The sequence below is a fragment of the Tersicoccus solisilvae genome, assembly GCF_014643255.1.
Classification (GTDB): domain Bacteria; phylum Actinomycetota; class Actinomycetes; order Actinomycetales; family Micrococcaceae; genus Tersicoccus; species Tersicoccus solisilvae.
The window spans coordinates 336,943-449,714 of sequence record NZ_BMJI01000001.1 but is presented as its reverse complement, the minus strand read 5'-3'; the positions used below and the strand labels follow the sequence as shown (position 1 = coordinate 449,714).

Annotated in this window: 105 protein-coding genes, 1 tRNA gene and 1 riboswitch (2 of these 107 only partly in view); of the genes, 38 read left to right on the top strand and 68 right to left on the bottom strand. The window is 73.2% G+C overall.

From position 1 onward, the window contains the following. The 4 genes from ligM to IEX22_RS02165 all read left to right on the top strand — a co-directional run. On the top strand, positions 1-678 hold the final stretch of the coding sequence (gene ligM, locus IEX22_RS02180; protein WP_188665674.1) for a vanillate/3-O-methylgallate O-demethylase. Its footprint begins 735 nt before the window's first position; only the last 678 of its 1,413 coding nucleotides appear in the window; the start codon falls outside the window, past its left edge; its stop codon occupies positions 676-678. 67 nt (positions 679-745) lie between these two features. Further along, the gene (locus IEX22_RS02175) at positions 746-1,348 is read left to right on the top strand and encodes a PadR family transcriptional regulator (protein WP_188665671.1); all 603 of its coding nucleotides are present in this window, start codon (positions 746-748) and stop codon (positions 1,346-1,348) included. An 88-nt stretch (positions 1,349-1,436) separates the two neighbouring features. Beyond that, positions 1,437-4,097: a hypothetical protein gene (locus IEX22_RS02170; protein WP_188665668.1), complete on the top strand. Its 2,661-nt coding sequence runs from the start codon at positions 1,437-1,439 to the stop codon at positions 4,095-4,097. 211 nt (positions 4,098-4,308) lie between these two features. After that, complete coding sequence (locus tag IEX22_RS02165) at positions 4,309-5,718, top strand: APC family permease (protein ID WP_229659696.1); 1,410 nt, start codon at positions 4,309-4,311, stop codon at positions 5,716-5,718. A 3-nt stretch (positions 5,719-5,721) separates the two neighbouring features. Here the strand turns inward: IEX22_RS02165 and IEX22_RS02160 are convergent, their stop codons facing one another. Together IEX22_RS02160 and purD are read right to left on the bottom strand one after the other, a co-directional pair. Beyond that, positions 5,722-6,648, bottom strand: coding sequence for a phosphoribosylaminoimidazolesuccinocarboxamide synthase (locus tag IEX22_RS02160; protein ID WP_188665665.1), 927 nt, complete (start codon positions 6,646-6,648; stop codon positions 5,722-5,724). Then, positions 6,645-8,003 carry a phosphoribosylamine--glycine ligase gene (gene purD / locus IEX22_RS02155; protein WP_188665662.1) on the bottom strand — a complete coding sequence of 453 codons (1,359 nt, stop codon included), beginning with the start codon at positions 8,001-8,003 and terminating at the stop codon, positions 6,645-6,647. The genes IEX22_RS02160 and purD overlap by 4 nt, the downstream gene beginning before the upstream one ends. Positions 8,004-8,096: 93 nt before the next feature. Here purD and IEX22_RS02150 point away from each other — a divergent pair, with 93 nt between their 5' ends. From IEX22_RS02150 to purM, 5 genes are read left to right on the top strand one after another with little or no spacing between them, the layout of a single operon-like run. Next, positions 8,097-9,113, top strand: a complete 1,017-nt coding sequence (locus IEX22_RS02150; RefSeq protein ID WP_188665659.1) for an asparaginase — start codon at positions 8,097-8,099, stop codon at positions 9,111-9,113. Between the two features lie 29 nt (positions 9,114-9,142). Continuing rightward, entirely contained in the window at positions 9,143-9,526 is a 384-nt protein-coding gene (locus IEX22_RS02145; RefSeq protein ID WP_188665656.1) for a sterol carrier family protein, read from the top strand. A 27-nt stretch (positions 9,527-9,553) separates the two neighbouring features. Beyond that, the gene (locus IEX22_RS02140) at positions 9,554-9,931 is read left to right on the top strand and encodes a hypothetical protein (RefSeq protein ID WP_229659695.1); all 378 of its coding nucleotides are present in this window, start codon (positions 9,554-9,556) and stop codon (positions 9,929-9,931) included. Between the two features lie 7 nt (positions 9,932-9,938). Further along, positions 9,939-11,510, top strand: coding sequence for an amidophosphoribosyltransferase (purF, locus tag IEX22_RS02135; RefSeq protein ID WP_188665653.1), 1,572 nt, complete (start codon positions 9,939-9,941; stop codon positions 11,508-11,510). Beyond that, complete coding sequence (gene purM / locus IEX22_RS02130) at positions 11,507-12,655, top strand: phosphoribosylformylglycinamidine cyclo-ligase (protein WP_188665650.1); 1,149 nt, start codon at positions 11,507-11,509, stop codon at positions 12,653-12,655. The genes purF and purM overlap by 4 nt, the downstream gene beginning before the upstream one ends. An 82-nt stretch (positions 12,656-12,737) precedes the next feature. On the opposite strand, the gene IEX22_RS02125 is transcribed toward purM, so the two are convergent. After that, on the bottom strand, positions 12,738-12,959 hold the full coding sequence (locus IEX22_RS02125; protein WP_188665647.1) for a DUF3073 domain-containing protein: 222 nt from the start codon (positions 12,957-12,959) through the stop codon (positions 12,738-12,740). Positions 12,960-13,317: 358 nt separating this feature from the next. Between IEX22_RS02125 and IEX22_RS02120 the strand changes: the two genes are divergently transcribed. After that, positions 13,318-13,611 carry a hypothetical protein gene (locus IEX22_RS02120; protein ID WP_188665644.1) on the top strand — a complete coding sequence of 98 codons (294 nt, stop codon included), beginning with the start codon at positions 13,318-13,320 and terminating at the stop codon, positions 13,609-13,611. A 74-nt stretch (positions 13,612-13,685) separates the two neighbouring features. Here IEX22_RS02120 and IEX22_RS02115 read toward each other — a convergent pair whose 3' ends face one another. The 8 genes from IEX22_RS02115 to IEX22_RS02080 form a co-directional block, all read right to left on the bottom strand. Then, positions 13,686-14,408, bottom strand: coding sequence for a DsbA family oxidoreductase (locus tag IEX22_RS02115; protein ID WP_188665641.1), 723 nt, complete (start codon positions 14,406-14,408; stop codon positions 13,686-13,688). Positions 14,409-14,451: 43 nt separating this feature from the next. Beyond that, a complete protein-coding gene (locus IEX22_RS02110; protein ID WP_188665638.1) occupies positions 14,452-14,838 on the bottom strand; it encodes a DnaJ family domain-containing protein in 387 nt (128 codons plus the stop codon). A 51-nt stretch (positions 14,839-14,889) separates the two neighbouring features. Continuing rightward, positions 14,890-15,909: a hypothetical protein gene (locus IEX22_RS02105; protein ID WP_188665634.1), complete on the bottom strand. Its 1,020-nt coding sequence runs from the start codon at positions 15,907-15,909 to the stop codon at positions 14,890-14,892. Between the two features lie 162 nt (positions 15,910-16,071). Then, positions 16,072-18,690, bottom strand: a complete 2,619-nt coding sequence (clpB, locus tag IEX22_RS02100; RefSeq protein ID WP_188665631.1) for an ATP-dependent chaperone ClpB — start codon at positions 18,688-18,690, stop codon at positions 16,072-16,074. Positions 18,691-18,783: 93 nt separating this feature from the next. Next, positions 18,784-20,358, bottom strand: a complete 1,575-nt coding sequence (hutH, locus tag IEX22_RS02095; protein WP_188665628.1) for a histidine ammonia-lyase — start codon at positions 20,356-20,358, stop codon at positions 18,784-18,786. 41 nt (positions 20,359-20,399) lie between these two features. Next, positions 20,400-21,599: an imidazolonepropionase gene (gene hutI / locus IEX22_RS02090; protein WP_188666095.1), complete on the bottom strand. Its 1,200-nt coding sequence runs from the start codon at positions 21,597-21,599 to the stop codon at positions 20,400-20,402. Beyond that, on the bottom strand, positions 21,599-23,299 hold the full coding sequence (hutU, locus tag IEX22_RS02085) for a urocanate hydratase (protein WP_188665625.1): 1,701 nt from the start codon (positions 23,297-23,299) through the stop codon (positions 21,599-21,601). Before hutU ends, hutI begins: the two co-directional genes overlap by 1 nt. A 133-nt stretch (positions 23,300-23,432) precedes the next feature. Continuing rightward, positions 23,433-24,209 (bottom strand): IclR family transcriptional regulator, encoded by a 777-nt coding sequence (locus IEX22_RS02080; protein WP_188665622.1) that lies wholly within the window; start codon positions 24,207-24,209, stop codon positions 23,433-23,435. 97 nt (positions 24,210-24,306) lie between these two features. On the opposite strand from IEX22_RS02080, the gene hutG reads away from it, so the two are divergent. Both hutG and IEX22_RS02070 read left to right on the top strand, forming a co-directional pair. After that, complete coding sequence (hutG, locus tag IEX22_RS02075; protein ID WP_188665619.1) at positions 24,307-25,335, top strand: formimidoylglutamase; 1,029 nt, start codon at positions 24,307-24,309, stop codon at positions 25,333-25,335. 75 nt (positions 25,336-25,410) lie between these two features. After that, a complete protein-coding gene (locus IEX22_RS02070; protein ID WP_188665615.1) occupies positions 25,411-25,959 on the top strand; it encodes a Dps family protein in 549 nt (182 codons plus the stop codon). A gap of 128 nt (positions 25,960-26,087) precedes the next feature. On the opposite strand, the gene IEX22_RS02065 is transcribed toward IEX22_RS02070, so the two are convergent. Then, positions 26,088-26,528 (bottom strand): VOC family protein, encoded by a 441-nt coding sequence (locus IEX22_RS02065; protein ID WP_188665612.1) that lies wholly within the window; start codon positions 26,526-26,528, stop codon positions 26,088-26,090. Between the two features lie 9 nt (positions 26,529-26,537). After that, a complete protein-coding gene (locus tag IEX22_RS02060) occupies positions 26,538-28,271 on the bottom strand; it encodes a glycoside hydrolase family 3 N-terminal domain-containing protein (protein WP_229659694.1) in 1,734 nt (577 codons plus the stop codon). 19 nt (positions 28,272-28,290) lie between these two features. On the opposite strand from IEX22_RS02060, the gene IEX22_RS15720 reads away from it, so the two are divergent. Continuing rightward, a complete protein-coding gene (locus IEX22_RS15720) occupies positions 28,291-28,572 on the top strand; it encodes a hypothetical protein (RefSeq protein ID WP_229659693.1) in 282 nt (93 codons plus the stop codon). A gap of 11 nt (positions 28,573-28,583) precedes the next feature. Further along, on the top strand, positions 28,584-29,456 hold the full coding sequence (locus tag IEX22_RS02055) for a PhzF family phenazine biosynthesis protein (protein ID WP_188665605.1): 873 nt from the start codon (positions 28,584-28,586) through the stop codon (positions 29,454-29,456). 18 nt (positions 29,457-29,474) lie between these two features. On the opposite strand, the gene IEX22_RS02050 is transcribed toward IEX22_RS02055, so the two are convergent. The 3 genes from IEX22_RS02050 to IEX22_RS02040 form a co-directional block, all read right to left on the bottom strand. Next, complete coding sequence (locus tag IEX22_RS02050; RefSeq protein ID WP_188665602.1) at positions 29,475-29,975, bottom strand: pyridoxamine 5'-phosphate oxidase family protein; 501 nt, start codon at positions 29,973-29,975, stop codon at positions 29,475-29,477. A gap of 71 nt (positions 29,976-30,046) precedes the next feature. Continuing rightward, positions 30,047-31,054 (bottom strand): aldo/keto reductase, encoded by a 1,008-nt coding sequence (locus IEX22_RS02045; RefSeq protein ID WP_188665599.1) that lies wholly within the window; start codon positions 31,052-31,054, stop codon positions 30,047-30,049. 3 nt (positions 31,055-31,057) lie between these two features. Further along, a complete protein-coding gene (locus tag IEX22_RS02040) occupies positions 31,058-31,495 on the bottom strand; it encodes a YccF domain-containing protein (RefSeq protein WP_188665597.1) in 438 nt (145 codons plus the stop codon). Between the two features lie 289 nt (positions 31,496-31,784). On the opposite strand from IEX22_RS02040, the gene IEX22_RS02035 reads away from it, so the two are divergent. After that, positions 31,785-33,197 (top strand): amino acid permease, encoded by a 1,413-nt coding sequence (locus tag IEX22_RS02035; protein ID WP_188665594.1) that lies wholly within the window; start codon positions 31,785-31,787, stop codon positions 33,195-33,197. A gap of 162 nt (positions 33,198-33,359) precedes the next feature. Here the strand turns inward: IEX22_RS02035 and IEX22_RS02030 are convergent, their stop codons facing one another. After that, on the bottom strand, positions 33,360-34,859 hold the full coding sequence (locus IEX22_RS02030; protein WP_188665592.1) for a DEAD/DEAH box helicase: 1,500 nt from the start codon (positions 34,857-34,859) through the stop codon (positions 33,360-33,362). Between the two features lie 353 nt (positions 34,860-35,212). On the opposite strand from IEX22_RS02030, the gene trmB reads away from it, so the two are divergent. Next, the gene (gene trmB, locus IEX22_RS02025) at positions 35,213-35,980 is read left to right on the top strand and encodes a tRNA (guanosine(46)-N7)-methyltransferase TrmB (RefSeq protein ID WP_229659692.1); all 768 of its coding nucleotides are present in this window, start codon (positions 35,213-35,215) and stop codon (positions 35,978-35,980) included. Between the two features lie 24 nt (positions 35,981-36,004). Here the strand turns inward: trmB and IEX22_RS02020 are convergent, their stop codons facing one another. The 4 genes from IEX22_RS02020 to dnaK all read right to left on the bottom strand — a co-directional run bounded on the left by IEX22_RS02020 (position 36,005) and on the right by dnaK (position 40,224). Next, positions 36,005-36,436, bottom strand: coding sequence for a heat shock protein transcriptional repressor HspR (locus tag IEX22_RS02020; RefSeq protein ID WP_188665585.1), 432 nt, complete (start codon positions 36,434-36,436; stop codon positions 36,005-36,007). A gap of 56 nt (positions 36,437-36,492) precedes the next feature. Further along, positions 36,493-37,494 (bottom strand): DnaJ C-terminal domain-containing protein, encoded by a 1,002-nt coding sequence (locus tag IEX22_RS02015; protein WP_188665582.1) that lies wholly within the window; start codon positions 37,492-37,494, stop codon positions 36,493-36,495. A gap of 127 nt (positions 37,495-37,621) precedes the next feature. Next, the gene (locus IEX22_RS02010; protein ID WP_188665579.1) at positions 37,622-38,344 is read right to left on the bottom strand and encodes a nucleotide exchange factor GrpE; all 723 of its coding nucleotides are present in this window, start codon (positions 38,342-38,344) and stop codon (positions 37,622-37,624) included. A gap of 2 nt (positions 38,345-38,346) precedes the next feature. Next, positions 38,347-40,224, bottom strand: a complete 1,878-nt coding sequence (dnaK, locus tag IEX22_RS02005; protein ID WP_188665576.1) for a molecular chaperone DnaK — start codon at positions 40,222-40,224, stop codon at positions 38,347-38,349. 184 nt (positions 40,225-40,408) lie between these two features. Here dnaK and IEX22_RS02000 point away from each other — a divergent pair, with 184 nt between their 5' ends. Continuing rightward, positions 40,409-40,855: a DUF1810 domain-containing protein gene (locus IEX22_RS02000; RefSeq protein WP_229659691.1), complete on the top strand. Its 447-nt coding sequence runs from the start codon at positions 40,409-40,411 to the stop codon at positions 40,853-40,855. A gap of 317 nt (positions 40,856-41,172) precedes the next feature. Here IEX22_RS02000 and IEX22_RS01995 read toward each other — a convergent pair whose 3' ends face one another. After that, positions 41,173-41,595: a hypothetical protein gene (locus IEX22_RS01995; protein ID WP_188665562.1), complete on the bottom strand. Its 423-nt coding sequence runs from the start codon at positions 41,593-41,595 to the stop codon at positions 41,173-41,175. A 181-nt stretch (positions 41,596-41,776) separates the two neighbouring features. On the opposite strand from IEX22_RS01995, the gene IEX22_RS01990 reads away from it, so the two are divergent. From IEX22_RS01990 to IEX22_RS01970, 5 genes are all read left to right on the top strand, one after another. Further along, positions 41,777-43,027: a helix-turn-helix domain-containing protein gene (locus tag IEX22_RS01990; protein WP_188665560.1), complete on the top strand. Its 1,251-nt coding sequence runs from the start codon at positions 41,777-41,779 to the stop codon at positions 43,025-43,027. A gap of 81 nt (positions 43,028-43,108) precedes the next feature. Continuing rightward, positions 43,109-43,936: a methyltransferase domain-containing protein gene (locus IEX22_RS01985; protein ID WP_188665556.1), complete on the top strand. Its 828-nt coding sequence runs from the start codon at positions 43,109-43,111 to the stop codon at positions 43,934-43,936. A 58-nt stretch (positions 43,937-43,994) separates the two neighbouring features. Beyond that, positions 43,995-44,504 carry a low molecular weight protein-tyrosine-phosphatase gene (locus IEX22_RS01980; RefSeq protein WP_188665553.1) on the top strand — a complete coding sequence of 170 codons (510 nt, stop codon included), beginning with the start codon at positions 43,995-43,997 and terminating at the stop codon, positions 44,502-44,504. Continuing rightward, positions 44,501-45,094: a nucleoside/nucleotide kinase family protein gene (locus tag IEX22_RS01975; RefSeq protein WP_188665549.1), complete on the top strand. Its 594-nt coding sequence runs from the start codon at positions 44,501-44,503 to the stop codon at positions 45,092-45,094. The genes IEX22_RS01980 and IEX22_RS01975 overlap by 4 nt, the downstream gene beginning before the upstream one ends. Before the next feature lie 48 nt (positions 45,095-45,142). Further along, a complete protein-coding gene (locus IEX22_RS01970; protein ID WP_188665546.1) occupies positions 45,143-46,024 on the top strand; it encodes an aminodeoxychorismate lyase in 882 nt (293 codons plus the stop codon). A gap of 93 nt (positions 46,025-46,117) precedes the next feature. On the opposite strand, the gene IEX22_RS01965 is transcribed toward IEX22_RS01970, so the two are convergent. From IEX22_RS01965 to IEX22_RS01955, 3 genes are read right to left on the bottom strand one after another with little or no spacing between them, the layout of a single operon-like run. Next, positions 46,118-46,942 carry an energy-coupling factor transporter transmembrane component T family protein gene (locus IEX22_RS01965; RefSeq protein WP_188665542.1) on the bottom strand — a complete coding sequence of 275 codons (825 nt, stop codon included), beginning with the start codon at positions 46,940-46,942 and terminating at the stop codon, positions 46,118-46,120. Continuing rightward, positions 46,939-48,537 (bottom strand): ABC transporter ATP-binding protein, encoded by a 1,599-nt coding sequence (locus IEX22_RS01960; RefSeq protein ID WP_188665539.1) that lies wholly within the window; start codon positions 48,535-48,537, stop codon positions 46,939-46,941. Before IEX22_RS01960 ends, IEX22_RS01965 begins: the two co-directional genes overlap by 4 nt. 5 nt (positions 48,538-48,542) lie before the next feature. Next, complete coding sequence (locus IEX22_RS01955; RefSeq protein ID WP_188665527.1) at positions 48,543-49,163, bottom strand: ECF transporter S component; 621 nt, start codon at positions 49,161-49,163, stop codon at positions 48,543-48,545. 37 nt (positions 49,164-49,200) lie between these two features. Further along, positions 49,201-49,343, bottom strand: a riboswitch (TPP riboswitch). Positions 49,344-49,459: 116 nt separating this feature from the next. Between IEX22_RS01955 and IEX22_RS01950 the strand changes: the two genes are divergently transcribed. Beyond that, on the top strand, positions 49,460-49,720 hold the full coding sequence (locus IEX22_RS01950) for a DUF4235 domain-containing protein (RefSeq protein WP_188665524.1): 261 nt from the start codon (positions 49,460-49,462) through the stop codon (positions 49,718-49,720). A gap of 28 nt (positions 49,721-49,748) precedes the next feature. Here IEX22_RS01950 and mnhG read toward each other — a convergent pair whose 3' ends face one another. Genes mnhG through IEX22_RS01920 form a run of 6 tightly spaced genes read right to left on the bottom strand, consistent with a single transcriptional unit; the run spans position 49,749 to position 56,114 of the window. After that, the gene (mnhG, locus tag IEX22_RS01945; RefSeq protein WP_188665521.1) at positions 49,749-50,156 is read right to left on the bottom strand and encodes a monovalent cation/H(+) antiporter subunit G; all 408 of its coding nucleotides are present in this window, start codon (positions 50,154-50,156) and stop codon (positions 49,749-49,751) included. A gap of 52 nt (positions 50,157-50,208) precedes the next feature. Then, positions 50,209-50,469 (bottom strand): MrpF/PhaF family protein, encoded by a 261-nt coding sequence (locus IEX22_RS01940; protein ID WP_188665507.1) that lies wholly within the window; start codon positions 50,467-50,469, stop codon positions 50,209-50,211. Beyond that, positions 50,466-51,029 (bottom strand): Na+/H+ antiporter subunit E, encoded by a 564-nt coding sequence (locus IEX22_RS01935; protein ID WP_188665504.1) that lies wholly within the window; start codon positions 51,027-51,029, stop codon positions 50,466-50,468. Before IEX22_RS01935 ends, IEX22_RS01940 begins: the two co-directional genes overlap by 4 nt. After that, positions 51,026-52,648: a Na+/H+ antiporter subunit D gene (locus IEX22_RS01930; protein ID WP_188665500.1), complete on the bottom strand. Its 1,623-nt coding sequence runs from the start codon at positions 52,646-52,648 to the stop codon at positions 51,026-51,028. The genes IEX22_RS01935 and IEX22_RS01930 overlap by 4 nt, the downstream gene beginning before the upstream one ends. Then, positions 52,645-53,172, bottom strand: a complete 528-nt coding sequence (locus tag IEX22_RS01925) for a Na(+)/H(+) antiporter subunit C (RefSeq protein WP_188665497.1) — start codon at positions 53,170-53,172, stop codon at positions 52,645-52,647. The genes IEX22_RS01930 and IEX22_RS01925 overlap by 4 nt, the downstream gene beginning before the upstream one ends. Further along, positions 53,169-56,114: a Na+/H+ antiporter subunit A gene (locus IEX22_RS01920; RefSeq protein ID WP_188665494.1), complete on the bottom strand. Its 2,946-nt coding sequence runs from the start codon at positions 56,112-56,114 to the stop codon at positions 53,169-53,171. Before IEX22_RS01920 ends, IEX22_RS01925 begins: the two co-directional genes overlap by 4 nt. Positions 56,115-56,323: 209 nt before the next feature. Between IEX22_RS01920 and IEX22_RS01915 the strand changes: the two genes are divergently transcribed. Beyond that, complete coding sequence (locus IEX22_RS01915) at positions 56,324-57,634, top strand: MFS transporter (protein WP_188665491.1); 1,311 nt, start codon at positions 56,324-56,326, stop codon at positions 57,632-57,634. Between the two features lie 44 nt (positions 57,635-57,678). On the opposite strand, the gene dcd is transcribed toward IEX22_RS01915, so the two are convergent. Next, a complete protein-coding gene (gene dcd, locus IEX22_RS01910; protein ID WP_188665488.1) occupies positions 57,679-58,260 on the bottom strand; it encodes a dCTP deaminase in 582 nt (193 codons plus the stop codon). Positions 58,261-58,451: 191 nt separating this feature from the next. On the opposite strand from dcd, the gene IEX22_RS01905 reads away from it, so the two are divergent. The 7 genes from IEX22_RS01905 to IEX22_RS01875 all read left to right on the top strand — a co-directional run bounded on the left by IEX22_RS01905 (position 58,452) and on the right by IEX22_RS01875 (position 65,213). Then, on the top strand, positions 58,452-59,876 hold the full coding sequence (locus IEX22_RS01905) for a CAP domain-containing protein (protein ID WP_188665485.1): 1,425 nt from the start codon (positions 58,452-58,454) through the stop codon (positions 59,874-59,876). A gap of 124 nt (positions 59,877-60,000) precedes the next feature. Next, positions 60,001-60,071 (top strand) — tRNA-Gly (locus IEX22_RS01900). Positions 60,072-60,198: 127 nt separating this feature from the next. Continuing rightward, a complete protein-coding gene (locus IEX22_RS01895) occupies positions 60,199-61,323 on the top strand; it encodes a M4 family metallopeptidase (protein WP_188665482.1) in 1,125 nt (374 codons plus the stop codon). 59 nt (positions 61,324-61,382) lie between these two features. Further along, positions 61,383-61,655, top strand: coding sequence for a protealysin inhibitor emfourin (locus IEX22_RS01890; RefSeq protein WP_188665479.1), 273 nt, complete (start codon positions 61,383-61,385; stop codon positions 61,653-61,655). Next, positions 61,652-62,575 (top strand): AEC family transporter, encoded by a 924-nt coding sequence (locus IEX22_RS01885; protein ID WP_188665476.1) that lies wholly within the window; start codon positions 61,652-61,654, stop codon positions 62,573-62,575. The genes IEX22_RS01890 and IEX22_RS01885 overlap by 4 nt, the downstream gene beginning before the upstream one ends. A gap of 42 nt (positions 62,576-62,617) precedes the next feature. After that, on the top strand, positions 62,618-64,213 hold the full coding sequence (locus tag IEX22_RS01880; protein WP_188665473.1) for a helicase HerA-like domain-containing protein: 1,596 nt from the start codon (positions 62,618-62,620) through the stop codon (positions 64,211-64,213). A gap of 10 nt (positions 64,214-64,223) precedes the next feature. Continuing rightward, positions 64,224-65,213, top strand: a complete 990-nt coding sequence (locus IEX22_RS01875) for a hypothetical protein (RefSeq protein ID WP_188665469.1) — start codon at positions 64,224-64,226, stop codon at positions 65,211-65,213. Between the two features lie 88 nt (positions 65,214-65,301). On the opposite strand, the gene IEX22_RS01870 is transcribed toward IEX22_RS01875, so the two are convergent. The 16 genes from IEX22_RS01870 to IEX22_RS01795 all read right to left on the bottom strand — a co-directional run bounded on the left by IEX22_RS01870 (position 65,302) and on the right by IEX22_RS01795 (position 82,185). Continuing rightward, a complete protein-coding gene (locus IEX22_RS01870) occupies positions 65,302-67,248 on the bottom strand; it encodes an NHL domain-containing thioredoxin family protein (protein ID WP_229659690.1) in 1,947 nt (648 codons plus the stop codon). Continuing rightward, positions 67,245-69,374, bottom strand: coding sequence for a bifunctional copper resistance protein CopD/cytochrome c oxidase assembly protein (locus IEX22_RS01865; protein ID WP_438816573.1), 2,130 nt, complete (start codon positions 69,372-69,374; stop codon positions 67,245-67,247). The genes IEX22_RS01870 and IEX22_RS01865 overlap by 4 nt, the downstream gene beginning before the upstream one ends. Positions 69,375-69,552: 178 nt before the next feature. Next, complete coding sequence (locus tag IEX22_RS01860) at positions 69,553-69,834, bottom strand: HU family DNA-binding protein (RefSeq protein ID WP_076694459.1); 282 nt, start codon at positions 69,832-69,834, stop codon at positions 69,553-69,555. 273 nt (positions 69,835-70,107) lie between these two features. Further along, a complete protein-coding gene (gene rpsN, locus IEX22_RS01855; protein ID WP_188665462.1) occupies positions 70,108-70,413 on the bottom strand; it encodes a 30S ribosomal protein S14 in 306 nt (101 codons plus the stop codon). Between the two features lie 3 nt (positions 70,414-70,416). Next, on the bottom strand, positions 70,417-70,584 hold the full coding sequence (rpmG, locus tag IEX22_RS01850; protein ID WP_076694457.1) for a 50S ribosomal protein L33: 168 nt from the start codon (positions 70,582-70,584) through the stop codon (positions 70,417-70,419). Position 70,585: 1 nt separating this feature from the next. Continuing rightward, a complete protein-coding gene (rpmB, locus tag IEX22_RS01845; protein WP_188665449.1) occupies positions 70,586-70,822 on the bottom strand; it encodes a 50S ribosomal protein L28 in 237 nt (78 codons plus the stop codon). Positions 70,823-71,340: 518 nt separating this feature from the next. Next, the gene (locus IEX22_RS01840) at positions 71,341-72,141 is read right to left on the bottom strand and encodes an SGNH/GDSL hydrolase family protein (protein ID WP_188665446.1); all 801 of its coding nucleotides are present in this window, start codon (positions 72,139-72,141) and stop codon (positions 71,341-71,343) included. A 68-nt stretch (positions 72,142-72,209) separates the two neighbouring features. Beyond that, positions 72,210-72,866 (bottom strand): nucleoside/nucleotide kinase family protein, encoded by a 657-nt coding sequence (locus IEX22_RS01835; RefSeq protein ID WP_229659688.1) that lies wholly within the window; start codon positions 72,864-72,866, stop codon positions 72,210-72,212. An 86-nt stretch (positions 72,867-72,952) separates the two neighbouring features. After that, positions 72,953-75,025 (bottom strand): SIP domain-containing protein, encoded by a 2,073-nt coding sequence (locus IEX22_RS16060; protein WP_188665443.1) that lies wholly within the window; start codon positions 75,023-75,025, stop codon positions 72,953-72,955. 62 nt (positions 75,026-75,087) lie between these two features. Then, complete coding sequence (locus IEX22_RS01825; protein ID WP_306464416.1) at positions 75,088-76,167, bottom strand: FecCD family ABC transporter permease; 1,080 nt, start codon at positions 76,165-76,167, stop codon at positions 75,088-75,090. Then, entirely contained in the window at positions 76,164-77,225 is a 1,062-nt protein-coding gene (locus tag IEX22_RS01820; RefSeq protein ID WP_188665440.1) for a FecCD family ABC transporter permease, read from the bottom strand. The genes IEX22_RS01825 and IEX22_RS01820 overlap by 4 nt, the downstream gene beginning before the upstream one ends. Positions 77,226-77,269: 44 nt before the next feature. After that, the gene (locus tag IEX22_RS01815) at positions 77,270-78,304 is read right to left on the bottom strand and encodes an ABC transporter substrate-binding protein (protein ID WP_188665437.1); all 1,035 of its coding nucleotides are present in this window, start codon (positions 78,302-78,304) and stop codon (positions 77,270-77,272) included. A gap of 119 nt (positions 78,305-78,423) precedes the next feature. Then, on the bottom strand, positions 78,424-79,269 hold the full coding sequence (locus tag IEX22_RS01810; RefSeq protein ID WP_188665434.1) for an HpcH/HpaI aldolase/citrate lyase family protein: 846 nt from the start codon (positions 79,267-79,269) through the stop codon (positions 78,424-78,426). 14 nt (positions 79,270-79,283) lie between these two features. Next, complete coding sequence (locus tag IEX22_RS01805; protein WP_188665431.1) at positions 79,284-80,576, bottom strand: MFS transporter; 1,293 nt, start codon at positions 80,574-80,576, stop codon at positions 79,284-79,286. A gap of 92 nt (positions 80,577-80,668) precedes the next feature. Next, positions 80,669-81,682 (bottom strand): LLM class flavin-dependent oxidoreductase, encoded by a 1,014-nt coding sequence (locus tag IEX22_RS01800; protein ID WP_188665428.1) that lies wholly within the window; start codon positions 81,680-81,682, stop codon positions 80,669-80,671. Between the two features lie 143 nt (positions 81,683-81,825). Beyond that, positions 81,826-82,185: a hypothetical protein gene (locus IEX22_RS01795; protein ID WP_188665425.1), complete on the bottom strand. Its 360-nt coding sequence runs from the start codon at positions 82,183-82,185 to the stop codon at positions 81,826-81,828. A 199-nt stretch (positions 82,186-82,384) separates the two neighbouring features. Between IEX22_RS01795 and IEX22_RS01790 the strand changes: the two genes are divergently transcribed. From IEX22_RS01790 to IEX22_RS01775, 4 genes are all read left to right on the top strand, one after another. Next, positions 82,385-83,149 carry an IclR family transcriptional regulator gene (locus IEX22_RS01790; RefSeq protein ID WP_188665422.1) on the top strand — a complete coding sequence of 255 codons (765 nt, stop codon included), beginning with the start codon at positions 82,385-82,387 and terminating at the stop codon, positions 83,147-83,149. An 83-nt stretch (positions 83,150-83,232) separates the two neighbouring features. Then, positions 83,233-84,318: a DUF2332 domain-containing protein gene (locus IEX22_RS01785; protein ID WP_188665419.1), complete on the top strand. Its 1,086-nt coding sequence runs from the start codon at positions 83,233-83,235 to the stop codon at positions 84,316-84,318. A 112-nt stretch (positions 84,319-84,430) separates the two neighbouring features. Then, positions 84,431-86,041 (top strand): malate synthase A, encoded by a 1,611-nt coding sequence (gene aceB, locus IEX22_RS01780; protein WP_188666086.1) that lies wholly within the window; start codon positions 84,431-84,433, stop codon positions 86,039-86,041. A 64-nt stretch (positions 86,042-86,105) separates the two neighbouring features. After that, positions 86,106-86,516: an MmcQ/YjbR family DNA-binding protein gene (locus tag IEX22_RS01775; RefSeq protein ID WP_188665416.1), complete on the top strand. Its 411-nt coding sequence runs from the start codon at positions 86,106-86,108 to the stop codon at positions 86,514-86,516. A 10-nt stretch (positions 86,517-86,526) separates the two neighbouring features. On the opposite strand, the gene IEX22_RS15705 is transcribed toward IEX22_RS01775, so the two are convergent. Next, on the bottom strand, positions 86,527-87,003 hold the full coding sequence (locus IEX22_RS15705) for a peroxiredoxin (protein WP_229659687.1): 477 nt from the start codon (positions 87,001-87,003) through the stop codon (positions 86,527-86,529). A 1,039-nt stretch (positions 87,004-88,042) separates the two neighbouring features. Between IEX22_RS15705 and IEX22_RS01765 the strand changes: the two genes are divergently transcribed. Then, complete coding sequence (locus tag IEX22_RS01765) at positions 88,043-88,693, top strand: hypothetical protein (RefSeq protein WP_188665410.1); 651 nt, start codon at positions 88,043-88,045, stop codon at positions 88,691-88,693. 21 nt (positions 88,694-88,714) lie between these two features. Here the strand turns inward: IEX22_RS01765 and IEX22_RS01760 are convergent, their stop codons facing one another. The 8 genes from IEX22_RS01760 to IEX22_RS01725 all read right to left on the bottom strand — a co-directional run bounded on the left by IEX22_RS01760 (position 88,715) and on the right by IEX22_RS01725 (position 97,229). Then, complete coding sequence (locus IEX22_RS01760) at positions 88,715-90,154, bottom strand: APC family permease (RefSeq protein ID WP_188665407.1); 1,440 nt, start codon at positions 90,152-90,154, stop codon at positions 88,715-88,717. Then, complete coding sequence (locus tag IEX22_RS01755; RefSeq protein ID WP_188665404.1) at positions 90,151-91,350, bottom strand: glutathionylspermidine synthase family protein; 1,200 nt, start codon at positions 91,348-91,350, stop codon at positions 90,151-90,153. Before IEX22_RS01755 ends, IEX22_RS01760 begins: the two co-directional genes overlap by 4 nt. 52 nt (positions 91,351-91,402) lie before the next feature. After that, positions 91,403-91,885, bottom strand: coding sequence for a tRNA-dihydrouridine synthase (locus IEX22_RS01750; protein ID WP_188665401.1), 483 nt, complete (start codon positions 91,883-91,885; stop codon positions 91,403-91,405). Positions 91,886-91,964: 79 nt separating this feature from the next. Then, positions 91,965-93,665 carry an AMP-binding protein gene (locus IEX22_RS01745; RefSeq protein WP_188665398.1) on the bottom strand — a complete coding sequence of 567 codons (1,701 nt, stop codon included), beginning with the start codon at positions 93,663-93,665 and terminating at the stop codon, positions 91,965-91,967. A 37-nt stretch (positions 93,666-93,702) separates the two neighbouring features. Then, the gene (locus IEX22_RS01740; RefSeq protein WP_188665394.1) at positions 93,703-94,506 is read right to left on the bottom strand and encodes an SGNH/GDSL hydrolase family protein; all 804 of its coding nucleotides are present in this window, start codon (positions 94,504-94,506) and stop codon (positions 93,703-93,705) included. An 83-nt stretch (positions 94,507-94,589) separates the two neighbouring features. Further along, complete coding sequence (locus IEX22_RS01735; RefSeq protein WP_188665391.1) at positions 94,590-95,498, bottom strand: SDR family oxidoreductase; 909 nt, start codon at positions 95,496-95,498, stop codon at positions 94,590-94,592. 121 nt (positions 95,499-95,619) lie between these two features. Next, positions 95,620-96,102 (bottom strand): MarR family winged helix-turn-helix transcriptional regulator, encoded by a 483-nt coding sequence (locus IEX22_RS01730; RefSeq protein WP_188665389.1) that lies wholly within the window; start codon positions 96,100-96,102, stop codon positions 95,620-95,622. Positions 96,103-96,176: 74 nt separating this feature from the next. After that, on the bottom strand, positions 96,177-97,229 hold the full coding sequence (locus tag IEX22_RS01725) for a glutathione S-transferase family protein (protein ID WP_188665386.1): 1,053 nt from the start codon (positions 97,227-97,229) through the stop codon (positions 96,177-96,179). A 90-nt stretch (positions 97,230-97,319) separates the two neighbouring features. Here IEX22_RS01725 and IEX22_RS01720 point away from each other — a divergent pair, with 90 nt between their 5' ends. Beyond that, on the top strand, positions 97,320-98,564 hold the full coding sequence (locus IEX22_RS01720) for an aminotransferase-like domain-containing protein (RefSeq protein ID WP_188665384.1): 1,245 nt from the start codon (positions 97,320-97,322) through the stop codon (positions 98,562-98,564). Positions 98,565-98,595: 31 nt separating this feature from the next. On the opposite strand, the gene IEX22_RS01715 is transcribed toward IEX22_RS01720, so the two are convergent. The 8 genes from IEX22_RS01715 to IEX22_RS01680 form a co-directional block, all read right to left on the bottom strand. Beyond that, positions 98,596-99,405, bottom strand: a complete 810-nt coding sequence (locus tag IEX22_RS01715) for an anti-sigma factor (RefSeq protein ID WP_188665381.1) — start codon at positions 99,403-99,405, stop codon at positions 98,596-98,598. After that, complete coding sequence (locus IEX22_RS01710; RefSeq protein WP_188665378.1) at positions 99,402-99,980, bottom strand: sigma-70 family RNA polymerase sigma factor; 579 nt, start codon at positions 99,978-99,980, stop codon at positions 99,402-99,404. The genes IEX22_RS01715 and IEX22_RS01710 overlap by 4 nt, the downstream gene beginning before the upstream one ends. A 268-nt stretch (positions 99,981-100,248) precedes the next feature. Continuing rightward, positions 100,249-102,393 (bottom strand): 4-alpha-glucanotransferase, encoded by a 2,145-nt coding sequence (gene malQ, locus IEX22_RS01705; RefSeq protein WP_188665377.1) that lies wholly within the window; start codon positions 102,391-102,393, stop codon positions 100,249-100,251. Between the two features lie 64 nt (positions 102,394-102,457). After that, entirely contained in the window at positions 102,458-103,417 is a 960-nt protein-coding gene (locus IEX22_RS01700; RefSeq protein ID WP_188665375.1) for an oxygenase MpaB family protein, read from the bottom strand. Between the two features lie 4 nt (positions 103,418-103,421). After that, complete coding sequence (locus IEX22_RS01695) at positions 103,422-104,909, bottom strand: dihydrolipoamide acetyltransferase family protein (RefSeq protein WP_188665373.1); 1,488 nt, start codon at positions 104,907-104,909, stop codon at positions 103,422-103,424. Between the two features lie 11 nt (positions 104,910-104,920). After that, on the bottom strand, positions 104,921-105,880 hold the full coding sequence (locus IEX22_RS01690; protein WP_188666084.1) for an alpha-ketoacid dehydrogenase subunit beta: 960 nt from the start codon (positions 105,878-105,880) through the stop codon (positions 104,921-104,923). An 88-nt stretch (positions 105,881-105,968) separates the two neighbouring features. After that, entirely contained in the window at positions 105,969-107,246 is a 1,278-nt protein-coding gene (gene pdhA, locus IEX22_RS01685) for a pyruvate dehydrogenase (acetyl-transferring) E1 component subunit alpha (protein ID WP_188665371.1), read from the bottom strand. A gap of 205 nt (positions 107,247-107,451) precedes the next feature. Continuing rightward, the gene (locus tag IEX22_RS01680) at positions 107,452-108,606 is read right to left on the bottom strand and encodes a histidinol-phosphate transaminase (protein ID WP_188665368.1); all 1,155 of its coding nucleotides are present in this window, start codon (positions 108,604-108,606) and stop codon (positions 107,452-107,454) included. Positions 108,607-108,690: 84 nt separating this feature from the next. Here IEX22_RS01680 and IEX22_RS01675 point away from each other — a divergent pair, with 84 nt between their 5' ends. Next, positions 108,691-109,128, top strand: a complete 438-nt coding sequence (locus IEX22_RS01675) for a phage holin family protein (RefSeq protein ID WP_188665365.1) — start codon at positions 108,691-108,693, stop codon at positions 109,126-109,128. A 20-nt stretch (positions 109,129-109,148) separates the two neighbouring features. On the opposite strand, the gene IEX22_RS01670 is transcribed toward IEX22_RS01675, so the two are convergent. The 3 genes from IEX22_RS01670 to IEX22_RS01660 form a co-directional block, all read right to left on the bottom strand. Beyond that, positions 109,149-110,828, bottom strand: coding sequence for a formate--tetrahydrofolate ligase (locus IEX22_RS01670; protein ID WP_229659686.1), 1,680 nt, complete (start codon positions 110,826-110,828; stop codon positions 109,149-109,151). Positions 110,829-110,932: 104 nt separating this feature from the next. Next, positions 110,933-112,531 carry a hypothetical protein gene (locus IEX22_RS01665; RefSeq protein WP_188665360.1) on the bottom strand — a complete coding sequence of 533 codons (1,599 nt, stop codon included), beginning with the start codon at positions 112,529-112,531 and terminating at the stop codon, positions 110,933-110,935. Between the two features lie 22 nt (positions 112,532-112,553). Further along, positions 112,554-112,772, bottom strand: the 3' portion of a protein-coding gene (locus IEX22_RS01660; protein ID WP_188665357.1) for a hypothetical protein. It continues 138 nt past the right edge of the window; 219 of the gene's 357 nt are visible here — the last part of the coding sequence; its start codon lies beyond the right edge, outside the window — the gene reads right to left on this strand; it ends in the stop codon at positions 112,554-112,556.

Here is a 112,772-nt window from a genome sequence, read left to right as displayed (position 1 = left end):
GCGTACCCGTCGAACACGTTGGAGTCGGGCTGGATCCCGTCGCCGCTGCCGGCCATCTACACCGGGGAGGCCGAGCGCGGCTACCGCGAGTGGTTGCCCGCGGACGGCTACGAGGCCACCGGCACGCTCGCCGGGTCCTTCGTCTCCGAGAACATCGAGGACTACTACCTGACCCCGTGGGAGCTCGGGTACGGCTCGTTCGTCAAGTTCGACCACGACTTCATCGGCCGGGACGCCCTCGAGAAGATCGACAAGGAGACCCAGCGCAAGAAGGTGACGCTGGCCTGGAACGCCGAGGACATGACGAAGCTCTTCGGCTCCCTGTTCGACGTCGACGGCCCGCACTACAAGTTCTTCGACCTGCCGCTGGCCAACTACGGGTCGGCGAACTACGACGCGGTGGTGGACGCCGACGGCACGACCGTCGGGCTGTCCATGTTCACCGGGTACAGCGCGAACGAGCGGCGGGCGCTCTCGCTCGCGACGGTCGACGCGAACGTGCCCGAGGGCACCGAGCTGTCCGTCGTGTGGGGCGAGCCGAACGGCGGCACCTCCAAGGCCGCCGTCGAGCCCCACGAGCAGCTGCCGATCCGCGCCGTCGTCAGCCCGGTGCCGTACTCGACGGTCGCCCGCTCCACGTACCAGGGCGGCTGGCGGACCAAGTACCAGTCCGCCTAGTGGCGATCACCGTGTGCGGGGGCCGTCCGGCCCCCGCACGCCGGTGCCGCCGCGGGGGCCCGGCCCGATGAGCCTGCGGTTCGCGCTGCTCGCGCTGCTGCGCGTCGGCCCCCTCTCGGGGTACGACCTGCAGAAGCAGTTCGCCGAGTCGGTGGGCCACGTGTGGCACGCGCCCGACTCCCAGATCTACCCGGAGCTGCGCAAGATGGAGGCCGAGGGGCTGATCGCCGCCGAGGAGCAGCCGCGGGGCGAGCGGGCGACGCGGCGGGTCTACCACGTGACCGACGCCGGCGACGACGCCTTCACCGCCTGGATGCGCACGCCCCTCGCCTACGCCCGGGTCCGGGACCCCGCGCACCTGCGCGCGGCCTACCTGGAGACCACCACCCCCGCGGCCGCGCGGGACTTCCTGCACGCTCACGTCGCCCAGTGGGAGAGCGAGATCGCCCGCTGGGAGGACGAGTTGACCCGGATCGACGCCGTGGAGAACCCGATGCTGGCCCGCCGGCTGGCGGTCACCGCACGCGGGGACCGCGACCGGACCATCGCCTTCAAACGCTTCACCTACGAGGGCCTGGTCGAGCGGGCCCGCGGCGAGGTCGCGTGGGCGCGCCGCGGTCTGGCCCTCGTGGACGCGCTCACCGGCCCGGACGGGGCCTGGGCGCGCTGATCGCCGGGCGTGGCGGGTCGGTGGCCGATGGCGGGGGCGCCCCGTAGGTTGGTGCTGTCACATCGCATCGCACCATCGGGGGAACACCATGACCGAGTCCGACCTGCCTCCGGGCGCCCCGCGCCCCCTGCGCCCGAGCCTGCCGGAGCGGCCGCCGACCATCGACGGCCGCTCCGGATCCGCCGGCGGCGCGAGCCCGGCCCGCCCCGCTGCCGGTGACGGCACCGGGGCATCCGCCGGCGGAGAGACCGCTCCCCCGGCACCGATCCCGGCGCCGCCGGGGCGTCCGGCCGCCGGCATCGATCTGGTCCGGCTCTGGACCGGCGCGGTCGCGGCCGTCGCCGCCTATGCCCTGACCCTGCTGCTGACGCTGATCGCGGTCGTCCTCGCCCTGGTCAGCACCGCGGGCGCCGCCCGCACCAGCATCACCGCGTCGTCCGCCGTGTCCGCGGTGGACCCCTGGTCCCTGCTGCTGCCCCTGGGCGCCCAGCTGGTCGCGATGGCGCACCTGGGCTCGTTGACCGCCACGGTGGCGGGAGCGTTCCCCTTCCTGGGCACGATCGACGGGTCCGCGTCCCTGTTCGCGGTGCCGCTGGGCATCACGCTGGTGACCGCGCTGCTCGTGCTCGCCGCCAGCGCCCTGGCCGAGCGACGCCGGCCCTCCGGCACGCGCCTGCAGGCCGCGGCCCAGGCGGCGGTCACGGGCCTCGTCCTGACGCTGCTGGTCAACGTCGTGGCCCTGGTCGCCTCGCTCGGTTTCCCGGCGGTCAGCGGGTTCCGGATCGGTGGCGTGCACGCGGCCGGCGTGTGGCCGGTGCTCGTCGCCGCGCTGCTCGGCACCGCGGCCGCCTGGGTCGGGCGCCGCCTGGGGGCGCGCCGGACGTGGGCCGCCCGGACGCCAGCGCCGGCGTCCGTACCGGACGCCGCCGCGCCGGCCGACGGCGGGACCTCGCCGGTCCGGGCCCGCGGGGTCATCACCGTGGCGGACGCCGCCCGGTCGGCCCGGGCGCTGCCCGCGGTGCTGCTCACCCACGTCGGGGTGATCGCGGCCGTGACCCTGCCGGCGTTGATCGTGCTGTACGTGGTGGCCGGTGAACCGCTGGCCATCCTCACCCTCCCCCTCACCCTGGCGAACCTCGCCGGGTACGTGCTGGTCGCCGGGCATCTGGGACCGCTGCACCAGACGGCGCACTCCTCGCAGACCATCTCGCGGTCCCGGTCGGGGACGAACACGGACGAGTTGATCCAGGTCATCGCGGGCGTCGACGCCCTGGACATCCCCGCCTGGGTGGGCTGGTGCGCCCTGCTGCTCGCCGTCGTCGCCGTCGTGCTGGCGGGGCTCGTGCTGGCGGCCCGCCGCCCGGCGCGGGACACGGCGGGCTGGATCGTGACCCCGCTGGCGTACGCGGCCGCCGGGGTCGCGCTGACGGTGCTGCTGGCCGTGACCGCCCGCGCCGACGTGCGGGGCCTGCTCACGGCCGACGCCGGCCTCGGACCGTCCTGGTGGTTCGTGCCGATCTTCGCCGCCTGGGGGCTGGCCGTGGAGGTGGTCGCCCGCGTCCTCGCACCGGTGCTGCTGCCCTTGGTGCCCGCGGGCCTGCGCGCCCGCCTCGCTCCGCCGCCCGTGCCCGCCACCGCCGGCGGCGTCGCCGGGAGCGGGATCCCTGCCGCGGACCACGATCCGGCCACCGGCGGCGCCGTCCCGGCCGGGGTGGCGTCGCGCGCGCCGCTGAGCCCCCGCGCGAAGCGGCGGGCCATCCTGATCGGCTCGATCGCCGGCGCCCTGATCCTCGTGGTGATCGCGGGCGCCATCACGGCGGGGGTGATCCGGGGCGGCAACGGCCCGGACAAACGAGTCGGCGCCTACCTGCAGGCCCTCGTCGACGGGGACGCCGAGAAGGCGCTCACCCTCGCCGGATCGGACATCGCCTCGGACCAGCGCGCGCTGCTCACCAACGACGTGTACCGGGCGGCGACCGACCGGATCGACGGGTACACGATCATCGGCACCGACGTCGCCGGCGACTCCGCGACCGTCCGGGCCGAGCTGAGGCAGGGCGGCCGCACCGACACCAGGTCCTACACGCTGACCAAGCAGGGCGCCGATCTGCTCGACGACCACTGGACCCTCGCCGCCGACGACACGGAACGCGCCCTCATCAGCGTCTCGGGCGTGCAGAAGCCGAAGCCGAAGGTCAACGGCGCCGAAGTCGCGGTCACCGAATCGGCCTTCGGGGACACCGCCCGGGCGGAACTGCGGGTGCTCCCCGGCAGGTACACGGTCTCCCTGCCCGGCGGGTCGACCTACCTGGCCGCGGAGGACGCGACCATCGAGTCGACGATCGACCACGAGGGACTCGCCTCCGCCCGGCTGGAGATGACCACCACGCCCGCGTTCACCACCGAGGTGGAGCGGCAGGTCAAGCAAAAGCTGGAGGCCTGCGCGAAGTCGACGGACGTCGAGCCGGCCGGGTGTCCGTTCCGCGCCTACGCCTACGGGGACACCCGGAACGTGAAGTGGACGGTGACGGACTCCCCCTCCGTGCGGATCAGTTCCGCCGGCAGCGGCAGCGGGTGGCGCTTCTATGCCGAGGACTCCGGGGAGGCCACGGTGACCTTCGAGGAGGACCAGTCCTACGGTGACCAGAAGCCGCGGTGGGAGAAGCAGTCGGACACCGACTCCTTCTATCTCTCCGGCAAGGCCACCGTGGACGGCAATACCGTGACGGTCGAGCTGAACGACTACTGAGCGGGCTGGCCCGACCGGTCGAGCACCGGGCCGAAGGCGAACCCGAGGTCCAGCAGCAGGCGACGGGTCATCGCCTTCTGCGCTTGTCGGAGGCCGGCCATCCTCGCATGGTAGTTCAGGGGCGTGCCACCGACGGTGCCGGCGAGTGGTGCCCGGGGCGCCCGCGCCGTAGGGTCGGGGCCAGCAGATCCCGACCGCGAGGAGAGCGACCATGAGCCAGACCGGCACGTCGGCCGATCACCATCCCGGACTGACGCGGGTGATGGGCCGCAAGCTGCTGCTCCTGTTCATCGTCGGCGACATCCTCGGTACGGGCGTCTACGCCCTCACCGGGCAGATCGCCGGCGAGGTGGGCGGCGCCGCGTGGGCCCCGGTGCTGCTGGCATTCGCGGTCGCCACCGTCACCGCGTTCTCCTACCTGGAGCTGGTGACGAAGTATCCGCAGGCGGCGGGGGCGGCGCTGTACACGCACAAGGCGTTCGGCATCCACTTCCTCACCTTCCTCGTCACCTTCGCCGTGCTCTCGTCCGGCATCACGAGCGCCTCGACGGCGTCGAAGTTCCTGGCCGAGAACGTGCTCAAGGGCTTCCACCTGGGCTGGGGGCAGGCCGGCGTCACCGCGATCGCGGTCGGCTTCGTCCTCCTGCTCGGGGTGGTCAACCTGCGCGGCGTCGGCGAGAGCGTCAAACTCAACGTCGTCCTCACCGTGATCGAGCTGACCGGCCTGCTCATCGTCATCCTGATCGGCTTCTGGGCGATGAGCCAGGGCAACGCCGACATCAGCCGCGTCACCGTGTTCGAGACCGAGGGGGACAAGAGCGTCTTCCTCGCCCTGACGGGGGCCACCGCCCTGGCGTTCTTCTCCATGGTCGGCTTCGAGGACTCGGTGAACATGGCCGAGGAGACCCACGACCCGGTCCGCACCTTCCCGAAGGTGATGCTGACCGGGCTGACCCTCACCGCCGCGGTGTACGTGCTGGTCTCGATCACGGCCGTCGCCATCGTGCCGATCGGCCAGTTGAAGGAGAGCACGACGCCGCTGCTGGACGTGGTGCGGATCGGCGCCCCCGACGTGCCGATCGACGCGATCTACCCGTTCCTGTCGATCTTCGCGGTCGCCAACACCGCCCTGATCAACCTGCTGATGGCGAGCCGGCTGATCTACGGGATGGCCCGGCAGCACGTCCTGCCCGCGCAGCTCGGCCGGGTGATCCCCGGCCGGCACTCCCCGTGGGCGGCCATCGTCTTCACCACCCTCCTGGCCGCGGCCCTGATCATCGTCGTCACCAACCTGCTGGGCTCGGACACGGTCGCCGCGCTCGGGGGGACGACGGCGCTCCTGCTGCTGGGCGTGTTCACCGTGGTCAACATCGCCACCATCGTGCTGCGTCGCTCCCCCGTCGAGCACGAGCACTTCCACGCCCCTCGCGTCCTCCCCTGGATCGGCGCCGTGACCTGCGCGTTCCTGGTCGGACCGTGGGCGCAGGACGCCGTCGAGTACCAGATCGCGGGCACCATGATCGGCATCGGGGTGGTGCTGTGGGCGATCACCTGGTGGTGGAACCGGCGGCACGGCGTCGAGGCGGGCCACCTGGACCCCGCCCACCTGGAGGACGACTGAGGGCTAGAAGGAGCGGCCGGTGAGCCGTTCGTAGGCCTCGACGTAGCGGTCGCGGGTGGCGGCGACGACGTCGTCCGGCAGGGGCGGCGGTGGGGCGTCGGACGCGCGATCCCAGCCCGAGGCCGGCGACGTCAGCCAGTCGCGGACGAACTGCTTGTCGAAGCTCGGCTGCGCGAGGCCCGGCTCCCAGCCCGAGGCGTCCCAGAACCGGGACGAATCCGGGGTGAGCACCTCGTCGGCCAGGGTGATGGTGCCGTCGTGCACGTCGAGGCCGAACTCCACCTTGGTGTCCGCGAGGATGATGCCCCGCTCGCGGGCGATCCGCTCGGCCCGGCCGTACACCCGCAGGGTCAGCTCCCGCAGCCGGTCCGCGACGTCGGGGCCGACCAGGTCCACGGTCTGCTCGAACGTGATGTTCTCGTCGTGCTCGCCGACCTCGGCCTTCGCGGACGGCGTGTACAGGGGCGTCTCGAGGCGGGAGCCGTCGGTCAGACCGGCCGGCAGGGGCAGTCCGCACACCGTGCCGGACCGCCGGTACTCCGCCAGGCCCGTGCCGGTGAGGTAGCCGCGGGCGATGCACTCGATCGGGAACATGGTCAGGTTCCGGCAGATCATCGCCCGGCCGGCCACCTCGTCGGGCACCTCGGTGGAGACGACGTGGTTCTCGACGTCGTCGAGCTGCTCGAACCACCACAGCGACAGCTGGGTCAGCACCCGGCCCTTGTCCGGGATCGGGGTGGCGAGCACGTGGTCGTAGGCGCTGATCCGGTCGGTGGCCACGACGAGGACGTGCCGCTCGGGGGTCAGCTGGGGGTCGCCGTCACCGTCGCCGTCCTCCGGCACCGTCGGCACGTAGAGCTCGCGCACCTTGCCGGAGTAGACGCGGGTCCAGCCCGGGACCTCGGGCGCCTCCGCCAGACCGGTGCTCATACCGTCGTGCCCATGGTGGAGGTCACCGGGTCCGCGCCGGCATTCGACGCGGGGGCGGTGCGGGGCGGCCGCGCGGCCGCGGCCGGCACCTCGATCCGGCCGGCGGCGGCCGCGGCGGCGATGTCGTGCCGGTACTGGCCGCCGTCGAGGCGGATCCGCTCGATGCCGGCGTAGGCGCGCTCCCGGGCCGCGTCGAGCCCGTCCCCGCGGCCGACGACGGCGAGCACCCGGCCACCGGTGGCGATCACCCTGCCGTTCTCGTCCGTACCGGTGCCGGCGTGCAGCACGGTGACGTCCGGCTCGGCGGCGGCCTTCCTGACCCCGCGCACCCGGCCCCCGGTGCGCGGCGAGGCGGGGTAGCCGGGGGCGGCGAGGACGACGGCGACGGCGCTCTCGTGCCGCCAGTGCAGCTGCTCGTCCTCGTCGAGCCGCCCCTTGGCCGCGTCGAGCAGCAGCGAGCCGAGCGGCGTCTTCAGCCGAGCCAGCACGGCCTGGGTCTCGGGGTCCCCGAACCTGACGTTGAACTCGACCACGCGGATGCCCCGCGGGGTGAGGGCGAGGCCGCAGTAGAGCACGCCCGTGAACGGGGTGCCGCGGGAGGCCATCTCGGCGAGCACGGGGGTCGCGACGCGGTCCATCACCTCGTCCACCAGCCCGGCGGGCGCCCAGTCCAGCGGCGTGTAGGCGCCCATGCCGCCGGTGTTGGGGCCCTCGTCACCGTCGTGGATGCGCTTGAAGTCCTGGGCCGGGCTCAGGGGGATGCCGGTGCGGCCGTCGCAGAGCACGAACAGGGAGACCTCGGGTCCGCGCAGATACTCCTCGATCAGCACGGTGCCGCCGGCGCGGAAGCAGTCCTCGGCGTGGGCGAGCGCGGCGTCCCGGTCCTCGGTGACGACGACGCCCTTGCCGGCGGCCAGCCCGTCGTCCTTGACGACGTAAGGGGAGCCGAAGGCGTCGAGGGCCTCGGCGGCCTCCTCGCGAGTCGCGGCGACACGGGCCATGGCGGTGGGCACGTTGGCGGCCGCCATCACCTCCTTGGCGAACGCCTTGCTGCCCTCGAGCCGGGCGGCGGCGGCGGACGGGCCGAACACCGCGATGCCGGCCTCGCGCAGGGCGTCGCCGACGCCCGCGACCAGCGGCGCCTCGGGCCCGATCACGACGAGTTCACTGCCGAGCTCGGCAGCGAGGGCGACCACCGCGTCGCCGTCCACGGCGTCGACCGGGTGGCAGGGCACCTCCTGCGCGATGCCGGCGTTGCCGGGCGCGGCGTGCAGCGCGGTGACGAACGGGTCTTCGGCGAGGGAACGGACCAGGGCGTGTTCGCGGCCACCGGAGCCGAGCACGAGTACCTTCACAGTGCCCAAGGGTACGGGGGCGGCCGCGCCCACCGCGATCCGGTGACGTGCCGTCCGGCGAACCGGTGACGCGCGATCCGGAATACTGGGGGCATGCCACAGACCTTCGCCGCGGGCACCGCCGTGGAACTGGCCGTCGTCGAGCGCAGCGGCTTCATCGAGTCCCGGCACATCGGTGCCGCCGTCGTCGTCGACGCGGAGGGGGCGGTGGTCCTCGAGCTCGGCGACGTGCAGGCCCCGGTCTTCCCCCGTTCCACGCTCAAGCCGTTCCAGGCGATCGCCTCGATGCAGGCCGGCGTCCCGCTGCGGGGACCGCAGGTCGCCATCGCCGCGGGCAGCCACCACGGCTCGTTCGAGCACCTCGACGTCGTCGAAGGCATGCTGGCCGCGGCGGGCCTGGGCGAGGCGGACCTGCAGTGCCCCCCCGCCTGGCCGTACGACGAGGACGCGCGCGCGTGGCTCGTGCGCACCGAGCGGGGGAAGTCCCGGCTGGCGATGGAGTGCTCGGGCAAGCACGCCGCGTTCCTGTGGGCCTGTACCGAGGCCGGCTGGGACACCGGGACGTACCTCGCCCCGGAGCACCCGCTGCAGCAGCGCGTCGTCAAGGTGATCGAGGAGTACGCGCGGGAGACCGTCGCCCACGTGGGTGTCGACGGGTGCGGCGCGCCGGTCTCCGCGGTGTCCCTGACGGGGCTCGCCCGCGCCTACTCCGCGCTGGCGCAGGCGCCGCGGGAGATCATGGCGGACGCGCGGGCGGCCACCGTGGCCACCGCGATGCTGGACTACCCGTGGGCGGTCGCCGGCGTGGGAGCCCCGGACACGGTGATCATGGACGAGCTCGGGGTGCTGACGAAGAGCGGCGCCGAGGGCGTTCTCGCCCTGGCCACGCCGTCCGGGGTCACGGTGGCGCTGAAGCTGCTCGACGGCGTGGGCCGGGCCGCGCCACTGGTCGGGCTGAGCCTGCTCCAGGCCGCCGGCGCCCTGGACGCCGACCGCGTGGCCGCGGTGCTGCCGGCGGTGTCCCGCCCGGTGCTCGGCGGCGGCGAGCCGGTGGGCCGGCTCGGCCTCGCGCAGCCGGTGGCCGCCCTGCTCGAGCGCGACCGGGGCTGAACGGCTCTCGACGACGACGGGGACCGACCATGGCACGACGACGGATCGAGTGGGCCGACGGGGACGCGGCCCTGAGCCGCTGGGCCGACGGCGCGACGGACCGGGCCACGGTGGCGACCGCGGTCCGGTACGCCCTGGAGGAGTTGACCGCCCGGGCTCCGGGCAACAGCGTCGAGGTGCGGGTGCCGCCCTTCGGCGTCGCCCAGTGCGTCGCCGGGCCCCGGCACACCCGCGGCACCCCGCCGAACGTGATCGAGACGGACGCAGCGACCTTCCTCGCCCTCGTCACCGGCCGCACCGGTTGGGTGCAGGCACGGGAGTCCGGCGCCGTCGCGGCCTCGGGCACGCGGGCCGACCTGGCGGACCTGCTGCCGCTGTGGTCCCGGTTCGCGGCCGGCGGCGCGGCGGGCTGAGGACTGCCCCGCGCTACGCTGGACGGCATGAGTTCCGCCGTGCCCTCCCCCGACGCCGACCCCGCACCGGAGGCCGCCGGACCCGCCGGCGGGCCCGGCCGGCCCGGCGACCTGCCCGTCGTGGAGACCGTCGAGCGGCGCGAGGTGCTGGTCCGTCGGGCCCCGCGGTTCGCCCCGTTCCTCGTGGGCGGCGCGGTGCTCGGCTTCGTCGTCGCCGGCCTCTTCACCCTCGGCCGCCCGGAGGACCCGCAGTACACCCCGGCCGCCGCCTTCGGGTTCTTCGCCATGCTCTTCGGCATCGCCGGGGTCGGGCTCGGTGCGCTGCTGGCGCTGCTCCTGGACCGGCGCAGCCACCGGCGGGCGCGGCGGGCGTCGGCCGATGAGGTCACCGGGACCGTGCGATAATCGTCCCGTGGCTCGTCCTGACGGAAGACTCTCGCACGATCTGCTGCCCGGGGAGAAAGGACCGCAGGACGCCTGCGGCGTCTTCGGCGTCTGGGCACCCGGCGAGGAGGTCGCCAAGCTCTCCTACTTCGGCCTCTACGCCCTGCAGCACCGGGGGCAGGAGTCGGCCGGCATCGCGACCAGCGACGGCAGCCGGATCAACGTCTACAAGGACATGGGCCTCGTGTCCCAGGTCTTCGACGAGGCCACCCTCAACACCCTGACCGGGCACATCGCCGTCGGGCACTGCCGCTACTCGACCACCGGCGCGTCCGTGTGGGCGAACGCCCAGCCGACGCTCGGCGCCACCTCGGCCGGCACCGTCGCCCTCGCGCACAACGGCAACCTGACCAACTCGGCGGCCCTGAACGACCTCGTGCACGAGCGCTACGGCACCCCGCGGACCGGGGAACTGGCTCAGGGCAACACCACCGACACCGCGCTCGTCACCGCCCTGTTCCAGGGCCGCGACGGCGAGGACCTCGAGTCGACGGCGATGGAGGTCCTGCCGCAGCTCGAGGGCGCGTTCTGCTTCGTGTTCATGGACGAGGGGACCCTGTACGCGGCGCGCGACCGGTACGGGGTGCGCCCGCTCGTGCTGGGCCGGCTGCAGCGCGGCTGGGTCGTCGCCTCGGAGACGTCCGCGCTCGACATCATCGGAGCCTCCCTGGTCCGCGAGATCGAGCCCGGCGAGTTCATCGCCGTCGACGAGAACGGCCTGCGCTCCCAACGGTTCGCGGACCGGGGCGCGGCCGGCTGCGTGTTCGAGTACGTCTACCTCGCCCGGCCGGACACCACCATCGCGGGCCGGAACGTGTACGCCGCGCGCGTCGAGATGGGCCGCCGGCTCGCCGCCGAGCACCCGGTCGAGGCGGACCTCGTCATCCCCACGCCGGAGTCCGGAACGCCCGCGGCCATCGGCTACGCCGAGGAGTCCGGCATCCCCTTCGGCAACGGCCTGGTCAAGAACGCCTACGTCGGCCGCACCTTCATCCAGCCCAGCCAGACCATCCGGCAGCTCGGCATCCGGCTCAAGCTCAACCCCCTCAGGGACGTGGTGCGGGGCAAGCGGATCATCGTCGTCGACGACTCGATCGTGCGCGGCAACACCCAGCGCGCGCTGGTCAGCATGCTCCGGGAGGCCGGGGCCGCGCAGGTGCACGTGCGGATCTCCTCCCCGCCCATCACGTGGCCCTGCTTCTACGGCATCGACTTCGCGTCCCGCGCCGAGCTGATCGCCACGGGCCTCGGCGTGGACGACATCCGCACGTCGATCGGCGCGGACTCGCTCGGTTACATCTCGCAGGAGGGCATGATCGCCGCCACCGAGCAGCCGCGGGAGCGGCTCTGCACCGCGTGCTTCACCGGCCAGTACCCGATCCCGCTGCCCGCGCGGGACCGGCTGGGCAAGAACCTCCTCGAGCGGGAGGACCCCGGCGGCTGCGAGCCCGGGCCCGACGTCGACCTGGAGCGGGTGCTGAACCCGGCCGAGCAGCACGCCGCCGAGGACGCCGCGGCGAGTCTGCGGGCGCGCGCATGAGCGCGTCGCAGCAGCGCACCGACGCGAGCGCCGCCCAGGGCATCACCTACGCCAGCGCCGGGGTGGACGTCGAGGCCGGGGACCGCGCCGTCGAACTGATGAAGGACGCGGTCCGGGCCACCCAGGGGCCGCAGGTGCTCGGCGGGGTCGGCGGGTTCGCGGGCCTCTTCGACGCGAGCGCGCTGATCGGGTACCGGAAGCCGCTGCTGGCCACGTCCACGGACGGGGTCGGCACGAAGGTCGCCATCGCGCAGGCCCTCGACATCCACCACACCATCGGGTTCGACCTGGTCGGCATGGTGGTGGACGACATCGTCGTCGTCGGCGCGAAGCCGCTGTTCATGACCGACTACATCGCGTGCGGCCGGGTCGTGCCGGAGCGGATCGCGGACATCGTGCGCGGCATCGCCGCGGCCTGCGAGCAGACCGGCACCGCCCTGGTGGGCGGGGAGACCGCGGAGCACCCGGGCCTGCTGGCGGCGAACGAGTACGACGTCGCGGGCGCGGCCACCGGGGTGGTCGAGGCGGACCGCGTGCTGGGGCCCGAGCGGGTGCGGGCCGGCGACGTCGTCATCGGCATGGAGTCCTCCGGGCTGCACTCGAACGGCTACTCCCTGGTCCGCCGCGTCATCAACCACGCCGGCTGGGCGCTGGAACGGCAGGTCTCGGAGCTGGGACGCACGCTGGGCGAGGAACTGCTCGAGCCGACCCGGCTGTACACCGCCGACATCCTCGACCTGGCCGAGGCGCTGGACGCGGATCTGCACGCGGTCAGCCACGTGACGGGCGGCGGTCTCGCCGCGAACCTGGCGCGTGTGCTGCCGCAGGGGTTGACGGCGACGGTGGACCGGGCCACGTGGCAGCTGCCGCCGGTGTTCGCCCTGGTCGCCCAGTTGGGCAACGTGCCGCGGCCGGACCTGGAGCGCACCCTCAACCAGGGGGTCGGGATGGTCGCGGTCGTGGCCGACGAGGTCGCGGACGCCGCGGTCGCGCGGTTGCGGGCACGCGGCACCGCGGCCTGGGTGATGGGTCAGGTCGACGCGAGCGGGCCCCTGACGGCCGTGGACACCGGCGACCCGGACGTGGTCCAGGGCGCCAAGGGCGTCGACGGTGGCACGGTGCGGCTGGTCAACGAGAACGCGTGAGCGCCGTGCGCCGGCCCGGAGGCGTCAGCAGTGGCGCGACGGGCCGCCGACGGCGGCGCGAGGCGAGCGGCCGCGCGTCGGCTCAGCCGAGGCGACGGCTCCCGCGGTCGTCGTCATCATCATCCGCATACCGATCGACGTAGGAGTCGTCGTCCTCGGGCGGTTCCGGATATCGGCTGGCAGGGGCATGACCGGTCGAACCGGCCAGTTCGCGCTGCAGCGCCGAGTAGTCGGTCGTGGGACTGTAGTACTTGATGTCCCGCGCCTGCTTGGTGGCTTTCGCCTTCTGACGGCCGCGCCCCATGGCGTGACCCCCTCTGCTCTGTCCGGACTCCCGTGGGCAGGGCACACACGTGCGGGCCCAGGGATGATGTGGTCAATATTTCGTAGCACTAGGGTACATGCTCGCCCGCCGCGGCCGGGACGTCCACACGCCTGCTGAGCCCGACGTCACCCCCCACGCCTGCGGCGTGGTGGCGGGGGTCACGACGCCGCACGGCGCGGACGACGCCCGTGACGACGGCGGGTCGATCGATTAGGGTGCCAGCACGGGCGGGAACAGGCGGGATCCCGCGGAATCAGCGGAACCTCGCCGGCCCGGACGAGCCGCTCACGCGGCCCGTGGATCCGCCCGATGTCCGCCGGAGGAAGGCCGATCAGCCGTGAGCGAACCCAGCGATCAGAACCGCCGCGACGACGCCGACGACGGCCTCTCCGAGCCGTCCGGTGCGGCCGGTTCGGTCCCGGAGATCACCGACCCTGACGCCGTCGCCCTGCCCGAACCGCAACTCGGCGACCCCGTCCTCTCCGCCGAGGTGGAGGACGACGACGTGCGTTCCGCGCGGGCCGAGGCGAGCGCGGTCGAGGGGGAGGCGCAGCGGGCCAGCGACGAGGTCGGGGGTGCGCCGGGCGCCGGCCGGGATCTCGACGTCGACCCGACGGCAGGCCCGCACTGACCCCTTCCCGACATCACCGGCTTCGGCCACCGCTTCCGTCTCCTCCGCGGGCGTCGAACGACGGCACGCGGCGGTCAGCAGCCGTCCGGCCCGCAGGCCTGGCCGTTCAGACCGGCGTCGGAGGGCGCGGCGGCGCCCTCCGGTGCCACCATGACCAGCGGATGTGACTCGGCCCAGGCCGTGCGCAGCGCCTGCTCGAACAGCTCGACCGGCTGGGCACCGGACACCCCGTACTTGTCGTCGAGCACGAAGAACGGCACCCCAGTGATGCCCAGGCTCTGGGCGCGCCGGATGTCGGAGCCGACGGCGTCGGCGTAGCGGCCGGAATCGAGCGCGGCCGTGATCTCTCCGGCGTCCAGCCCGGCCTCGGTGCCGATTCGCACCAGCACCTCGCGGGACCCGATGTCCTCGCCGTGCTCGAAGTGCGCGGAGAGCAGCGCCTCCTTCACCTCGCCGGCCACCCCGTGCTCGGCGGCCAGGTGCATCAGCTCGTGCCCCGGCAGACTGTTCGCGACGACCACGGAATCGAAGTCGTACGCCAGCCCCTCCCCTGCAGCCACCTCGGTGACCTGCGCGAACATCTGCGCGACGCGGTCGGCGGGCATGCCCTTCCGCTCGCTGAGGTACTCGAGCTCGGTGCCGTCGTAGTGCGCCGGCAGGGTGGGGTCCAGCTGGAAGCTGTGCCAGGTGACGGTCACGTCGTCGCGGTGCTCGAAGCGGGCCAGCGCGGACTCGAAGCGGCGCTTGCCGATGTAGCACCACGGGCAGGCGATGTCGGACCAGATGTCGATGTTCACGATGGCAGCAACGCCGTCGACATTGCCGGAATTCCGCCCACCGTCAACCGAGTTCGCGCCAGCGGACCACCGTCACCTCGACGTCGACGACCGGCGCGATGATCCGCGACTCGCGGCTGAACCGCGACTCGACCCGGTCCTGCTTGACCCGGTGGTTGTAGTCCTCCAGGTACGCGCGCACGTCGTCCTCCCGGTCGAACCGGCGTAGCGCGTCCGGGAACCCGTCCGCCTCCCGGCGCAGCTGGATGACCATCGGCGCGAGCGCGGCGGTGTCGATCTGCTCGCGCTCCATCCACCGCTTGATCCACCACTGCGGATCGTCGACGTCGGAGAAGTCGAGTGGCTGGCCGGCCAGGGGCAGGTCGTCGAAGTCCCCGCGCTCCATCGCCTCCCGGATACGGCGCTCGGCCAGGCTCTCGAAGCGGTCCATCGGTCCAGTCTGCCCCGTCCGGTTGACGACGTCAGCCGGACGGGGCAGACCTCAGGCGATGCCGGAGGACAGGGCGTGCGGCACGGCGGGCTGCGCCGCGGCGGAGACCCGCCGGCTGCCGAGCGCGGCGAGGCCGAGCCCCAGCCCGTCCTCAAGGAGCGCGGCCTGCCACGTCCAGCCCAGTTCGCGCTGTGCCCAGCCGCGCCAGGCCGCCCCGCCCCAGGACCCGGCGAGCGCCCCGGCGATGCCGGCGACGACGGGCAGGTCCAGGGTCGCCCGCTCGCGCCGGGCCAGTGTCACCGCACCGGTGGCACCCGAGATCAGCCGGCCGGCCAGTGCCCCGGGCTGCAACCGGCTCGGCGTCCCCGGCAGCTTGTCGGCGACCATCTCGCCGGCGACCGCGAGCGCCGCGGCGACCTGGCCCGCTCGACGGCCGGCCGAGACCCGGCCGGGTCCGGAGGCGAACGTCGGGCCGGCGACGCCGAGCGAACTGCGGATGCCCGCGGCGACCCCCAGCACGGCCGAGCGGGTGGTCAGGGAGAACGACGGACGCGCCGCCCGCCGTCGGGCCCGTCGCTCCACCCGGCGCAGCGTGGCGTCCGTCGCCAGCCCCGGCTCCGTCGCCGTCAGGGTCGCCCGGGTCGCGATCCCGTAGGCCAGGTGGCCCGCCGCGTCCGTCGCCCAGTCGGCCGGGGACCAGGTGCGCGGATCGCTGACCTTCAACGCCGCCATCGGCACGTCGCTCGCGGCCATGGCGGCGGCTCCGGTGAGTGCCGCGCCCGTGGGGCCCGAGAAGCGCAGACCGGCCGACCGGGCGGCACCGGCGAGGACACCGATCCCGACGCCCACGGCGATCCCGCCGACGGCGCCGAGGGCGCTGCGGCGGTTGTCCCGCTCCGGGCCCCGGCCGGGGATCTGCACGTCGAACCGGCTCAGCGCCGCCTCGACCGTCCGGCCCGGGGCGTCGCTGGCGGGCCGGCCACGCAGCACCATGTCGGCGTAGGTGACGGCGTTCAGGGCAGCGGTGCCGGCGGCGCCGGCGATGATCCCGCGGATCAGGGTGTTCGTCATGACGGTCCTTCCGTTCGCGTACGAAGCATGCTGACCATCCTTGCACCCGATGCCGCCGGGAGAACAGGTCCGCCAGCTCGTCAATAGATGCTCCATCCGGGGCCCGGGAGGGCCCTCGGGGAGCATCTATTGACGAGCTGGCGGAGGGGGGAGGGGCGGGGGTCAGACGGAGGGCACGACGGTGCGCACGGTCAGCCCGTCCAGCTCGGTGCCGTCGTCGCCGGTCTGACGGTCCACCCGCACCGTGTCGCCGTCGGCGATCTCCCCGGCCAGGATTCCCCGCGCCAGCCGGTCGCCGATCTCCCGCTGCACCAGCCGGCGCAGCGGCCGCGCCCCGAACGCCGGGTCGAACCCGGTCAGGGCCAGCCACTCCCGCGCGGCGTCGGTGACGTCGAGGGTCAGCCGCCGCTCGGTCAGCCGGGACGCCAGATCCCGCACCTGCAGGTCCACGATCCGGGACAGCTCCTCGAGGGTGAGCGCGTCGAACATGACGATCTCGTCCAGCCGGTTGAGGAACTCGGGCTTGAAGGAGGCGTTCACCACCCCCATCACCAGGTCCCGCTTCCGGGCGTCGTCGATCGACGGGTCCACGAGGAACTGCGAGCCCAGGTTCGAGGTCAGCACGAGGATGACGTTGCGGAAGTCGACCGTGCGCCCCTGACCGTCGGTCAGCCGGCCGTCGTCGAGCACCTGCAGCAGGATGTCGAAGACCTCGGGGTGTGCCTTCTCCACCTCGTCGAGCAGCACGACGGAATACGGCCGACGGCGGACCGCCTCGGTGAGCTGACCGCCCTCGTCGTAGCCGACGTAGCCCGGAGGGGCGCCGACCAGGCGGCTGACGGTGTGCTTCTCCGAGTACTCGCTCATGTCGATGCGCACCATCGCGTGCTCGTCGTCGAACAGGAAGTCCGCCAGGGACTTCGCGAGCTCGGTCTTGCCGACGCCGGTCGGACCGAGGAACAGGAACGAGCCGGTGGGCCGGTTCGGGTCGCTGATCCCCGCGCGGGCCCGCCGCACGGCGTCGGACACCGCGGCCACGGCCTGCCGCTGTCCGATCAGCCGCTCGCCGAGGAACTCCTCCATGTGCAGCAGCTTCTGCGACTCGCCCTGCAGCATCCGGCCCGCCGGGATTCCGGTCCAGGCCGAGACCACCTCGGCGATGTCGTCCGCGGTGACCTCCTCGTTGACCAGCAGGGAGCCGGCGCCGACGTCGACGCGTTCCGCCGCGGCGTCGGCCGCCTGCATCTCCCGTTCGAGGGTGGGGATCTCGCCGTAGAGGATGCGGGACGCCTCGGCGAGGTCGCCCTCACGCTGCGCCTTCTCGGCGGTCGAACGCAGTTCGTCGATTTTCGCACGCAGGTCGCCGGACCGGTTCAGGGAGGCCTTCTCGGCCTCCCACCGGGCGTTCAGCCCGTCGAGCTGCTCCTGCTTGTCCGCCTTCTCCTCGCGCAGGGCGGCCAGCCGCTCCACGGACGACGCGTCCGTCTCGTTCTGCAGGGCCAGCTCTTCCATGGTCAACCGGTCCACGGCACGACGCAGGGTGTCGATCTCCTCGGGGGCCGAGTCGATCTCCATCCGCAGCCGCGACGCGGCCTCGTCGACCAGGTCGATCGCCTTGTCCGGCAGCTGCCGGCCGGAGATGTACCGGTGCGAGAGCGAGGCCGCGGCCACGAGGGCGGCGTCGGCGATGGCCACCTTGTGGTGCGCCTCGTAGCGCTCCTTCAGGCCGCGCAGGATGGCGATCGTGTCATCGACACTCGGCTCGCCCACGTACACCTGCTGGAAGCGGCGCTCCAGCGCCGGGTCCTTCTCGATGTTCTCGCGGTACTCGTCGAGCGTGGTGGCGCCGATCAGCCGCAGCTCGCCGCGGGCGAGCATGGGCTTGAGCATGTTGCCGGCGTCCATCGCGCCCTCGGACGCGCCGGCGCCGACCACGGTGTGCAACTCGTCGATGAAGGTGACGACCTGGCCCTCGGCGTTCTTGATCTCCTCGAGCACGGCCTTGAGCCGCTCCTCGAACTCGCCGCGGTACTTGGCCCCGGCGATCATGGCGCCCAGATCGAGGCTGATCAGGGTCTTGCCCCGCAGGGACTCGGGGACGTCCCCGGCGACCATGCGCTGGGCGAGGCCCTCGACGACGGCGGTCTTGCCGACGCCGGGCTCCCCGATCAGCACCGGGTTGTTCTTGGTGCGGCGGGAGAGGACCTGGACCACGCGGCGGATCTCGGCGTCCCGGCCAATCACCGGGTCGAGACGGCCCGCGCGGGCCACGGCGGTCAGGTCCGTCCCGTACTTCTCCAGCGACTGGAAGGTGGACTCGGGGTCCGCGCTGTCGACCTTCCGGCCGCCACGGACGGAGGGGATGGCCGCGCGCAGGGCGTCCGGCGTCGCCCCCGCCTCGCGCAGCAGCGTGCCGGCGCCCCCGGCATCGGCGGCGACACCGAGCAGCAGGTGCTCGGTGGAGACGAACGTGTCCCCGAGTCGTTCGGCCTCCTCCTGGGCCGCCTGCACGACGGCGAGTCCGGCCCGGGAGAGCTGGGCCTGTTGCACGGAAGAACCCGACGAGGCAGGAAGGGCGCGCAGGGCGGCGGCGACCTTCGGTGTCAGCGTGGCGGGGTCGACGTCGGCCCCGCGCAGGACGGCGACGGCGACGCCGTCGGTCTGCTCGAGCAGGGCGGAGAGCAGGTGCAGCGGCTCGACCTGCGGGTTGCCGGCCGTGGTGGCGGCGGTGACGGCGGCCGAGAGCGCCTCCTGGCTGCGGGTGGTGAAACGGGGGCTCACCGGGGGTCCTTTCGACGATGGTCGGCGGATTTCAGACTTGAGTCTAATCCACTCAACCTCGGTGCGGAAGAGTTCATTCCCGGTCGGTGTCCCTCAGCGGAGCGGACCGACCACGGCCTCCACGGTGCGCAGGAGCGCGCCCGAGGCCACGTACTCCTCCAGGTCGGCGATGTCCGGGGCGAGGAAGCGGTCCGGACCCGGGCCGCCGATGCGGGCCGTGACGTCCGCCAGCACGGCCGCTCCCGCCGGGCCGGGCTGCAGCGGTGCGCGCAGGGCGATCGCCCGGGTCGCGGCGAGCAGCTCGATCGCCAGCACCCGCCGCAGGTTGACCACGCCCTGCCGCAGCTTGCGGGCGGCGTGCCAGCCCATCGACACGTGATCCTCCTGCATCGCGGAGCTCGGGATGGAGTCGACCGACGCCGGCACCGCGAGGCGCTTCAGGTCCGAGACCAGGCCGGCCTGCGTGTACTGGGCGATCATCAGGCCGGAGTCCGTGCCGGGATCCTCGGCCAGGAACGGCGGCAGCCCGTGGGACCGCGCGGGGTCGAGCATCCGGTCGGTGCGGCGCTCGGCCATCGAGGCGACGTCGGCGACGGGGATGGCCAGGAAGTCCAGCACGTAGGCCACGGGGGCGCCGTGGAAGTTGCCGTTGGACGAGATGGTGCCGTCGTCGAGCACCACGGGGTTGTCGATCGCGGCCGCGAGCTCGCGCTCGGCGACCTGGGCGGCGTGGGTGGCGGTGTCCCGCGCGGCGCCGGCCACCTGCGGGGCGCAGCGCAGCGAGTAGGCGTCCTGCACGCGGTCGTCCCCGTACCGGTGGGAGGCGACGATCGCGGAGTCGGCGAGCACGGCGAGCATCGTGGCCGCCGACCGGACCTGGCCCGGGTGCGGGCGCAGCGGCTCGTGCAGTTCCGGGACGAACACCCGGTCGGTGCCGAGCAGCCCTTCGACCGAGAGGGCGGCGGTGATGTCCGCGACGGTGAACAGGTCCGTCAGGTCCGCGAGCGCGAGGACGAGCTGGCCGAGCATGCCGTCCGTGCCGTTGATCAGCGCCAGGCCCTCCTTCTCCTCGAGGGTGACGGGCGCGATGCCCGCCTCGGCGAGCAGCTCGGCGACGGGGCGCTCGACGCCGTCGGGCCCGGTGGCCCGACCTTCCCCCATCAGCACGAGGGCGCAGTGCGCGAGCGGCGCCAGGTCGCCCGAGCACCCCAGCGATCCGAACTCGTGCACCACCGGCGTGATGCCCGCGTTGAGCACGTCGATCAGGGTCTGCAGGGTCTCGAGCCGGATGCCGGTGCGCCCGGACGCCAGGGTCTTGGCGCGCAGGAACATCAGGGCACGGACCACCTCGCGCTCCACGGCGGGGCCCGTCCCCGCGGCGTGCGAGCGCACGAGCGACTTCTGCAGCCGGGTGCGCTTGTGCGGCGGAATCGGGGTGTTGGCCAGGGCGCCGAACCCGGTGGAGATGCCGTAGACCGGGGTGGTCGATGCGGCGAGGGCGTCGATGTGGGCACGGACCGTGCGCACCCGCGCGCGGGCCTCGGGCGACAGCTTTACGTGGGCGTCGAACCGGGCGACGGCGACGACGTCGGCGGCGGTGGTGCCCGCGGTCGAGAGGGTGACGGGAGCCGCCTGGTCGGCGGGTCGAGCGGTGGTGGTGGCGGTCATGGTGATTCTCCTGCGGAACGGGTGAGGGAAGGAGTCGACGGTCAGGGACGCCCGGCGGGGGCGACGACCCGGCGGCCGCGCTGCCAGACGGCCCACGTCAGGGGCATGCCGGGCCGGTAGGCCAGGTGCACGGCGGACGGCGCGTCCAGGACGTGCAGGTCGGCGCGCGCGCCCACGGCCAGGCGCCCGACGGCGGGCCGGTCGGGGGTGCCGACGTCCCGCCGCAGGGCCTTCGCGCCCCCGAGGGTGGCGGCCTCGACGGCCTCGGGGACCGTCAGTCCCATCTGCAGCACGGCGGTCGCGACGCAGAAGGCCATCGAGGTGGTCCAGCTGGTGCCGGGATTGGCGTTGGACGCGATCGCGACGGTGGCGCCGGCGTCGAGCAGCCGGCGGGCCGGGGCGAGCGGGGCCCGCGTCGAGAGGTCGCACGCGGGCAGGACGGTGGCCACGGTGTCCGAGGCCGCGAGCGCGTCGACGTCGTCGTCGGTGACGTGGTTGACGTGGTCCACGGACGCGGCGCCGACCTCAACGGCCAGCGCGACGCCGCCGCCGGGGCCCAGCTGGTTGCCGTGCACGCGCAGCCCGAGGCCGGCGTCCCGGCACGCGGTGAGGACCCGGCGGGACTGCTCGACGGTGAAGGCCCCGCGTTCGCAGAACACGTCCGCCCAGCGCACGTGCGGGGCGACGGCGTCGAGCATGGGCCCGCACACGGTGTCGACGTAGGTGTCCGGGTCCAGGCCGTCGGGCACGAGGTGAGCCCCGAGGAAGGTGACGTCCTCGACGTGGGCGGCGGCGATCCGGGCGCTGCGGGCCTCGTCCTCGACGGTGAGCCCGTAGCCGGTCTTGGTCTCCAGGCTGGTGGTCCCCCCGGCCAGCGCCTCGCGCACCCGGCCGGCCACGAGACCGTCGAGCCGGGCGTCGTCGGCGGCCCGGGTGGCGCCCGTGGTCACGGCGATACCCCCGGCCTCGTACGCCTGCCCGGCCATGCGCGCGGCGAACTCGGCGGCCCGGTCCCCGTCGAAGACGAGGTGGGTGTGCGAGTCGACCCAGCCCGGGAGCACGGCCCGGCCGCCGACGTCGACGGCCGTGTCGGCCGCGGGCGCGCGGGACGCGGGCCCGACCCAGGCGATCCGCTCGCCCTCGATCACCACCGCGGCGTCGCGGAGAGTGCCGAGCGCCGGGTCGACCGTGCTCAGCTCCGCGATCCCGGTGATCAGGGTCGAGCCGGGACCGGACAGGATCACCGCTGGTCCTGTTCACGCATCGGGATGCGGACGCCGCGCTCGTCGGCGACCTCGAGCGCGCGCTCGTACCCGGCGTCGGCGTGCCGGATGACGCCCATGCCGGGGTCGTTGGTCAGCAGCCGTTCCAGCTTCTGAGCGGCCAGCTCGGTGCCGTCGGCGACGCCCACCTGCCCGGCGTGCTGGGAGCGGCCGATGCCGACGCCGCCGCCGTGATGGATCGAGACCCAGGTCGCCCCGGAGGAGGCGGCGGTCAGGGCGTTGAGCAGCGGCCAGTCGGCGATCGCGTCGGACCCGTCGGCCATCGCCTCCGTCTCGCGGTACGGGGACGCGACGGAGCCGGAGTCCAGGTGGTCCCGGCCGATCACGATGGGCGCCGAGAGCGTGCCGTCGGCCACGAGCTCGTTGAAGCGCAGCGCGGCGCGGTGCCGTTCCCCGTAGCCGAGCCAGCAGATCCGGGCCGGCAGGCCCTCGAACTCGACCCGCTCCGCGGCGGCGTCGAGCCACCGGTGCAGGTGCTCGTTCTCCGGGAACAGCTCCTTGATCGCGGCGTCGGTGATCTCGATGTCCTTCGGGTCGCCTGAGAGCGCCACCCAGCGGAACGGGCCGAGGCCCTCGCAGAACAGGGGCCGGATGTAGGCGGGGACGAAGCCGGGGAAGTCGAACGCGCGGGCGTAGCCGGCCTGCCGGGCCTCGTCGCGGATCGAGTTGCCGTAGTCGAACACCTCGGCGCCCGCGTCGCGGAACTCGACCATGGCCCGCACCTGGGTCGCCATCGACTCCCGGGCCTTCGTGGTGAACCCGTCGGGGTCCGCGGCGGCCTCGGCCTCCCACTGCTCGACCGTGTACTCGGTGGGCAGGTAGGACAGCGGGTCGTGCGCGGAGGTCTGGTCGGTGACGACGTCGACGGTCAGCTCGCCGGCCCGGTGCCGGCGCAGCAGCTCGGGGAAGACGGTGGCGGCGTTGCCGACGTACCCGACGGACAGGGCGCGCCGCTCCGCCTTCGCCGCGGTCACCTTCGCGAGCGCGGTCTCCAGGTCCGTCTCCACCTCGTCGAGGTACCGCTTCGCCTGCCGGCGGCGCAGCCGGGTCTCGTCGACGTCGACGACGAGGCAGGCGCCCCCGTTCAAGGTCACGGCCAGCGGCTGGGCGCCGCCCATGCCGCCGCAGCCACCGGTGAGGGTGAGGGTGCCGGCCAGCGTCGGCTCGGACAGTCGGCCGTCCTCGTGCATGACCTTCGCGACGGCGTGGAACGTCTCGAACGTGCCCTGCAGGATGCCCTGGGTGGCGATGTAGATCCAGGAGCCGGCGGTCATCTGCCCGTACATGGTCAGGCCTTCGGCCTCCAGACGACGGAACTCGGGCCAGGTCGCCCAGTCCCCGACGAGGTTCGAGTTGGCGATCAGCACCCGCGGCGCCCACACGTGGGTGCGGAACACGCCGACCGGCTTGCCGGACTGCACGAGCAGCGTCTCGTCGTCGGCGAGGTCCGTCAGGGTGGCGACGATGGCGTCGAACGCCGCCCAGCTGCGCGCGGCCCGGCCGGTGCCGCCGTAGACCACCAGGTCGTCCGGGCGCTCGGCGACCTCGGTGTCGAGGTTGTTCATCAGCATCCGCAGCGGCGCCTCGGTCTGCCAGCTCCGGGCGGTGAGGTCGGTGCCGCGCGGGGCGCGGACGGGACGGGCTCCGGGCAGGGCCATGGTCGTTCTCCTGGTGACTCGAGCGGGTGCACGGACCCGCGGCTCGGCCTCCATGGCACCACGGCCCGGCGTCGGTGGTGAGGCCCGCGACCCGCCAACCGTCCGGGATCCCAGACGCCCCGACGGATGCGTGTCAGTCCTTCCGGGGCAGCCCGAACAGGCGGGCCGAGAGCGCGTCGGCGGTGCGGCGCAGATGGGAGACGAGCTCCCGACGACGCTCCTGGTCGACGCGGTGGGAGAGGAAGGTGACGGCGAGCCCGGCGACGGGCAGGCCGCGGTGGTCGTGGGCGGCGACGGCCACCGACGCGAAGTCGGGGGTGACGTCTCCCTCCTCGATCGCGTAGCCGCGGGCGCGGGTGCGATCCAGCTCGGCGCGGAGCCGGGCCGGACCCATGATCGCGGTGCGCTCTGCCCGGGAGCTGAACGCCTCGCGATGGGGGTACAGGGCGCGCACCTGGGCGCGGGGCAGCTCCGCCAGCATCGAGCGGCCACTGGCGGTCAGGTGCGCGGGGATCCGGACGCCCACCTCGGTGACCAGCGAGGGCCGACCCGGCGCGCGTTCCTCGACGACGTAGACGACGTCGCGACCGTGCAGCAGCGCCAGGTGCGCGCTCTCCCCGACCGTGTCCACGAGGGCGTGCAGCAGCGGCGCCCCGAGCCGTGCCATCGGGTCCTGGCGGACCCAGGCCGAGGACAGCTCGAATGCCGCGATGCCCAGCCCGTAGAGCCGCTCCTCGGGCAGGTGCGTGACGAATCCTTCGTCGGCCATCACCTGGAGCAGGTGGTAGACGGTGGAGCGGGGCAGGTCCAGCGCCGCCGCGATCGAGGCCGCGCTCACCGGCCCTCGCCGGGAGGCGAGGAAGCGGAGCACCCGCAGCGTGTTCGTCGCCGCCGGCACCTTCGACGCCATCGCCCCTCCTCCGTGCCCGGGTTCCTCGTCCGGGATCCCAGACGATACCGCTCGTCCGACGGTCGTGCAGCGCGCCGTGGGACCGGAGAATCGCTGCATGGACTCGGACGCGACCCACGACGCCATCGCGGCCCCCTTCGCGTGGAGCGGGCGGACCGACGGCACCGGACCCGAGCACCGCCGGTGGCACCAGGCGGTGACGACGGGTTCGGACACGGCCGACGCCGGCGTGGCCCTCGTCGGGTTCGCCAGCGACGAGGGGGTCCGGCGCAATCAGGGCCGTCCGGGCGCCGCCGCGGGCCCGGACGCGCTGCGCCGGGCTCTCGCCCCGCTCGCCCTGCACACGGACGTCCCGATCGTCGACACGGGCACCGTGACCGTCGAGGGTCAGGACCTGGAGACCGCCCAGCACCGCCTCGGCGACCACGTCGCACGGGCCCTGGACGCCCACGAACTCGTGATCGTGCTCGGCGGCGGGCACGAGACCGCGTGGGGCAGCTACCAGGGCCGGGTGCGCAGCGCGCGGCTGGGCGGGACGGAACGGGCGGATCGACGCACCGGTGTGCTCAACCTCGATGCCCACTTCGATCTCCGCGCGGCGCCCGCGCCGTCCTCGGGCACGCCGTTCCGGCAGATGGCCGACGCCGACCGCGCCGCCGGCCGCGGCTTCCGCTACACCGTCCTCGGCATCAGCGAAGCGTCCAACACCGCCGCGCTGTTCGCCACGGCCGACGAGCTCGGCGTCCGGTACCTGACCGACGAGCAGTGCACCCCGTCGACCCTGCCCGACGTGCTCGCCGTCGTCGACGAGGTGCTCGCCGACGTCGACGACCTGCACCTGAGCATCGACCTCGACGTGCTGCCGGCCGCCGTCGCGCCCGGGGTCAGCGCCCCGGCCGGGTACGGGGTGCCGCTGGAGGTCGTCCATGCCGTCTGCCGGCGCGTGGCCGCCAGCGGGAAGCTCGCGCTCGTCGACGTCGTCGAACTGCTTCCCGCACTGGACGTGGACCAGCGCACCGCCCGCACCGCCGCCCGGCTGATCACGACCCTCGTGCACGAGGCGGCCGGCGCCCGGCACGGCCGTCCCGGTGACGCGGCACGACGCCGGGTGGAGGCGCCGAAATGATCAGCACTATGATGGTCGGGCAGAACGGCACGACGGTGCCGATCGTGAGTCGATGGTGAGGAGAACGGTCCGAACATGGCAACGAACGATGCAACATTCACGGTTCCCGGCCTGAGCGTGGAGGACGGGCACAAGGTCGGCGAGCTGCTGCAGATCCGCCTGCACGCCCTCAACGACCTGCAGCTGACCCTCAAGCACGCCCACTGGAACGTCGTCGGGCGGGACTTCATCGGGGTGCACGAGATGCTCGACCCGCAGATCGAGCTGGTCCGCGGCTTCGTCGACGACCTGGCGGAGCGGATGGCCGCCCTCGGCGTGCCGCCGAACGGCCTGCCGGGCGACCTGGTGGAGCGCAGGACCTGGGACGACTACTCGATCGGCCGCGCGAACACCACGGAGCACCTGGCGGCGCTCGACCTCGTCTACACCGGTGTGATCGAGGACCACCGCGCCGACATCGCGGTCCTCGACGACCTCGACCTGGTCACCCAGGACCTGCTGATCGGTCAGGTGCAGGAACTGGAGAAGTTCCAGTGGTTCATCCGGGCACACCTGGAGAACAGCGGCGGCGAGCTGCGACACGAGGGCGCGACCACCGAGAAGGACGCGGCCGCCAAGGCCTGATCGTCCCGCCCGGATGGGTCACCCCCGTTCGGAGAGCACAGCACGACCGCGCAGGGCGGCGGCACCCGAACCGGATGCCGCCGCCCTGCGTCGCGTCGCTCGGCGTCCTTTCACCTCCGCCGGTCCGGTCAGGCGCCGGCGCCCTCGATCCCGATCAGCCAGCGCAGGCCGTGCCGATCGAGCAGCTGGCCGTCGATGCCGCCCCACGGCCGCAGGGTCAGGGCGTCGAGGACCTGACCGTCGTCGGCGAGCGCGTCGAACCAGCCGCGCAGGCGTGCCTCGTCCGTGCCGAGGATCGAGAGCATCATGCCCGTCATCCGCGCGCTGTCCTCGCCCGGACCGGTGTCGGCGCCGAACAGGGTGACCGGTCCGCGCAGTTCCCCGTGCGCGACAGCGTCGGCGGGCCCGTCGTCGCGCCCGAACTCCTCGAACGTGTGCACCACGAGCTCGCCGCCGAACACCCGGTGGTAGAAGGCGAGCGCCGCGCGGGCCGTGCCGGGGAACAGGACATAGACCCGGGGCCAGCCCCCGGCCACGTCGACGGTCGTCGGGGTCGGGTCTGCGGTCATGGGTGCTCCTCAGTGCAGCGTCGTCATCGGCGCCCAGCCGCGGCCGACGGTGGCAGCGAACGTCACCCGGCCGGCCGAGACGGCGTAGGAGCGCAGCGACCCGTCGTCCATGCGCACCAGCAGGCCGGTGCCGAGCGGCGACGTGAAGCCGTGGACCACCGTCATCCCACGGGTGCGGTCCCAGCCGCCACCGATGCGGGTCGGGGCGGTCAGATGGCCGGCGCCGTCGCCCCGGTAGAGCCGCAGCACGCCGTCGCTCGTGCGGGCGAGCAGGTCCGTGTGTCCGTCGCCGTCGGCGTCGGCCAGGACGGTCTCCACCGCGGGCCAGGACGACGCGAGCAGGGTGCGCGCTCCCGTCGTCGTGCCGGTCGGATTGGGATAGAGGAAGAGCTGGCCCTGCGGGCTGCGGGCCACCACCCCGGGGTAGCGGTCCCCGTCCCGCCAGGTACCGGGAACCATCCGGTAGCCGTCCCAGCCGCGGCCGATCACGACGGGCGGGGCGAACCCGCCGCCGTTGTAGCCCGGATACAGCCGCAGCTGGCCGCCGGTGAAGGCGGCGACGACGTCGAAGGTGCCGTCGCCGTTGTAGTCCACGGTGGCGCCCGAGGTCATGGCACCCCAGCCGTAGCCGATGCGCCGGCCGGTCAGCAGCGCGCCGTGGCCGGACGCCGGGTAGTCGTAGAGGTCGCCGTTCGACGCCCGGGCCACCAGGTCCGCCGCGCCGCGCACCGTCGGACTGCCGCTCGTGGCCTTGACCCGGGTGACGGTGAGGGCCGCCTTGTTCACCTTCGCCGCGAAGGCGGCATCCGTCCTCGCCCGCTGCAGGACGGCGTCGTACATCTGCGCGGTCATGGCGGGGCTCGCGCACAGCACCATGGTCCCGCCCGCGTCGAGGAACGCCAGCGCGCGCTGGGCGGGCGTCCACGCGGCCACCTGGCGCGCGTTGCAGAGGTCGTCGGAGATGGTCACCCCGGTGAACCCGAGGTCGGAGCGCAGCATGGACGAGAGCACCGTGGGCGAGAAGGCCGCGGGGTGGGCGGGGTCGATCCTGCTGTAGTAGGCGGTGGAGACCATCATCCAGCGCGCCCCGGCCGCGATCTGATCGCGGAACGGTTGCAGGGAGGGGTCCGTGCGGGTGGTCACCCCGTCCGTCACCCCGGCCGTGGTGTCGGTGTTGCCGGTGACGCGGCCCAGGCCCGGGAAGTGCTTGGGCACGGCCGCGACGCCGGCATCGACGAGCCCCCCCGAGAACGCGCGGGTCTTCGCGGAGACCACCGCGGGGCTGTACCCGTACTGACGGCTGAACGCGCCGATCGGGGCGTTCTGCGGGGCGAACTGGGGGCTGGGCACGGTGTCGGCGACGGGCGCCAGGTCCACCGTCACGCCGGCGAGCAACAGCTGATGGCCCCAGTCGCGGGCGGAGGCGCGCAGGGTGGCGTCGGACCACGTGCCCTGGGTCAGCCCGGTGGGGATGGGTGAGAAGCCCGGGCCGTTGAGCACCTGGACGGCGCCGCCCTCCTGATCGGTGCCCACCGCGAGTCGGTAGCCGCCCGTCGGGGCGCCGGCCGCGGCCTGCAGGGCCCGGCTGACGGCGGAGGTGGGGCCGACGCCGAGGCTGCTGCGCCCGCTCAGCATGACGTTGCCGATGTGCCGCCCGCGGATCAGCGCCGTGACCGCCGGGTCCACGGCGGTGGCGCCGTTCGCGACCATGAACAGCTGACCCACCCGCTGCTCGAGGCTCAACCGGCCGACCAGGCTGCCCGTGCTCGGGATCTCGCTGGCCGCCGCCGGCGGGGTGAACCCGAGCAGGACGATCGCGCTCGCCGTGATCGCGCTGACGCCGCCGCGGATCCATCGCCGCGCGCTGCTCGATCCGGCACTGTTCGATCCCGCTCTGTTCGATCCCGCACTGTTCGATCGCGTCATCGCGATCCACCCCCTTCGACGGCCGGCTGTGCCGCCAGCCACAGGGTACGCGCTCGCGGCGGTCCCGGCGCCGCGACGGTGGCGGCGATTCGATCACGGCACTGCGCCGGTGACCTAGAGTCGGGTGCCATGAGCGACTCCTCCCCCACCCGGCCCGCTCCGCGAGAACGCGCGTTCGCCCAGGTGGACGTGTTCACCGCGGAACCCTACCGCGGCAACCCGGTGGCCGTCGTGCTCGACGGGGACGGGCTGGACGAGGCGGCGATGCGCCGCTTCGCCGCGTGGACGAACCTGTCGGAGACGACGTTCGTGCTCCCACCCACCGAACCGGGCGCCGACTACCGGCTCCGGATCTTCACCCCGGGCGAGGAACTGCCCTTCGCCGGCCACCCGACCCTGGGCAGCGCGCACGCGTGGCTCGCCTCGGGGGCAGGCCCGTCCGCGGCCGCCGGCGGGGACGTCGTGCAGGAGTGCGCGGCGGGCCTGATCCGCGTCCGGCGCGACGCCGGCCGGCTCGCGTTCGCGGCCCCGCCCACTCTGCGCTCGGGACCGGTGGACCCGTCGACGCTGGAACGGGTGATCGCCGGCCTGCGGATCGACGCCGGCGAGGTGGTCGCGGCCCGGTGGGTCGACAACGGGCCGGGGTGGCTCGGCGTCCTGCTCCGCGACGCCGCGACCGTGCGGGGGCTCCGGCCGGACGGAGCGGCACTGGCGGATCTGAAGATCGGCGTCGCCGGTCTCGAGCCCGAGGGCACGCCGACCCGGGTCGAGGTGCGGGCGTTCGCGTTGGGCGCGGGCATCGCCGAGGATCCGGTCACGGGCAGCCTGAACGCCTCGCTCGCCCAGTGGCTGATCGCCGACGGCGTCCTGCCGCGCTCCTACGTCGCCGCTCAGGGCACGGTGCTCGGCCGCGCCGGCCGGGTGCACGTGACCGCCGACGGCGACGACGTCTGGGTCGGCGGCGATGCGGTCACGTGCATCCGCGGCACGGTGATCCTGTAGGGCTGGGGTCCTGGAGGGTTAGAGGTCGACGCTGCCGGTCTCCCCGCCGTCGTAGGTGCCGCCCGTGACCTTCGCCTTGACGAAGGTGAACAGGGCGCCGACGCCGCCGCCGGGCTGGTCCCAGTACTCGGCCGAGTCGGGTGACACCTCGATCAGGGTCAGCCCCGGTGTCTCCTTCCCGTCAGGGAAGAACGCGTCGGTGGTCGAGTCCCACAGCTCGTCGATCCTGGCGCGGTCGTGCTCGAGCCGGGCGGTCCCGGAGAGCGACACCCAGTGGTCCGACCCGGCGAAGGCGACGTTCACCTGGGGGTGGGACGTCAGCTGGGCGGCGAGCGGGCCGTCGTCGTGGGCGAAGAACCACAGGGTGCCGTCGTCCTCGACCGTCTGCACGGACATCGGCCGGCTCTGGATCGAGCCGTCGGTGAGCACGGTGCCGACCATGACGGTGCGGTCCTTGCGCATCAGGTCGACGATCTTGACGGTGTCCTCGGACGGGCTGGTGCTGCTGGGCTGGCTCATGTCACGCTCCTGACGATCGTGGTCGGGTCCGACGTTCTCCAGCCTAGATACCTCGGTTCTCGAAGCAAGGGTCAGCCGTCCTCCCGGCCCTCCGAGACCCAGGTCCGGTCGCGGGAGCGGCCACCGGCCACCCGGTCCGCGGCGCTGTCCAGCTCGGCGACCTGCTCGGCCGACAGGCTGATCTCGACGGCGGCGGCGTTCTGCCGGTTGCGCTCGGGGTGCCGGGAGCCGGGGATGGGCACCACGGTCACCCCCGCATCCTCACCCTTGGCGTACAACCAGGCCAGGGACATCTCGGCCAGCGTGATGCCGGTCTCGTGCGCGGCCGCCTCGATCTCGGCGAGCAGCGCCAGGTTGGCCTCGAGGTTGGCGGGGTCGAACCGGGGGAAGTCGTGCCGCGCGTCGTCGGGGCCGAGGTCCGCGGCGGAGCGGACGGCTCCGGCCAGGAAGCCGCGGCCGAGCGGGGAGAACGGCACGACGCCGATCCCGAGGTCGGCGCACGCGGGCACGACGGCCCGTTCGACGTCCCGGCTGAACACCGACCATTCGCTCTGCACGGCGGTGATCGGATGGACGAGGTGCGCTTCGCGCAGCTCCTCGGCGGTCACCTCGCACAGGCCGAGGTGGCGCACCGTCCCGGCCTCGACGAGGGAGGCCATCGCGCCCACCGTCTCGCTAAGCGGCACGGAGAGGTCGCGGCGGTGCAGGTAGTAGAGGTCGATGACGTCGGTACCGAGCCGGCGCAGGCTCTCCTCGGCGCAGCGGCGCACGTAGTCGGCGTCGCCGCGGGCGTGCCGGGTTCCGTCGGCCCCGTGCACGATGCCGAACTTCGTGGCGACGACCACCTCGTCCCGTCGGTCCGCGAGCAGCCGGCCCATCAGCTCCTCGTTCGTCCCGTCGCCGTAGACGTTGGCGGTGTCGAGGAACGTGATGCCGTCGTCGACGGCGGCATGCAGGACGGCGAGCGCGTCGCCGGCGGGCAGGCCGCCGTAGGCGGGCGTGAGCGCCATGCCGCCGAAACCCAGCGCGCTGACCGTGAGCGGACCCGTGCTGCCGGTCCCGAGGGTGACGGTCTCCATGGGTCAGCGAGCCTCGTAGCCGAAGGCGCCGACCGCCGGCCGGCCGCTCACGGTGGTCAGCGTGCGCGTGGTCGGCACGATCTGCTTGCCCAGCGGCATCAACGACACCGGCACCATCTTGAGGTTCGCGATCGCCAGCGGGATGCCGATGATGGTGACCGCCTGCGCGAAGGCCGTCAGGACGTGCCCGACGGCGATCCAGATCCCGGCGACCACGAACCAGATCACGTTGCCCAACGTCGCGAACACGCCGGGGCTGCCGCCGCGGTCCACGATCGTGCGCCCGAACGGCCACAGCGCGTACGCAGCGATCCGGAAGGAGGCGATGCCGAACGGGATGGTGACGATCAACAGGCAGCAGATCACCCCCGCGAGGGCGTAAGCGGCGGCCAGCCACAGCCCACCCAGGACGAGCCAGATCAGATTCAGCAGGGTCCTCATGGTCCGATTCTGTCCCGCGACCGCCTCCCGCCGCCACCGCCGGGCACGGAATCGGCCCCGTTGCCGCACGCCGCGACGGTGATCGCGGGTAGCATCGCCTCCACCGGACCCGGCGACGGCGCCCTCGGACGGTCGCCCCGGGCCCGCTTCCGCGCACGCAGCACGCAGCACGCAGACGCAGGAGGTCACGATGGCACCGTCAGGACCGGCAGCATCATCGGCATCCCCGGGGTCCCCGCCCCCCGGAGGGACAGCGGGACGGACCGCGCGGGCGGGCAACCCGTACTCGATGTTCCGCCGCAAGCCGATCGGCGAGATCGAGCCCGAGGTGGAGGAGCACTCCCTCAAACGCACGCTGGGTCTGTGGCAACTGACCGCGATCGGCGTCGGCGGCATCATCGGTGCCGGCATCTTCTCCCTGGCCGGGGCGGTCGCGAACGGCAAGGCGGGCCCGGCCGTGCTGCTGTCCTTCCTCATCGCCGGCGTCGCCAGCGCGGCCGCCGCGTTCTCCTACGCCGAGTTCGCGGGCATGGTCCCGAAGGCCGGTTCCGCCTACACGTACGGGTACGCGGCCCTCGGGGAGATCGTGGGCTGGTTCATCGGCTGGGACCTGCTGCTGGAGTACATCGCCATCGTCGCCGTCGTCGCGATCGGCATCTCCGGCTACTTCGGGTTCCTGCTCGGGCAGGTCGGCATCGACCTGCCCGCCTGGATGCTCGGCGCGCCCGGCACCGGGGACGGGCACGTCGTCGACCTGTTCGCGATGCTGCTCTGCCTGCTCACCGCCTTCATCCTCACCCGGGGCATCGGCAGCGCCGCGCGCGCCGAGATGGTCTTCGTCGGGATCAAGGTCGCCCTGGTCGTGCTGATCGTGGTGCTCGGCGTCTTCCACCTCAACACCGCGAACTACTCCCCGTACTTCCCGTTCGGGTTCTCCGGTGTGATGGCGGGCGCGGCGACGGTGTTCTTCGCGGTGTTCGGGTACGACGCGATGAGCACGGCCGCGGAGGAGTCGAAGGACTCGACCAAGCACATGCCCAAGGCGATCCTCTACTCGCTGGCGATCGCGATGGTGCTGTACGTCCTGGCGACGCTCGTGCTGACCGGGATGCAGAAGTACACCGAGATCGACCCCGAGTCCGGGTTCTCGTCCGCGTTCAACGCCGTCGGCATGCCGGTGGTGGCGAACATCATCGCGGTCGGCGCGATCGTCTCGATCCTGACGGTCATGATCACGTTCACCCTGGGCGTCACCCGGGTGTGGTTCTCGATGAGCCGCGACGGCCTGCTGCCGGAGTGGTTCGCGAAGACCGATGCGAAGCGGCGCGTGCCGGTGCGGGTGACCTGGCTGGCCGGCATCGGCGCCGCCATCATCGCCGGGGTGCTGCCGATCGAGGAGGCCGCGGGCCTGACCAACATCGGCATCCTGTCCGCGTTCGTCGTCGTGTGCGTGGCGGTGATCGTGCTGCGCTACCGGCGGCCCGACCTGCCCCGCGAGTTCCGCACTCCGCTGATGCCGGTCACCCCCGCCGTCGGTGTGCTGTTCTCGCTGTGGCTGATCGTCTCGATCCAGAACGTCGAGACCTACGTGCGGTTCGCCGTCTGGCTCGTCGTCGGCCTGCTGATCTACTTCCTGTACTCGCGCCGCCACTCGGTGATGAACCCGGACAGCCCGCGGCTCCGGAGCGGCGCGGTGGGCTGAGGAACCCGCCACCCGAACCCCCGCACGCACGAGCGCCAGCTCGTCAATAGTTGTCGCATCCGGGCCCCCGATGGGGGTGGATGGAACATCTATTGACGAGCTGGCGCAGGGGCGCCGGAGTCAGCGCAGGGGTGCCGGAGTCAGCGCAGGGGTGCGGGCCGGTCAGCCCTGGCGACGGGCGGTGTTCGGCGCGTCGGCGCGGCGCGACCCGCGACGACGACCGGCCGGGGAGCCGGTCGACGTGCTGTACGCGACGGTGGCGGCCGGGCGCGAGTTCGCCGGGGCGCCGGCACGAGCGCCGGAACCGCCGCGGCGCGCGCCACCGCGTGACGACGCCGTCGAGCGCGGGGCCGACGCGGACTCGCCCTGACCACCGCGACCACGGCCACGACCGCCACGGGAACGGCCGCCGCCGTCGCCACCGGAGCGTGCCGACGGCGCCGTCGCCGGCTTCCGGGACGCACCCGGGCGGTTGCCCGAGGCGCTCACCGGGGCCGGAGCGACGCGCGGAGCGATCGTGCCGACGACCTCGGCGACCGCGGCGGAGTCCGGGGTCACGGTCTCGAGGGGGGCGTCGACGCCGGCGGCGCGCAGCAGTTTGCGCACGTCCTGGCGCTGCTCGGGCAGCACGACGGTGACGACGGTGCCGTCCGAACCGGCGCGGGCGGTGCGGCCGGAGCGGTGCAGGTAGGCCTTGTGCTCCGTGGGCGGGTCGATGTGGACGACCAGTTCGACGTCGTCGACGTGCACGCCGCGGGCGGCGACGTCGGTCGCGACCAGCACGCGCACCTCACCCGAGGAGAACTGGGCCAGGTTCCGGTCGCGGGCGTTCTGGGACAGGTTGCCGTGCAGGTCCACCGCGGGGATGCCGGCGGAGGTGAGCTGCTTGGCCATCTTCTTGGCGTGATGCTTGGTGCGCATGAACATGACCCGCCGGCCGGTGCCGGAGGCGAGCATGGTGACCAGGTCCTTCTTCGCGTCCGTGTCCGTGAGGAACACGCGGTGCTCCATCGTGGTCACGGCCGCGGCCGACTCGTCCACCGAGTGCACCTTCGGGTCGTGCAGGTAGCGCTTGACCAGCACGTCGACGCCGTTGTCCAGCGTGGCGGAGAACAGCAGCCGCTGGGCGTCCTTGGCGGTCGCGTCGAGCAGCCGCCGGACGACCGGCAGGAAGCCCAGGTCGGCCATGTGGTCGGCCTCGTCCAGGACGGTGATCCGCACGTCGGCGAGGGTCAGGACCTTCTGCCGCAGCAGGTCCTCGAGCCGGCCGGGGCAGGCGACGACGATGTCGGCGCCGGCGCGCAGCGCGGTCTCCTGGCGCTTCTGGGAGACCCCGCCGAAGATGACGGTGGTGCGCAGGCCGAGGGCGCCGGCCAGCGGCTCCAGGGTCGCGTTGATCTGCGTCGCGAGCTCACGGGTCGGCGCGAGGACAAGCCCGGTGGGGCGCGAGGCACGGCGGCTGACGCCGGCCAGGCGGGCGACGAGCGGGAGGCTGAAGGCCAGCGTCTTGCCGGAGCCGGTGCGGCCGCGGCCGAGGACGTCGCGGCCGGCGAGCGAGTCGGGCAGGGTCGCTTCCTGGATGGGGAAGGGCGCGGCGATGCCGCTGGCGGTCAGGGCGTCCGCGAGAACGGAGGGCACGCCGAGATCGGCGAAGGATGTCACGAGGGGGGAACCTCTCGATGGTCGGGCCCGCACGCGGGGGATCACGGCGGGTGCGCCGGAAAAGGAAGGGCCGCGCGAGCGGCGGGTCGTCAGATTCGCGACGCGTACCGGCGGAAGGCCGCGCCCGGCGCTTGCCGGTGCGGCGGTGCCGCACGCGGCCCCCGGGATCGACGACGTCGATCGCACCGCGGGCCGATGCTGGCACACCAGGACGGACATGCCGTCCGACGTGCCGGTACGCCTTCGATCCTACGGCGTCGAGGGGCCCACGCACGGATCGGCCGTGGAGTGATTGGTCACACGACCGACCGGGCGGGGAGCGGTCACGCGGCTCCCCGCTACGCTTGATCCCCGTGACGGAGCACGAGAATCCCTTCCCGCAGGACGCCGGCGCGACCCCGTCGGCGTCTGTCGAGCGGCACCGCGGGGTGCTCTCCTTCGTGCGGCGCGGCACCCGGCTGCAGGGCAAGCAGCTCGCCGCCTGGGAACGCCTGAGCGGCCGTTACCTGATGGACGTGCCCCGGGGGGACGGGGAGACGTCCGTCGATCCGGCGGCCCGGCTCGATGCCGCCGCCCTCTTCGGCCGGCGAGCGCCGCTGATCGTGGAGATCGGCGCGGGGCTGGGTGACGCCGTGGTCGCGGCGGCGGCCGCCGCCCCCGAGACGGACTTCATCGCCCTCGACGTGTACCGGCCCGGCCTCTCCGACCTGATGCGCAAGGCCGACCGGGCAGGCGCGACGAACATCCGGGTGATCGAGGCGAACGCGCCGGAGGTGTTCGGTACCCTGCTGAGGCCCGGCTCGGTGGACGAGGTGTGGATGTTCTTTCCCGACCCGTGGCCGAAGAAGCGGCACCACAAGCGACGCCTGGTCTCGCCGTCGTTCGCCGACCTGGTCGCGCGCGTGCTGCGCCCGGGCGGCCGGTGGCGGCTGGCGACGGACTGGGAGGAGTACGCGGAGCAGATGCGGGAGACCCTCGGCGGGGTGGCCGCGTTCGCGCCGGCCAACGACGGCGCCGACGGCTTCGCGCCGCGCTTCGCCGGCCGCATCGAGACCGGCTTCGAGCGCAAGGGCATCGCCGCCGGCCGCATCATCCGCGACCTCACGTACGTGCGTCGCTGACCGCGGGTCGGTCGGTGGCCGTCGTCAGTGGCCCGGGCCGCGCCAGAGCACCACGGCCTGGGAGCGCGGACGAGGGCGCTGACCGCGGGCGAGCGAGACGACGTCGCCGGCGATGCCCGCTGCGAACACGCGGGCGGCGTCGACGGGGCCGCCCGCGGCCTCCACCCGGGCGAGTTCCGCGGAGAGCTCGGCGACGCGGCTCTGCAGCGCCCGCACCTGGTTCTCCAGCTGCATCACGCGGCGGATCCCCTCGAGCGAGACGCCCTCCTGGGAGAGGCGCTGCACCGTGCGCAGCGCGTCGACGTCGTGCTGCGAGTAGCGCCGCGACCGGCCCGGGGATCGCTGCGGGGTGACGATCCCCATCCGGTCGTACTGGCGCAACGTCTGCGGGTGCATCTCGGCCAGCTCGGCGGCGACCGAGATCACGAACATCGGGGCATCGGCATCGATGTCCATCGTGTGGACTCCTCTCTCGTGATCGCGGGTCGTCCCCGGTCACACGTTCGTCGTCGTCACAGGCGCGCCCGGGACGCGAGGTCCCGGCGCACGTCGGCATCGCCGGTGGCGTCGGCGAAGGCCTTGACCGCGTCGTGCGCCGCCCCGCTGAGCTTCTGGGGCACGGCGACCTCGACCTTGACGAGCAGGTCCCCTGTGCGTTTCGCGGTGCGCACGCCGCGGCCCTTCACCCGCAGCGTGCGCCCGGATGGGGTACCGGCGGGCACCTTGACGGTCACGGTGTCACCGTCCGTGGTGGGCACCTGCACCGACGCGCCGAGCGCGGCCTCCGGGAAGGTGATCGGCACGGTGATGCGGATGTCGTCACCGTCGCGGGTGAACAGCTCGTGCGGTTTGACGTGCACGGTGACGATGAGGTCGCCGGCCCCGGCCGCTCCCGGCTGCCCCTTGCCGCGGACGCGGATCTTCTGCCCGTCCCGCACGCCCGCGGGAACGCGGACCTCGATCACGTCGCCGTCGCCCTCCCGCAGCCCGATGGTGGTGCCCCGGATGGAGCCGGCGAAGGAGATCGTCGTGGTGGCCTGCCGGTCCGCGCCCTTCTGCGGGGTCTGGCCGAAGCCACCACCGCCGAAGCCGCCGCCACCGAACAGGTCCCGGAACTCCGGCGGCAGGTCGGAGGCGTCGAAGCCGCCGCCACCGCCGGTGGTGTACCGGGTGCGGGTGCGGCCGCCCGTGGTGTTGAACAGGCCGCCGAAGATGTCCTCGAAACCGCCGGCGCCGGCCCCGGCGCCGGGACCACCGCCGGCGCTGAACCGGGCTCCGGATCCCATCGCCCGGATGGCGTCGTACTGGCGGCGCTCCTCGGGGTCGGAGAGCACCGAGTTGGCCTCGGTGATGTCCTTGAACCGCTGCTCGGCGGCGTCGTCCCCCGGATTCTGGTCCGGGTGGTACGTCCGCGCGAGCTTGCGGTAGGCCTTCTTGATGTCGGCGTCCGTGGCGTCCTTGGCGACACCGAGGACCTGATAGAAGTCCTTCTCGATCCAGTCCTGACTGGCCATGGCGTCTCGATTCTGCGGAGGGTGGGGGGACGGGGATGACGAGCGGACCGCCGCCGCCCGCTGGGTCCAGCGCGCGACGGCGGTCCGTCTCGTCAGGGGTGCCGGAGGCCGGACCCCGGGAGGGAGATCAGGAGGCGACGCCCACCTGCGCCGCGCGCAGCACCCGGTCTCCCACACGGTAGCCCGAGCGCAGCACGTGGCTGACGTGACCGGGGTCGACGTCGTCACTGGGCTGCTGCAGCAGCGCCTCGTGGATGGCGGGGTCGAAGACGGCGCCGACCTCCCCGTAGCGCTCCAGGCCCTGCTGGGTGAGCACGGCGTCGAGCTTCGCGGCGATGGCGGCGAACGGGCCCTCGGTGAGGTCACCGTGCTGGCGCGCGGCGTCGAGGTCGTCCAGGACCGGCAGCAGCGCGGTCAGCACGGAGATGACCGCGTTGGTCCGGGCCACGTCCCGGTCCCGGTCCACCCGGCGCCGGTAGTTGACGAACTCGGCCTGCAGGCGCTGCAGGTCGGCCAGCCGCTCCGCCGCGAGGCGTTCGGCGTCGTCGACCGGCTCGTCGGCGGGCTCGGCAGCGCCCGAGGGGGCCGCCGCGCCGGCCTGGGCGTCAGCGGTCCGGGCGTCGTCGAGGATGGCCTCGGCCTCGGCGACGACGTCGCCGTCGCCTCCGGCCGGGGCGTCCCCGCCGGCGGCGGGGTCGCCTGCGGCGCCCCCGGCCGGGCCGTCGCCGCGGACCTCGCCGGTCACCGGGTCGATCCGGCGGTTGTCCCGGAAGACCGGGCGCTCGCCGTTCTCGCCGTTGCGGTCGGGTTCTGCGTTCTCGCCCTCGTGGGCGGGTTCCTGTGCACCCATGCCTACTTCTTGTCCTCGTCCTCGTCGATGACCTCGGCGTCGACGATGTCCTCATCGGCGCCGGCGGAGCCGCCCGCGGGCTGGTCGGCCGAGGCGCCCTCGGCACCGGCGGACGCGCCACCGGCCTGGCTCTGGGCGTAGATCGCCTCGCCCAGCTTGCCCTGCGACGCCTGCAGCTTCTCCAGCGCGGACTTGACCGCGTCGTCGTCGGTGCCCTCGAGGGCCGCCTTCAGCGCGTCGACGTCCCCCTGGACCTCGGTCTTGACGTCCTCGGGCAGCTTGTCGGCGTTGTCCTTGATCAGCTTGTCCGTCGAGTAGGCCAGCTGCTCGGCGTTGTTGCGGGCATCCGCGGCCTCACGGCGCTTCTTGTCCTCGGCGGCGTGCTCCTCGGCCTCGCGCACCATCCGGTCGATGTCGTCCTTCGCCAGCGACGTGCCGCCGGTGATGGTCATCGACTGCTCGGTGCCGGTGCCCTTGTCCTTCGCGGACACGTGCACGATGCCGTTGGCGTCGATGTCGAAGGTGACCTCGACCTGCGGCACCCCGCGCGGGGCCGGCGCGATGCCGGTCAGCTCGAAGGTGCCCAGCGGCTTGTTGTCCCGGGTGAACTCGCGCTCGCCCTGGAAGACCTGGATGGAGACCGACGGCTGGTTGTCGTCCGCCGTCGTGAAGGTCTCGCTCCGCTTGGTCGGAATCGCGGTGTTGCGCTCGATCAGCTTGGTCATCACGCCGCCCTTGGTCTCGATGCCGAGGCTCAGGGGGGTGACGTCGATGAGCAGCACGTCCTTGCGCTCGCCCTTGAGGACACCGGCCTGCAGGGCGGCGCCGACGGCGACGACCTCGTCCGGGTTGACGCCCTTGTTGGGCTCCTTGCCCCCGGCGAGCTCCTTGACGAGCTCGGAGACGGCGGGCATGCGGGTCGAGCCGCCCACGAGGATGACGTGGTCGATGTCGCCGACCTTCACGCCGGCCTCGGAGATGACGTCGTGGAACGGCTTCTTGGTCCGGTCCAGCAGGTCCGCGGTCAGCTCCTGGAACTTGGCGCGGGTGAGCCGCTCGTCCAGGTGCACCGGGCCGTCGGGGGTGACGGAGAGGTACTGCAGCGACACGTTGGTGCTGGTGGCGCTCGAGAGTTCCTTCTTGGCCTGCTCGGCGGCCTCACGGAGGCGCTGCAGGGCGATCTTGTCCTTGGACAGATCGACGCCGGTGCCGGCCTTGGCGCGCTCGAGCAGGAAGTCGACGACGCGCTGGTCCCAGTCGTCGCCGCCGAGGCGGTTGTCACCGGCGGTGGCGCGGACCTGGATGGTGGAGAAGCCGTCGTCGTCCTTGCCCACCTCGAGCAGGGACACGTCGAACGTGCCGCCACCGAGGTCGAAGACGAGGATGAGCTCGTCCTCCTTGCCCTTGTCCAGGCCGTAGGCCAGGGCGGCCGCGGTGGGCTCGTTGACGATGCGGGAGACGTTCAGCCCCGCGATCTCGCCGGCCTCCTTGGTGGCCTGCCGCTCCGCGTCGTTGAAGTACGCCGGGACGGTGATCACCGCATCGGTGACCTTCTCGCCCAGGTAGCTCTCCGCGTCGTTCTTCAGCTTCATCAGGATGCGCGCCGAGATCTCCTGCGGCGTGTACTTCTTGTCATCGATGTCGATGGTCCAGTCGGTGCCCATGTGGCGCTTCACCGACGCGATGGTGCGGTCGATGTTGTTGACCGACTGGCGCTTGGCGATCTCACCGACGAGGACCTCGCCGGACTTGGAGAACGCGACCACCGACGGGGTGGTGCGTGCGCCCTCCGCGTTGGCGATGACGGTGGGCTCGCCGCCCTCGAGGACGGAGACGACCGAGTTGGTGGTACCGAGGTCGATGCCTACTGCACGGGACATGGGTGGTTCCTTTCGACGGAGAAGAGAGGCCGCCGGGAAGCGGCTCTTGAGCCTTCTGCACTCAAGCCTGCCACATCGCTCGACGATGTCAAGTCGACTTGAGTTCACCCGACTCAACTTCGTCGGGCGCCCGAACATTCCGCCTCCGGTGACCGCCCTGCCGGGGCCGGCGTAGCCTGCCGGTGTGACGGAGATACCCAGCTCACTGCCCGCCGACGACCCGTTCGACCTCGACCGTTTCGTCCGCGCCCAGGCCGGCGGCACCTGGGAGACGGCGCTGGCGGAGTTGGAGCGGGGGCGGAAGACCAGCCACTGGATGTGGTTCGTGTTCCCGCAGATCGAGGGGCTCGGCCGCAGCCCGATGGCTCAGCGATACGCCATCTCCTCCCTCGAGGAGGCCCGGGCGTACCTGAGCCACCCCGTGCTCGGGCCGCGTCTGCTCCGGGCCGCGGAGTCGGTCGCAACGGCCGAGGGCAGTGCCGAGGAGATCCTGGGGGGCATCGACGCGGTCAAGCTGCGCTCGTCGATGACGCTGTTCGCCCGGGCCGACCCGGGCCGGGACGTGTTCGCCCGCGTGCTGCAGCGGTGCTTCGACGGCGAACCGGACGCCGCGACGCTCGCCCGGATCTGAGTCCCGCCGGGTGAGTCCGGATCGGACCCGTTAACGAGGCAGGTGCCCCGAGCCGTTCTCTCGGGGCACCTGCGGGACTCGCTGACGATCCATGACATGCCATCCGATTGGGGGGGGCGATGGACTTGGTCAGGACCGGAGCCTGTCGGCGAGATGGTCCCGACGTGCACCGGGTTTGGGTCGATGAGTGCACATCGGGCGACACGTCGCCAGCTCCGAGCCTCGGCGCTAGGCGCCGGCCACGGATCAGGGGCAGCGAGCCCCCATTGGTTCTGTCGGGCCAGTTACCGACCGCAAGAACCGGTCTGTGAAATCTGTCAGGCCTCGATCGCCGAGGCGGTGCGGGCGGCCGGCCAGTTGCCGACCGCGGGGGTGACGGTGAAGAAGTGGTCCGGCCAGTTGCCCACGGCCGGGGAGACGGTCGCGGGCCAGTTGCCCACGGCCGGGGAGATCGTCGCGGGCCAGTTGCCCACAGCCGGGGAGACGGTCGCGGGCCAGTTGCCCACGGCCGGGGAGATCGTCGCGGGCCAGTTGCCCACGGCCGGGGAGACGGTGAAGAAGCGGTCCGGCCAGTTGCCCACCGCCGGGGTGACGGACGACGAGCTCGAGATCGCGGACGCACTGTGAGCCGTGGTGACCGCAGCATTCGCCGTCGTGGCGCCAAGCGCGACCAGCGGCAGGGCGAGAGCTGCACCCAGGACGACCGGCAGAGCCTTCGCGGCTCGGGACTTGACGTTCATGGTTCCCCACACCTTTCCGCGCCCCGCGCGGTCAACGTTCCCCGACGTGATCGAGGGGCCGCCCGTTGGGCGACGTAACGCAAGATTACGGTACAACCGCCCGATATGACAACTTTGGTAGAAATATTTTTGACCGTACCGTATGACACCATTTGTCATATCGGACTGGTAGCATGACAGAATGTCCATCAGCACCAGTTTCAGCAAGAAGCTGAAGGAAGCGCGGCTGGCCCGCGGCCTCACCCAGGCCGAACTGGCCGGCGACGCCTACACCGCGAGTTACATCTCCCTGCTGGAGAGCGGACGACGACGTCCCACAGACGCCATCATGAGCGAGCTGGCGGGTCGCCTCGGCGTCACGGTCGACGAACTACGCAGCTTCCGCCAGGAGGTCACGACAGGGACCTCGATCGCCTCCATCGAGCTCGAGATGGAGGCCCGGCAGGCCTGGAAGAACTACGACTACGACCTCGCGGCCGATTTCGCCGCGCGCGCCCTGGCCAGCTCCGACATCGAGCACAACCTCTCGGCATGGTGGTCGCTCAGCCTGCTGTACGCCGAGTGCCTCATGGTCAGCGAGAAGTACGAGCCGTGCTGGGAGGCGGCGCAGGCCCTGCGGCACCACCCCGTCGCCCGCGAATCGGTCAACCTCGCCGCCGAGGCGGAGATCATCGCGGCCGCCGCCAAGCAGGGCATGGGTCGGCTCCCCGACGCGGTCCATCATGCCCGCGCGGCGGTCGACCTGCTGCGGGATCACCCGTCCGCCAATCCGTCGACGCTGCTCGAGGCCCAGTGCTCGTTGATCGCGACGCTCGCGGAGAGCGATCAGCTCGCCGAGGCCGCCGACGTGGCCCGGCAGATCGACCTGCAGCCCACGGCCCGCGTGTCCGCGCAGATGCGCGGCCGCGGTGCCTGGACGGTCGGCAACATGGCCTTCCTGCGTGGCGATGCGCAGGAGGGCGTCCGGTTGCACAACCAGGCCATCGACCTGCTCTCCCCCGCGATGGGCCTGCGGCAGTGGGGTCGTCTGAACAAGACCACCGCCGACATGAGGATCACCAACGGCGCGATGAGCGAGCAGATCACCGAGTACCTCGAGCGCGCCCAGTTCGCCATCGACGTCGTCGGCAACCGCAGCGACAAGCTCGAACTGGCGATGGTGAGCGCTCGCTGGTCGCTGGCGGCGTCCAAGCCGGCCGAGGCCCTGGGCCAGCTGAATCCCGTGCTGGCCGAGCTCGACACCCTCGCCCCGCAGACCGCCGGCGAGGCCGAGCTGATTCATGCGCGGATCCTCGAGTTGATGGGGCGGATCGGGGAGTCCTCGCGCGCGCTGCTGCGGGCGGCGCACTCCTTCGAGGCCGCCGGCGCGTACGAGCGGGCGACCGACGCGTTCAAGCAGTACGTCACGCTCACCGCGCCCGCCACGGCCTGATCCGGGCGCCGGCCGGGAAACCACGTGGCGACCGGCGGGCGACGCGGACATGACCAGGAATCAACATCCGGGATGACAACGATGTCAGGACCACGCGACGCCGCAGCCCCGCCGCGCTACACGCACGGGCACCACGAGAGCGTGCTGCGCTCCCACCGGTGGCGCACCGCGGCGAACTCGGCGGGCTATCTGCTCCCCCACCTGGTCCCCGGTATGCGGGTGCTCGACGTCGGGTGCGGGCCCGGCACCATCACGCGCGATCTGGCCGAGCGGGTGGCGCCCGGAGAGGTGATCGGCCTCGACTCCGCCGCCGACGTGCTGGACGTCGCCGCGGCCGGTCCCGGCCCGGCGAACGTGCGCTGGCGCCTCGGCGACGTCCACGCGCTGCCGTTCACCGATGCCGGCTTCGACGTCGTGCACGCCCATCAGGTGCTGCAGCACCTGGCGGACCCGGTGGGCGCCCTGACCGCCATGCGCCGGGTGCTCCGTCCCGGCGGCCTGCTCGCCGTCCGGGACGCCGACTACCAAGCGATGTCCTGGTTCCCGCAGGTACCCGAACTCGACGAGTGGATGAGCCTCTACCAGCGGGTCGCCCGCCTCAACGGCGGGGAACCCGACGCCGGGCGGCGCCTGCCGGGCTGGCTCCACCAGGCCGGCCTCACCGACGTGACCGTCACGGCCAGCACGTGGTGCTACACGGGGGACGAACGCCGGTGGTGGGCCGAGCTGTGGTCGGAGCGGATCACCCGGTCCGCGTTCGCCGACCAGGCCGTGCGGCGCGGCCTCGCCTCCCATCTGTATCTCGAGCGGCTGGCCCAGGGGTGGCGGCAGTGGGCCGAGAGCGCCGACGCGGTCTTCCTCGTGCCGAGCGTCGAGGTGCTCGCCCTCGACGCCGGCGCGGGCCGCTGACCCCGTCCACGCGACGCCGGACGGCGGAACGCCCGGCGCCGCTGGGTACGGTGAGGTCATGTTCCGGGTGATGACCGTCTGCACCGGCAATATCTGCCGCTCCCCCATGGCCGCGCTGATGCTGGCCCGTGCCCTCGCCGAGGAGGGACTCGGCGGCGACGTCGAGGTCCGCTCGGCCGGCACGTCGGGGTGGGAACGAGGCAGGCCGGTCGACCCGCGAGCGCGTGCCGTCCTCGAGGCGGACGGCATCGACGCCACGGACCACCGGGCACGCGAGTTCGATCCGGACTGGTTCGCCGACCTGGACCTGGTCCTGGCGATGGACGTCGACCACTACGACGCGCTGCGGGAGCAGGCGCCGGACCCGCGGACGGCGGACAAGGTCCGGATGTTCCGCGAGTTCGTCGACGAGACCGGGGAGACGGATCCGCAGGACGCGGGCATCAGCGACCCCTGGTACGGCACGGACGCCGACTTCGTCGACACCCACCGGCTCATCGCCGAGGCCTTGCCCTCTCTCGTGGCCTGGATCCGCGAGCACCGCGACGCCGGCGCCACGCACCGGTGAGCACGGCCCCCCGGACCCAGGTGATCGGCGTCGACGGCCGCTCCGGGGCGGGGAAGACCACCCTCGCCGCCGGCCTCGCCCGTGCCCTCGGCACCGCGGGTCGCGACGGGCCGCAGGGCGGCCCCGGCGCCGTCCGTGTCTTCCACCTCGAGGACCTCTACCCGGGCTGGGACGGCCTCGCGGCCGGCATGGAGGCCTACCGGCGTGAGGTGCTGGAGCCGCTCGCGGCGGGCCGGGCCGCGCGGTGGACCGCCTGGGACTGGGAGGCCGGCGCGCCGGGGGCCATCCGTCGGATCGAGCCGGGTGGCCTGGTCATCGCCGAGGGGGTCGGCGCCGGGCACGCCGCGGCCCGCCCGGCGCTCGACGCGCTCGTGTGGCTGGACCTGCCCGCCGACCGGCGACGGCAGCGGGCGCTGGATCGCGACGGGGCCGTGTTCCGGCCGCACTGGTCGCGGTGGGCGACGCAGGAACGGGCATGGCTCGCGCACGACGACGTGGCCGCGGCGGCCGACGTGGTCGTCACCGGCGAACCGGACCCGGCCGTGCTCGCGCAGCGGATCCGCGAGCTCCTCGGCACCGACGAACCCTGAGCGATCGGCGTCCCGGAGGGCCGGGGACGTCCGCACTACTGTGGGCACATGAGTGCCCTCGTCCTGCTGACCCCCGACGCCCCGGCCGGCCGCGTCGCCGATCCCGACGTCCCGCAGCTGCTGGTCACCGACCTGGGCGTCGTCCGCGGCGACGGCGTGTTCGAGACCCTGCTGGCGGTGGACGGCCGGGCCCTGCAGCTGGAGGCGCACCTGGACCGGCTCGCCTCCTCCGCGGACGCGCTCGACCTGGACCTGCCCGCCGGGGAGCGCTGGCAGGCCGCCATCGAGACGGGGCTGGCGGAGTTCGCGCGGGTGCACGGCGAGGCCGAGGCGATGATCCGGCTCGTCGGCACGCGCGGCGTCGACGCGGCCGGGCCGCCGACGTGCTGGGTGTACCTGCAGCCGGTCCCGGCCAGCAGCCGCGAACAGCGCCACCGCGGGCTCGACGTCCTGCTGCTGGACCGGGGCTACTCCAGCGACGCCGCCGAGGCGGCGCCGTGGCTGCTGCTCGGGTCCAAGACCACGTCCTACGCCGTCAACATGGCCGCGCTGCGATACGCCCACCGGCAGGGGGCGGACGACGCGATCTTCGTCAGCTCCGACGGGCGCGTGCTCGAGGGACCGACGTCCACGCTGCTGATCGCCCGCACCCGCGACGGCGTCCGCGAACTGGTCACCCCGCTGCTGCGCAGCGGCATCCTCGCCGGCACGACGCAGGGCGCGCTGTTCGCGACGGCGGAACCGGCCGGGTGGCGGCTCGGTTACGGCCCGCTGACCCCGGAGGAGCTGCACGGCAACGACGGCGTGTGGCTGGCCTCCAGCGTGCGGCTGCTCGCGCCGATCCGCAGCGTGGACGGTTGCGAGATCGCGGTCAGCCCCGAGCTGACGGAGGAGTTGACGGAGCTGCTGCTCACCGCCACCCGCCACTGACACATCCGCCAGCTCGTCAATAGATGCTCGAAAACCGGTGCCGGAGCCCCGGATGGGACATCTATTGACGACCTGGCATCAGGGGGGGCGGCGTCAGAGGATGGGGTTCCAGGTGCCCGCGAGCACGGCGGCGGTGACGGCGGCCGCGGCGATCAGCGCCCCGCCGGCGACCACGAGCGCGTCCCGCCGGTGGAACACCGACGGCCGCCCCCAGGTGCGCCGTCCCGCGCCGAACCCCCGCGCCTCCATGGTGATGGCGAGCCGCCCGGCCCGGCGGATCGCCTGGACCAGCAGCGCCACGGTCTGACCGGCCCCGGCACGGATTCGGCCGGCAACCCCGGCGCCGGTGCCGACGCCGCGGGCGCGGCGCGCCATCGTCAGCGTCGACCACTCCGCCACCAGCAGACCCACCAGCCGCATCGCCGCCAGCGCTCCGAGGACGAACCGGTGCGGCAGGCGCAGCCGCTGGGCGAGGGCGTCGGCGAGATCCGTCGGGTCGGTGGTCGCCAGGAGCAGGATGCCGGGCACGGCGAGGGCCAGCCCGCGCAGGGCGATCCCGACGCCCGCCGTCAGCCCCCCGGCGGTCAGCACGAACGGCCCGGCGTGGACCAGCACGGCGCCCGACGGCGGTGCGAGCACGGCCGTGCCGTATCCGGAGACCAGCGCGGCGACCAGGACCGGCCAGCCGCGCACCAGCAGCGTGCGCAGCCGCAGCCCGGCCAACGGCACCACCGCCAGCTCACCGGCCAGGGCGACGCCGGCGCACACCGGATCGGTGGTCGCCAGCAGCGCGACCGTCAGGACGAGGGCCGCGGCGAGCTTGGCCAGCGGATGGGCGCGGGCGAGCACGGACCCGTCCCGGGCGGCCCGTCCGCCCGTGCGGGACGGGCCCGTGCGCGGGACCGCGGTCGCCGTCATCGTGCCTCCACCGGGGCCGGTTCCGACGCCCCGACGCCGGCCGGGGAGTCGGCCCGTCCGGGCAGGTCCAGCCGGTCGCCCGCGAGCGCGGCGCTGAACGCCGCGTCGTGGGTGACGGCGACGACGGCCCGTCCTTCGTCCAGCAGCCCGGACAGCAGGTCGACCAGGTGCCGCCAGGTCAGGGCGTCCTGCCCGAAGGTGGGCTCGTCGAGCACGACGACGCGCGGGCCGGCGGCCAGCACGGTGGCGACCGAGAGCCGGCGCTTCTCGCCGCCGGAGAGGGTGAACGGGTTGGCGGCGGCCAGGTGCGTGAGGCGCAGCCGGTCGAGCAGCTCGTCCACCCGCGCGTCGAGCGCCGCGGGCCCGCCGGGCACCGCGCGAGCGTCGGCCGCGTGGCGCGGGCCGAAGGCCAGCTCCTCACGCACCGACCCGGTGACGAACTGGTGCTCGGGTTCCTGGAACACCGTGCCGATCCGGGCGATCAGCTGGCCGGGGCGCCAACGGTACGGGTCCGGTCCCGCCGTGCCCGCGAGCGACGGCGTCGCGGCCACCGTCCCCGCCACGGACGGGAGCAGCCCGGCGAGCGTGAGGGCGAGGGTCGACTTGCCGGCGCCGTTCGGCCCGGTGACACTCAGTGCCCGGCCGGCGGCGAGGGTGACGTCGATGCCGGCGGCGGCGACCTCCACCCGGCCGCGGTGCCGGCCGGCACTCCGATCACGTCGCCGGGAGGTCCGGGCGAGCCGGCTGACCGCGAGGTCCCGGGCGGTCAGCAGCGTCTCGCCCGCCACGTCGGAGCGGGCGGGCACGACCGGTTCGTGCCCGGGCACCCAGATGCCCGCGGCGGCGAGCTCCGCCCCGTGGGTCGCGAGCACGGTCTCGATCGGCCCGTCGTGGGTGACCCCGCTGGTCGTCCCGTCGACAACGGGGGCGAGGACCACGACCCGGTCCACGACCGGCGCCCACACGGCGACCCGGTGCTCGACGACGACGAGGGTGGCGCCGGTGGCGTCCAGCGCCGCGGCGACGGCGTCGCGGACCTGCAGCACGCCGGCGGGGTCGAGGTTGGCCGTGGGCTCGTCCAGCAGCAGCAGACCGGGTGCCATGGCGAGCAGCCCGGCGAGGCCGAGGCGCTGCTGCTGGCCGCCGGAGAGCTCGCCGGTGGGGTGGTCGAGGGGCAGCGTGAGGCCGACGGCATCGAGTGCGGTCCGGACGCGGGGCCAGATCGCCTCGCGCGGCACGGCGAGGTTCTCCGGCCCGAACGCGACGTCGTCGCCGACGCGGGACAGCACGATCTGCGCCTCCGGATCCTGCTGGAGCAGCCCGGCCCGCCCGCGCGCCCGGCTCGCCGGGATTCCGTCGATCAGCAGCTGCCCGCGCACGTCGGCGTCCTGCGGGTCGAGCAGGCCCGCCAGCCCGTGCAGCACCGTCGACTTGCCCGCCCCGGACGGCCCGAGCAGGAGCACCCGCTCCCCGGGCTCGATCCGCAGGTCGAGTCCGTCGACGGCGGCGGCACGCCGACCCCCGTGCCGCCAGCCCCAGCCCCGGGCCTCGACCGCGGCGGGCCGTGCTCCCCGGGGGCCGCCGGACCCGGGCACCGGAGTCAGGCTCGCTCCCGCGCGGCGCGGCCCGACGCGAGACCGTGAAGCACCCCCGTGCCGGCCAGCGCCCGTACGGCGAGCCAGCCGAGCAGGCCCGCGATCACGGTGCCCGAGACGCCGGCCAGGATCGCGTACAGCACCTGCCAACCGGCGGCCCACTCCACGTTGTAGAGCACGTTCTCGCTGGTGCCCATGGCCAGGCCGGTGACCAGGCCGGCCAGCAGGGCGACGCCGAGGCCGAAGCGACGGTATCGGAAGAGGGCGAACACCAGCTCCGCGCCCGCGCCCTGGATCAGGCCGGAGAGGATGACGGTCAGCCCGAAGTGCGTGCCGAGCACCCCCTCGACGGACGCGGCGATCAGCTCGCAGTACAGGGCCGCCCCGGGCTTGCGGATGATCAGGCCGCCGACGACGCCGGCGATCAGCCACCCGCCGCCGTACAGGCCGCCGAGCGGGGGAAAGGCGGCGGTCGCGACGGCGACCGCGGCGTAGCCCTGGCTCCAGGCCCAGAACACGACGCCGCACGCGACGGCGACGACGGAGGCGACGATGATGTCGACCACGCGCCAGCCCCGCTGGGCCGTGGTGGGGGCGGCGGGAGCGAATCCGCGGGACGTGCTCATGAGGAACCTCCTGGCATCAGGAGGGGGAAGCCCGGTGGCTTCGAGAAGCTCGACTCCCTTCGCCGGTACTAGCCGGATCAGGTTCGAGGGTCTGCGGCGGTCCGCACTCTCAGCGCCGGCCACGCCGCCGGCGGGCCGAACCCGGTCCGACGGGCAGGAGGCGCTCCCCTGTCGTTGGTGGCATCAGTCTACTCGGCGGCTCGGGGCCGCTCGTCGACGCCGCTCGTCGGCGCCGCGCCGGCAGGCAGTAGGCTGATGACGGTTCGAACGACTCCGATGGAAGGGGAGAGCACGCGATGGACACCATCGTCAAACTCGCGGGAACCGGTCTCTCGATCGGCGCGGTCATGGTCGCCAACAAGGTGCTGACCGCCGGCTGGCAGAAGGTCATTGGCAAGGAACCGCCCACCAAGCCCGGCGACAACGACGACGACACCATCAAGGAGATCCTCGGCTGGGCCGTGCTGACCACCCTGGTGAGCACCGCGATCAAGTTCGCCGTGGCGAAGTCCACGCAGAAGGCCGCCCGCTCGATGCGGGATCCTCGCGAGGTCTGAGCCTCGGCTGGCCGGCTGAGCCCGGCCGCTAGGAACGCCCCGGGGGCGGGTCGGCCGCCGTCGCGCCGCCGTCCTCCGCTCCGTCCGGGGCGGCGCCGGCGGCCTGGACGACGTCGCGCAGGTCGTCGATCACCAGGGCGTCCCGGTCCACGCGCCGGACGCGGTAGCCCGCGCGGGCCACCATGTGGCCGCCGACCGGGATGGTCAGCAGCTGGAACATCCACATCAAGACCAGCAGCGGCAGCAGCGTCCACGCGCGCATCGCGAGGGCCACCGCGAGCAGCAGGAGCAGCAGGCCGAACACCTGCGGCTTGGTGGCCGCGTGCATGCGGGTGAGCAGGTCCGGGAAGGTGATCAGGCCGATCGCGGCGGCCAGCGACATGGACGCGCCGACCACCATGAACACGGCGGCGACGCCGTCCAGGATCTCGTTCATCGTGCTCTCCTCCCGTGCCGCATCACTGGTCCCGTGGTCCCGCGCACGTCCCTCACCGCCGCGACGCCACGAACCGGGCGACGGCCACCGAACCGATGAAGCCGACGATGGTGATGGTGGCCATCAGCGGCACCGAGTCGGTGCTGCGCCGGTAGACGGCGTCGACGGCGACCGCCGAGACGATGATGACGAGCATCACGTCCGCGGCGAGCACCCGGTCCAGCAGGGACGGCCCCCGCCCGAGCCGGTAGATGGCGCCGGCGGCGGCGATCACGAGCATGACCGCGCTGATCACGACGGCGACGAACATCATGCCGTGCCCCCGATCCGGGCCCGATCGCCGGTGTCGAGCAGGGCCAGGTCCTCCCGGGAGCCCATCATCTTGATCAGGCGCGCCTCCGTGGTGCGGACCGTCTCCCGCACCCGGTCGGCCCCCTCGGCCGTGGCCACGTCCAGACAGTGCAGGTACAGGGTGGACCCGGCGCGGTCCACCTCGACGACCACGGACCCGGGCACCAGGCCGGTCACGCTCGCGGTGGCCGTCAGGATCAGGTCCGAGTGGGTCCGCAGCGGCACGGCGACGAGGGAGCTGCGCATCGTCCGGCCCCGGACCACGGCCATCCAGAACACATGGAAACTCGCGATCGTCAGCTCCCGGACGAACTCGGCGACGGCGACGACGAACTGCACGACGTTGAACCGGCCGCCCAGCTGCACCGGCGGCAGAGAGAACGTGTGGACGACGACGAGGGCGAGCACCGCCCCGAAGACGAGCGTGCCGAGGCTGAAGTCCTGCCACAGGGCACCCCACACCAGCACCAGCCACACGAGCAGCGGCGCCTCCGTCCGCAGGGAGATCCGTTGCCGGCTCATCGGCCCACCGCCTCGTGGCCGAGCACGGCCTCGAGATAGGGCGTGCGCTCGAGCATGGACGCGGCGGCGGAGTCCGCGAGGCCGAACAGCGGGCCGGCGACGACGGTCAGGGCGACGCCGACCGCGACGATGCCGACCGTCGCGGCAACCATCCCGGCCGGCAGCAGCCGGACCGCGTCCGAGCCCGCCCAGCGACCCTTGGGTGCGTTCATGACGGTGGAGCTGGTGCGCACCGACCCGCCGTCCTCCCGGGTGGCCAGCAGCACGGGGTCCGGGTACTCGGCGTCCTTGGGGCTGCGCCAGAACACCCGGTTCCACACGCGGGCCAGGGCCAGCAGGGTCAGCAACGAGACGAGCACGCTGGCCACGACGAGGGCCAGCGCCAGGGGGCTGCCGTTCTGCACGCCGGCCTGCAGCAGCCCGAGCTTGCCGAGGAAGCCGGAGAACGGGGGGATGCCGCCCAGGTTCATCGCGGGGATGAAATACAGCACCGCGAGCACGGGCGCGATCTTCGCCATCCCGCCGAGCCGGTCGATCGCCGTCGTGCCGCCGCGCCGCTCGATCAGCCCGGCGACGAGGAACAGCGCGGTCTGCACCACGATGTGGTGGACGACGTAGTAGACGGTGGCCCCGAGCCCGACGGCCGAGGAGAGCGCGAGGCCGAACACCATGTAGCCGATGTGGCTGACGAGGGTGAAGGAGAGCAGACGTTTGATGTCCGTCTGGGCGAGCGCGCCGAGGATCCCGACGACGAGCGTGAACAGGGCGACCACCATGAGCAGGTCGTTCAGCTCGTCGCCCGGGAAGAGCAGCGTCTCCAGCCGGACGATGGCGTAGACGCCCACCTTGGTCAGCAGCCCGGCGAACACGGCCGTCACCGGGGCGGGTGCGGTGGGGTACGAGTCGGGCAGCCAGAAGGAGAGCGGGAAGACGGCGGCCTTGATGCCGAAGGCGACCAGCAGCATCAGGTGCAGCATGGTCCGGGTGCCCGGGTCGAGCCCCTCCAGCTTGACGGCGACGTCGGCCAGGTTGACCGTCCCGGTGGCGCCGTAGACCAGCGCGATGGCGATCAGGAACAGCATCGAGGAGATGACGCTGACCACCACGTACGTCACACCCGCCCGGATCCGCGGGGACGTGCCGCCGAGGGTGATCAGCACGTAGCTGGCGGTCAGCAGGATCTCGAACCCGACGTACAGGTTGAACAGGTCGCCGGCCAGGAAGGCGTTGGACACCCCCGCCACGAGGATCAGGAACGCCGGGTGGAAGACGGAGATCGGTTCCTCCCCCTCCCCGCCGGCGGCCCCCTGCGCGGTCGCGTACACGAGCACCGCCAGGCTCACGACGCTGGAGACCACGAGCATCAGCGCCGAGAACTGGTCGACGACCATGACGATGCCGAACGGGGCGGGCCAGCCGCCGAGTTCGATCGACCGTGGTCCCCGGTCCCACGTGATGACCAGCAGCCACGTCTCCAGCGCCAGGGTCGCGGTCAGGACGCCGTTGGACATCAGCGCCTGCGCCCGGGGCCGGCGGATCAGCAGGAAGGCGAGCGCGGCGCCCAGGAACGGCAGGATCACGGCCAGCGGGGCCAGGGACACCGGGTCGAGGCCGCTCATGCGTCCCACCTCCGCGCGTGCGCCTGCTCGTGACCGGCCGCGCGGGGCGCGTCGGCGTGCCCGACCCGGCCGGGACGCTCCTCCTGCTCCGCGAGCGACGTCTCCGCCGCCCCGGTGAACTCCGAGGTGTCGTGCGGGATGACGGCGTCCTCCTCTCGCTGGAAGCTGGGCTGGTGGGCGACGCGGCGGTCCTCGATGTCGTCCTGCACCTCGTCCTGGCGCGCGAGGGACCAGGACCGGTAGATGACGCCGAGCAGGAAGGCGGTGACGGCGAAGCTGATCACGATCGCCGTCAAGGTCAACGCCTGCGGCACGGGGTCCGTGTACTCCCGCGCATCGACGCCGGAGACCACGAGCGGTGCCCGGCCGGCGACGCCCGCGGTGGTGAGCAGCAGCAGGTTGGTGGCGTTCGTGATGAGGATCAAGCCGAGCATCACCCGGGTCAGGGAGCGCTCGAGCAGCAGGTACACGCCGCAGGTGTATAGGACGCCCATCACGAGGAGCAGGGTCACGTTGATGCTCACCGGTGCCCCACCTCCGCGAAGGCGGGCGACTCCTCGCCGCGCCGGTCCACCTCGGCACCGAGGCTGCGCAGCACGTCGAGCACCAGCCCGACGACGACGAGGTACACGCCGATGTCGAAAAGAGTGGAGGTGACGACCTTGACGTGGCCGAACACGATCCAGTCCATCTCGAGGATCGCCGTCTGGAACACCTCACCGCCGAAGAACAGGGGCAGCACCCCGGAGGCGCAGGCGATGGCCAGGCCGACGCCGAGCAGCTGACCGGCGGTCAGCACCGTCGCCTCCGCCAACTCGTACCGCCCGCCCGCCAGGTAGCGCACCGCCAGGGCGAGTCCGGCCACCAGGCCGCCGGCGAACCCACCGCCGGGGGCGTTGTGCCCGTTGAGCAGCAGGAAGATCGAGAGCAGCACCATCGTGTGGAAGACGAGCCGGGTGATGACCTCGAACAGGATGGACCGGCGCTCGGGCGCCAGGGTGCGCCCGGCCAGCAGCCAGGGCTCCCGGTCCGTGTCGGCGAAGCGGCGGGCGACGTCCAGTCGCGCCGAGGTGGCGCGGGTGCGGCCGACGGAGCCGATGTGCTCCGCGGTGGCGCGCTGCAGGGGGCGACCCCGGCCGTGCACGAACACGAGGGAGGCGACGCCGGTGGCCGCGGCGGCCAGCACCGTGATCTCGCCGAAGGTGTCCCACGCCCGGATGTCCACCAGGGTGACGTTGACGATGTTCGACCCGCCGCCGCCGTGGTAGGCGAGGTCGGGGAAGGCGAGGGAGATCGGCTCCGCGGTGCGGGCCGCCATCGCGGTCGCGGCGACGAAGACCATCCCGCCCCCGACGGCGAGCGCGAGCACGAGCCGGCCGACGCGGAAGCTGGAGGGGGCGCGGCGCCAGAGCCGGGCCGGCAGCACCCGCAGCGCGAGCACCAGGGCGACGAGGACGATGGTCTCCACCAGCATCTGCGTCAGCGCCAGGTCCGGCGCCCCCTGCAGCGCGAAGATGACGACCATCCCGTACCCGGTCACGGAGACCATCAGGACCGCGAGGAACCGCTTGGACGCCCGGGTGGCGGCCACGGCCCCGAACACGATGCCGGCGCCGATCGCGATCTGGACCGGGCTGTCGGCCACCAGCCACCGGGAGGAATCGGCGGCCGTGCCCCCGGGTCCGCCGGCCAGGGCCGCGGCCCCCACGGAGGCGACGACGAAGACGCTGAGGATGATGAAGAGGTAGAAGACCAGGGAGCCGCGCTGCGTCCGGCCGGTGACCCACACGGCCACGATGTCCAGGACGTTGATCGCGTCCCGGTAGACGATGTCGGCGGCCCGCATCCGGGGCAGCGCCGCCTGCAGCCGTTCGATCCGCTCCCGGAGCACGACCAGCGTCAGGCCGAGGGCCAAGGTGATCGCCGTCAGCCCGAGGGCGACGGTGAACCCGTGCCAGAGGGCCAGGTACGGGTCGGCGCAGTCGGCGGCGGCGCAGTCCGCGGGGAACGCCTGCAGGTACGGTTCGATCCAGGCGTTCACCGGGGCCGGCCACACCCCGTACAGCACGGTCGCGACGGCCAGCACGACCGGCGCGGCGAGGAACAGGCGGGACGGCGCCGGGAAGTCGATGGGCTCCACGCCCTGCTTCCGGGCGAACGCCCCCCACAGGAACCGGCCGCTGTAGGCGACGGTCAGGACGGAACCGGCGACGATGCCGATCAGGCCGAGCAGGCCCCACACGCCGTCGACCTCGGCGGCGTGCACGAACGCCTCATAGGCGGATTCCTTGGCGACGAACCCGCCGAGGAACGGGATGCCGGCCATGGAGGCGGCGCCGATGACGGCGACCACCGCGAGCAGGGGCGCCTGGGCGCCGACACCGCTCAGCTGCCGGGTGTCGCGGGTGCCGGCCTGGTGGTCGATGATCCCGACGACCAGGAAGAGCGTCGCCTTGAACAGGCCGTGAGCGAGCACGAGGGCGAGCCCGGCCAGGGCCGTCTCCCGCGAGCCGCCGCCCGCGGTGAGGGCCAGGAAGCCGAGCTGACTGACGGTGCCGTAGGCGAGAACCAGCTTGATGTCGGTCTGGCGCAGGGCGGTCCAGCCGCCCATCAGCATCGTCCCGGCGCCGACGAGCAGCAGCAGCCACCGCCACAGGGGGCTCTCCCCGAACACCGGCGCGAACAGGGCGACGAGGTAGATGCCGGCCTTGACCATCGCCGCGGCGTGCAGGTACGCGCTGACGGGGGTGGGGGCGGCCATCGCGCCGGGCAGCCAGAAGTGGAAGGGCAGCAGCGCGGACTTGGTGATCGCCCCGGCCAGGATCAGCACGAGGGCGACGGCGACGGCGCCACCGTGCTCCAGCAGGCCGGGCCCCAGGGCGAGGATCGCGGAGATGCGGTAGGTACCGGCCACCGTGCCGAGCACGATCAGGCCGACGAGCATCGCCAGGCCGCCCGCGGTGGTGACGACCAGGGCCTGCAGGGCCGAGCGGCGGGCGGACAGTTTGTTCCGGTTGTACCCGATCAACAGGTACGACAGGATCGTCGTGATCTCCCAGAACACGAACAGCAGGATCAGGTCGTCGGCGACGACGAGCCCCACCATCGCGCCGGAGAACGCGAGCAGTTGCGCACCGAACGACGCGAGCGAGGCGTCGTCCCGATGGAAGTAGCGGGTGCAGTAGAGCAGCACGAGCGCCCCGACGCCGAGGATGAGGACGCAGAACAGCCAGCTCAGCGCGTCCATCCGGAACTCGAGGGCCAGGTCCAGTTGCGGCACCCACGGCACGCCCTCGGTGATCGCCGCGCCCGGACCGGCGTGGGTGGGGCCGTACTGCGTGATCAGCCACGCCAGGCTGCCGGCGGGAACCGCGGCGAGGACGCCGAAGCCGACGGTGCGGCCGGCGCGGAAGAGGAGGGGGGCGGCGAGGGCGACGAGGGCGTGCACCGCGAGGACGACGATCACGGCACCCTCCTCGGACTCGGTTCGACGGCGCCCGGTCGGCGTCGAGGTCCGACTCCGGTCGCAACGCCGCCCGCGTCACGGCGGACGTCGGGCGGGAAACGGGACCGGTCACAGCGGGGCGCTGACAAGAATCGGACGCTGCGACGACCGTTTCACCCTATCAAGCGCGCTCCCCCGCCCGGCGCCGGGCCGCGGGTTATCCTGCAGCCATGCGCACCCCTGGGGGCTCCGGGCGCACCGACCGTCGCCAGGTGCTGGCGTGGGCGTGGTGGGACTGGGGCAATTCGGCGATCAACGCCGTCATGACGACCTTCGTCTTCACCGTCTACCTGACGTCGGCGTCGTTCGGGGACCCCGGGCACGCGTCGTCGGTGCTGGGCTGGGCGCTGGGCGCCTCCGGCCTCGCCGTGGCCCTGCTCGCCCCGGTCACGGGGCAACGTGCCGACCTCGCCGGACGGCGCCGGTTCTGGCTGGGGGCGCACACCGGCGTCGTCGTCCTCACCACCGCCGCGTGCTTCCTGGTCCGCCCCGCACCGGAGTTCCTGCTCCTCGGTGCGGCCCTGATCGCCGTCGCCAACGTCTTCAACGAGTTCGCGGGCGTGAACTACAACGCCATGCTGCCGCAGATCTCGACGCCGCGGACCATCGGCCGGATCTCGGGCCTGGGCTGGGCGATGGGCTACCTGGGCGGCATCCTCGCCCTGGCGATCGTGCTGTTCGGCTTCGTGTCGCCGAACCTGCTGGGGATCCCGACCGAGGACGCCCTGAACATCCGCGCCGTGGCCCTGTTCTCCGCGCTGTGGTTCGGGGCGTTCGCGCTGCCGGTGCTGACCCGGGTGCCCGAGATCCGGCCGGACGCCGCCGGCACGCGCACCGGTTTCCTCGCCTCGTACCGCGTCCTCGCCCGCCGCGTCGTCGCCCTCTACCGGCGCAGCCCGCACACGGTCTACTTCCTGGCCGCGAGCGCGGTGTTCCGGGACGGGCTGGCCGCGATCTTCACGTTCGGCGGGGTGATCGCCGCGGGCACCTTCGGGTTCAGCCTGACGCAGGTGATCGTCTTCGCCATCGCCGGCAACGTGGTGGCCGCCCTCGGGGCGGCTGCGGGCGGTGTGCTCGACGACCGCCTCGGCCCCCGCCGGGTGATCATCCTCTCCCTGCTCGGCCTGCTCGCCTCCGGCACAGGGATGCTGTTCATGACCAGCCAGGCGGGCTTCTGGGTGTGCGGCCTGGTGCTCTGCCTGTTCGTGGGCCCGGCGCAGGCCTCGGCCCGCTCCTTCCTCGGCCGGCTTGCGCCCGCCGGGCAGGAGGGCGAGCTGTACGGGCTGTACGCCACGACCGGCCGGGCGGTCAGCTTCCTCGCCCCCACCCTGTTCGCCGCCGCGGTGACCCTGTTCGGGGCTCAGCGCTGGGGCATCGTCGGGATCCTCGTCGTGCTGCTGGCGGGACTGCTCGTGCTGCTGCCGGTCCGGCCGCCGGAGCACGCCCCGCAACCGGACCCGATCGACGCCGGCCCGGCCTGAGCGGCATGCCGCCCGGCCACGCGCGGCGCCGGTGGGCGGACCCGTCAGCGGGGCAGGGCGCTGCGGTGGAAGTTCAGGTGGGAGCGGGACGCCGTGGGCCCGCGCTGACCCTGGTACCGATTCCCGTACGGGCCGCTGCCGTAGGGGTGCTCGGCGGGTGAGGAGAGCTGGAAGAAGCAGAGCTGGCCGATCTTCGAGCCGGGCCAGAGCTTGATCGGCAGCGTGGCCACGTTCGAGAGCTCGAGGGTCACGTGCCCCGAGAAGCCCGGGTCGATGAACCCGGCGGTCGAGTGGGTCAGCAGACCGAGCCGCCCCAGCGACGACTTGCCCTCCAGCCGGGCCGCGATGTCGTCCGGCAGGCTGACGACCTCGTAGGTCGAGCCGAGGACGAACTCGCCGGGATGCAGGATGAACGGCTCGTCCGGGTCGACCTCGACCAGGCGCGTCAGTTCGCTCTGGTCCTCCGAAGGGTCGATGTGGGCGTACTTGTGGTTGTCGAAGAGACGGAAGAACCGGTCGATCCGCACGTCGACGCTGGACGGCTGGACCATCCCGTCCTCGAGCGGGTCGAGCACGATGCGGGCGTCGGCGAGCTGACGGCGGATGTCGCGATCGGAGAGCAGCACGTCGAGCAGGATAGCCGACCGGGTGACGCGGATCGCTTACCGATCACGGAGCGGTGTCGATAGCACAGGTGAAGGCACGGTGGGTGACGCCACGCCGAGACCCGACTCACGGTTCGACAACGACGAGCCAGGCCTCGGGCCGTCCTCACGCGGGTGCCGCACCGCCCTGATCGAACTGCCCGAGGAAGACCATGCCCCGACGTTTCCTGGCGTGCCTGCTGGCGTGCCTGTTCTCCATCACCGCCGTGACCGCCACCGCGCCGGTGGCGACCGCCGCCCCCGGCAGCGCGCCGACCGCGGTGCGCAACCTGGTGCGGGACTCCAACCTGACGCAGGTGCGGGACCTGCTCGCCGGCATCAACGCCTACCGGGCGCAGAAGGGTCTCAAGCCGGTCAAGTACAGCCCGACCGTCTCCGTGATGAGCCAGGAGTGGTCCGACCGGATCGCCGCCGACGAGACGCCCTACAACCACCGGCCCCTGTTCTGGACGGATCCCCGGGTCGGCGGGCCGCTGCTGCCCGACGCCATGCGGGAGAACATCGCCGTCTCCTGGAGCCGCAACGCCGCGGACCTGATCGCCTGGTGGAAGACCTCGCCGGGACACAACGCCGCGCTGCTCAAGCCGGACGTCAACGTGATCGGGATCGGCATCACCTTCACCGACGGCTCCCCCTGGACCACCCCGGGCCGGTACACGATGTGGGGCGTCATCAACCTGTTCGGGTACGACCCGGTCCCGGCCAACGCGACGGCCACCGTCGCGTCCACCCCGAGCAGCGCCCCCGCGCCGGCGCCGGCACCCAGCCCGACCCCGACCCCGACCCCGACCGGGATGTGCGCGGCGGGCGTCGCCGGCCGGGCGACGACCACGCCACCGCCCGCCGCCTCGATCGGCAGCCCGGCGGACGTGCTCGCCGTGGACCCGGCCGGCACGCTGTGGGACTACCCCGCCACCGGCACGGGCGCCCTGGCGGCGCGGCGTGCCCTGCTGACCGGCTTCGGCGGCGCGAAGGACGTCTTCGCGGCCGACTGGAACCAGGACGGCGTGGTCGACGTCGTGACCATCTGGCGTTCCGGGGCCCTCACCCTGAACCGCGGCATGCCCACCGGCGGGTTCGGCACGGCGGTGCAGATCGGCACCGGGTGGGGCGTGATGACCGCGGCCGTCGGCCACTGGTGCACGGGCGAGCGCTTCCCCGGCATCGTCGCCTACGGGTCGGCCGGCCAGCTGACCTACTACCGGAACGCGACCGGCGGCACCGTGAGCACGGCCGGCGCGCTCGGCGGCGGCTGGCAGGGCCTGAGCTTCAGCATGGCCGACGTCGACGGCAACGGGGCGGCCGACCTCGCCGTCCGCCGGCCGGACGGGTCGATGCTGCTCTACCGGTCCGACGGCCGGGGCCGGGTGCTCGCCGAGGCGCGCCGTTCCCTCGGGGGCGGCTGGGGCGCGGTGACGAGCACGCGCACGCTCGTCGGCTACCAGGGAGCCGGCACCACCGGGCTGGTCGCGAAGTGGTCCAACGGCCGACTCAGCTACCATCCCATCGCCGGCGGCGGCCTGCGCACGCGCACCGAGGCGGGGGGCGGCTGGTCCCCGTACCTGCTGGTCAAGTGAGCCGGGCCGGTCGAGCGGGCACGGGAGTGCGCGGGAGCGCGGCCGTGCACGGCGCGGGTGCCGAGGTGCGCTAGGCTGTCCGATGACGTCGGCCGCTGCCTCACCGGAGCCGGCACGCGTCGACGCGGCTGTAGCTCAATGGTAGAGCGCACGCTTCCCAAGCCTGATACGCGGGTTCGATTCCCGTCAGCCGCTCCGTCTCGATGTCCCGGACATCGCCGAACGCCCGGACCCGCCCCGCGGATCCGGGCGTTCGCGCGTTCCCGGAGGAAATGTCGGCGCCCGTCGCTAGGCTGACCGGACACGCGACGGGAGGCACGCCATGACCCCTTCATCCCCTCATCTCACCCACCGCGACGCGGGCGCCGAGCCGCAGGTCTGCACGATCGTGCCGCCGTACCTGCTCCGGCGGCTCGCCCGGCTGGAGGACCCGCCGCTCCTCGACGCCGCCGGCGCGGCGCGGCACGCGCTGGACCACCTCGAACGGATCCACGCCCAGCGGCGCGGCCTGCGCAGCTCGGTCACCCCGCCGGTCACACGCACCGGCCTCTCCCGCACGATCAGCGACGCCGAGCACGGGGAGACCCTGCCCGGCACCCCGGTGCGCACCGAGGGCACGCCCGCCGTCGACGACGCGGCCGTGAACGAGGCGTACGACGGCCTGGGCCACACCTGGGACTTCTACGCCGACGCCTACGGTCGTCGCTCCCTGGACGGCAACGACCTGCCCCTGGACGCGACCGTCCACTTCGGGCAGCAGTACGACAACGCCTTCTGGAACGGGGAGCGCATGGTCTTCGGCGACGGGGACGGCGAGGTGTTCGTCTCCTTCACCTCCGCGCTGACCGTCATCGCCCACGAGCTCACCCACGGCGTCACCCAGTACAGCGCCAACCTCGTGTACCAGGGCCAGTCCGGTGCCCTGAACGAATCGGTGTCGGACGTGTTCGGGGTCCTGACCGAGCAGTGGGTCCGCGGCCAGGACGCCGCGTCGGCGGACTGGCTGGTCGGCGCCGGCATCTTCGGCCCGCGCATCCACGGGACGGCCCTGCGGTCGCTCGCGGCGCCCGGCACGGCGTTCGACGACCCGGCGCTCGGCAAGGACCCGCAGCCCGCCCACCTGGACGGGTACGTCGACACCGCCGAGGACAGCGGCGGGGTGCACCTGAACTCCGGTATCCCCAACCATGCGTTCTACCTGGCCGCGGTCGCCCTCGGCGGCCACGCGTGGGAGCGGGCCGGGCAGATCTGGTACGACACCATCACCTCGGACCGGCTGCCGGCCAGCGCGGACTTCGCCCGCTTCGCCCAGGAGACCCTCGACGTCGCGACGGACCGGTACGGCGCCGACGGGGAGGAGGTGCGGGCGGTCACCGACGCGTGGGCCGGCGTGGGGGTCACGCCGAGCAAGACCGCCCGCGCCGCGGACCCCCCGACCGGCGGCTGAGACTCCCCGGATTGCCCGCCGGCGCCGCCCGCGGTCCAGAATGGACGCGGGAGGCAGCCATGGAGATCACGATCACGCGCACCGGCGGTTTCGCCGGGCTGCGCCGGCAGTGGGTGGTGGCCGTCGACGAGCAGACCGCCGACCGCCTGGTGCGGCAGATGGGGGACGGTGACGCCGCCGTCGACGGGCCCCCGGCGGAGCGGGACCGCTTCACCTACGTCTTCGCGGCGGGTGTCCACCGCATCGCCATCGCCGAGTCCCGGCTGGACGGTCCGTGGCGTGATCTGCTGGAGGAAGCCCGCAACGGGGCCGATCCGACCCGTCCCGCGTGAGCGGGGTCCTCGCCGGGTTCTCGATCGTCTGGGTGGTCATCGGCATCGGGTACCTGATCGGCCGGTCGGGCGTGCTCGGGCCGAGCGCGCAGCAGGTGCTCAGCCGCACCGTCTTCTTCGTGGGCACCCCCGCCCTGATGCTGGTCACGTTCGGCCGCACCGACCTGCACCAGGTGTTCTCCGTCCAGCTGCTCGCCGCCGCCGCCAGCGCCGGCATCGTGCTCACCCTGTACCTGGTGTGGTCGCGGGTGCTGCTGCGGCGGACCTGGCCCACGGCCATCATGACGGGGGCGACCGGCTCGCTGGTCAACGCCGCGAATCTCGGCATCCCGATCGCCGTCTACGTGCTCGGCGACGCGGCGGTGGCCGCCCCGATCATCGTGTTCCAGATGACGCTGCTCACCCCGCTCGTCACCGCGGCCCTCGACGTGGCCACCGCCCGGCGCGGCACCAGCGCGGTGCGCCGGATCGGGCAGGTGGCCGCGAACCCGGTGCTGATCGCCTCCGTCGTCGGGATCCTGCTCTCCGTCACCGGGATCCGCCTGCCGGACCTGGTGCTCGAGCCGTTCCGGTTGATCAGCGGGATCGCCGTGCCCGGCATGCTGCTCGCCTTCGGGATCGGCCTGCACGGCTCCCGCCCGCTGCGGGATCGGACCCAGTGGGTCGACGTCGCGTCCGCGACGACGGCGAAGGTGGTGATCCAGCCTCTGATCGCCCTGGCCCTGGGCGCCCTCGTCCTCGGCCTGTCGGGGCGCGCCCTGTTCGCCGTCGTCGTGATGGCCGCCCTGCCGACCGCCCAGAACGCCTACGTCGTCGCCTCCCGGTACGGGGCGGCCGTCGGCCAGACGAAGGACACGGTGCTCGTGACGACGGTGCTGTCCGTCCCGGTGCTCGTCCTCGTCGCCGCGCTGCTGGCCTGATCGGCAGGGATACCCCGGAGCCGCTGGGCTAGCCTTGGGCGCATGACCGAGAAGACCTCCACGGACCAGGTCCGGGCCATCGCCGAGGGCTACACGTTCAGCGGCCCCTCGATCGCCCTGGGCGCCGCGCTCGTCGACGGGCAGGTGCACGCCGACGCGCCCGTCCGGCTGCCCCTGGCCATGATGAACCGGCACGGCCTCGTCGCCGGCGCCACCGGTACCGGCAAGACGAAGACACTGCAGCTGATGGCCGAGCAGCTCTCCGCCGCCGGGGTACCCGTGTTCCTCGCCGACATCAAGGGCGATCTGAGCGGCCTGTCCGCCCCCGGCGAGCCGAACGAGAAGATCACCGCGCGGGCCTCCGACGTCGGGATGGACTGGGCGCCCGCCTCGTTCCCCGTCGAGTACTACGCCCTGGGCGGAGACGGGGTCGGCATCCCGCTGCGCGCCCGCGTCTCCAGCTTCGGCCCGATCCTGCTCTCCCGGATCATGGACCTGAACGAGACCCAGGAGTCGAGCCTGCAGCTCATCTTCCACTGGGCCGACCAGCAGGGCCTGGAGCTGTACGACCTCAAGGATCTGCGCGCCGTCATCACGCACCTGACCTCCCCGGAGGGCAAGGAGTCGCTCGCCGCCCTCGGGGGGCTCTCGAAGGCGACCGCCGGCGTCATCCTGCGCGAGCTCGTGGGCCTGGAGGCCGACGGGATGGAGAAGTTCTTCGGGGAGCCGGAGTTCGACAGCCAGGACGTGCTGCGCACCGCCGAGGACGGCCGGGGCATGGTGTCCTGCCTCGAGCTGCCCACCGTGCAGACGAAGCCGGCCCTGTTCTCCACCTTCCTGATGTGGCTGCTGGCCGACCTGTTCGCCGACCTGCCGGAGGTGGGCGACGTGGAGAAGCCCAAGCTGGTGTTCTTCTTCGACGAGGCGCACCTGCTGTTCAAGGACGCCTCCCCCGCCTTCCTCGACGCCATCCTCACCACCGTCCGGCTGATCCGCTCCAAGGGGGTGGGCATCTTCTTCGTGACCCAGACCCCGAAGGACGTGCCCGGGGACGTGCTCGGCCAGCTGGCCAACCGGGTGCAGCACGCGCTGCGCGCGTTCACTCCCGACGACGCCAAGGCGCTCAAGGCCACCGTGGCGACGTTCCCGACCAGCCCCTACGACCTCTCCTCCGTGCTCACCTCCGCCGGCACCGGCGAGGCCGTGATCACCGTGATGAACGAGCGCGGTGCCCCCACCCCGGTGGCGTGGACCCGGATGATCGCGCCCCGTTCCCTGATGGGCCCCGCGCCGGCCGACGCCATGCGGGCCACCGTCGCCGCCTCGCCCGGCCAGGCGACGTACGGCACCCCGGTCGACTCGCCGTCGGCGTTCGAGAAGCTCGCGGCCCGGTCCGGCAACGGAACCGGGACCGCCGCGGACGCGCCGGATGCCGGGGACGAGGAGGCCCGCCGGATCGAGGAGCAGATCACGCGCGAACCGGAGCGACGGGAGCCGGAGCGACGGGAGCCCGAGCGCGCCCGCAGCGCGCCGCGGGCCCCGCGCAATCCCCTGCTCGACGTCGCTGCGGACATCGCGGGACAGGTCGGGCGCGAGTTCGTCCGCGGGCTGTTCGGTACGCGCCGCCGTCGTCGCTGAGGTGGCGGGCGTGCGTCACGTCCGCCGCGCGGCCGTGCTCTGGGCACTGACGTTCGTCGGTGTGCTCGTCGTCGCCGTGGTCGTCGTGACGACCGTGAACGCGCGCGGTTACGGCCCCGAGCACGCCGTGCGGGCCTACCTGTCGGCGCTGCGGGACGGCGACGGATCCCGGGCGCTCGGGCTGCTCGGCGCGAGCGTGCCGGACGGCAACCCGGCCCTGCTCACGGGCGACCCGCTCAAACGCTCGGTGGAGCGCCTCGACGACGTCGACCTGTCCGTCGGGGCCCGCACCGGGGACGACGCCACCGTGACCGCCCGGTACACGCTGGACGGTCAGGCCGGCACCACGGTGTTCCCGGTGCACCGGGCGGGCAGCAGCTGGCTGTTCTTCGACCGGTGGGAGCTGGCCGGCGCGGCCCTTCCCCGGACCACCGTCACCTTCCCCGGGCAGGACCGGGCCCGGGTGAACGGGACGACGGTGGCCGCGCCGGGCGGGAAGGCCACCCTGGTCAGCTTCGTCCCCGCCCGGCTGATTGCCGGCTGGTCCGGGACGATGCTGCAGGCGCCGGAGCGCAGCACGACCGTCACCAGTCTCGACGATGCCCCCACGCTGGCCCTGGCGGCGGAGCCGACGCCGGCGATGGTGACGTCCGTGCGGGACCAGCTACGCCGGATGCTCGACCGGTGCGCGAGCCAGCAGGTGCTCGCCCCCGCCGGGTGCCCGTTCTACCACTTCTCCGACAACCTCATCACCGGGCCCGTGACGTGGCGGATCACCCGTTACCCGCAACCGCAGATCGCGTCCCGGGACGGCGCATGGACGGTGCGGCCCCTCACCGGTCAGGCGGAACTGCGCACCCGGGAGACCGATCTCTTCACCGGGGTGGAGAAGGAGCTGCGGTCGACCGAGGACTTCACCTTCACCGCGGAGCTGGACGTCGACGGCGACACGGTGACGGTGCGACCGCGCATCACCGACCCGGGCGCCGCCACCGGCTGACCTCCCTTGCCAGCTCGTCAATAGATGTTCACGGAGGCCCTTTTTCGGACCGGATGGAGCATCTATTGACGAGCTGGCGGAAGAGGCGTCAGGCGTTGACGCCGCGCAGCTCCAGCACGAGATCGCTCTCGCCGTCGGCCGTCACCGTGACCGGGATGCCCCAGTCCTGCTGGTACAGGTGGCAGGCCGCGTGGTCCGGGATCGGCCCGTCCTTCTCGCCGTCGCAGGCGGCGGCCCGGGCGGTCAGGTGCAGCACGCCCTCGGGCACGTCGGGGTTGATCCGCAGGGTGCGGGAGAGCCCCGTGGAGGAGCCGGCGCCGTCGAGGAGCAGCTCGGCCGGGGTGGCGGAGACCTTCAGCTGGGTCGGGTCGCCCCAGCGGTCGTCCAGCTTCTGCCCGGTCGGGGCGCTGAACCGGATCGAGACGTCGAAGGCGCCGGCGGCGACGGCGCTGCGCGGGCGCTGGGTCTGGGCGGCGCCCTCGTCGACCGTGAGGGCCTGCGCCGGCACCGGGAGCCGGACGAGCTGGTGGGCGTTGGTCTCGACCACGAGCAGGAGCGGCTGGCTGCCGCTGGTGTCCAGCAGCACGTCCGAGGGTTCGGCGAGGTCCCGAGCAAGCGTGCTGACCTGCCCGGTGGTCGGCTCGTACCGCCGGATCGCCCCGTTGTAGGTGTCGGCGAGCACGACCGAGCCGTCCGGCAGCACGGTGACGCCGAGCGGGTGCTGCAGCCGGGCCTGCGCGGCGTCGCCGTCGCGGAAGCCGAAGTCGAACAGGCCGGCGCCGATCGCGGTCTCGACGGCGACGCCCCCGTCGGCGGTCGGCACCAGCCGGCGCAGGGAGGAGGTCTCGGAGTCGGCGGCCCAGATGGACCCGTCGGCCCCCGCCACCAGGCCGGACGTCTGCGCGAACCAGGCGTCCGCGCCGGGTCCGTCCAGCAGTCCCTCGTTGCCGTTGCCGGCGAGGATGCGCAGGGACCGGCCGACCGGGTCGAACGCGAAGATCTGATGGGTCCCCGCCATCGCGACGACCACCGCGGCCAGCTCGGGCGACCACACGACGTCCCACGGGGAGGAGATGGCCACGTCCACCGGGTCCGCACCGGCGAGCCGCTCCGGCTCCCGCGCCGCGTCGGCGGGGTCCTGGATCAGCCGCTGCACCCCGTTGCCGACGACGGTGCGCACGGTGCCGTCGGCCAGGTTCAGTCCGCGCAGCCGGTGGCCCACCGTGTCGGCCACGACGACGTCGTACCCGACGGTCGCGGCGACCTCGGCCGGCAGCAGGGTCAGGCCCTGCGGCTCGCTGAACCGGGCGGCGTCGGCGGCACCGTCGGCGAAGCCCCGCTCACCGTCGCCGTACGCCCGCAGCACCGTCGTCAGGTCCGCGTCGAGCTCGACGACGCGGTGGTGGCCGGTGTCGCTGACCAGGTAGTGGCCCGGCGCACGGTCCCCGAGCGGCAGCACCTTGCCGGGGAAGCGCAGGGCGGACTCGGTGGCCGGCGGCGGCACGTACGGGCCCTGCCCGCGGTGCAGCGTGCCCTTGGCGTCGTGCTCCTCGACGAGCTCGGTGATCAGCGAGGCGAGGCCGTGCCCGTGCCCCTCACCGGTCAGGTGGGCGACGATGTAGCCCTCGGGGTCGATGACGACGAGGGTCGGCCAGGCGCGGGCGGCGTAGGCCTGCCAGGTGGTCAGCTCGGGGTCGTCGAGGACGGGCCGGTGGATCTCGTACCGGTCGACGGCGGCGGCGAGGGCCTCCGGGTCGGCCTCGTGCTCGAACTTCGGGGAGTGCACGCCGATGGTGACGAGGACGTCGCCGTACTTCTCCTCCAGGGGGCGCAGCTCGTCCAGGACGTGCAGGCAGTTGATGCAGCAGAAGGTCCAGAAGTCCAGGACCACGATCTTGCCGCGCAGGGAGGCGAGGTCGACGTCGGCACCCCCGGTGTTCAGCCAGCCGCGGCCGACCAGCTCCGACGCCCGCACCCGGTAGTCGGTGCGCAGGTCCGCGGTGCCGGTGGTCTCGGACGTCGTGCTGCTGCTCACGGGGTCTCCTTCGGGGTCTGCGGTCCGCCGCGCCGGTCGGCCTGCGCCAGGCGGGCGAACATGTCGTTGTAAGCGGTCAGTTCTGCCTCGTTATTCCGGTCCGCCGCCCGGTCCCGGCGCTTCGACTCCCGCGAGTCGGCCCGGGACCACATCACGGCGACGCCGATGGCGACCACGATCGTGGGGATCTCGCCGATGCCCCACGCGAAGGCGCCGCCGAGCTGCTGATCGGCGATCGGGGACAGACCCCACGTGCGGGCGAGGTTGCCGAAGTAGTCGGGTTCGAGCAGCGTCGTCGAGCCCATCAATGTCACGCCGAAGAACGCGTGGAACGCCATCGTGGCCAGCAGCAGGACCAGCCGCAGCGGGTAGGCGGGACGGCGTGGCAGCGGGTCCGTGCCGATCAGCACGACCAGGAACAGGTAGCCGGTGAGCAGGAAGTGCACGATCATCAGCTCGTGGCCCACGTGCTCGGTCAGGGCGAACCCGAAGAGCGGCGTGTAGTAGAAGACGACCAGGGAGCCGACGAACAGGGCCGCCGCGACCACCGGGTGGGTGATCACGGCCGAGTAGCGGGAGTGGACGATCCGCAGGATCCACTCGCGGGGTCCGCGCGTGCCGTCGGTACGCGGGCTCAACGCCCGCAGGGCGAGGGTCACGGGCGCGCCGACCACGAGGAACAGCGGCACGACCATGGTCAGGGCCATGTGGTCCACCATGTGCACGCTGAACATGACGCGCCCGTACACCGCCAGGCCACCGGAGGTGACGTACACGAGGGCGGCACAGCCGAGCAGCCAGACGACGGTGCGCACGACCGGGACGCGGTCGCCGCGACGGTGCAGCACCCCCACCCCCCGGAGGTAACCGACCGCGGCGAGCAGGGCGACCGCGACCCAGAGCCAGTCCCAGCGCCACTCGGTCAGCAGCCGGGACGGGGTCAGCTCGGGCGGCAGGTCGTATCCGGAGAGCAGGAACGCCGGCGACGCGTCGGGGGTGAGGTCCTCGGGGGCCGGGGTGGCGGAGCGGCTCAGCGCGGTGCCGAGCCCCATGGTCGCGGCCATCACGACGATCTCCCCGACCACGAGCTGGCCCATGGCGCGGCGAGCTCCGAGCCGGCCGGCGGCGAATCGCGGCAGCACCCAGCGCCGGTGGGCGAACCCGAAGACGCCGAGCACGAGGGTCGCGGCCGTCTTGGCGACGACGAGCATGCCGTAGGGCGAGCCGAGGGCGGCCCAGTCGCCGAGCCGGATCGCCGCGTTGACGACGCCCGAGGCGAACACGAGGACGAAGGCGACGCCGGCGAGAGCGGAGAACCGGCGCAGGGTGACTCCGGTGAGCGGTCCGAGCGCGGGCGCGGCGACGGCCAGGGCGCCCACGCCGCCGACCCACAGGCAGATGCCGACCAGGTGCAGGCCGAGCGAGCTGACCGCGCCCTCGTGGTCGCCCGCCGACGCCGAGTGCCCGATCAGGGAGAGGGGCACGGTCGCCGCGAGGGCGAGCACGGTGGTCAGCGCCAGCCCGGTGAGGTTGCGCACCCCCAGCGCCAGCGTGCTGACCAGCGCGGCGATGACGGTGACGGCGAGCCACGCCTGTCCGCTGCCCAGCGCGGTGACGAAGTAGGCGAGCTGGGCGGTGAACCCCGGCTCGGCGGACATGGGGACGCCGGAGACGTCCGCGTAGGTCAGGACGGTCACCACGATCGCGGCGAGCGTCCAGACGACGCCGCCGGCCGCCGCCGCCGTCATCAGCCGGCGGAACGCCGGGTGCTCCGTGTCGCGCCCGGGGGCGGTGCGCGACCGGGGCCGCCGCCCGTCGGCGAAGGCGGGGACGAGGGTGCAGGCGAAGAGCAGGCAGCCGATCACCACGGCCATGGCGAGATAGCTGGTCACCTGCGCCACGGGCAGGCCCCAGCGCACCACCGCACCGGGATCGGACAGCTGCCGCGGCGCCGCGGCCCCGGTCAGCTGCACCCCGGCGACGACGCCGATGACGGCGGCCACCGCGACGGGGGCCAGCCAGAAGGCGACGTGGGGCGGCAGGGCGGGGGTGCGATCCGGATCGCGGGGTGCCGGGGCCACGCCGACGGGCTTGCGCCGGCGCTGCTGTTCTTGCGTGCTCACCACGTCTCCATTGTCCGTCACGGGCCGCACGGGGCCGAACGCGGGCGACGCCCGCCACATCCGACGTCATCCGGGACGGCGCCCGGATCACACGGCCCGAACGCGGACGAGGCGGGGACGACCGTCCTCGGTCGTCCCCGCCTCGTCGATCCTGCCGCGGCATGCCGCCGCGGCAGGGAGATCACTTGGAGGCAGCGGCCTTCAGCTTGCTGCCCGCGGTCAGCTTGACGCTGTGGCCCGCGGCGATCTGGATGGTCTCACCCGTCTGCGGGTTGCGACCGGTGCGGGCGGCGCGCTCGGTGCGCTCGACGGCCAGCCAGCCCGGGATGGTGATCTTCTCGCCGCTCTTCACCGACGAGGAGAACACGTCGAACAGGGCATCGAGCACGCCGTTCACCGCGGTCTGCGTGGTGCCGGCCTTCTCGGCGACCTCGGCCACCAGTTCACTGCGATTCTTAGCCATACGTCTGGCCCTCCTACTACTCGATCTGGTTCTCGTTCGCTTGCTCGCAACGGCCGGTCCGGCCGCCACTCATCGGCCAACCTACCAGCCGGAACACGGCGATCCGGGGGTTTGGAGCCCCGATCTGCCCTGATCTTCCGGCATTCTTCCTCCGTCCGGGCCCCGGAACGGGTCCGGGGACGACGAAGGCCCGTCAGCGTTGATGCTGACGGGCCTTCGTGCGGAGCGGGGGGTGACGGACACGTCACCGCCGCGGCAGGCAGCTGCCGGTTCTCACCAGGAGGACTTGGAGACGCCGGGGAGCTCACCGCGGTGCGCCATCTCCCGGAACCGCACCCGGGAGATGCCGAACTTCTGAAGGGTGCCGCGCGGGCGACCGTCGATCTGGTCGCGGTTGCGCAGACGGACGGGCGACGCGTTGCGGGGCAGCTTCTGCAGGCCCAGGCGGGCCTCCTCGCGAGCCTCGTCGGACGCGTTCTCGTCCACCAGGGTCTTCTTCAGCTCGAGCCGCTTCTGCGCGAAGCGGTCGACGACGAGCTTGCGCTGCTCGTTGCGGGCGATCTTGGACTTCTTGGCCATGGGTCAGCGCTCCTCTCGGAATTCGACGTGCTTGCGCACGACCGGGTCGTACTTCTTCAGCGTGATCCGGTCCGGGTCGTTGCGCCGGTTCTTGCGGGTCACGTACGTGAACCCCGTGCCCGCGGTGGACTTCAGCTTGATGATCGGACGGACGTCCTTGTCTTTGGCCATCTCAGATCTTCTCCCCGCGTGCCAGGATGCCCGCCACGACGGCGTCGATGCCCTTGACGTCGATGACCTTCATGCCGCGGGCGCTCACGTTCAGCACCACGGTCCGGCGCAGGGACGGGACCCAGTAACGCTTCTTCTGGACGTTCGGGTCGAACCGGCGCTTGGTACGCCGGTGCGAGTGCGAAATGCTGTGCCCGAAACCCGGCTGGGCTCCGGTCACCTGGCAGTGCGCTGCCATGTTCTCCTCCAAATAGCTCGGACGGTACGCAGTGGTGTGATTCACGTCGACCGGCACGCGGAGCGTGCACGGAGTCGGCGGATCAAGCGCGGTTGAATGCGTCCCGTCACCATGGACACCGTGACGACTGCGGCGTCGTGGCGGTCCGGTACTTCGGCGTGAACACGCCGATCCGGGCACCTCGCCGCGGGGAAGACGGTGAAGATCTGGTGTCGAGCAGTGGGTTCCACCTACGACAGCGATCAAGTCTATGGCCGTGGTGGGGTCTGTGCAAATCGTCGCACGCCGTCCGCGGGCGGCGCGCCGGTTGGTGAGCGGCCCGATGATCGGTAGTATCTCCCTCGATAGTGGGACGGTCGGTCCCACTTTCTCCATCCGCCGCGGTCGGGAACCACGCACTCGTGAGGGCCAGTTACCGCCACAGATCCGCCCGGTCGATGGACCCCGTTCGGCCCCGGCCGGGCATCGTTTCCCCCGATGGTGCCCGGTCGGGGCTTTCCACGTCCTGGCCCGGACGATCAGGCTCGGCCCGCGATCGGTGTCACCGCGACCGGCGTCGGCACGGGCCGCCTCGGGGCCAGATAGCGGCCCGATGAGGTGCGCCGGATCCGGCGCAGCACCCAGGGCCCCACGTGCCGGCGGGTCCAGCGCATGTTGGCGCGGACGGCGTCGAGCCGGCGGACCGGCACGAGCGCCGGCAGCGGATCCTGGACCAGCGTGTGCTCGTGCCGCAGCGTGTCCAGCACCCGGCCCGCCATGGTGATGTGCCCCCGGGTGGACATGTGCAACCGGTCGACGTCCCACATCCGGGGGTCGTCGTACTCGTCGAACCGCCAGTAGTCCACCAGCGTGGCCCCGTGCCGGTCGGCGATCTCGCGCACCAGTTCGTTGTAGATGGCCGTGCGCCCCCGGTTCACGGAGAAGAACCGGGACGCGACGGTGTCGAACCCCGTGAACAGCAGCACGGCGGCCCCGGTGGCCCGCAGCCGGGCGACGGCGTCGTCGTACCCGGCCATCAGGGCGTCGATGTCGACGCGAGGCCGCAGCATGTCGTTGCCGCCCGCGTACAGGGTGACCAGGGTCGGCGCCATCGCGACGGCGGGCGCGATCTGCTCGTCGAGCACCTCGCGCAGCTTGCGGCCGCGGATGGCGAGGTTGGCGTACTCGGTGCGCGGGTCGGCCAAGGCCAGCTGTTCGGCGACCCGGTCGGCCCAACCGCGCACCCCGTTGGGCAGGGACGGGTCGGGGTCGCCGACGCCCTCGGTGAAGGAGTCGCCCAGGGCCACGAAGCGGGTGTGTTCGGTCGCACGTTCAACCACCGGCCCAGTCTGCCACGCGGGGCCCCGCCGCGATCACCTGGCGGCCGGCCCGGTCTCGGCGGTCCGGCTCAGTCCACGGTGACGACGACGTCCGCCCGGTCGGCGTCCGCCTCGATCCGGGCGGCGTTGGCCTCGTCGGGCCCGAGGGCCCAGTCGCGGGCGGCGTCGGGCGCCAGGCCGTGGGCCACGTGCCGGTCGATCAGCCGGTGCCGCCGGACGTCGTCGGGCAGCCGCAGGTGCCACACCTCGTCCAGGTGGGCGCGCGCGAGCGGCCAGGCGCCGTCGTCGGCCAGGAGATAGTTGCCCTCGACCACGACGACGGCGCACGCGGCCGGAACCGGGATCGCCGACCCGACGGACTCGTCGAGGTCACGGTCGAAGCGGGGCGCGTACACGGTCGTCCCCGGCGAGGAACGGTGCAGCCTGGCGAGCAGCGCGGCGAACCCGGCGTCGTCGAAGGTCTCGGGGGCGCCCTTGCGGTCCCGCACATCGCGCTCGACGAGGATCGCGTTGGCCAGGTGGAAGCCGTCCATGGGCACGACGACCGCGGCCCCCGCCCCGTGCGTGGCGCGGGCGCGGGCGACCAACCGGGCGGCGAGCGTGGACTTGCCGGCTCCGGGCGCTCCGGTCAGGCCCAGCAGCAGCCGGCGGCCGGTCGAGACGGCGCCGGCGGCGCGGGCGTCGAAGCGCCGCAGCGCAGCGTCGAGGGCGAGCGGGACGGGCACGCGGCTCACCCTACGGCAGCGCCCCGTCGGGCCGAGCCGGCGCACCGCCGACGGGTGCTCGTCGGGCCGCGCCTCGACCGGGTGCCTCAGACCTGGGCGGCCCCCTGCCGCCAGTAGCCCATGAACGCCACGCGGTGCCGGGACATGCCCCGTTCGCTCACCAGGCACCGGCGCAGGTGCTTGACCATGCCGGACTCGCCGGCGATCCACGCGTAGAGCTGGTCGTCCGGCATCCCCGGCTCCGCGGGTCGGGCCTCGTCGAGGAGCTCGCCCCCGGAGGAGTACTGGGGGGTCTCCCAGAGCAGGGTCTCCGGCGCGTCCAGGCCGGTCTCGGCGAGCACCGGGGCGGGCAGCACCGTCATCCGCTCGGCCGCGTAGCCGAGCAGGACGCAGTCGGCACCGCAGTCCCGGTGGGCGCACGTCAGGCCCAGGGCGCTGCGCACCGCGCCGATCAGCAGGTCCCCGTGGGCGGCACCGTCCCGGGCCAGCCACGTCACGCTGATCCCGGGCACCGGCGGCAGATCGAGGATGTCGTCGGCGGTGGGCACCTCCAGATACACGTCACCGGTCTGGGCGGGGCCGCTGGCGAGGATGGACGCCACCGCCGGCACGGCCGTCTCGTCGGCGACGAGCAGGAGCCGCCGGGCGGGACCGGGGTCGAACTCGATGCCGGACCGTCCCCCGATCGCCCGGTTCGGGCCGAGCAGGCACAGGTGGTCCCCGGGGCGGGCGGCCGCGGCCCACTGCGCCGCCGGGCCGGCGGCGTCGCCGGGGTGCCCGTCCTCGCGGGGGACGCCGTGCAGCACGAAATCGACCGTGACGGTGCGCCGCACGTCTCCGACGGCGTCGGTCTCGTCGTCCACGGACCGCACGGTGTAGGTGCGCATCTGGCCGCGGGCGTCCGGGTCGGCGGCGAGCCAGCGCTGGTACCAGCCGTCGTCGGTCACCTCGAGCATCGGCGCGGGGCGGCCCGGGGTGGGGATGAGCAGCTTGATCCGCAGGTCCAGGGGGTCGCGATCGGGGCCGAACTGCTCCAGCCCGGGGCCGCCGAACACGATCCGGCGGTAGTGGGGGCTGAGGCGGTGGACGGCGATCACCTCGGCGTCGATCGCGACGATCGGCGCGATGGACGTGGTCGCGGTGGTCATGGGCGCGCCTCCTCGGGGGGGTCGCACGGGTCCGGCGTGGTCGGCCGGGGTGTCGGTGGGGTCGGTGTCGGTGGGGCCGGTGTCGGTCAGCCGGCGCATCGCCCAGGGCGCATCCGTCCGGGGCGCGTCCGGCCGGGGTGGGTCGCCCGGCGTCGTCGTCGCCCGGTGGTGCCGGCCGATGGGCACGATCATCGGTGTGCCGCTGACCGGGTCGGTGAGCACCCGGGCGTCCAGACCGAACACCTCGCGGACCCGGTCGGCGGTGAGGATGGCGCCCGGTGCGCCCTCGGCGACGACCGCACCGCCCTTCATCGCGATCAGGTGGTCGGCGTACCGGCTGGCCAGGTTGACGTCGTGCAGGACGAGGGCGATGGTCGTGCCGCGGGTCCGGTTCAGGTCCGTGATCAGGTCGAGCACCTCGATCTGGTGGGTGACGTCGAGGTAGGTGGTGGGCTCGTCGAGCAGCAGCACGCCCGTCTGCTGGGCCAGCGCCATGGCGATCCACACGCGCTGCCGTTGACCGCCGGAGAGCTCGTCGACGGGCCGCGCCGCGAGGTCGAGGGTGCCGGTCGCGACCATCGCCTCGGCGACGGCGTCCCGGTCCTCCTGCGTGGTCTGCTGGAAGAAGCCCTGGTGGGGGTAGCGGCCACGGGTGACGAGGTCGACGGCGGTCACCGCCTCCGGTGCGGTGGGAGCCTGGGGCAGCAGACCCACCCGTCGGGCGAGCTCCTTGGCGGGATAGCGGTGGACGTCCTTGCCGTCGAGCAGCACGGCGCCGGAGCGCGGCGTCAGCAGGCGGGACAGGCCCCGCAGGAGCGTCGACTTGCCGCAGGCGTTGGCGCCGACTATCACCGTGATCTTCCCCGGCGGCAGGGCCACGGTCAGCCCGTCGACGACGGTGCGGCCGTCGTAGCCGAGCGTCACCGCGTCGGCGCGCAGGCTCGGCCGTTCGGGGGACCGGGCGGCGGGGCCGGGCGCGGACGCGGCCCGCGGGTCGGAGGGGGCGGCCATGGGATCCTCCCGGAGCGGTCGGGTCGAACGGGTCGAGGTGGAACGGGTCGGGGTGCTCATCATCAACCCTCACTCGCGCCGGCGCGGCGGCTGAGCAGCAGCCACAGCATGAACGGAGCCCCGAGCCCGCCGGTCAGCACGCCGACCGGGAGCACGGTGCCCGGGACGAGGTAGGCGGCGGCGTAGTCGGCGGCCAGCACGATCGCGGCGCCGACGAGGGCGGCGATGACGATCGTCGCGCGTCCCCCGTTCAGGCGCCGGGCGATCGGGCCGGCGAGCAGGGCGATGAACGAGATCGGCCCGGCGGCGGCCGTCGGGAACGCGGTGAGGGCGACGCCGACCACCAGCAGGGCCAGCCGGGTGCGCTCCACGTTCAGGCCGAGCCCCGCGGCGAGGTCGTCGCCAAGCGGCAGGATGCGCAGGCGGCGCCCGAACGCGGCGAGGAAGGGGGCCACGAGCACGAGGCCGACGGCGAGCCACGTCAGCCGTTCCCAGGTCGCCCCGTTGAGGCTGCCGACGATCCACTGGAGGGCGTCGTTGGCCCGGTAGATGTCGGTGCGGGAGAGCAGGTGGACGACGACGGCCTGCAGCAGCGCCGCGATGCCGATGCCGACCAGCACCATCCGGATCCCGGCGGCGGACTGGTGCCGGGAGAGCAGGAAGATGACCGCCGCCACGACGAGGGCGCCGGTCAGTGCCGCGAGCGGCACCGTCGCCCCGCCCGCCCCGATCAGCACGATGGCGATCACGGCCCCGGCGCTGGAGCCGAGGCTCACCCCGATGATGTCCGGGCTGGCCAGCGGGTTGCGGAGCATCGTCTGGAAGACGGCGCCGGCCGCGCCGAAGGACAGCCCGGTGAGCAGCCCCAGCAGGGCGCGCGGCAGCTTCGACTCCATCACGATGAAGCGGGCGCCCGGGATGTTCTCGCCGGCCAGCAGCCGGAGGAAGTCCGGGACGGTGACGGTGTAGTCGCCGAGCAGCACCCGGCAGGCGAGGAGGGCGAGGACGAGCAAGGTCAGGGCACCGGTGACGAGGGCCCAGCGGCGGCGGGCCACCCGGCGAATCCGGCCGAGCCGGCGCTGGACGGCATCCAGGTCGGCGGCCGGTCGCGCGGCCGGGGCGACGGGCGGGGTGGTCGTCACAGCGCCCCCAGCTTCCGCCGGCGGACCAGCGCGATGAAGACCGGGGCACCGATCACGGCCGTCATGACGCCCACCGCGATCTCGCCCGGCGGGGCGATCACCCGGCCGACGATGTCGGCGCCGAGCAGCAGCACGGGGGCGAGCAGGGCGCACAGGGGCAGGACGGTGCGGTAGTCGGGTTCCGTCAGCGCCCGCACGGCATGCGGGATCACGAGGCCGACGAACGCCACCGGGCCGGCCAGGGCGGTGGCGCCCCCGGCCAGCAGCACGACGCTGACGCAGACCAGGGTGCGGGTCAGTCCGATCCGCTGCCCCAGGCCCCGGGCGACGTCGTCACCGAGCGCGAGCCCGTTCAGCGCCGGCCCGCTCGCCAGGGCCAGCACCGCGCCGACGGCGAGGAACGGGGCCACCACGAGCACCTGCTCCCAGTCGCGGCCGGCGATCAGCCCCACCTGCCACTGGCGGTACGCGTCGAAGCTCTCGGAGCTGGACACCAGCACGCCCGAGATGACGGAGGCCAGTCCGGCGTTGACGGTGGCGCCGGTGATGGCCAGCTTCAGGGGGGTGGCCCGGCCCGGGCCCAGCCCGGCCAGGGCGAAGATGACGAGCGTCGCGACCGCGGCGCCGGCCAGGGCGAACCACACGTACCCGGTCAGGGAGCCGACACCGGCGGTGAAGATGGCCAGCACGACGGCGACCGCCGCGCCGGCGTTGATGCCGAGCAGTCCCGCGTCACCGAGGGGGTTGCGGGTGACGCCCTGCAGCACGCCGCCGGAGAGGCCGAGTGCCGCCCCGACGAGCACGCCCGCGACGGTGCGCGGCACGCGGGCGCCGATGATGGCGTCCGCGGCGTCGTTCGGGTCCGGGGCCGTGAGCGCGGCGACGACGGTGCCCGGGTCGAACGGCTGCGAGCCGATCGCCAGGGACGCGAAGCAGAGCACGACCAGCGCGACCGCCGACCCCGTTCCCAGCACGAGCACGCGCACGGACAGGACCGCCCGCCGGGTGCCGCGAACAGCGGGCACCCGGCGGGAGCGCAGGCTCTCGGTCGTCGTCATGGTCGTCGGTCGTTCCTCGTCGCGAAGGTCCCGTGGCGGACGGCTCAGCCGGCCTTCTGGGCGGCCGCGTCGAGCTGGGGCAGGTAGGTCTTCAGCAGCGTGGGGATGGACAGCGGCGACGGGGTGCTGAGCGTGCCGGCCTCGGGCTCGTCGGTCACCACGACCGAGGCGCCGCGTTTGATCGCCGGCATCTGGCTGAGCAGCTTGTCGGTGGTCGCCACGTCCGCGGTGTCCGAGTAGATCATCGCGATGTCCGACGCGAGCTTCGGCGCCCGCTCGGCGGACACGTCGTAGTAGAAGGCGCCCTTGGCCGTGTTCAGCTGCTCGACGATCGGGGCCACGGTGAGGCCGAGCTGGGAGATGACGCGCACGCGGTTGTCGACGGACGTGTAGACGGACAGCTTCGACGTGTCGGTCGACATGGCGGAGGCGAAGATGAAGCTCTTGCCCTTGATCGCCGGGTGCTCGTCCACGGCGGTGCGGATGGCCGCCAGCGTGTCCTCCTCGGCCTTCTTCGCCGCCGCCGGGCGCCCGAGGGCCCGGCCGACCAGGTCGAGGGAGGTCTGCCACGGCGTGGTCCACGCCTTCTCCGGGAACGCGACGACGGGGGCGATCTTCGACAGCTTGTCGTAGTCGGCCTGCGTCAGGCCCGAGTTGGTCGCGAGGATGAGGTCGGGGCTGACCTTGGCGATCGCGTCGAAGGGAACGCCGTCGTTCTCGTCCCAGCGGGCGGGCTGGGTGCCGCCGAGCTCCGCCAGCTTCGCGTCGAACCAGTCGGTCGAGCCCTTGTCGTTGCCGCCGTAGGTGATCTTCGTGGAGCCGACCGGCACGACGCCGAGGCTCAGCGCCATGTCCTGGTCGCTCCATCCGACGGTCGCGACGCGGGTGGGCTCCTTCTCGATCGTCGTCTTCCCGAACGCGTGCTCGATGGTGACCGGGAATGCCCCGTCCTCGGCGCCCCCGGTCGAGGAGGAGGCGGTGGCGGAGCCGCCGGCGGTGGAGGCGGGGCCGGTGGAGCAGGCGCTGAGCAGCAGCAGACCGGCGACCAGCACGGCCAGCAGTCGGAGCACGCGAGTCATGGGAGTCCTCGGGGCAGGGCGGCCCGAGGGCCGCGATGAACGGGTAAGGTCACCCTAACCCCATGCTTCGCCCATTAGGAAACGGTTTACTTATGTAATGCGGACCGAGCCGCGCGGCGTCACTCGTTCCACAGGCCGTAGGACTCCCCGAGATTGCGGATCTTCTGGGCGCGGGCCAGGCGCGGCAGGTAGCTGCCGTCGCCGCCGACGGCGCCGTGCTCGTGCGCCTCCAACAGCTCGTGCGCCCAGACGATCTCGCTCGCGCTCGGGCTGAGGCCGGCGTTGATCGTCTCGGTCTGCTCGATCTTCAGGGTGAGCTTGCCGGTCATGCCCATCGAGGCCGAGACCCCGCAGGCCGCCATCAGGTCGTCGCCCGCAGTGCCGACGCTGGGGCCGTCGATCGGGCCCGGCAGCTGCCCGACACGAGAGGCGATGACCAGCCGGCCGCGCGCGTAGGCCAGCGCCATCGGGTCGTCGCTGGCGCCGGTGTCGCGCCGGAAGTCGCCGATGCCGAACGCGAGCCGGAACGTGCCGGGCGCCTTCGCGATGTCGGTGGCGTTCTCGACGCCGAGCGCCGACTCGACCAGGGCGAGCACCGGGGTGCCCGGCCGCAGGCGCATGGCGGTCAGGGTGACGTGCTCGGGCTTCTCGGTCTTGGCCAGCATGACGCCGCGCAGCCCGGGCGCGTTGGCCAGGGCCTCGAGATCGTCCTGCCAGAACTCGGTGTTGATGTCGTTGATCCGCACCCAGCCGGTCATGCCGTCGTTCAGCGCGGCGACGACCCGTTCCCGCGCGGCCGCCTTGCCGTCGGCGGGCACGGCGTCCTCGATGTCGAACACCACGGAGTCGGCCTCGGAGGCCAGCGCCGCCGGGAAGTCCGCCGCGTCGCCGGCGGACGCCAGCAGCCAGGAGCGGGACAGGGTGGCGGGCAGGGCAGCGGCACGCTGATTGCGCAGAGGGGGCATGGTTCCAGCCTAGGTCAGCGCACGGAACGGATGGGCGCCACGAATACGCCGCCGAGCAGGCCGGCCAGTGCCGCGCAGCAGAACAGGGCGACGAAACCGCCGCCGGAGGTGACCAGCGGCCAGGCGATCACCGGGGCGAGCACCTGGGGCAGCGAGGCGGCGATGTTGATCACCCCCATGTCCTTGCCGCGGTTCGCGGCGGCGGGAAGCACCTCGGTCAGCAGCGCGAAGTCGACGGCCAGGTAGGCGCCGAACCCGATGCCGAGCACGATGGCGGCCACCAGGGCGCCCGGGAACGTCGGGGAGAACGCGGCGATCAGGGAAGCGGCGGCGATGACGAGCGAGGCCCCGATGACGAACGGCTTGCGTCGGCCCATCCGGTCCGACGCCGGCCCGGCGATCACGGCGGTGACGAGCACGGCGGCCGCATAGCAGCCGGTGAGGACGAGCACCCCGAAGGTCGGGTCGGGATGGTGCACGGCGTCCTGCAGGAAATAGAGCAGGTAGAGCGTGAACATCGAGTTGCCGAGGAAGACGAGGAACCGGGTGATCCACGCCCAACCGAAGTCCGGGTACCGGCGGGGCGAGATCCAGAAGCCGGTCAACGCCTCACGGGCCCCCAGGGATGGCCGCTCGTCCCGGCGCAGCGGCACGTCCCGGGACGCGCGCAGGTACGGCACGGCGAGGGCCACGAGGACGGCGGCGCACAGCAGATAGCCGGGCAGCAGCTCGCGGGCGACGTTGGCGATGATCATGCCGAGCAGGATCCCCGTGGTGGTGCCCAGCGCGATCCAGCCCCCGACGCGTCCGCGCTGGCGGCGGGGCACCCGATCCGGCACCGCGGCGGTCAGGGCGGCGGTCATGGCGTTGCACCCGGCCTGCACGAGGGACCAGCCGACCACCATCACCCCGATCCCCGGACTGATCGCCAGGACGAGCAGGCCCGCGACCGCGACGGCGGCGCCGATCACGACCCACGGCACGCGCCGCCCGAAGCGGGACACGGTGCGGTCCGAGAGCGCACCGAACACCGGGTTGGCCACGAGCGAGACGGCGGCACCGACGCCGGTGACGAGGGCGAGCACCGCCTCCTTCTCGGCGGCGTCGAACCGCTCGGCCTGGAGGGCGAGGTAGATCTTGATGCACGCGAACAGGACGGCGTTGACCCCGAGGGTCGCGAGGGTGACCGAGACCACCCAGCGCGGCCGGACGCCCTCGACGGGTTCGGCCAGGGCCGCCGGCCCGGTGCCGTCGACGACGGCGTGGCCGCCGGACGCGCCGCCGACGGATGGCGTGCTGCTGGACACGGTGCTCCCCTCCCCGCCCCGGCGTGCGGGACATCGCCCAGCCTAGTGGCGGGCGGGTGCGACGGTCAGGCCGGCGGCGCGGCCGATCCGGCTCAGCCCCGGGGCAGGGCGTCGGCCGTCGGGCGCACCGCCTCGGCCAGCAACTGGACCGACCGCAGCCGGACGGCCGGGTCGTGGGTGTAGGTGACCGTCATCAGCTCGTCCACCCCGGTGGTGGCCACGAACCGGTCGAGCTGCTCGCGGACGGTCGCGGGACTGCCGACGGCGCTCGCGGTGAGCCGGGAGCGGACCATGGCCAGCTCGTACGGGTCCCAGCTGTCCACGGCGGCCGGGTCCGGCGGCAGCAGGGCGCGCCGGTCGTTGCGGACGATGCCGCGGGCCATCTGCAGGTGAGTGGTGAACTGGCGCTCCGCCTCGTCGTCCGTGTCGGCGACGACGACGTTGACGCCGGCCATCGCGTACGGCCGGTCGATCTGCGCGGTCGGGGCGTGCGGGTCGAAGTACTGCCGATAGACCGCGAGCGCGTCCATCAGGCTCTGCGGGGCGAAGTGCGAGGCGGCCGCGTACGGCAGGCCGAGCTGGCCGGCCACCATGGCGCCGGCCGTGGAGGAGCCGAGCACCCACAGCGGGACGTGCCGGTTCAGTGCGGGGCCGGCCTTGACCGGCAGCTGACGCTGATCGCCGAACCACGCCTGCAGCTGGGCGATCTCGGCGGCGAACGCCGGCTCCGAGGAGTCGCCGCGCCGCAGCAGGGCCGCAGTGCGGGGGTCGGTACCGGGCGCCCGACCCAGGCCCAGGTCGATCCGGTCGCCGTACATCGCGGCGAGGGTGCCGAACTGCTCGGCGACGGTCAGCGGCGGGTGGTTGGGCAGCATCACGCCGCCCGAGCCCACGCGGATCCGCTCCGTCAGCTGCGCGGCTCGCCCGATCAGCAGTGCCGTCGCGGAGCTGAGGAAGACGCCCGTGTTGTGGTGCTCGGCGTACCAGAGCCGCCGGTAACCGGTGGCGTCGGCCACCACCGCCAGATCGGCACTGGCCCGCAGGGCCGCCGTCGCGTCCTGCCCCTCACTGCGTGGCACCAGGTCGAGGATGGAGAGCGCGACCACGGTTCACCCCTTCCCTGTTCGTCCCGTCGGGGCGCGCCGCCCGGGGGCCGGGCGCGCCGTCTCATCCGGGTACAACCGCGCACGCAGCGAGGTATTCCGCTCCGCCGGGGCGTGCGGAATCCCGCGGTGGGCGGGGTGAGGCGTCAGGAGACGAGCAGGTCCGGTTCGCCCGCGGTCACCACGGAGGGCACCACTGCGGCCGGCACCACGTTCGTCTTCTCGGCCCGGTCGATCGCCGGGCCGAGGGAGACCACGATCTGCGCGCGCGTCATGTCCTTGATGGTGCCGAAGCGGCCCTTGGTGACGAGGATGAAGTGATCCTCCTTCACCCCGACGATGTCGGTGCGGCGGCCACGCGTGACGAAGAGCGGGCTGAGGCCGGAGATGATGTTGCCGAGCAGCTGCCGGGCGTTCGCGAGCGAATCGGCGGGCAGCACGAGGCGTTCCAGGGCATCCGGTGCATTGAGACCACGGTCGAGCACGACGGAGTACGAGGCATTCACAGTGTTCCCCCCACGGAAACTTGGGATGCGGTACTGACGAGTACAGGGTAGCGGGCTGATGGTTGAGACGACAAGCGTTCCAGGTCAACTCGTGGTCCGATGCCCGGGACGGTCAACGCTTTCCATCACGACGGCATCGAGTTCTGTATCGTGGAAGTGAAGGCGGCCGGGCGGTGGCGGCGCATCGGGAGGAGTCGGCATGGTGGAGGCCGGAACGGCGCGAGGCGGCGGCGTGCAGTCCGTGGAACGGGTGTTCGCCCTGCTGGAGGCCGTCTCCGGCGCCGGCGGGGAGATCTCGCTGAGCGACCTGGCCGGGGTCTCGGGCCTGCCGATGCCGACCATCCACCGCCTGCTGCGCACCATGGTGGCCCTGGGGTACGTGCGGCAGTTGCCCTCCCGGCGGTACGCGCTCGGCGCCCGGCTGATCCAACTCGGCGAGATGGCCGGCCGGCAGCTCGGCTCCGCGGCCCGCGCCGAGCTCGCGACCCTGGTGGACGACCTGGGCGAGACCGCGAACATGGCGGTGCTCGACGGCGACATGATCGTGTACGTGGCACAGAAGCCGTCCCCGCACCCGATGCGGATGTTCACCGAGGTGGGCCGGCGCGCTCACACCCACGACACGGGGGTCGGCAAGGCGATCCTCGCCCAGCTGAGCGACGCGGAGGTGCTGCGGATCGTCGGCAGTGCGGGCCTGCCCGCGCACACCGAGCACAGCCACACCAGCACCGAGTCCCTGCTCGAGGACCTGACCGAGATCCGCCGGCGGGGCTATGCCGTGGACGACAACGAGCAGGAGCTGGGGGTGCGCTGCTTCGCCGTCGCCGTCCCCGACGCCCCCACCCCGATGGCCGTGTCCGTCTCCGGCCCCACCACGCGCGTGGGCGAGGACTTCGGCGACCGCGCCGTGCCGGCCCTGCAGGCCGCGGCCCGCCGCATCTCCGCGGAGCTGAGCCCCCACTGAGGACCGGATCGCCGTCCGGCGGCGAACGACGCGGTGTTACGCCGGGGCGGTCCGCCCTGGCCGTGGCGGCGGACAATCGAGGGATGATCACCGTGGACCTCACCGCCGTCGCCTCGCACTTCCAGCACCAGGCGGCGGCGTGCGGGAGACTCGGTTCGCCCCTCTACGCCGCCCTGCTGCCGCGCCTCGCCGAGGACCTGCTCGCCGACGGGCCGACGGCCGCCGTGATCGCCGGTCACGAGCACCGGCCCGAGTCCGACGCGCTGTCGCTGCGCCTGCTCGGCGGCGCCCATCGGCTGGCGCTGTCCGGCCATGCCCCCGCGCTGGCGGCACACCTGCCCAGCTGTGGTGGCGACGGCGACGTCGTCGGCGCCTGGGCCGCCCTGCGCCGCCTGCTGGTGGACGAGCGGGAAACCCTGCGCCGGGGCCTGGACTGGGCGCCCCAGACCAACGAGGTGGGCCGGTCCTCGTCCCTGCTCGGCGGGCTGCTGACCGTGCTCGGGCAGGGTCCCCTGGCGGACCGCACGCCCGTCCGGCTCTTCGAGCTCGGGACCTCCGGCGGCCTGAACCTGCGGGCCGACCACTACCGGTACACGGACGCCCACGGGGCGAGCTGGGGACCCGAGCACTCCCCCGTCCACCTGGCCGGCGCCTGGACGGCGGTGCCCGCGGGCGCCCCGGACCGCGTGGATCTGGTCGAACGAGTCGGCGGCGACGTCAACCCGATCGACGCCGCCACCGACGAGGGCGCGCTGCGGCTGATGTCGTTCGTATGGCCCGATCAGACGGCCCGAATGGAGCGCCTGCGCGGCGCCATCGAGGTCGCCCACCGCGTGCCGGCCCGCCTCGAGCGGATCAGCGCGCTGCCGTTCATCCAGGCCATCGAGCCGACGCCGGGCACCCTGACGGTGTTCTGGCACTCCGTCATGTGGCAGTACATCGGGCCGGCGGAGGCGGCCGCGAGCGCGCAGGCGATCGAGCGGATCGGCGCCCGCGCGACGGCGGCGGCCCCGTTCCTGCACCTGTCGATGGAACCGGGCGACCGCTGGCGCCGGGGCTTCCCGGTCACCGCCCGGCTGTGGCGGGGCGCCGACGACGACGGCGTCGTGCACGCGCTCGGCGTCGCCCCGGCCCACGGCATCCCGACGCGCTGGTCCGCCACCGCCTGAGCGCGATCCCGCCCTGCACGCACGTGGCACGGCCTTGTCCTTTCGCTCAACAGAATGTAATGTCCGTATCGTGGAACTGTCCACGGACGTGCTGCCCGAGACGGAGGACCCCATGAGCATCGAGATCACCGACCGGACCCCCGTCGACCGCGCCGACGAGATCCTCACCGACGAGGCCCTCGCCTTCGTCGCGTCGCTGCACACCCGCTTCGCCGCCCGCCGTGACGAGCTGCTCGGCAAGCGCGTCGAGCAGCAGCAGGCCGTGGCCGCCGCCGGTGGCCTCGACTTCGACCCGACCACCCGCGACGTGCGGGAGGGCGACTGGACGGTCGCCCCCGTGCCGCCGGCCCTGGCCGACCGCCGCGTCGAGATGACCGGCCCCGCGAGCCCCGCCAAGATGGCGATCAATGCGCTGAACTCCGGGGCGAAGGTGTGGCTCGCCGACATGGAGGACGCGAGCTCCCCCACCTGGCACAACGTCGTCGACTCCGTGCTCAACCTGCGCGACGCCGCCCGCGGCACCCTGGCGTTCACCTCCCCCGAGGGGAAGACCTACGCCCTGCGCACGGACGCGCCGCTGGCCACCGTCGTGATGCGTCCCCGCGGTTGGCACCTCGACGAGGAGCACGTCACGATCGACGGTCGCCCCGCCGTCGGCGCCCTGGTCGACTTCGGCCTGCACGTCTTCCACGTGGCGCAGCAGTTGATCGCCAACGGCGAGGGCCCCTACTACTACCTGCCCAAGATGGAGAGCTACCTCGAGGCGCGGCTGTGGGCCGAGGTCTTCGCCGCCGCGGAGGAGGAGCTCGGCATCGAGCACGGCACCATCCGCGCCACCATGCTGATCGAGACCATCCCCGCCGCGTTCCAGATGGAGGAGTTCCTCTACGAGCTGCGCGACTACGCCGCCGGCCTGAACGCCGGGCGCTGGGACTACCTGTTCAGCATCATCAAGTACTTCCGCGACGCCGGGGACCGGTTCGTCCTGGCCGACCGGTCGAAGATCACCATGACGGCGCCCCTGATGCGCGCCTACACCGAGCTGCTGGTGAAGACCTGCCACCGCCGCGGCGCCCACGCGATGGGTGGCATGGCCGCGTTCATCCCGTCCCGCAAGGACGAGGAGGTCAACCGGGCCGCGTTCGAGAAGGTCCGCAGCGACAAGACCCGCGAGGCCAACGACGGGTTCGACGGGTCCTGGGTGGCCCACCCGGACCTGGTTCCGGTGTGCCAGGAGGTGTTCGACGGCGTCCTCGGCGCGAAGCCGAACCAGGTGGACCGGCTGCGTGAGGAGGTGCAGGTGACGCCCGAGCAGCTGCTCGACGTGCCGTCCGCCGGCGCCGAGCGCACCGAGGCCGAGCTGAACGCGAACCTGTACGTGGCCATCGCCTACACGGCCGGGTGGCTCTCGGGCAACGGCGCCGTCGCCATCCACCACCTGATGGAGGACGCGGCCACCGCCGAGATCTCCCGGTCGCAGGTGTGGCAGCAGATCGCCAACGGCGTCGTCTACACCGACACCGGCAACACGGCGACCCGCGAGCTGGTGACGGCGGCCCTGGACGCACAGAAGGAGAAGCTGCGCGGCGAGGTGGGCGAGGAGCAGTTCACCCGGTTCTACGAGCCGGCCGCGGCCATCGTCGCGGACCTCGTGCTCTCCGAGGAGTACGCCGACTTCCTCACGGTGCCCGCCTACCGGCGGGTGGTGGCGGCCGGCCGCTGAGGCGCCCCGGCGGGCGTGCCGCCGCGGCCTTGTCGGCGGGACAGCGCGGGTCGAGAATGCTCGCATGGCCCACCCGCGGATGTTCGACGAGGACGACGGGTACCTCGTGCACGTCCGCCGGCTGGCCCTGGCCCTGCCGGGGGCGAGCGAGCTGATCTCGCACGGGCGACCGGTGTTCCGCACCGTCAAACTGTTCGCGCTGTACGGGGGGTCGACGACGGCGGACCGGGATACCGGCGTCATCACCCGCTTCCAGCAGTCCGTCCTCGTTCACCCGGACCCGTCCGAACAGGCGTACCTGCTGGCCCAGCCGCAGACGTACGCGCCGGCCTACCTGTCCGCGTCGGGGTGGGTCGGCGTCGATCTGACCCACCGGGACGGGCCCGACGGCGTCGACTGGATCGAGATCGCCGAGCTGATCGACGCGTCGTGGCGCGTGACCGCGCCGCCGATCCTCACCCGCGGCCGCCGCTGAACCCTGGGACTCAGGGATCGAGGCCCAGGTCCCGGCGCAGCTGGGCGACGTGGCCGTCGGCGGTGACGTTCGTGTCGGCCAGCACGACGGCGCCGTCCTCGCTGATCACGAAGGTCGACCGCAGCGGGCCGGTGCTCGTCGTGCCGTCGGATCGCCTCCGTTCACCCCACGCCCCGTACCGCTGCGCGACGGTGCCGTCCTCGTCGGAGAGCAGGGCGAAGGTCAGGCCGTACTCGCGGGTGAAGTCCGCCAGCGTCTCGACCGGATCCTTCGACACCCCGAGCACCGTGTACCCCGCGCCGGTGAGCGAGGCGAGGTTGTCCCGGAAGTCGCAGGCCTCCGCGGTGCAGCCGGGGGTGAAGGCGGCCGGGTAGAAGTAGAGGATCACCCGTCCCCCGGCCAGGTCGCCGAGGGACACCGTCCCGCCGGTCGCATCGGGCAGGGAGAAGCTGGGGGCGGGGTCACCGGGCGCGAGCTGCACGGTCATGGGGCTCCTTCGGTCACGGACGCACGGATCCACCGCGCGGGTTGCCGGGGTGCGGCATCGTCGTCGCGTCGTCGCGGACGATCCCCCATCGTCGCAGGGCCGTCGGCAACCCGGCCACCTTGTCTCGCCTGGCGGCACTGCTATCGCGATCCTCCCGTCGGGCGTCGGTCTCGCCGAGGCTTGTTCAGGTCGCCGGATCGCGCTCGTCCTGGCCGTGTCAGGTTCAGGGCAGCCGGGAGACGGCGGTCTTCGAGGGGTGAATCTCATTAAGCACCACAGCGGACCGGGGGATCGTGCAGGTGGAGCCGCGTCACGAAGGAATCAGGGGTGGCCAGGTTCGGGGTGGACCGGCCGGGGAAGTGGGTGGACAAGCCGTCCCCGGCTCCCGACAGGAAGAAGCCGGACCCGGCCGACGAGAAGGACCCGTGAGCGCGTCGAGTTGGCCGTGGCGATCGTCCCGGCGGCTGGATGTCGTGGTCTCGTCGGCGCCGCCGGCACATGAGGACAAGGCGGCGTCCATCTCGCGCTCAGTCCCGAACACTGACCCGGCTGTTCGGGCTCCAGTGCAGCGGCCGCAACCAGCCGCACCCCGCCCCGAACAGAAAGCCCGCTGTTCGGGCTCTGGTGCAGCGGCCGCGACCAGCCGCACCCCGCCCCGAACAGAAAGCCCCGTTGTTCGGGCTCCAGTGCTCAGACCCAAACGATGACCCGGCTGTTCGGGCTCCAGTGCAGCGGCCGCGACCAGCCGCACCCCGCCCCGAACAGAAAGCCCGACGTTCGGGCTCCAGTGCTCAGCCCCAAACACTGACCCGCCTGTTCGGGCTCCAGTGCAGCGGCCGCGACGAGCCGCACCCCGTCCCAAACACTGACCCGGCTGTTCGGGCTCCAGTGCAGCGGCCGGGCCGCCGCCACCAACGTCCTGGCCGGATACGACGAGACAGGCACTCCGCAGCTGTCTCCACGGGCTGCCTCGGGACCGGTCCACGGGATCGGCGGTGGCCGGGTGCCGCGCCCGCGTGCCGGGCATAGGCTCGATGCCGTGAGAGACGAGCACGCACCCCCGGCCGGGCAGGAGCCCCCGCGCTGGGGGCAGCGCATCGACGCGCCCCTGCCCCACGTCCGGCGCGAGCTGGTGGGCCGGGAGCTGGTCGCGTACCGGCGGATGGCGCGCGGCCTCTCGTTCTCCGCGCTCGTGCTTGGGCTGCTCCTCGGGACCGGCGGGCTGACCGCGACCGGCCCCGCCCGGATCGTCCTGCTCGTGCTCGCGGGCCTGCTCGTGGCCGCGGGCGTGTCGGGGTACGTCCTGGTCAACACCGGCCGGCTGCCGCGACACGCCGGGGTCAGCGAGCCGTCGCGCGTGCGGACGGTCCTGGGGACGACGGCGGGCAGGGTCGCCGTCGTCCTCGCCGTCGTCGGCCTGCTCCTGCTGGTCGCGAGCACCGTCGTCGTCCCCCTGGTGGAGGACACGCCGGCCGAGAACGCCGGCACCTCCCTCGTGCTGGCCTGCCTGATGTCCGCGCTCGCCCTGTTCATCGCCGCGGCGATCGCGGTGACGGTGGCGGTGCTCTCCGAGGGCCGGGACGACGAGCCCGGCCCGGACCAGCACGGCGGCGCGACGCCCGGTGCAACCCGCCGGGGTGGCGGCCCGGTCGGCTACCGGTCCGACTGGATCACCCGCCCGCACCGCTGAGGCGGTGCCGCGTCCCGCGACTCAGTCCGCGCGCTGACCGGCCCGCCGGTGCGCATACCAGGCGGCCATCAGCGGCAGCCCGGCGAGCAGCGCGACCACCCCGATCACCAGGCCACCGCCGACGCCGAACACGCTGGTGAAGCCGGACGCCGGATCCGCCAGCCCCACCGCCGTGGCGATCAGGGCGACGATCATCGCGACGGCGCCGGCCAGCGGCAGCACGATCCGGGCGAGCACCTGGCGCACCCCGACCGCGTCCCGCCGGAACAGCCAGGCGCACGCCAGTCCCGTCAGGGCGTAGTAGACGGCGATGAACAGGCTGATCGCGGCGATCGAATCGGCCAGCAGGTCCGTGCTCACCGCCGTCATCACCACGAACCAGGCGATCGCGGCGCCACCGACGACCGTGGTGGAGAACGTGGGCGTGAGGAAACGGGGGTGCACGCGAGCGAACGCGTCCGGCAGCGCACCCTGCACCGCCATCGACAACGTCCCGCGCGCCGTCGGCAGGATGGTCGTCTGGGTGGAGGCGACCACGGAGACGAGCACCGCGACCAGCATGACCGGCGCCCAGGGCCCCATCACCTGCACGCTGACGTCGTGGAGCACGTCGGCGACGTCGCCGTCGGAACCGGCGCCGGTGAGGGCGGTGACCAGCACGGCCAGCAGCACGTAGGTGATCAGCAGGATCACCGAGGACAGCACGGCGGCCCGGCCCGGGATGGTCCTCGGGTCGCGGGTCTCCTCGTTCAGCGCCAGGCACGTGTCCCAGCCCCAGTAGATGAACAGGCTGAGCAGGACACCGTACCCGAGGCCGCGGGGGTCGGCGGCGAGCGGGTTGAACCAGTCCGCACGGGGCGTGACCGCCCCCGGCACCGCGCCGGTGGCCAGGGCCCCGACCGCGACGACGGCGAAGATCGCCAGGCCCGCGTACTGCAGGATCGTCATCGCCCACTGCAGTCGCTGACCGACATCGATGCCACGGCGGTTCACCCAGGTCATCACGGCGATGAAGACGACCCCTGTACCGGTGACCAGCCAGGTGTTCTCCGCGGCGTCGGGAGCGATCAGCAGCCACAGGTACTGCCCCGCCACCAGCGCGAGGTTGGCGAGCACGATGATGCCGGCCAGCGCCATCGCCCAGCCGCCCATCCAGCCGGTGCGACGCCCGAACGCGCGGGAGACCCAGGTGAACGTGGTGCCGCAGTCGGGGTCGACGGCGTTCAGCTCCCGGTAGGCGACCGCGATGAACAGCATCGGGACGAACGCCAGCACCATCACCACCGGGGTCCGGGGCCCGCACGCGGCGATCACCAGCCCCAGCGTGGCGGCCAGCGAGTACACCGGCGACGTCGAGGCGATGCCGAGGGCGGTGGACCCGGCCAGACCCAGCTTCCCCCGGGCCAGACCCTTGGGCCCGGTGACGGCGCCGCTGCCCGTGGTGGTGGGCGCGGCGCTCACCGGATCGCCTGCCCGGCCGTGGGGGTCGGCGCCGGAGCGGGGGCGTCGATGACGTTGGGCAGGAACCGGGCGAAGTAGTCGGTCACGAGCCCGTCGGACTCCCGGACGCCGACGCCGACGGACTCGCCGTCGACCACCCAGGCCCCGAGCACCGCCCGGTTGCCGCCGAAGTCCGGCAGCGGGTGGAACGCCTGGTAGCACCAGCCCTCGGCGCCGTAGTGACCGGGCTGGACCAGATCGATGCCCTCCGCGTGGATGACGATGTTCTCCCCCTCCCGGCCGTGCAGCGGCTTGGCCACCCACTCGGTCAGCGGACCGGCCTGTCCCAGGTAGGCGGGCAGCAGGTTCTCGTGCCCGGGGTAGAGGTGCCAGAGGGCCGCCAGCAGGGCCTTGGTGGAGAGGAACATCTTCCAGGGCGGTTCGAACCACACGGCCGCGTGCGGGTGGTCCTGGACGTGCATGCCGAACGGGTCGGCCATGGCCAGCTCCCACGGGTAGAGCTTGAAGATCGCCTCGATCGGCCGCTCGTCCAGGTCGACGAACCGATGGGTGTCCCGGTCCCAGCCGATGTCGGCGAGGTTGATGCCCTGAGTCTCCCAGCCGGCCTGCTGGGCCGTGTCGAGCAGATACGCGGCGTTCATCCAGTCCTCGCCGGTGTCCTCCTCCCCCACGTGGGCGACGTGCAGACGGGACAGGCCGGTCTCGGCGCGGCGCCTGCCCCACGCCGCGACCAGGGACTCGTGGATGCCGTTCCACTGGTCGTTGGCCGGTACGACGTCCTGCAGCCAGTACCACTGGCAGATGGCCGCCTCCACCAGCCCGGTGGGCGTGTCCGCGTTGTACTCGAGCAGCTTCGCCGGGCCGGTGCCGTCGTACGCGAGGTCGAACCGGCCGTACAGGGCGGGATCCTGCGACTGGAGTGAGTAGCGGGCCAGCTCCATCGCGGCGGGACCGATGCCGAGGTCGCCCATCGCGCCGGTGGCCAGGAAGCGGGCGGCCTCCAGGCTCATCCGGTGCAGGTCCTCGGTGACGGCCTCGAGCGTCTCGACCTCGGGCATCGTGAACAGGTAGTAGGCGTCCTCGTGCCAGTACTCGAGGGCGGTGCCGTCGTCCATGACGGTGGTCGAGTAGATCAGGCCCTGGGCCTCGGTCTTCTCCCGCCAGTCCGGGCGCGGGGTGCTGCGGATGCGCTCCATGCGCGCTCCTTCGGGTGGCGGGGACGGGTTTTCTCGGGGTGCGGGGGCCGGGTCAGCCGCCGACGTGGACGCCCTTGCCGCCCCCGCCGAAGCCGCCTCGGCTGACACTGGACGAGCCCTTGGCCGGGACCCCGGACTTCGTGGACGCCCCGGCGGGCACCGTGGTGGTGCCACCGGAGAGCTTCTGCCCGACGCCCGGAAGGGAGCGGGTGTCGGTCGACCCGCGGGAACCCATCGGGAAGAAGTACCACCCGTAGTGCCCCCCGGAGCGGCCGGAGTCCGAGCACTTCTCGTCCTCGGCGCGCTGCTGCGTCGTCCGGTCCTGGCAGACCTGCGCGTAGTCGGCGTCGATGACGTCCCCATCCGGCGAGCACCCGGTCATCAGGGCGCTGGCCAGCACGGCGGTCACACCGAGGCCGACGGCGGAGCTGGCCCGGTGCCGGCGACCGCGTGCTCGCGGGGCCGGCTGCCCCGGTTGCGGGCGGGCGGCGTCCTGGCGCGCTGGTTCCGGGCGCGCGGTGGCGTCCTGGCTCATGTGGTGGTCCCCCTGCTGATGTCGTGCTGCTCGTAGCGTACGGGATGCCTCCGTCGTCCCGTCCACCCGGCACCGGTGCTCACCTGCGACGCTTCCCCTCCGCCCGGTCGGTGACGGGCAGCCGGCCGGTGAAGGCGAGCTCGGCCAGCTGGTGGCGCAGCCGCCGCCGGTTCACCGCGCCGAACGCGTCGGTCGGCAGGGCGTCCTCGGCGACGATGCGCCGCGGCACCTTCCACGGGGCGAGGCGCCGGGCGCACCAGGCGCGCAGGGCCTCCTCCCGGAAGCGGGCGTGCTCGTCCATCACGACGACGGCCACGACCTCCTCGCTGCCGGTGACGGTGAGCAGGCCGACGACGGCGGCCTCGCGCACCCCCTGGTGGTCGCGCAGCACCGCCTCCACCTCGGACGGCGTGACGGCGTACCCGCCGCTGACGATCACGTCCTTGACCCGGTCCACCACGGTGACGACGTCGTCGTCCGCCACGGTCACCACGTCACCGGTGCGCAGCCAGCCGTCGGGCAGCAGCACCTGCCGCGTGGCCGTGTGCTTCTTCCAGTACCCGGTGAACACCTGGGGCCCGCGCACGAGCAGCTCCCCCGCCACACCCGGCGTGTCCCGTCGGGGGTCGTCGGGGTCCACCACCCGGATCGCGGTCCCGGGCACCGGTCGCCCGGCCGTCCCGGGGGCGGCGTTCCCGTCCGGCGGCCCGGCGAGCACCAGCGGGGAGGCCTCGCTCAGGCCGTAGCCCTCGATCAGCGGGCCGCCGGCGATGCGCGCCCACCGCGCCCGGACCCGCTCGGGCAGCGCGGTGCCGCCGGAGAAGGCGAAGCGCAGGGCGTCGAACCGGACGTCGCGGGCCTCCGCGGCCGCGGCCAGCCGGTCCAGCAGGGGCGGGACGGCCACGAGGTACTCCGCGGGCAGCCGCTGCTGCGCGCGGACGACGTCCTCGAGGTCCACGGTCGGGAACAGCACCAGCCGGGCTCCGGCGCGCAACGCCAGCAGCAGCGAGAGCGTGAGCCCCCAGGCGTGGACGAACGGCAGGACGCCGTGCACCACGGCGCCCGCGGGCAGCTCCGGCAGCACCGCGCGGGCCTGGGCGACGTTGGCGGTGAGGTTGCGGTGCCGCAGGATCGCCCCCATCGGCGCCCCGGTCGCGCCCGCGGTGTACTGCAGGACCGCCGCGTCGTCCGCCCCGGGTGGGTCGATGCGCCGGAGGGCGGCCGCGGACCCGTGCTCGAGCAGCCGGGTGAACGCCATGCTGCCGCGGGGCGCCGGCCGGTCGCCGAGCGTCTCGCGGCGCCGGTGCGCGGCACTGCTGGGCAGCCGGAGGGCGAGCCGCTGCCGCAACGGCAGGTCCTCGGTGAGGCTGACCGTGATCAGGTGCGCGGGTCTGGCGTCCTCCGGCAGCCGGTCGACGCGGTCGGCGACGCGGGTCCACACGATCGCGACGTCGGCCGTGTGGTCCTCGAACAGATGGCGCAGTTCGCGACCCCGGGAATCGGGGTGGTGGGCGACGGCGATGGCGCCCAGGCGCCAGACCGCGAACGCGGCGACGAGGAAGGCGGGGCAGTTGGGCAGCACGAGCGCCACCCGGTCACCACGGCCCACGCCCAGCCGGGCCAGTCCCGCCGCGGCGCGGTCCACCCGGTCGGCGAGGGCCCGGTAGCTCAGCGTCTGCCCGGACACGTCCGTGGCCGGGGCGTCACCGTGGTCACGGACCGCCGCGGCGAGCAGGTCGGTCAGGGTCGCCGGATCGGCGGCGTCCTCGGACTGCGTCATGGGAGACTCCCTCCGGCCTCGGAGCTGACGGGTGCCCCTATCCTGCCAGCCGCGCCATCCTCGCCCGGGCCAACCGCTTCATGCCCTCCGCCGGGCGGATCGGGTCCGGCCAGCGGGGCTCGAGGTCGTCCCCGAGCGTGACGCCGCGCAGCTTCCGCCCGAACATGGGCAGCACCCAGTCGGTGACCCACTCCCGCTCGGCCCGCAGGGCCTGCCGCACACCGCGCCGCTCGGGGTCGTCGTCGGGCAGGTTCGGCACGTACCGCACGCCGAGGGTCTCGAGCACCCGGGCCGTCATGTACCGGTGACCGGCGGTCGACATGTGCATCCGGTCCGGATCCCACAACCGTGGGTCCCGGTAGGCGGTGAGGGACCAGAAGTCGATCAGGTCGGTGCCGTGCGCCGCGCTGATCCGGCGCACCTCGTCGTTGTAGACGTCGTGCCGGCGCCGGAACGGCTCGAGCAGCGGGCTGATCTTCAGGTCGTAGCCGGTGAACAGGACCACGCGCGCGCCGCTGGCCGCGAGCGCGGCGACGCACTCCTCGTACTGCGCCATCAGCGCGACGACGTCGGTGCGCAGGTCCAGGATGTCGTTCCCACCGGCGTAGAGCGTGACGAGGGTGGGCCGCAGGGCCAGCGCCGGCCCGAGCTGCTCCGCGACGATCTGGCGCAGCCGCTTGCTGCGGATCGCGAGGTTGGCGTACTCCCAGGCGGGATCCTGCCGGGCCAGCTGCCGGGCGACCCGGTCCGCCCAGCCCTTCACGCCGTTGGGCCGGGCGGCGTTCCAGTCGCCGACGCCCTCGGTGAAGGAGTCGCCGAGGGCCACGAATCGTCCCGCCATGAGGGCACGCTAGGGACGACGGGCGACGAGCGGCCGAACACCGGGTGAACGGCCGCCCGTCGACGGGGAGGAGACGGCCACGATCACGGTGCGGGCATACCGCCGTTGACGTTGAGCGTCTCGCCGAGCACGTAGCTCGACTCGGCGGAGGCCAGGAAGACGTAGGCCGGGGCGAGCTCGGCGGGCTGGCCGGCGCGGCCGAGCGGTGTGCTCTTGCCGAACTCGGGCAGCGCCTCCTTCGGCTGGCCGCCGGAGACCTGCAGCGGCGTCCAGATCGGCCCGGGCGCCACGGCGTTGACGCGGATGCCACGCTCGGCCAGCTGCTGGGCCAGGCCCTTGGTGAAGGCGTTGATCGCCGCCTTCGTCGCCGCATAGTCCAGCAGCGTCGGGGACGGCTCGTACGCCTGGATCGACGTGGTGTTGATGATCGCGCCGCCCGCGGGCAGATGCTTCAGGGCCGCCCGGGACAGCGCGTACATGGCCACGATGTTGATGTCGAAGGTCTGCTCGACCTGCTCGTCGGTCAGCTCCTCGAGCGTCTCGACGGCCACCTGCTTGCCGGCGTTGTTCACCAGGATGTCGAGGCCGCCGAGCTCGGTGGCGGCGCGGTCGACGAGGCCGTTGCGGTAGTCGCGGTCCAGCAGATCGCCCGGCAGCAGCACGGCAGTCCGGCCCGCGTCGCGCACCAGGCCCGCGATGCGTTCGGCGTCGCTCTGTTCGGCCGGGGTGTAGGCGAGGGCGACGTCGGCGCCCTCCCGGGCGAAGGCGATCGCCACGGCGGCACCGATGCCGGAGTCCGCACCCGTGATCAGGGCGCGGCGCCCGGCGAGACGGTCCGCCCCGGTGTAGGACTCCTCGCCGAGGTCGGCGGTCGGGGTCATCTCGCTGTCCAGGCCGGGCGGGTCCTGGTGCTGCTCCGGCGGGCTGATCGACTCGTGCTGGTCGACCGGGTTCTGCACGGTGGTCTGGTCGCTGTCGTTCGTCTCGGACATGGCACCTCCATCGGGTCGTCGCGCGGTGCGAAGGACCGGCGCCGCGCGGACGGGAAGCGGACAATTCATCAGCGTACTGACGACCGCCGTCGATCGCCACCCGGTCCCACGCCGGCGAATGTCAGTCCTCGTCGCGGCGGAAGAACCAGTGGTCCTCGTCGATGTTGGCGAGCATCTTGCGGCTGACCCGGTCGAGGTCGTGCACGTCCCGCTCGTCGAGGGCGTCGAACACGAGTTCCCGCACCCGCGCGACGTGCCGGGGCGCGAGCGCGGCCAGCAGCGCGAAGCCGTCGTCCGTCAGCCGGGCCACCGTCACGCGCCCGTCCTCGGCCGACGCGGACCGCTCCACCCAGTCCCGCTTCTCCAGCTTGGTCACCACGTGGGAGAGCCGGGACAGGGACGACGACGTGCAGGCGGCCAGATCGCTCATCGTGCGGGTCCGGTCACGCGCCTCGGACAAGTGCGCCAGCACGGAGTAGTCGAAGAAGGACAGTCGGCCGGCGCGCTGCAGCTGCTTGTCGAGTTCGGCGGGCACCAGCATCGAGGTGAACAGGAAGGCCAGCCAGGCGTCCCGCTCCTGTGCATCCAGCCACGTCGCCACCATGCCCCGATGATGTCACGACGTTCAACCCTCAAGCAGGTGCCGCAGGTCAGCCGCGGCGGGTCCGGTCCCCGGGCTCAGGCTCCGTGTCCGGGGGTGACCTCCTCGCCCGCGCGGACCGGGCCGGGCGCCGTGCCGGCGCCGAAGGGCGACCCGCCGAGCCGTTCCCGACCGTGCTCCGTGCGCCAGAAGCCGGTGTCCGGGCCGACCGGGACGATCTGCGTCGGGTTCAGGTCCTTGTGCACGATGTAGTAGTGCCGCTTGATCTGCACGAAGTCCACCGTGTCGCCGAACCCCGGCGTCTGGAACAGGTCCCGGGCGTAGGCGGAGAGCACCGGCAGCTCGGACAGCGTGGACCGGTTGCACTTGAAGTGGCCGTGGTAGACGGCGTCGAAGCGGACCAGGGTCGTGAACAGCCGCACGTCGGCCTCGGTGATGGTGTCGCCGACCAGGTAGCGCTGCGTCGTCAGCCGGTCCTCCAGCCAGTCCAGGGCGGTGAACAACCGGTCGTACGCCGCCTCGTAGGTGTCCTGGCTGCCGGCGAACCCGCACCGGTACACGCCGTTGTTGACCTCGGTGTAGACGCGGCGGTTGACCGTGTCGATCTCCTCGCGCAGGTCCTGCGGGTACAGCGCCGGGGCGCCCGGCCGGTGGTGATCCACCCACTCGGTGGAGAAGTCGAGGGTGATCTGGGCGAAGTCGTTCGTCACGACGCCGCCCGTGGGCACGTCGACGATCGCCGGGACGGTGATGCCGCGCGGGTAGTCCGGGAATCGCGCGAAGAACGCCTGCTGCAGCCGTTCGATGCCGAGCACCGGATCCCTGCCGTCGGGGTCGAGATCGAACGTCCACGACCGCGCGTCGTGGGTGGGGCCGGGCAGGCCCAGGGAGATGGCGTCCTCGAGCCCGAGCAGGCGGCGCACGATGATCGTGCGATTGGCCCAGGGGCACGCCCGCGCCGCGATCAGCCGGTACCGGCCCGCCTCCACCGGCCAGCCGTCCCGGCCGTCCCGGGTGATCCGGTCCTCGATGTACGCGGTGTCCCGCGTGTACTCCTCGCCCTCGTGCACGTAGGCACCGCGGGTGGTGAACTCGTCGGTCGGCGTTGCCTGCTGCTCGCTCTGCGTCATGGCGCCAGTCTAGGAGCGACCCGTCCCGGCGACCCGCAGGGTGGGGAATCAACGGGTGACCGATGGGAAACCCGCCGTTAGGCTGGCCGGATGAACACCCCTCTCCCGGACGTCGCGACCCGGCTCACCGACGCCCATCGCCACGAGACCCTCTTCTCGGCGCGGGCGCTGCACATCAAGCAGTCCGCGGTGCGCAACGTCTTCGACATCTCGATGCGGCCGGGCTTGATCTCGCTGGCCGGCGGGAACCCGTTCCTGCAGACGCTGCCGATGGACGAGCTCGGGGACATCGCCCGGGACCTGATCGCCGAGCACGGCGCCACCGCACTGCAGTACGGCAGCGGTCAGGGCACCGACGAGCTGCGCCGGGCGATCTGCACGGTGATGGCCGAGGAGGCGATCACGGACGCGGTGCCGGAGAACGTCGTCGTGACGACGGGTGCCCAGTCCGCCCTCGACGCGTGCACCCGGGTGTTCTGCGACCCGGGCGACGTCGTGCTCACCGAGGACCCGACCTACGTCGGTGCCCTGAACACGTTCGAGGCGTACGAGGTGGACGTGCGGCCCGTGGACTCCGACGAGCACGGGCTGCTGCCGGACGCCCTCGAGGCCGCCATCGCGGCCGTGACCGCGGAGGGCAAGCGGGTCAAGTTCCTCTACACGATCCCGTCGTTCGCCAACCCGTCCGGCGCGGTGCTGGCCGCGGACCGGCGGCAGCGCGTGGTCGACGTGTGCCGGGCCGCCAACGTCCTCGTCGTCGAGGACAACCCCTACGGGATGCTCGCGTTCGACGGCGAGCCGGCGCGGCCGCTGCGGGCGGACAACCCGGACGACGTCGTCTACCTCGGCACGTTCTCCAAGATCTTCGCCCCCGGCCTGCGGCTGGGCTGGCTGCTGGCTCCCGCGCACCTGAAACGTCGCCTGTACCTGGCGAACGAGTGCGTGGTGCTGTGCCCGCCGGCGTTCAACCAGATGCTCGCCGTCGAGTACCTGCATCGGTTCGACTGGGTCGGACAGGTCCGCTCGTATCGCGAGGTCTACCGGACGCGGGCGGAGGCGATGGTCGCGGCCCTGGAGTCCGCCATGCCGGACGGCGTGCAGTGGACGACGCCGACCGGCGGGTTCTTCGTGTGGCTGACGCTGCCGGGCCACCTGGACGCCGAGACGCTGCTCGCCCCGGCCATCGAGGCCGGCGTCGTCTTCGTGCCGGGCAGTGCCTTCACCGCCGCGGACGGGCCGAGCGCCAGCCTGCGGCTGTCCTTCAGCGCCGTGGAGGAGGACGCCATCGCCGAGGGCGTGCGGCGCCTGGCCGGGGTGATCCGCGCCGCGCTGTGACCGGGCCGGCCCCAGCGCGAGGACGCCGCCGTCAGGCGGTGGGCTGGACGACGATCGGCGTCGTCGTCGGCGCCGGTGATCCCCCGGCGGGCTCGACCGTCATCCCGATGTGCGTGGCACCGTCGAGCCGGCCCTCCAGCGACGTGTAGGCGACACCGCCGGAGGCCGAGAACGTGCCCGCCGCCCGCGCCTGCTGGCCGGTGAGGTACCAGAGCTCGTAGGTCTGGTTCGCGCTCAGCGCCGGGAGGTCGCGGCTGATCACCGCCGACCGGTTCAGCGACTTCGACGAGGCGATGCTCACCGATCCTCCGGTCCCGGCCTGTGCGGCGCGGATGACGGCGTCCGGCGCCGTGAACACCTCCAGGGCGGCGTTCTGGCGGGCCGCCTGATCGCTCAGCCGCTGCTCGGCGTCCACCCGTTGCTGGTTCAGGCTGCTCGCCCAGCCCCCGAGAGCCACGCCGGCGACGAGCAGGACGGCGGCGGCCGCGCCGAGCCACGCCGCGGTGCGACGCCACCGGCGGAGCTGCACCACGTCGGCGTCGCGGCCGTCGTGGACGGGCTCGGGACGGTCCGCCGCGGTGTCGGCTCCGGCACCGTCCCCCGGGGCACGGCCGGCCGGCCCGGGCACCGTCTCGTGCGGCCGCGTCACCGGCAGCGGCGTGACCCGCTGCGGTTCCGTCGGCGCCTCGGCGCGGGCGGGCGCCTGCTGCGGCAGGTCGGCGATCGCCGCCAGCACGCGGGCCTTGAGCGCGGGCGGTGGGGGGAGCGGGGGCAGGCCGAGGCCGAGCTCGGCCTCGACGTCGGAGAAGTCCGGTCCGTGGTCGTCGTGCTGCTCGCTCATGTCCTCACCCCCAATGTCGTGCGAAGTCTGCTCATGCCGTCCCGGATCCTCGTCTTGACCGTCCCCAGGGGGAGGTCCATGATCCGGGCGATCTCCTGCTGCGTGTACCCGCCGTAGTAGGCGAGCTTGATCGCGGCCGCCTGGCCGGCGTTCAGTTCCGCCATCGCCCGGTCGACGCGTTCGGCCTCCAGCCGGATGGCCACGGTGTCCTCGACGTCGTCGTAGGACTCCTGGTACTCCTTCGCGCCCTGCGTCAGATCCCGCTCCCGGCTGGCACGCACCGACCGGACCCGGTCGACGGCCCGGCGGTGTGCCAGCGTCAGACACCACGTGATCACCCGGCCGCGGCCGGCCTGGTAGGAGGCGGCCTGCTGCCAGATCTGCACGTAGGCGTCCTGGAGGACCTCCTCGCTGAGCGCCTGGTTGCGCAGCACCTTCTGGATCACCGCGAACAGGTGGCCGGAGGTCGCGTCGTACAGGTCGCTGAACGCGTCCCGATCGCCGCCGGCCACCCGTGCCATCACGGATTCCAGATACGCGTCGGACGCCCTCGCGGAGTCCGGCGGCGTCATCATGGTCCCAGCATGTCACCTCGCCCGGCTCCGACCGACGGAGCGCCGCGCGGGAGGGGCGCCCCACCGCACGAGACGTCGGGCGGCCCCCACGCCGCCCGACGCAACGCGCTCCCCCCGGAGCGCCCGGCTCGATGCCACGGGGCAGGCGCATGACCGACCCGACGGGTGATCACGACCCCACCTCCTGCCCGGCCCCGGCTCGAGTGGGCCGTCGTCGGATGACGACACCCCCTGTTCGGAGCGGGTCGAGAGGCCGGATTGCCCGAGGTCAGCGCAGCGCGCGGGCGACCGTCGCGAACAGCCCGCGGGCGCGCCGGCTGGCGGCCAGGTCCTCCACCAGGACCGCCGCACCGTCGGCGTCGGCGAGCGGCACCCGCCAGTTCGGGTACTCGTCCTTGGTGCCGGGCTGGTTCTGCACGCGCTTCTCCCCCACCGCGTCGACGAGGGAGACCCCGATCAGACACGCCGGCGAGGCACCGAGCAGCTCGTACAGCGCGGCGATGGTGTGCTCCTCGTCCGCGCCCTCGGGCAGCAGTCCCCGCTCCCGGGCGAGCACGAGGAACGCCTCCTGCTCGGCCCGGTCGGCCGCCAGCTCCTGCTCGAGCGGGGCGTCGAGCAGGCCGAGCCGTTCCCGCAGCCGGATGTGCTCCCCGCTGAGGTACCCGGCGGTCGGCGGCAGGTCGTGCGTGTTGACGCTGGCCAGGCAGAGCCGGCGGTACCGCTCGACGGGCAGCGGGTCGTGCGCCTCGTCGAACTCGAACCAGAGGATGGAGGTGCCGAGGATGCCGCGGTCGGCCAGGTAGCGCCGCACCCACGGTTCGAAGAGCCCCAGGTCCTCCCCGATCACCACGGCGCCGGCGCGCTGGGCCTCCAGGGCGAGGACGCCGATCATCGCCTCGTGGTCGTAGCCCACGTAGGCGCCATCCGCCGCGACGGTGCCCTCCGGCACCCACCACAGCCGGAACAGGCCGAGGATGTGATCCACCCGGATGCCGCCGGCGTGCCGCAGGATGGTGCGCAGCATGTCGCGGAACGGGACGTACCCGGCCTCGGCGAGCCGCTCCGGGTGCCACGGCGGCTGGTTCCAGTTCTGCCCGAGCGCGCTGTACATGTCGGCGGGCGCGCCCACGGTCACGCCGGGGGCGAGCACGTGGCGCAGGGTCCACGCGTCCGAGCCCTGCCGGTGGACCCCGACGGCGAGGTCGTGCAGGATGCCGACGCCCATGCCCGCGCCCTCGGCCACCCGCTGCGCGGCGGCGAGCTGCTCGTCGGCCACGAACTGCAACCAGCAGAAGAAGTCGATGCGGTCGGCCAGCTCCGATCGCAGCCGGCCGATCTGCGCGTCGGACAGGTCGGGGTTGACCCAGTCACCGGCGTCGGGATCGTGGCGCTCCCGGAGCGCGCACCAGAGGGCGAAGTCCCGCAACCCGGCGCCCTCACGCTGCACGAACCGCGCATACGCGTCCTGCCGCCACGGACCGCGCTCGACGGCGTGGACGAGCGCCAGCGCCTCGAGCTTGGCCGTGTAGACGGGGTCCCGGTCGATGGCGTCGACGCTCGTGTTGGCCGCGGAGCAGGCGCTCGCCAGGTCCGCGACGCGCGCCCGTTCCGGTCCGGGCAGGTACGCGTACTCGGGGATGTCCTCCACCCGGATGTAGAGCGGGTGGAAGAACCGGCGGCTGGTCGGCAGGTAGGGGGACGGCTCGACGGGCGGGGCCGGCTCGGCGGCGTGCAGCGGGTTGATCAGCAGCCAGCCGGCGCCCTCGGCCCCGCTGATCGACGCCAGGTCGGCGAGGTCGGCGAGGTCGCCGACGCCCCAGGAGCGACGGGAGCGCACGGAGTAGAGCTGCGTCATCAGGCCCCACTGCCGGGTGGCGCCGACGGTGTCGGCGGTCGCCAGCCGGCGCGGCGTGACGATCAGGCGGCAGCTGCCGAGCTGGTTGCCCGACTTCGCGCCGACGGTGTGCCAGCCCAGCGGCAGCCCGGCCGGCACGGCGAACGTGGCACGCCCGGTCAGCCGGCCGTCCACCTCGCGTGGCTCCGTCCACACGTCGCGCTGCGGCACGGAGAGGTTGCGGCCGTCCTCGGTCTCGACCCAGACGAGCACGTCGTCCCCGTGCGGGACGTGCACGGGGAACGCGCGCTCCTCGCCCTCGGTGACGACGAGGACGGGCGGCAGCAGTCGCCGCCAGGGCGCGAGTTCCCGGTCGGCCAGGGCGGCGTCGACCTCCGCGTCGTCGCGCACGGTGACGCCGAGGGCGGCGAGCACGGCGACGAGCGTGGCGGCGGGCACGTCCCGGGTGACGCCGTCGAACCCGGTGACCGTCGTGTCGACCCGCCAGGCGCGGGCGAGGGCGTGCAGGCGGTCGGTGGAGAGACTGGCGGTCGCGGGGTGCTCGGGAGAGTCGGTCATGATCCTGCCTGGGGGGTGCGGCGACGCCGGCGGCGGCCGGCATCGAGACGGCGGTGGCCTGTCCTCACCCTATGTCAGGGGACTCGCCGTCCTGCTGCTCCGACCGGAGCCGGGCCAGCCGCCGACGGGCGCTGGTCTCGGTGGGTCCGCGGCGGCCGAGGGCGAGTCGCACCCCGGCGAGGACGGCGCGCGTGCCGGCGACGGCGGGCAGCGGCACCGGGCCGAGGCGTGGGCGCGGCAGGCCGAGCAGCTGCCGGTAGGGCTCTCGCAGGCTGGCGACGGCGCCCGCCACCAGCACCCGGTAACCGGGGCGCAGCAGGGGACTGAGTCCGGGTGCCCGGAGGAACCGCATCACCTCGTCGAGCCGGTCGCTGTGCGCCAGCGCACCGGACCGGAGGTAGTCGTCGAGCGCCTCGTGCAGCTGGGCCACCGTCCGCGGCGGGTCCGGCACGCCCATCAGCTCCCCGGCGACGGCCCATTCGGCGACGTACGCGTCCGGCCCGCCGGGGATCGACCCGCGACCGCCCCAGAAGGAGCCCCAGATCAGGTGGGCGGCGAGGAAGGAGTCGGTGAACGCCAGGTGCACCCAGCGCAGCAGGTCCGCGTCGTTGGCCGCGTACGGCCGTTCGGTCCCGTCGCCGTCGACGTAGGTGCCGGTGACCGCCCGGTGCAGGGCGAGCACGTGCGACGACGCCGAGCGGGCCGCGGTGGTGTCCCCGTAGGTGACGGTGAAGATCCAGCGGATGGTGCCGGCCAGCCGGCCCAGCGGGTCCTCCCGGAACCGGGAGTGCTCGTACACCCCGGCGAGGGCACCGGGGTGCAGGGCCTGCATCATCAGGGCCCGCACGCCGGCGACGATGGGAGCCATCGACCCGTGCACCGCCCAGGCGGCGGACCCGGGCCCCAGGAAGCCGGCGTCGTCGCCGTCGGCGAGCGCGGCCGACCAGTCCGGCTCCCGTCCGGGGGAGCCGGTGAAGGTCAGCTGCAGCTCGCGGCGGAACACGCCGAGCAGGTCGAGGCTCATCGGCTCACTCGAGCAGCAGTGCCGGCTCTTCCATGATCGCCGCCACGTCGGCCATGAAGCGGGCGGACAGGTCGCCGTCGACGACGCGGTGGTCGAAGGAGCCGCCCAGCGTCGTGATCCACCGCGGAATCACCTCACCGGAGACGACCCAGGGCTTCTGCCGGATGGTCCCGAACGCGACGATCGCCACCTCGCCCGGGTTGATGATCGGCGTGCCGATGTCGATGCCGAGCGCGCCGATGTTGGTGATGCTCAGCGTGCCGCCCTGCATGTCCGCCGGCTTCGTCTTCCCGGCCCGGGCCGTGGTGGCCAGCTCGCCGAGCGCGACCGCGAGCTCCTTGAGGGTCAGGTCCTGGGCATGCTTGATGTTGGGCACCATCAGCCCGCGCGGGGTGGCGGCAGCGATGCCGAGGTTCATGAAGTGCTTGATGTGGATCTCGTCGCCGGTCTGCCCGGACACCCAGCTGGCGTTGACCTGCGGGTTGCGGGCGGCGGCCCAGATCACCGCCTTCGCCAGGATGAGCAGCGGGGAGACCTTGATGCCCTCGAAGTCGCGGGACGCCTTGAGCCGCTGGACGAATTCCATGGTCCGGCTGGCGTCGACGTCGACGAAGATCGACACGTGCGGTGCGGAGAACGCGGACTGCACCATGGCCGCGGCGGTGGCCTTGCGCACGCCACGGACGGTGACCCGCTCGATCCGGTCCTGGTCGGCGTCCCAGAACTGCGGCGCGAGCGCCTGGTTGCGGGCCACCTGCTCCGCGTAGGAGAGCAGGTCGTCGCGGGTCACCTCCCCGCCGGCTCCCGACGCGGTGACGTCCGCCAGGTCGATGCCGAGGTCCTTGGCGGCCTTGCGGACGGGGGGCTTGGCGAGCACGCGCTGCACGAGCCGCTCGATCCGGTTCCCGGCGGCGCGCACCGGTGAGGACGCGGCGGCGGGCGTTGTCGAGGGCGACGGGGGCGCGGGGGCGGCCGCCGGCGGGGTGGCGGGCGCCTGCGGGCGCGGGCTCGGGGTGGGCGCCGCGCCGGTGCCGGTGTGCTGGCTGCCGGTGTCCCGGGTGCCGGTCTCCCGGCTCGCGGGCGTCGAGTGAGGCGGCCGGGTCGGGGTGTGCCGGGCACGGCGCTTGACGGCGTCGGCGCGGGGCCCGGAGCCGACCAGCGGGCCGGGCACCGCCGGCTGGGGTCCGACGTCGGGCGGGGTCGGGTCCTCGTGCTCGGCAGGGGCGGCCGGAGCCGGGGCGCCGGGGGCCTCCCCCGTCTCCAGGACGGTGATGATGGGGGTGCCGACCTCCACCGTCACGCCCTCGGCCACGAGCAGCTCGCCGACGGTGCCGGCCCAGGGGCTGGGCAGCTCGACGAGGGACTTGGCGGTCTCGATCTCCACGAGCACGTCGTTGATCGCCACGGTGTCGCCGGGCGAGACCTTCCACGAGACGATCTCCGCCTCGGTCAGTCCCTCGCCGGCGTCGGGCAGGTTGAACGTCTGGGCCATGTCCGCTCCCCTCAGTAGGCCAGCGTGCGATCGACCGCGTCGAGGATGCGGTCGATGTCGGGCAGGTAGTGCTCCTCGACGCGGGCCGGCGGGTACGGCAGGTGGAAGCCACCCACCCGCAGCACCGGGGCCTCGAGGCTGTAGAAGCAGCGTTCGGTCAGGCGGGCGGCGATCTCCCCGCCGATGCCCCCGAACGTCGGCGCCTCGTGCGCGACGACGAGCCGGCCGGTGCGCCGCACCGAGTTCTCGATGGTGTCGGCGTCGAGCGGGGAGATGCTGCGCAGGTCGATCACCTCGAGCCGGTGGCCGTCCTCCGCGGCGGCGTCGGCGGCGGCGAGCGCGACCGGGACGAGCGGCCCGTAGGCGACGACGGTGACGTCGGTGCCCTCCCGCACGATCTGCGCCCGGTACGGATCCGGGGTCGGCCGGTGGGTGTCGACCTCGCCCTTGAGCCAGTAGCGGCGCTTGGGCTCGAGGAAGATCACCGGGTCGGCGCCCTGCACGGCCTGCTGGATCATCCAGTAAGCGTCGTGCGGCGTGGACGGGGTGATGACGCGCAGGCCCGGGGTGTGGGCGAAGTAGGCCTCGGGCGACTCGGAGTGGTGCTCGATGGAGCCGATGCCGCCGCCGTAGGGGATCCGGATGACCACGGGCGCGCTGAGGGCACCGTCGGTGCGGGTGCGCATCTTGGACAGCTGGGTGGTGATCTGGTTGAACGCCGGGAAGACGAACCCGTCGAACTGGATCTCGCAGATCGGCCGGTACCCGCGCAGGGCCATGCCGATCGCGGTGCCGACGATGCCGGCCTCACCGAGCGGGGTGTCGACCACCCGGGAGGCGCCGAAGTCCTTCTTCAGGCCCTCGGTGATCCGGTAGACGCCGCCGAGGTCGCCGATGTCCTCACCCATCAGCAGGACCTTCTCGTCCTGCTCCAGGGCCGCCCGCATGCCGGCGGTCAGGGCGCGGGCCATGGTGAGCGTGGTGGTGCCCGTCGCGGCGTCCGTGCCGGTCGCGGCCGGGGCGGGGCTGGTGTGGGTCGTGGTCACGTGTCGATCCCCTTCAGTGGGTGCCGTCGCCGGTGTCGTCGGCGGCGAAGGAAGCCTCGTACTGCTCGTGCCAGCGCCGTTCCTCCTCGACGAGCGGGTGCGGCTGGCCGTAGACGTTGGCGAAGGCCCGGTCGAGCCCCGTCAGGGACAGGCTCAGCGTCGCCTCCCGCACGTGCGCGGCGACGGCGTCGCCCTCGGCGGCGACGTCGGCGAAGAACGCGTCGTCGGCCAGGCCCTCGGCGCGCAGGTACCGCTCGTACCGGGTCAGCGGGTCCTTCGCGGCCCACTCCTCCTCCTCGGAGGCGAGCCGGTACTTCGTCGGGTCGTCCGCGGTGGTGTGGGCGCCCAGCCGGTAGGTGAACGCCTCGATCAAGGACGGCCCGGAACCGGCGTGCGCCCGCTCCAGGGCCCAGCGGGTGACGGCGTGGACGGCGAGCACGTCGTTGCCGTCCACCCGCACGCCGGGGAAGCCGTAGCCGGCGGCCCGGCGGGAGAGCGGCACCCGGGACTGCACGGCGATCGGCACCGAGATGGCCCACTGGTTGTTCTGGCAGAAGAACACGATCGGCGCGGTGAAGGACGAGGCGAAGACCATCCCCTCGTGCACCTCCCCCTCCGTGCTGGAGCCGTCACCGAAGTAGCCGATCACGGCCTCGTTGCGGGCGGGGTCCTCATTGCCGACCGCCCCGTCGCGGGCGATGCCCATCGCGTAGCCGACGGCGTGCGGCACCTGGGCGGCCAGGACGAGCGTGTAGACGTGGAAGTTCGTCTCGCGCGGGTCCCAACCGCTGTTGGACGTGCCGCGGAACAGCTTCATGACGTCGGCGAAGTCGACGCCGCGGGTGCGGGCGACGGCGTGCTCCCGATAGGTGGGCACGAGGTAGTCCTGCGGGGCGGCGGCCCGGCCGGACCCGACCTGCGCGGCCTCCTGCCCCCGCGAGGGCACCCAGAGGGCGAGCTGGCCCTGACGCTGCAGGGCCGTGGCCTCCGCGTCGAAGCGCCGGGTGACGGCCATGTCCCGGTAGAAGGTGCGCAGCTCGTCGTCGGTGACGTCGGCGAGGTACGCGTCGAAGAACGGGTGCGGGTGCCGGATGCCGTCCTCGTCGAGGAGCTGGACCATCTCGTCCGCACCGGGCAGGTCGGGCAGGTCGACCGTGGCGTCGTCAGCGGGGGTGCCGGCCGACGACGGGGCCGGGTCGGCGCCGTCGAGCCCGTCGGCGGGTCCGGGGCCCGCCGGGTCCGCGGTGGCCGGCACCGGCTCGGGGATGCCCGTGGTGGCGCGGGAAGACATCGATCCGGCTCCTGTCCGGGCGGCATGGCCCTGGGAGGGTGGGACGGTCGGCAGCCCGCGGACGGGGGACGGCCCGTGTATTCCGCCTGGCGCATATGACCTGCAGTGACGGCCTTAGCCTAGCGATCGCCGCCACGGGCCACTATTCGCGCCGCGCGCCGCCGGACGACGCGACGCGGTCAGGCGGCCGGACGACGCGACGCGGTCAGGCGCCGAACGAACGGCACAGGTCGATGAACCGGGTGTTGGCGTCGACCTCGCCGATGCTCACCCGCACGCCCTCGTCACCGAACCGCCGCACGGACAGCGCCTGCCGCTCGGCGGCCGCGGCGAAGTCACCGCAGCGTTCACCGAGCCGCAGCCACACGAAGTTGCCCTCGGCCTGCGGCAGGTCCCAGCCCTGTTCGGTCAGCGCCGCGACGACGCGGTCCCGCTCGGCGACGAGTGAGTCGACCCGCGCCAGCACCTCGTCCAGGTGGTCCAGGGACGTGATGGCCGCCGTCTCGGCCAGCGAGGAGACCGCGAAGGGCACGGCGCTGACCCGGAGGTTCTCCGTGATCACCGGCTGCGCCACGGTGTAGCCGACGCGCAGCCCGGCGAGACCGTGCGCCTTGGAGAACGTGCGCAGCAGGACGAGGTTGGGGTACGCGCGGTACAGCGCGAGGCCGTCGACCGCCGCCGGGTCCCGCACGAACTCGAGGTAGGCCTCGTCGAGCACGACGACGACATGGCTGGGCACCCGGCCGAGGAAGTCGACCACCTCGTCGTGGGTCAGGATCGGACCGGTGGGGTTGTTCGGGGTGCACAGCAGGACGACCCGGGTGTTCTCCGTGACCGCGGCGGCCATCGCCGCCAGGTCGTGCCGGCCGTCCGGCAGCAGCGGCACCCGCACGCTGGTCGCTCCGGACAGGCCCACCGAGATGGGGTACGCCTCGAAGGAGCGCCACGCGTACACGACCTCGTCCGGGGCGCCGAAGTCGTTCTGGCCGGCGTAGGTGGCGAGCACCTGGTTGAGGGCGCCGAGGCTGCCGCCGCCGGTGACGATGTCCTCGGCCGGCACCTCGAGGTAGGTGGCGAGCCGCTCCCGCAGCCGCGTGCTCACGGCGTCCGGGTACCGGTTGATCGCCGTGGTGTCGCGAATGGCGTCCAGCACGGCGGGGATGGGCGGCAGCGGGTTCTCGTTGGAGGAGAGCTTGAAGCTCTGCAGTCCCTCGACGACGGTGGCGGGCCGCCCGGCGGCGTAGCGGGGCAGCGCGTCGAGCACCGCGCGCGGCCGGACGCCCGGCGCGGGTGCGGGCGCCGCGTCGTCGGTGCCGGGCGCGGCGGGAACAGGGGCAGCGTTCGGGTCGATCGAGGTCATGGGCAACACCCTAATCATCGGGCCGGGCGCCGATCTCCCGGGCGGATCCTGCGCACCCACCCGGCCCCGTGGCACGATGGTCCCGTGAGCCGGTTCCTGTTCCGCTGGGTGGTCAACGCCCTGGCCCTCGCCGTCGCCGCCTGGCTCCTGCCCGGCCTGCAGATCACCGCCGACGCCGCCATGGTGCGGACGTTCGGGGGCGCCCAGGCCGCCACGATGGTCGCGTACGTCATCGTCAGCCTCATCTTCGGCCTCGTCAACGCGATCATCCGGCCCGTGCTGGCGTTCCTCTCCATCCCGATCACCTGCCTGACCCTGGGCCTGTTCAGCGTCGTCATCAACGCCCTGATGCTGTGGTTGACCGCGTGGCTGAGCACGTTCACACCGGCGAAGCTGATCATCGACACGTTCTTCTGGACGGCGGTGCTCGCCGCGCTGATCGTCTCGGTGGTCTCGCTGCTGGTGGGCTGGCTCGGCCCGTCCGAGCGGCACCGGACCCGTCGGCGGGCCGCCCGGGACTGACCGGCCCCCACGACGGACGCTCAGGACAGGCCGAGGATGGTCCCGTCGTCGGCGAGGTCGATCCGCCCGGCCGACGGCGTCGCCGGCAGGCCGGGCATCGTCATCATGTCCCCGCACACCACGACGACGAAGCCCGCCCCGGCGGAGAGCCGCACCTCCCGGACGTGGATCTCGTGCCCGGTCGGGGCGCCGACGGCGTGCGGGTCGGTGGAGAAGGAGTACTGGGTCTTCGCCACGCACACCGGCAGGCCGCCGTACCCGTCGTGCTCGATCCGTTCCAGCCGGCGTCGGGCGCGGGCGTCCCAGGTGACCAGCGAGGCGCCGTAGAGGCGGGTGGCGATCGCCTCGACCTTCTCCGTCAGCGACGCCTCGTCGTCGTAGGTGTAGGAGAACGTGAACGCCGACGGCTCGGCGAGCACCTCCAGGACTCCCGTGGCGAGGTCCCGCGCCCCGGCGCCGCCGTCGGCGAAGTGGGTGGCCGGGAAGGCGCGGACCCCTTCCGCGGCCGCGAGCCGAACGACGGCCGCGATCTCGGCGTCCGTGTCGGTGGGGAACCGGTTGACGGCGACCACGCAGGGGATGCCGTAGACGCCGCGCACGTTGGCCAGGTGCCGGCGCAGGTTGACCATGCCGGCCTCGACGGCGGCCAGGTCCTCCGCGCCGAGGTCCGCCAGCGCCACCCCGCCGTGGTACTTCAGGGCGCGGACGGTGGCGACGACGACGGCGACGTCGGGCCGTAGCCCCGACTTGCGGCACTTGATGTCGACGAACTTCTCCGCGCCGAGATCCGCACCGAAGCCGGCCTCCGTGACGACGTAGTCCGCGAGCCGCAGCCCGGCCCGGGTCGCGGCGACGGAGCTGCAGCCGTGGGCGATGTTGGCGAACGGGCCCCCGTGCACGAAGGCGGGTGCCCCCTCGAGGGTCTGCACGAGATTGGGGGCGAGCGCGTCACGCAGCAGGGCCGCCATGGCCCCGTGGGCGCCCAGCTCGCGGGCGGTCACCGGGTTGCCCGCCCGCGTGTAGCCGACGACGATCTCCCCGATCCGCTGCTTGAGGTCCGCCCAGGACTCGGTGAGGCAGAAGATCGCCATCAGCTCGGAGGCGACGACGATGTCGAAGCCGTCCTCGCGGGTGAAGCCGTTGGCGTGCCCGCCGAGGCCGACCACTACCTCCCGCAGCGCACGGTCGTTGACGTCGAGCACGCGCCGCCACGTGATGCTGCGGGTGTCCAGGTCCAGGGCGTTGCCGTGGTGGACGTGGTTGTCGATCAGCGCCGCGAGCAGGTTGTTGGCCGCGGCGATCGCCGCGAAGTCACCGGTGAAGTGGAGGTTGATGTCGGTCATCGGGACCACCTGGCTGTGTCCGCCGCCGGCGGCTCCGCCCTTCATGCCGAACACCGGCCCCATCGACGGTTCCCGCAGGCACGCGACGGTGCGGTGGCCGAGCCCGTGCAGGGCATCGGTCAGGCCGACGGTGGTGGTGGTCTTGCCTTCGCCCGGCGGTGTGGGGGAGAGAGCCGTGACGAGGATGAGCTTCCCGAGGGGCCGGTCGGCGAGCGATGCCAGGTAACCGAGATCGACCTTGGCCTTGTGGCGCCCGTAGGGCGAGAGGTGCTCCTCGTCGATGCCGAGCGTCTCGGCCGCGACGTCCCGGATGGGGCGGAGCACGGCGGCATTGGCGATCTCGATGTCCGACAGCATCGTCGTGACCTCCCGTGGTGGTTCCTCGTGTGGCCTGGTTCACACCGTAGCGGAGGGACGGGAAAGGTGGCGGGACCGACCGGAATCCCGGCGCTCGAAGGCAGTCACGTCGCCCGTCGCCGCGACGGTGGGCGTCGGACGTCCGGTGCCGCACCGGCGAGGGGCACGTCACGGCCCTCCACGACCCACACGGTCTGCCGGGTCACCCCCCGGGTCAGGTCCCGCAACGACTCCCGCTGGGCCGCCACGCTCCGATCGGTCGCCCCGTCCGCCTCCGCGGCCATCCGGCGGTAGCCGGCCAGGCCGTGGGCGGCCGCGATCGTCTGCAGCGGACTCGCCCCCGATCCGGCGGGCGGCGCGGAGCCGGTGACGGTGACCCGGTTCCTCGCATCCATGTTGGGTCGGCCGTCCAGGGCGGGCACGATGTCGTCGCGGTGTTCCAGGCTGAGCACCGCCGTCCCGGAGGGAATGGTGAAGCCGGCGATCGGGGAGCCCGCGGTCACCACCTGCCGGACGTCGTAGCGGCCGCGGAAGGCGGGATCCGCGGCCAACGCCGCGGCGTGGATGCCGCCCTGGCTGTGCCCGGCCAGGATCACCCGGGCGCCGCGGGGTGCACCCGCAGCGGCGAGGGCGGCCGTGACGAGGGACCCGACCTGCGTGGGCCGGACCGTGGTGCCGGTCGCGTCGGTTGCCGTGATCGCGTCCGCGTTTCCCTCCAGGTCGAACAGTCCCGGTCCGTCGGCGAGGTCCCACCCGGTGGTGCCCGGGATGTCGACCTCCCACACCGGTGCCGCGCCGCCGTCGAGCCGGCGCACGGTCACCGCGCTGCGGGCGACGCCGTCCGGGCCGGCCCGCGACCGCGCGGCCGCGGCGGCCAGGTTTCCGGTGATCGTGGACAGCGTGGCCGGTGCCGCGGGCGCGGTCGTGGGGCCACCCCGCGCATCGACCCTCAGCGTGCCGGCCGTGACGACCCCGCCCCGCCGCCCTGCGGCCACGGCCGTCAGCGTCACCCAGGCCAGCGCTCCGGTGGTGTGCCCCGAGTCGCGGAGCAGGCGGTCGAGCATCGGCAACACCCGTGGCGGATCGGTCGGATCGATCAGCCGGGGCAGCGTCGCGAGTTCGTCCTGCACCGCGTCGCGGTAGCCGACGGCGCGAGCCCGGACGGTCAGCTGGGCCAGCCAGGCCCCCAGGCCCATGGCGACCACGCCCGCGGTGGCTCCCGCGAGCGGCCCCGCGGCCGGTGCGCCCGCGGCCGCGCTGCCGATCGTGCGCAGCCCGGTCAGTTCGGCGTGCCGTCGGGCGGTGACGGCCGCGAGGGCGATCAGCTCGCTCTGCTGATAGGCCGCCCGGGCGGTGCGGACGCCGGCGGCCAGCTCGAGCAGGCGGCTGCCCGACGTGCCCGCCGCCAGTTGGGCGTCACCACCGGCCAGCCGGGACGCCATGGCCGGCAACTGGACGCTCGGGGGTAGGCCCCACAGGTCCCCGGTGATCGCGGCGAGCGCCGCGCTGACCCGGCACAGCTCCTCCGCGACGACCTGCACCCGCGCGGCGGCCTCGTCCAGTTCCTCGAGGCTGCACGCGATGCCGTCGACGCCTCCCCGCACGGTCAGCGTGCCGCTGGTGCTGCCCGCGCTCGGCGGCAGCACCGGCACGAACGGTTCCTGACCGGCGCCGGTGCCGCTTGGATCCCGGGAGTAGCTCATCGGCCACCTCCCCGCCGCCGGGTCACGGCACCACGCCCGGCGTCGCGTAGCCCCGCACGACGGCGTCCGCGAGGCGGTCCTGCGCATCGACCAGGTCGCCCGCCCGCCCGTGCCGCAGGTCCGCTGCCAACGCCGCCAGGTGCCGGCGCAACTCGTCGACCTGCGCAGCGACGCCGGTGAGGGTGCTCTGGGCGGAGAGGAGTCGGTCGCGATACCCCAGCGCAGCGCGCGACTGCCACGT

Bases quoted from the DNA above. Each gene is read 5' to 3' on its own strand.
- IEX22_RS02175 (WP_188665671.1), top strand. From the start codon at position 746: ATGAGCCTGCGGTTCGCGCTGCTCGCGCTGCTGCGCGTCGGCCCCCTC.
- IEX22_RS02170 (WP_188665668.1), top strand. From the start codon at position 1,437: ATGACCGAGTCCGACCTGCCTCCGGGCGCCCCGCGCCCCCTGCGCCCG.
- IEX22_RS02165 (WP_229659696.1), top strand. From the start codon at position 4,309: ATGAGCCAGACCGGCACGTCGGCCGATCACCATCCCGGACTGACGCGG.
- IEX22_RS02160 (WP_188665665.1), bottom strand. From the start codon at position 6,648: ATGAGCACCGGTCTGGCGGAGGCGCCCGAGGTCCCGGGCTGGACCCGC.
- IEX22_RS02150 (WP_188665659.1), top strand. From the start codon at position 8,097: ATGCCACAGACCTTCGCCGCGGGCACCGCCGTGGAACTGGCCGTCGTC.
- IEX22_RS02145 (WP_188665656.1), top strand. From the start codon at position 9,143: ATGGCACGACGACGGATCGAGTGGGCCGACGGGGACGCGGCCCTGAGC.
- IEX22_RS02140 (WP_229659695.1), top strand. From the start codon at position 9,554: ATGAGTTCCGCCGTGCCCTCCCCCGACGCCGACCCCGCACCGGAGGCC.
- purM (WP_188665650.1), top strand. From the start codon at position 11,507: ATGAGCGCGTCGCAGCAGCGCACCGACGCGAGCGCCGCCCAGGGCATC.
- IEX22_RS02125 (WP_188665647.1), bottom strand. From the start codon at position 12,959: ATGGGGCGCGGCCGTCAGAAGGCGAAAGCCACCAAGCAGGCGCGGGAC.
- IEX22_RS02110 (WP_188665638.1), bottom strand. From the start codon at position 14,838: ATGGACCGCTTCGAGAGCCTGGCCGAGCGCCGTATCCGGGAGGCGATG.
- IEX22_RS02105 (WP_188665634.1), bottom strand. From the start codon at position 15,909: ATGACGAACACCCTGATCCGCGGGATCATCGCCGGCGCCGCCGGCACC.
- hutH (WP_188665628.1), bottom strand. From the start codon at position 20,358: ATGACCGCCACCACCACCGCTCGACCCGCCGACCAGGCGGCTCCCGTC.
- hutU (WP_188665625.1), bottom strand. From the start codon at position 23,299: ATGGCCCTGCCCGGAGCCCGTCCCGTCCGCGCCCCGCGCGGCACCGAC.
- IEX22_RS02080 (WP_188665622.1), bottom strand. From the start codon at position 24,209: ATGGCGTCGAAGGTGCCGGCGGCGACGAACACGCTGCGGGTGCTCCGC.
- hutG (WP_188665619.1), top strand. From the start codon at position 24,307: ATGGACTCGGACGCGACCCACGACGCCATCGCGGCCCCCTTCGCGTGG.
- IEX22_RS02070 (WP_188665615.1), top strand. From the start codon at position 25,411: ATGGCAACGAACGATGCAACATTCACGGTTCCCGGCCTGAGCGTGGAG.
- IEX22_RS02065 (WP_188665612.1), bottom strand. From the start codon at position 26,528: ATGACCGCAGACCCGACCCCGACGACCGTCGACGTGGCCGGGGGCTGG.
- IEX22_RS02055 (WP_188665605.1), top strand. From the start codon at position 28,584: ATGAGCGACTCCTCCCCCACCCGGCCCGCTCCGCGAGAACGCGCGTTC.
- IEX22_RS02050 (WP_188665602.1), bottom strand. From the start codon at position 29,975: ATGAGCCAGCCCAGCAGCACCAGCCCGTCCGAGGACACCGTCAAGATC.
- IEX22_RS02045 (WP_188665599.1), bottom strand. From the start codon at position 31,054: ATGGAGACCGTCACCCTCGGGACCGGCAGCACGGGTCCGCTCACGGTC.
- IEX22_RS02040 (WP_188665597.1), bottom strand. From the start codon at position 31,495: ATGAGGACCCTGCTGAATCTGATCTGGCTCGTCCTGGGTGGGCTGTGG.
- IEX22_RS02035 (WP_188665594.1), top strand. From the start codon at position 31,785: ATGTTCCGCCGCAAGCCGATCGGCGAGATCGAGCCCGAGGTGGAGGAG.
- IEX22_RS02020 (WP_188665585.1), bottom strand. From the start codon at position 36,436: ATGGACATCGATGCCGATGCCCCGATGTTCGTGATCTCGGTCGCCGCC.
- IEX22_RS02015 (WP_188665582.1), bottom strand. From the start codon at position 37,494: ATGGCCAGTCAGGACTGGATCGAGAAGGACTTCTATCAGGTCCTCGGT.
- IEX22_RS02010 (WP_188665579.1), bottom strand. From the start codon at position 38,344: ATGGGTGCACAGGAACCCGCCCACGAGGGCGAGAACGCAGAACCCGAC.
- dnaK (WP_188665576.1), bottom strand. From the start codon at position 40,224: ATGTCCCGTGCAGTAGGCATCGACCTCGGTACCACCAACTCGGTCGTC.
- IEX22_RS01995 (WP_188665562.1), bottom strand. From the start codon at position 41,595: ATGAACGTCAAGTCCCGAGCCGCGAAGGCTCTGCCGGTCGTCCTGGGT.
- IEX22_RS01990 (WP_188665560.1), top strand. From the start codon at position 41,777: ATGTCCATCAGCACCAGTTTCAGCAAGAAGCTGAAGGAAGCGCGGCTG.
- IEX22_RS01985 (WP_188665556.1), top strand. From the start codon at position 43,109: ATGTCAGGACCACGCGACGCCGCAGCCCCGCCGCGCTACACGCACGGG.
- IEX22_RS01980 (WP_188665553.1), top strand. From the start codon at position 43,995: ATGTTCCGGGTGATGACCGTCTGCACCGGCAATATCTGCCGCTCCCCC.
- IEX22_RS01970 (WP_188665546.1), top strand. From the start codon at position 45,143: ATGAGTGCCCTCGTCCTGCTGACCCCCGACGCCCCGGCCGGCCGCGTC.
- IEX22_RS01965 (WP_188665542.1), bottom strand. From the start codon at position 46,942: ATGACGGCGACCGCGGTCCCGCGCACGGGCCCGTCCCGCACGGGCGGA.
- IEX22_RS01955 (WP_188665527.1), bottom strand. From the start codon at position 49,163: ATGAGCACGTCCCGCGGATTCGCTCCCGCCGCCCCCACCACGGCCCAG.
- IEX22_RS01950 (WP_188665524.1), top strand. From the start codon at position 49,460: ATGGACACCATCGTCAAACTCGCGGGAACCGGTCTCTCGATCGGCGCG.
- mnhG (WP_188665521.1), bottom strand. From the start codon at position 50,156: ATGAACGAGATCCTGGACGGCGTCGCCGCCGTGTTCATGGTGGTCGGC.
- IEX22_RS01940 (WP_188665507.1), bottom strand. From the start codon at position 50,469: ATGATGTTCGTCGCCGTCGTGATCAGCGCGGTCATGCTCGTGATCGCC.
- IEX22_RS01935 (WP_188665504.1), bottom strand. From the start codon at position 51,029: ATGAGCCGGCAACGGATCTCCCTGCGGACGGAGGCGCCGCTGCTCGTG.
- IEX22_RS01930 (WP_188665500.1), bottom strand. From the start codon at position 52,648: ATGAGCGGCCTCGACCCGGTGTCCCTGGCCCCGCTGGCCGTGATCCTG.
- IEX22_RS01915 (WP_188665491.1), top strand. From the start codon at position 56,324: ATGCGCACCCCTGGGGGCTCCGGGCGCACCGACCGTCGCCAGGTGCTG.
- IEX22_RS01905 (WP_188665485.1), top strand. From the start codon at position 58,452: ATGCCCCGACGTTTCCTGGCGTGCCTGCTGGCGTGCCTGTTCTCCATC.
- IEX22_RS01895 (WP_188665482.1), top strand. From the start codon at position 60,199: ATGACCCCTTCATCCCCTCATCTCACCCACCGCGACGCGGGCGCCGAG.
- IEX22_RS01890 (WP_188665479.1), top strand. From the start codon at position 61,383: ATGGAGATCACGATCACGCGCACCGGCGGTTTCGCCGGGCTGCGCCGG.
- IEX22_RS01880 (WP_188665473.1), top strand. From the start codon at position 62,618: ATGACCGAGAAGACCTCCACGGACCAGGTCCGGGCCATCGCCGAGGGC.
- IEX22_RS01860 (WP_076694459.1), bottom strand. From the start codon at position 69,834: ATGGCTAAGAATCGCAGTGAACTGGTGGCCGAGGTCGCCGAGAAGGCC.
- rpsN (WP_188665462.1), bottom strand. From the start codon at position 70,413: ATGGCCAAGAAGTCCAAGATCGCCCGCAACGAGCAGCGCAAGCTCGTC.
- rpmG (WP_076694457.1), bottom strand. From the start codon at position 70,584: ATGGCCAAAGACAAGGACGTCCGTCCGATCATCAAGCTGAAGTCCACC.
- rpmB (WP_188665449.1), bottom strand. From the start codon at position 70,822: ATGGCAGCGCACTGCCAGGTGACCGGAGCCCAGCCGGGTTTCGGGCAC.
- IEX22_RS16060 (WP_188665443.1), bottom strand. From the start codon at position 75,025: ATGGCCGCCCCCTCCGACCCGCGGGCCGCGTCCGCGCCCGGCCCCGCC.
- IEX22_RS01820 (WP_188665440.1), bottom strand. From the start codon at position 77,225: ATGACGACGACCGAGAGCCTGCGCTCCCGCCGGGTGCCCGCTGTTCGC.
- IEX22_RS01815 (WP_188665437.1), bottom strand. From the start codon at position 78,304: ATGACTCGCGTGCTCCGACTGCTGGCCGTGCTGGTCGCCGGTCTGCTG.
- IEX22_RS01810 (WP_188665434.1), bottom strand. From the start codon at position 79,269: ATGCCCCCTCTGCGCAATCAGCGTGCCGCTGCCCTGCCCGCCACCCTG.
- IEX22_RS01790 (WP_188665422.1), top strand. From the start codon at position 82,385: ATGGTGGAGGCCGGAACGGCGCGAGGCGGCGGCGTGCAGTCCGTGGAA.
- IEX22_RS01785 (WP_188665419.1), top strand. From the start codon at position 83,233: ATGATCACCGTGGACCTCACCGCCGTCGCCTCGCACTTCCAGCACCAG.
- aceB (WP_188666086.1), top strand. From the start codon at position 84,431: ATGAGCATCGAGATCACCGACCGGACCCCCGTCGACCGCGCCGACGAG.
- IEX22_RS01775 (WP_188665416.1), top strand. From the start codon at position 86,106: ATGGCCCACCCGCGGATGTTCGACGAGGACGACGGGTACCTCGTGCAC.
- IEX22_RS15705 (WP_229659687.1), bottom strand. From the start codon at position 87,003: ATGACCGTGCAGCTCGCGCCCGGTGACCCCGCCCCCAGCTTCTCCCTG.
- IEX22_RS01755 (WP_188665404.1), bottom strand. From the start codon at position 91,350: ATGGAGCGCATCCGCAGCACCCCGCGCCCGGACTGGCGGGAGAAGACC.
- IEX22_RS01750 (WP_188665401.1), bottom strand. From the start codon at position 91,885: ATGAGCCAGGACGCCACCGCGCGCCCGGAACCAGCGCGCCAGGACGCC.
- IEX22_RS01745 (WP_188665398.1), bottom strand. From the start codon at position 93,665: ATGACGCAGTCCGAGGACGCCGCCGATCCGGCGACCCTGACCGACCTG.
- IEX22_RS01740 (WP_188665394.1), bottom strand. From the start codon at position 94,506: ATGGCGGGACGATTCGTGGCCCTCGGCGACTCCTTCACCGAGGGCGTC.
- IEX22_RS01735 (WP_188665391.1), bottom strand. From the start codon at position 95,498: ATGTCCGAGACGAACGACAGCGACCAGACCACCGTGCAGAACCCGGTC.
- IEX22_RS01730 (WP_188665389.1), bottom strand. From the start codon at position 96,102: ATGGTGGCGACGTGGCTGGATGCACAGGAGCGGGACGCCTGGCTGGCC.
- IEX22_RS01725 (WP_188665386.1), bottom strand. From the start codon at position 97,229: ATGACGCAGAGCGAGCAGCAGGCAACGCCGACCGACGAGTTCACCACC.
- IEX22_RS01720 (WP_188665384.1), top strand. From the start codon at position 97,320: ATGAACACCCCTCTCCCGGACGTCGCGACCCGGCTCACCGACGCCCAT.
- IEX22_RS01715 (WP_188665381.1), bottom strand. From the start codon at position 99,405: ATGAGCGAGCAGCACGACGACCACGGACCGGACTTCTCCGACGTCGAG.
- IEX22_RS01710 (WP_188665378.1), bottom strand. From the start codon at position 99,980: ATGATGACGCCGCCGGACTCCGCGAGGGCGTCCGACGCGTATCTGGAA.
- malQ (WP_188665377.1), bottom strand. From the start codon at position 102,393: ATGACCGACTCTCCCGAGCACCCCGCGACCGCCAGTCTCTCCACCGAC.
- IEX22_RS01700 (WP_188665375.1), bottom strand. From the start codon at position 103,417: ATGAGCCTCGACCTGCTCGGCGTGTTCCGCCGCGAGCTGCAGCTGACC.
- IEX22_RS01695 (WP_188665373.1), bottom strand. From the start codon at position 104,909: ATGGCCCAGACGTTCAACCTGCCCGACGCCGGCGAGGGACTGACCGAG.
- IEX22_RS01690 (WP_188666084.1), bottom strand. From the start codon at position 105,880: ATGGCCCGCGCCCTGACCGCCGGCATGCGGGCGGCCCTGGAGCAGGAC.
- pdhA (WP_188665371.1), bottom strand. From the start codon at position 107,246: ATGTCTTCCCGCGCCACCACGGGCATCCCCGAGCCGGTGCCGGCCACC.
- IEX22_RS01680 (WP_188665368.1), bottom strand. From the start codon at position 108,606: ATGACCTCGATCGACCCGAACGCTGCCCCTGTTCCCGCCGCGCCCGGC.
- IEX22_RS01670 (WP_229659686.1), bottom strand. From the start codon at position 110,828: ATGCTGTCGGACATCGAGATCGCCAATGCCGCCGTGCTCCGCCCCATC.
- IEX22_RS01665 (WP_188665360.1), bottom strand. From the start codon at position 112,531: ATGAGCTACTCCCGGGATCCAAGCGGCACCGGCGCCGGTCAGGAACCG.